Consider the following 113,581-nt stretch of genomic DNA (forward strand, 5'->3'; position numbering starts at 1 on the left):
GGCGACGCGCAGACGCTGGGCGCGGCGATGAACCACGCCTCGCTGAACGCCGCGAACGCGCTCGGTGCCTGGCTCGGCGGCCTGGTGATCGCGGCCGGCCTCGGCTACTCCGCCCCGAGCTGGGTGGGGGCCGGCCTCTCGCTGGCCGGGCTCCTGGTGCTGGCCGTCTCCGCCGTCCTGCACCGCCGTACGACGGCCGCGGCACGGGTCTGACCCCCGCCGCCAGGCTCGCGGCCCGCGGACGAGCTCAGCGGGTGTGCTCCGAGGCGAGCAGGTCGTAGCGGATCGTGTCCACGACGCTGCCGTCGCGCAGCCGCGAGCCGGCCCGCTCGCGCCCGGTCTGCACGAAGCCGTTCGTCTCGATGACGTGCCGCGACGCGGTGTTGGTCTCGGCCGCGCCGACGGTGAGCCGCTGCAGGCCCAGGCCGCCGACGTCCTCGGGGAGGAAGGCGTGCCGGACGACCAGCCCGCACGCCTCGGTGGTCACGCCCCGGCCGCGTGCCGCGGGGTGCGCCCAGTAGCCGATCTCGCCGCTCCGGCCGTGCTTCACGTCGAAGACCGAGATGTTGGCCAGCAGCACGTCGGTGGCCGGGTCGGCGACCACCCAGCCGATGCCGCTGCCCGAGGCGCGGTGCTCGGTGCGGCCGTCGACGTACGTCCGCGCCTCCTCGAGCGTGTACGGGTCGGGGAGGTCGGCGAACCAGTGGCGGGTCCGTTCGTCGAGGCAGGCCTCCTGGATCCGCGGGAGGTCGTCGGGCCGGTGCCCGCGGAGTACGACGTTCGCCCCGACGATGCGCGGCACGGCGTACCACGGGTGGCGCGGGACCCGCTCGTCGCTCGCGAGCAGCACGCCCACCCAGGCGTCGAGCAGCTCGCCGCGCTGCGGGAGCCACTGGCGGACCGTGCCGTCCAGCGAGAACCCGAGCTGCCAGGCGAGCCGGCGGGAGGCCCAGTTGCCCCGGTTCGCCCACCAGACCACGGTCTGCAGGCCGCGCTCCTCGAAGCCCCAGGCGAGAAGCAGCTCCAGCGCGCGGGCCATCACCCCGCGGCCCCGCGCCCAGGGGTGGGCCCCGAAGGCGACCTCGGCGCGGCCCTCCCGCTCGTTGCGCAGCGAGACGGTCCCGGCGAACCGGGGCGTCCCGTCGTCGTCGGGCGCCTCCACGGCGAACCCCCACTCGACGTCCTCGCGCCAGCCCCCGGGCATGATCTCGCGCACGAACCGCTTCGCGTCGTCGCGGGAGTAGGGGATCGGGACCGTGGTCCACTCCTGGCTGAGCGGGTCCTGGCACTGCTCGTAGACGCCCTCGGCGTCGCCGATGTGGTGCGCGCGCAGGGTGACCGTGCCGTCGGAGAGCGTGGGGACCTCGGGGAACCTCATGGCGGAACCCTGTCGTTAACGCGGGCGGGGGGCAAACCCTTATCCTCGTGCCCATGGATGAAGGTCAAAGACGATGAACGGCACGCTCGCCAACATCGGGCTTGTCGTCGTCTTCGTCCTCATCGGCGGCGTGTTCGCCGCCGCTGAGATCTCGCTCGTCTCCCTGCGCGACGGGCAGGCCCGGGCGCTGTCCACGCGTGGCAAGCGCGGCCGCATCGTGGCCGAGCTCAACGAGGACCCGAACCGGTTCCTCGCCGCGGTGCAGGTCGGCGTCACGCTGGCCGGGTTCCTCTCCGCCGCGTTCGGTGGCGCGACGCTCTCGGGCGACCTGACCCCGGTGCTCGTGGACTGGGGCATCCCGCCGGGCGTGGCCTCCCCGCTCGCGCTCGTCCTGGTCACGATCGCGATCTCCTACATGTCGCTTGTCTTCGGCGAGCTCGTGCCCAAGCGGCTCGGGCTCCAGCGCGCCGAGGCGTTCTCGCTGGCGCTCGGGCCGATGATCGACAAGGTATCCAAGGTCTCCCGCCCGGTGATCTGGGTGCTCTCGAAGTCGACCAACTTCGTGGTGCGGCTGCTCGGCGGCGACCCCGACGCGCAGAAGGAGCAGATGAGCGACGAGGAGCTCCGCGAGCTCGTCAACGCCCACGAGACCCTCGGCGAGGAGGAGCGGCGGATCGTCGAGGACGTCTTCGAGGCGGGGGACCGGCAGATCCGCGAGGTGATGATCCCGCGGACCGAGGTCGACTTCCTCGACGCCTCCACGCCGGTCTACCGGGCGGCCAAGGACGCGCTGGCGCAGCCGCACTCCCGGTACCCGGTGATCCGCGGCTCCGCCGACGACGTGATCGGCTTCGTGCACGTGCGGGACCTGCTCGACCCGGAGATGGCCAACCGCTCGGTCCGTGTCGGCGAGCTGTCCCGGCAGACCCTGGTACTCCCGTGGACGCGCCCGCTGCTGGCCGCGCTCGCGGACATGCGCCGCGAGGGCACGCACCTCGCGATCGTCGCCGACGAGTACGGCGGCACCGCGGGGATCGTGACCATGGAGGATCTCGTCGAGGAGCTCATCGGCGACATCAAGGACGAGTACGACGTCGACGAGGCCGAGACCACCCGGCTGCGCGGCGGCGACGTCGAGGTGGACGGGCTGCTCAACCTCGACGACTTCGAGGACGAGACCGGCGTGGAGCTGCCCGAGGGCCCCTACGAGACCCTGGCCGGCTTCATCATGGCCCGGCTCGGCCGCGTGCCCGAGGCCGGCGACACCGTGGACTTCGAGGACCACCGGCTCGTGGTCCGCGAGGTCGAGGGGCGCCGGGTCGCGCGCGTGCTGGTGACCGTCGTACCCCCGCCCGTGGTGCTGAGCCCGGAGGCCGCCGACGCAGCCCGCGAGGCGGAGCCCGAGATCCACACGGACCAGGCGAGCTGAGTGCCGGTCACGCCTGACAGAATGCCTGCCATGCCCGAGGCCGCACCTGCACCGACCGCCCGCCCCCGGGTCCTCTCCGGGATCCAGCCGACCGCCGACTCGTTCCACTTCGGCAACTACCTCGGCGCGCTGCGGCAGTGGGTGGACCTCCAGGCCGACCACGAGCCGTTCTTCTTCATCGCCGACCTGCACGCGATCACCGTCGAGCAGGAGCCGAAGCGGCTGCGCGAGCGAACCCTGCGCGCGGCGGCCCAGCTGATCGCGATGGGGATCGACCCGGCGCGGTCCTCGGTCTTCGTCCAGTCGCACGTGCCGGCGCACGCGCAGCTGCAGTGGGTCCTCGCGGGACTCACCGGCTTCGGTGAGGCGAGCCGGATGACCCAGTTCAAGGACAAGTCGGCCAAGGGCGGCACCGAGCGGGCCACCGTGGGTCTGTTCACCTACCCGGTGCTCCAGGCCGCGGACATCCTGCTCTACCGCCCGCACCACGTGCCGGTGGGCGAGGACCAGCGCCAGCACCTCGAGCTCACCCGCGACCTCGCCCAGCGGTTCAACCACCGCTACAAGAAGACCTTCCGGCTGCCCGAGCCGTACATCCTCAAGGCCACCGCGAAGATCACCGACCTGCAGGACCCGACGGCGAAGATGTCGAAGTCCGCGTCCTCCCCGGCCGGGATCGTCGAGATGCTCGACGACCCCAAGGTGTCGGCCAAGAAGATCCGCTCGGCGGTGACCGACTCGGGCACCGAGGTCCGCTTCGACCCGGAGGAGAAGCCGGGCGTCTCCAACCTGCTCACGATCTACTCCGCGCTGTCGGGCCGCTCGGTCGAGGCGCTGGAGAAGGAGTACGACGGGCGCGGCTACGGCGACCTGAAGAAGGATCTCGCCGACGTGGTGGTCGAGTTCGTCACCCCGTTCCGCGACCGGACGCTGGAGCTGCTCGAGGACCGGTCCGAGCTCGACGCCGTGCTCCGCGCCGGCGCCGAGCGGGCGAACGAGGTGGCCGAGCGCACCCTCGCGGACGTCTACGACCGCATCGGGTTCGTCCCGGCGGGTGGGTAGGGTTCTCCGGGTGACGACGATCGGCGTGGCTCTCGCGGTGCCCGAGCCGTGGGGCGAGCAGCTCCAGGACTACCGCGCCTCGCTCGGCGACGTGACCGCGAAGGGCATCCCGACGCACATCACGCTGATGCCTCCGTTCGAGGTCGAGCCCGACACCCTGCCCGCCGTGGAGGCGCACCTCGCCGACGCGGCCGCCCGCAAGACGGCGTTCCGGGTGCACCTGCGGGGGACCGGCACCTTCCGCCCGGTGTCCCCGGTCGTCTTCGTCACCGTCGTCCGCGGCATCTCCCAGTGCGAGCAGCTCGCGATGAGCATCCGCCGCGGCCCCCTGGCCACCGAGCTCGCGTTCCCGTACCACCCGCACGTCACCGTGGCGCACCATCTCGACGACCCGCTGCTCGACCGGGCCTTCGACGACCTGTCCACCTTCGAGTGCCAGTTCGACGCCGACCACTTCCTGCTCTACGTGCACGACGCCGAGATGGGCTGGCAGCCCACCCGCAGGTTCGCCCTCGCGCCCGGCGGGCCCCCGCAGCGGTAGTTCTCCGCCTTTTGGGTAGGAGAGGGACATGGCATCGCTCAAGGAACGCGTCACGTCCCGAGTCGACCGGCTGCGCGAGCGCAGACCGTCGGTGGACCACGCGGTCAAGACGTTCCAGCACTACGGGGCGGTCAACGGCAACGGACAGGCCGGCGCGGCGACGTACTTCGGCTTCCTGTCGTTCTTCCCGATCCTCGCGCTCGCCTTCTTCGTGGTCGGCTGGGTCGCCAAGGTCTACCCCGACGCCCAGCGCGACCTGGTGGTCACCATCAACCAGCTGCTGCCCGGGATCGTCGGCAACGGCGAGAACCAGATCTCGATCGACACGTTCGAGAAGTACGCCGGCACGATCGGTCTGATCGGTCTCTTCGGTGTGCTCTACTCCGGGCTCGGCTGGCTCTCGGGCATGCGCGACGCGCTGGAGTCGGTCTTCCAGCTCCCGCCGCGGGTGCAGCCCAACCTCGTCCTCGGCAAGATCCGCGACCTGCTGACGCTGGTGGTCATCGGCACCACCCTGCTCGTCTCCGTCGCGGTCTCCGGGATGGTCTCGGGCTTCTCCGAGCTGCTGCTCGGCTGGGTCGGCCTCGGCGACAGCGTGGTGGCCGCGGTCCTGCTGCCGCTGCTCGGCCTGGTGCTCGGGGTGGCCGCCACCACCGTGCTGTTCTTCGCGATGTACCGGCTGCTCGCCCAGCCCGGCCTGCCCCGCAAGGCCGTGCTCGAGGGTGCGGTGCTCGGCGCCGTCGGCTTCGAGGTGCTGAAGTACCTGGCCAGCTTCCTGATGGCCGGCACCAAGAACGAGCCCGCCGCGCAGGCGTTCGGCGTGGCACTGATCCTGCTGGTCTGGATCAACTACTTCAGCCGGGTCACGATGTACGGTGCCGCGTACGCCTACGCCGCCCCCGAGGCGGAGCGGCGCCGCGCCGAGGCGGCCGCGCTCGCCGAGATCCCGGTGGTCCCGGTCAGCGCCGCCGCCGTACCGGTCGGCGGGGAGAAGGACGGCCGTGGCCGCGCGGTGCTCGCGGGAGTGATGGCCGGGGCCGCGCTCGGCGCCGTGGCCGCGCGGAAGCGGACCGCGGAGGACTGAGACAATGACGGCGTGAAGCTCGAACGCAAGCACGCCGTCCTGTTCCTCGCGATCGCCGTCTGGAACCTCCTCAGCTACGCGAACTTCGCCAAGAACCTCGCGGAGACCGCCGCGGGCGGCGAGGACCGTCCCACCGGCTACTACGTGGCGCACATCGTGCTGATCGTGGTCAACGTCGTGATCGCCCTCGTCCTCGGCCGGCTCGGCTGGCGGGCGTGGCGGGCGACCTCGCCCGACCGCGCCGCCGAGGACGCCCCGCGATGACCGCGCCGGGGGCCGGACGGACGACGGACCTGCCCACCCGGGCCGACGTGGAGAGCGCGGCCGCGCGGCTGGGTGAGAAGGTGCGGCACACCCCCACCCTCACCCTGCACGGCGACGAGCTCGGCGTCCCGGGCCGGGTCGTGCTCAAGCTCGAGCTGCTCCAGCACACCGGCTCCTTCAAGGCCCGTGGGGCGCTCAACTCCGTGATGGTCCTCGACGAGGGCACCCGCTCGGTGACCGCTGCGTCGGGGGGAAACCACGGTGCCGCGGTCGCCTGGGCCGCACGCCGCGACGGCCTCCGGGCCGACGTGTTCGTGCCCGGGACCGCCACGCCCGAGAAGCTCCAGCGGATCCGTGACTACGGCGCGACCCTGCACCTCGTCGAGGGGCACGTGGGGGAGGCGCTCGAGGCGTGCCGGGAGTTCAGCGAGTCCCACGGCGTGCCGCTGGTGCACCCGTACGACACCGTGGAGACGGTGTGCGGCGCCGGGACGGTCGGCCTCGAGATCGCGGAGCAGGTGCCCGCAGCAGAGCTGGTCCTGCTCGGCTGCGGCGGTGGAGGGCTGTACGCCGGTGTCACCGCTGCCCTGGACGGGACGGTCCCGGTGCAGCCGGTCGAGCCCGAGCTCTGCCCCCACCTGCACGCCGCGGTGGAGGCGGGGGAGCCCGTGGGCCACGGCGCGGCGGGAGCTGCCGCCGACTCGCTGGGCCCGCCGCGGATCGGCCGGCTCGGCTACGAGACCGCCGCCCGGCACGGGACCACCTCGGTGCTCGTGGACGAGGAGTCCCTGCTGGCCGCCCGCCGCTTTCTCTGGGAGCGGGTGCGGGTGCTCGCCGAGCCGGGTGCGAGCGCTGCCCTGGCGGCGCTGATGTCGGGCCGGGTCGCCGTACACCCGGGGTCGACCGTCGTGGTCGTGGTCAGCGGCGGGAACAACCCCGCGCTGCCTTAGCTGTACTGAGCGGGCACCGAGCCCACCGGCCGCGGCGGCGCCGGCCAGCTCCGTCAAAGAAGGTGCACCGGCCTGAGCCGTGCGCCACGATACGAAAGGTCCACTGCGACGACGGGAGCACGCATGTTCGATCGGGCAAGGACGGCCGCACGGTTCCTCACGCGCCGGGGGCGTCGGCGACGGCCACGGCAGCCGCGTCTGCTCTCCCGCGGACCGGCACCGGACCCGCGACTGCCCCGGCGGGCCGTGGACCCGAACGCGTCGTTCCTCGGCGAGCAGATGAACGGCCAGGGCGGGGGCGGCCTGTGAACCCGGCCGCGGCATCGACGCAGGTGCCCGACGAACGGGACACGCCTCGGCACGACGGTGCCGGGACCTCGAGGCTCGACGAGATCACCTGGCCGGTCCGGACCGAGCGGCTCTCGCTGCGCCCGGCGGTGGCGGCCGACGTCGACGCGACCTGGCGGATCCGGCGGATCGACTCGGTCGTGCAGTGGCTGACGGCGGCCCCGAAGGACCGCGAGGAGTACCGCGCGAGGTTCGAGGATCCCGGACGGCTGGCCAAGACCCTCGTGGTCGAGCTCGACGGCGAGGTGATCGGCGACCTGATGCTCGCGATCGAGGACGCGTGGGCCCAGGCGGAGGTCGCCGACCGGGCGCGCGGCGTCCAGGCGGAGCTCGGCTGGTGCATCGACCCGGCGTACGGCGGTCGTGGCTACGCCACCGAGGCGGTCAGGGCGCTGGTCCGGCTGTGCTTCGAGGACCTCGGCCTGCGCCGGTTGACGGCGAACTGCTTCGCCGACAACGTGAGCTCGTGGCGCCTCATGGAGCGGCTGGGCATGCGCCGCGAGCTGCACACGCGGCGCGAGTCGCTGCACCGGTCGGGGGAGTGGCTGGACGGCCTGGGCTACGCCCTCCTCGCCGACGAGTGGCGCGGCTGACCCGCCCACCGCCGTTCGGACGTGCACTCGGGGCGCCGTACGCCCAGCCGCACGCTCGGCCGATCGCCGTCGGGAGCCCGACTGCACGTCCGAGTGGCGTGTACGTCAGCGGACCTTGATCTCCGGCTCGTGCCGGATGTCGCAGGTCACCGACTGCGCGACGAAGCACATCTGGTTCGCCTTCTCGTGCAGGGCGGTCGCCCGCTCCACCTGGTCCTCGGCCGCGACGGTGATCCGCGGCCGCAGCACCACCTCGGTGAACCGGCCGCTGCCGTCGGGCGCGGTTACCATCGTGCCGGCCGGCCGGTCGACGTACTCGCTGACCACCACGCCGGCCCGGGCGCACAGCCCGAGGTACCACAGCATGTGGCACTGGGAGAGCGCGGCGACGAAGAGCTGCTCGGGGTTCCACCTGGCGGGGTCGCCGAGGAAGGTCGGGTCCGCGGTGCCCTCGATGTCCGGCGGGCCGTCGGCGGAGATGGTGTGCGACCGGTCGTAGCCCTTGATCGAGGACGTCCCCTCGCCGCGGTCGCCGGTCCACGTCACGGTGATCTCGTAGGTGTGCGCAGCCATGGCCCCACCCTGCCACCGCCGCCGGGGCGTCGCGCCGGAATGCACGAGGACCCCGCCCGGAGGCGGGGTCCTGCGTGGTCGCCGTCGAGGACGGCGGGGGAGTGGTGCGGGGTCAGCGGCGGAAGATCAGCGCCCGCTTGACCTCCTGGATCGCCTTGGTCACCTCGATGCCTCGGGGGCAGGCCTCGGTGCAGTTGAAGGTCGTGCGGCAGCGCCACACGCCCTCCTTGTCGTTGAGGATCTCCAGGCGCTGGTCGGTGCCCTCGTCGCGGCTGTCGAAGATGAACCGGTGCGCGCCGACGATGGCCTGCGGCCCGAAGTACTGCCCGTCGGTCCAGTAGACCGGGCAGGACGTGGTGCAGGCGGCGCACAGGATGCACTTCGTGGTGTCGTCGAAGCGGTCCCGGTCGGCCTGCGACTGGAGCCGCTCGCGGGTCGGCTCGTTGCCGGTGGTGACGAGGAACGGCATCACCGAGCGGTAGGCGTCGAAGAACGGCTCCATGTCGACCACGAGGTCCTTGAGCACCGGCAGGCCCTTGATCGGCTCGACGGTGATCGGCTTGGACGGGTTGACGTCCTTGATCAGCGTCTTGCAGGCCAGCCGGTTCTTGCCGTTGATCCGCATCGCGTCCGAGCCGCACACGCCGTGGGCGCAGGAGCGGCGGAAGGTGAGCGAGCCGTCGAGGTCCCACTTGACCTTGTGGAGCGCGTCGAGCACCCGGTCGGTCGGCTCGGCGGTGACCTGGTAGCTCTCCCAGGTCGCGTCCTCCGACACCTCGGGGTTGTAGCGGAGGATCTTGATCGTGACGTCCATCAGTACTTACGCTCCATCGGCTTGTAGCGCGTCTCGACGACCGGCTTGTAGTCCAGACGGATCGAGCCGTCCTCCTGCCGGTAGGCCATCGTGTGGCGCATGAAGTTCACGTCGTCGCGGTGCGGGTAGTCCTCGCGGTAGTGACCGCCGCGCGACTCGTTGCGGGCCAGGGCGGAGACCACGAGCACCTCGGCGAGGTCGAGCAGGAAGCCGAGCTCGATGGCCTCGAGCAGGTCGGTGTTGAACCGCTTGCCCTTGTCCTGGACCGAGACGTTGACGTAGCGCGCCTTGAGGCCCTCGATGTCGGACAGCGCCTGCTTCAGCGAGCCCTCGTCGCGGTACACCTGCGCGTTGATGTCCATCGTGGCCTGGAGCTCCTGGCGGATGGCGGCCACCCGCTCGGAGCCTCCGGCGTCGCGCATCTGCTCGATCATCGCCACGACCTGCGCCTCGGGGTCCTCCGGCAGCTCGTCGTACTCGATGCCCATCGCGTACTCGGCGGCGTAGAGGCCCGCGCGGCGGCCGAACACGTTGATGTCGAGCAGCGAGTTGGTGCCGAGGCGGTTCGCGCCGTGCACGGACACGCAGGCGACCTCGCCGGCGGCGTACAGCCCGGGGATCACGGTGTGGTTGTCGGCCAGCGCCTCGCCCTTGATGTTCGTGGGCACGCCGCCCATCGCGTAGTGCGCGGTGGGGAACACCGGGATCATCTCGGTGTACGGCTCGACGCCGAGGTAGGTGCGCGCGAACTCCGTGATGTCGGGCAGCTTCGCGTCGATCTGCTCCTTGGGGAGGTGCGTCAGGTCGAGGTAGACGTAGGCCTTGTCCGGTCCGGCGCCGCGGCCCTCGCGCACCTCGTTGGCCATCGCCCGCGCCACCATGTCGCGCGGCGCGAGGTCCTTGATGGTCGGGGCGTAGCGCTCCATGAAGCGCTCGTTCTCGCTGTTGCGCAGGATGCCGCCCTCACCGCGGGCCGCCTCGGAGAGCAGCACGCCGAGCCCGGCGAGGCCGGTCGGGTGGAACTGGAAGAACTCCATGTCCTCGAGGGGGAGACCCTTGCGCCACACGATGCCCATGCCGTCACCGGTCAGGGTGTGCGCGTTGGAGGTGGTGCGGAAGACCTTGCCGAAGCCGCCGGTGGCGAAGATGACCGACTTGGCGTTGAAGACGTGGATCTCGCCGGTGGCCAGCTCGTAGGCCACGACGCCGGTGACCTTGACTCCGCCGACCGTCTCCTTGGTGAGCAGGTCGAGCACGTAGAACTCGTTGTAGAACTCCACGCCGTGCTTGATGCACTGCTGGTAGAGCGTCTGCAGGATCATGTGGCCGGTGCGGTCCGCGGCGAAGCAGGAGCGGCGTACGGCGGCCTCGCCGTGGTTGCGCGTGTGTCCGCCGAAGCGCCGCTGGTCGATGCGGCCCTCCTCCGTGCGGTTGAACGGCAGGCCCATCTTCTCGAGGTCGAGCACCGCGTCGATGGCTTCCTTGGCCATCACCTCGGCGGCGTCCTGGTCGACCAGGTAGTCACCGCCCTTGACGGTGTCGAAGGTGTGCCACTCCCAGTTGTCCTCCTCGACGTTGGCCAGCGCGGCGCACATGCCGCCCTGGGCCGCGCCGGTGTGGGACCGGGTCGGGTAGAGCTTGGTGAGCACGGCGGTGCGCGTCCGCTGGCCGGACTCGAGGGCCGCGCGCATGCCGGCGCCGCCGGCACCGACGATGACGACGTCGTACTTGTGGGTCTGAACCATGCTGATCAGCGCCTTACCTGTTGGTGCAGACCTCGAGCGTCGACGCGGGGTCGAGGCACGGGTCGAACGTGAAGATCACCAGCGTGCCGAGCACGAGGACGATCAGGGCCGAGAAGTAGAGCAGCGTCTTCAGGACGAACCGCGTGGTGTCCTTGGTCGCGTAGTCGTTGATGATCGTGCGCAGGCCGTTCATGCCGTGCAGCTCGGCGAGCCACAGCATCGCGAGGTCCCAGACCTGCCAGAACGGGTTGGCCCACTTGCCGGCGACGAACGCGAAGTCGATCGCGTGCACGCCCTTGCCGACCATCAGGTTGACGAACAGGTGCCCGAAGACGAGGACGACCAGCAGCAGGCCGGAGCCGCGCATGAACAGCCACGAGTTGAGCTCGAAGTTGCCGGTCTTGCGGGCCTTGTACGGCGAGCGCGGCTTGGGGATCGAGGTGATCGAGGGAGCACTCATGGTCAGCCTCCGAAGACGTTCGTCAGGTGGCGCCACACGAAGGGCACGAACAGCACCACGAACACGCCGATGACGCCGTAGGTGAGCTGGCGCTGGTAGCGCGGGCCGTTGCCCCAGAAGTCGACGAGCACGATGCGGATGCCGTTGAGTGCGTGGAACAGGACCGCGGCGACCAGCCCGACCTCCATCACGCCGACGACGGGGGTCTTGTAGGTCTCGACCGCGGTGTTGTACGCCTCCGGCGAGACGCGGACCATCGCCGTGTCGATCACGTGGGCGAAGAGGAAGAAGAAGATCGTCACGCCGGTGATGCGGTGGGCGACCCAGGACCACATCCCCTCGCGGCCTCGGTAGAGCGTTCCCGCCGGTGAGCTGGCCAAGGTGAATCCTTTCGAACAAGCTCTGCTGTGTCGAAGTGTCCGGATGTATGACAGGACAACTTCAGCACTCTATCGGCGCCCGATTTGTTACTGACCGGTCACCGCTGTGAGATCAATTACCGCACGTCCGTGTTGCGTATTCGACACCCTCCGGTGGAGGTCGAGCATGTGGTCGACGGTAGCCGACCAGGGGAAGTCCTCGGCGCGGGTCCGGGCGGCGGTCATGCCCCCGAGGCCGGGCCGACGAAGCTGGCCAGCTGGGCGATGCGCACCGTGGGTCAGGCGGCGAGCGGCGTGCCGGCGCGGCCGAGGGCGACCGCGCCGTAGTGCTGGGTGACGAGCTGGTCGACCACGCCGGCCCAGGTCCGGCCCTGGACCTCGGCCAGTGCGGCGGTCGCGAGGCGCCCGCGGAGCGCCGGGTCGGCGACGAGCGAGGTCACCGCACGACCCAGCGAGCGGGGGTCGGACGGGTCGTAGAGCAGCCCGGTGCGGCCCGGGTCCACCAGGTCGAGCGGGCCACCCGAGGCGGGTGCCACCACCGGAACCCCGCTGGCCTGGGCTTCCTGCACGGTCTGGCAGAACGTCTCCGCCTCGCCGGGGTGCACGAACACGTCGAGCGAGGCGAAGGCACGGGCCAGGTCGTCGCCGCGCAGCATCCCGGTGAACTTGGCGTCCGGCAGGTGCCGCTCGAGCCACGGCCGCTCCGGCCCGTCGCCGACCAACACGAGGCGGACGCCTGGGACCTTCGCGACCTCGGTCAGCCGCCGCACCTGCTTCTCGGCGGCGAGCCGGCCGACGTACCCGACCACGACCTTGTCCTGCCGGGTCGCCCACCTGCTGTGCAGCTCGGGGAGCCGGCGGTCGGGGCCGAACAGGTCGAGGGAGACGCCGCGCCGCCAGAGGTGGACGTCGTGCACGCCCATCTCCGCGAGCTGGGCCCGGGAGGACCGTGACGGGGCGAGGGTCCGGGTGGAGCGGCGGTGGACCCGGCCGACCCAGCGGGCGACGGCGGCCTCGGCGTGCAGGCCGTACTGGCGGGCGAACCCGGCGATGTCGGTCTGGTAGACCGCGACCGTGGGCAGGTCGAGACGGCGGGCGGCGCGCAGGCCGACCGCGCCGAGCAGGATCGGGGAGGCGAGGTGGACGACGTCGGGGCGGAACTCGGCGAGCGCCCGCTCGACCGCGGGGTCGGGCAGGCCGAGCGAGAAGCTCTTGTAGCCGGGCAGGCCCATGGACCGCACCCGCACCACTGGCGCGCCGCGGTAGTCGGAGAGGCCCGGGCCCGGGGCGACCACGAGCGGCTGGTGGCCTGTCTGGATCAGCCGGTCGACGACGTGCCGGACGGTGTTGGTGACCCCGTTGACCTGCGGCAGGAAGGACTCCGTGACGATGGCGACGCGCATGGGTCCACCGTGGCGGCGGGCGGTGAACGTTAGACATCTCACGATGCGGCCTGGCGTGAACTCGCCGTAACCTTCGACCATGAGCGCGGGAGACAAGCAGGAACGCCAGCCGGGGACCACCGAGTCCGGACTCCCGTTCGAGCCGGTGTACGGCCCGGACGCGCTCGCGGGCTTCGACCCCGCGACCCAGCTCGGGGAGCCGGGGGACTTCCCCTACACCCGCGGCGTCTACCCCTCCATGTACACCGGACGGCCCTGGACGATGCGCCAGTACGCCGGCTTCGGCACCGCCAAGGAGTCCAACGAGCGCTACAAGCAGCTCGTCGCGCACGGCACCGGCGGACTCTCGGTCGCCTTCGACCTGCCCACCCAGATGGGCCACGACTCCGACTCGGCCATCGCCCACGGCGAGGTCGGCAAGGTCGGCGTCGCGATCGACTCGATCGACGACATGCGCGTGCTCTTCGACGGGATCCCGCTCGGCGAGGTCTCCACGTCGATGACGATCAACGCCCCCGCCGCGCTGCTGCTGCTGATGTACCAGCTCGTCGCGGAGGAGCAGGACGTCTCCGGCGACCAGCTCACCGGCACCATCCAGAACGACCTGCTCAAGGAGTACATCGCCCGCGGCACCTACATCTTCCCGCCGCAGGAGTCGCTCAGGCTGATCACCGACATCTTCAGCTACTGCCGCGCCGAGATCCCGCGGTGGAACACCATCTCCATCTCCGGCTACCACATGGCCGAGGCCGGGGCCACGCCCGCGCAGGAGATCGCGTTCACCCTCGCCGACGGCATCGAGTACGTCCGCGCCGCGGTCGCCTCCGGCCAGGACGTCGACGAGTTCGCGCCGCGGCTGGCCTTCTTCTTCGTCTCCCGCACCAGCATCCTCGAGGAGGTCGCGAAGTTCCGCGCCGCCCGCCGGATCTGGGCGCACGTGATGCGCGAGGAGTTCGGCGCGAAGAACCCCAAGTCGCTGATGCTCCGCTTCCACACCCAGACCGCCGGCGTGCAGCTCACCGCGCAGCAGCCCGAGGTGAACCTGGTCCGCGTCGCGGTGCAGGCGCTGGCCGCGGTCCTCGGCGGCACCCAGTCGCTGCACACCAACTCCTACGACGAGGCGATCGCGCTCCCGACGGAGAAGGCCGCCCGGCTCGCGCTGCGGACCCAGCAGGTGATCGCCTACGAGACCGACGTGACCAAGACCGTCGACCCGTTCGCCGGCTCCTACGCCGTCGAGTCGCTGACCGACCAGCTCGAGGCCGAGGCGCGCAACCTGATGACGCAGGTCGAGGAGCTCGGGGGAGCGGTCTCCGCGATCGAGGCGGGCTTCCAGAAGAACGAGATCGAGAAGTCCGCGTACCGGGTCGCCCTGGAGATCGACCACGACGAGCGCGTCGTGGTCGGCGTCAACCGCTACAAGGTGGACGAGGAGGAGCCCTACGTCCCGCTCCGGGTGGACCCCGCGATCGAGGCGCAGCAGTGCGACCGCCTCGCGAAGCTGCGTGCCGAGCGCGACCAGGATGCCGTCGACCGGCACCTGGCCGAGCTCAAGAAGGCGGCCGAGGGCAGCGACAACGTGCTGTACCCGATGAAGGAGGCGCTGCGCGCCCGGGCCACGGTCGGCGAGGTCTGCAACGCGCTGCGCGAGGTGTGGGGCGCCTACGTCCCGCCGGACGCCTTCTAGCCGGACGCCTTCGAGACGGCGGCGTCCAGGTAACCTTGTCTGGATGTCCCCTTTCGTCTCCGCCGCCGTCGCTGCCGTCGACCCGTACGTCGACGAGCTCGTCGCGATCCGGCGGGACCTGCACGCGCACCCCGAGCTGGCGTGGGCGGAGGACCGGACCACGGCGCTGGTCGCCAAGCGTCTCGAGGACGCCGGGGTCCGGCTCCAGATGCTCCCCAAGAGCGGCCTGATCGCGGAGGTCGGGCGCGGTGAGGGGCCGACCGTCGCGCTGCGCGCCGACCTGGACGCGCTGGCCGTGGAGGACTTCACCGACGACCCCTGGGTGAGCACCGTCCCGGGCGTCGCGCACGCCTGCGGCCACGACGTGCACACCGCCGCGCTGCTCGGCGCGGGTCTCGCGCTCGGGGCGCTCGACGCGCGCACCCCGATCCCGGGCCGGGTCCGGCTGCTCTTCCAGCCCGCCGAGGAGGTCATGCCCGGCGGTGCCCTGGAGCTGATCTCGACCGGTGCGCTCGACGGCGTGGGCCACGTGTTCGGGCTGCACTGCGACCCGGGCCTCGACGTCGGCGTGGTCGGCCTGCGCGAGGGGCCGCTCACCGGCGCCGCGGACTCCTTGCACGTCCGGCTCACCGGCCGCGGCGGGCACACGTCCCGGCCGCACCTGACCGAGGACCTCACCTACGCGCTCGGCAAGCTCGTCACCGAGCTCCCCGCCGCGCTGTCCCGCCGGCTCGACCCGCGGGCCGGCGTGAGCCTGGTCTGGGGCCTGGTCCGCTCCGGCTCGGCCAAGAACGTGATCCCGTCCTCGGGCGAGGCGGCCGGCACGGTCCGGATGCTCGACGCGGTCGCGTGGGTCGACGCCGAGGACCTGGTCCGCGAGCTGATCGCGCAGATCATCGCGCCGTACGGCGTCGCCGGCGAGATCGAGTACGTCCGCGGCGTGCCGCCGGTCGTCAACGAGCCGCACGCCACGCACCTGCTCGCGACCGCGGTGGAGCGGGTGCTCGGCGAGGAGGGCCACGTCTACACGCCGCAGAGCCTCGGCGGCGAGGACTTCGCGTGGTACCTCGAGTCCGTGCCGGGGGCGATGGGCCGTCTCGGCACCCGTACGCCGGGCGGTCCGACGTACGACCTGCACCAGGGCAACCTGCGCGTCGACGAGGGCGCCGTGGCGGTCGGCGCGAAGGTTCTCGCGGCCGCCGCGATGCAGGCGCTGGCGCCCGGAAACGCCTTGGTCACCGAGCTATAACAACTTGCTCGGGAATCGCGTCGTAAGGGACGTAACGCCCCGGACCGGGTACTAGGGTGACCCTTGGTTCGCGCCAGGTTAGATGGCGCTCATGATCAAGGAGGCGTCTTGCGTCGTTTGACCAAGATTGCAGCAGCATCCGCGGTTCTCGCTCTTGCGCTGACCGGCTGCGGTAATGACGAGACAGGCAGCACCACCGGCTCTGAGGACATCTGTGAGGGTTCCTCCGGCAACGGCCCGAAGATCGGCCTCGCCTACGACGTCGGCGGCCGCGGCGACCAGTCCTTCAACGACTCGGCGTACGTCGGTCTGAAGAAGGCCGTCGACGACCTCGACGCCAGCTGCAAAGAGGTCGAGGCCGGTACCGGCGAGAACGACGCGGACCGCGAGGAGCGGCTGCGCCTGCTCGCCGACGCGGGCTTCAACCCGGTCGTCGCCGTCGGCTTCGTCTACTCGCCGGCCGTCGCCACCGTCGCCGCCGAGTACCCCGACGTGAACTTCGGCGTGGTCGACGGTTACGCGACCGCGATCAAGGAGCAGAAGAACGTCGCGGACCTCACCTTCGCCGAGAACGAGGGCTCGTTCCTCGTCGGCGTCGCGGCCGCGCTGAAGACCGAGGCCAAGAACGTCGGCTTCGTCGGCGGTGTCAACGGTCCGCTCATCCAGAAGTTCGAGGCGGGCTTCAAGGCCGGCGTCGAGGCGGTCGACCCGAAGATCGAGATCCAGACCCAGTACCTGTCGCAGGACGACCCGCAGCAGGGCTTCGAGAACCCCGCCGGCGGCGAGACCGCAGCGACGGGCATGTACGACAACGGTGCGGACATCGTCTACCACGCCGCCGGCAAGTCCGGTCTCGGCGTGTTCGACGCGGTCGAGGCCGCGGGCGAGGGCTACTGGGCCATCGGCGTCGACTCCGACCAGTACCTCACCGTCGACGAGGCGCAGAAGAAGCACATCCTCACCTCGATGCTCAAGCGGATCGACACCGCGGTGTTCGAGTACGCCGAGGCGTTCGACGGCGGCAGCGCCCCGTCCGGCTTCGTCACCTACGACCTGAAGAGCGGCGGCGTCGACTACTCCACCTCCGGTGGCTTCGTCGACGACATCACCGACCAGATCGACAAGTACAAGGACCAGATCATCGCGGGCGAGGTCAAGGTTCCGACTGCTCCGTGACCACGGACAGCGACTGACAACTGACCCGGGGGGACGCGATAGCGTTCCCCCGGGTTCTTCGTGTGGCCCCTGTTGCGCCGACGCCGGTGCGGCAGGGGGACGGGGCGGGAACGGATCGGAGAGGGAATGACGGACACCACCACGACCGCGGCGGCAGCGGTCAGCGTCCGGGGGGTCGGCAAGCGGTTCCCGGGCGTCGTTGCCAACCACGACGTCACGCTCGAGGTGCGGCCGGGCACGGTGCACGCGCTCGTCGGCGAGAACGGCGCGGGCAAGTCGACGCTGATGAAGATCCTGTACGGCGTGCAGAAGCCCGACGAGGGCGAGATCCTCGTCGGCGGCGAGACCGTGCACTTCTCCTCGCCGTCCGACGCGATCAAGCACGGGATCGGCATGGTGTTCCAGCACTTCCAGCTCGCCGACAACCTCACCGTCCTCGAGAACGTGGTGCTCGGCGCCGAGAAGCTGCACGGCATCGGCGACGCCGCCCGCACCGAGATCCGGCGGATCTCCGACGCCTACGGCTTCGGCCTCGACCCCGACGAGCTCGTCGAGGACCTCGGTGTCGGCGAGCGCCAGCGGGTCGAGATCCTCAAGGTGCTCTACCGCGGCGCGAAGATCATCATCCTCGACGAGCCGACCGCGGTCCTGGTGCCGCAGGAGGTCGACGCGCTCTTCGAGAACCTGCGCGAGCTCAAGAGCCAGGGCAACACCCTGCTGTTCATCTCCCACAAGCTCGACGAGGTCCGTGCGATCGCCGACGACATCACCGTCCTGCGCCGCGGGACCACGGTGACCAGCGTGAAGCCGGCCGACGTGACCCAGCACCAGCTCGCCGAGCTGATGGTGGGGGAGGAGCTCCCCAGTCCCAGCACCGCGGAGTCCACGGTCACCGACCGCGAGGTCCTCGAGGTCCGCGACCTCCAGGTCGACGACGCCCAGGGACGCACCGTCCTCTCCGACATCAACCTCACGATCCACGCCGGCGAGGTCCTCGGCATCGCCGGAGTCGAGGGCAACGGCCAGACCGAGCTCGTCGAGGCCGTGGTCGGCATGGTCCGCCCGACCCGCGGGGTCGTGGAGCTCTCCGACCAGGACGTCACCTCGTGGGGCACCCGGCAGCGACGCGAGTCCGGGGTCGGCTACATCCCCGAGGACCGGCACCGCCACGGCCTGCTGCTCGACGCGCCGCTGTGGGAGAACCGCATCCTGGGCCACCAGACCCGCAAGCCCAGCGTCAAGGGCGGCTGGGTCGACAAGGCGGGGGCGCGCATCGACGCGCAGCGGATCGTCCACGAGTACGACGTCCGTACCCCCGGCATCGACACCACCGCCCGCGCCCTCTCGGGCGGCAACCAGCAGAAGTTCATCGTCGGCCGCGAGATGAGCGGCGACCCGAAGCTGCTCATCGCCTCCCACCCGACCCGCGGCGTCGACGTCGGCGCGCAGGCCGCGATCTGGGACCACATCCGTGAGGCGCGCCGCCGGGGGCTCGCGGTGCTGCTGATCTCGGCCGACCTCGACGAGCTGATCGGCCTCTCCGACAGCCTCAAGGTGATCCTGCGCGGGCGGATCGTCGCCGACTACGACCCGCAGACCGTGACGCCGCAGCAGCTCGGTGCGGCGATGACCGGCGCGAAGACCGCCGGGGAGGAAGCATGAAGACACTGCAACGGGCCGGGCTGGCCCTGGCCGCCCCGGTCCTCGCCCTGGTGGTCGCCGGCATCATCACCAGCCTGGTGCTGGTCGCGGCCGGAGACGACCCCGCCGCGTTCTGGGAGACGATGCTGGCCTGGCCGGAGAACCGCAGCCTGGTCAACATCATCAACGAGGCCTCGGTGCTCTACCTCTCCGGCCTCGCCGCCGCCATCGGCTTCCGGATGAACCTGTTCAACATCGGTGTCGAGGGGCAGTACCGCGTCGCCACCTTCGTGGCCGCCTACTTCGCGGCGCAGGCGTTCCTGCCGGGCTACCTGAACACCGTGGCCACGATCCTGGTCGCGATGCTCGCCGGTGCCGCCTGGGCCGGGATCGCCGCGCTGCTGCGGGTCACCCGGGGCGTCTCCGAGGTGATCTCGACGATCATGCTCAACGCGATCGCGGTGTCCCTGGTGGCCTACCTCCTGCGCAAGGTCGGCAGCCGCGAGGGGCAGACCATCGTCACCGACACAGTGCCGCAGTCGGGCTGGATCCCCGGCATCTCGCTGTTCCCCGACTCCGTCACCGACATGTACGGCCTCGTGTTCCTCGCCGTCCTGGCCGGCATCGGCTTCTCCGTGCTGCTCAACCGCACCCGGTTCGGCTTCGACCTGCGGGCCACCGGCCATTCGGAGAGCGCGGCCGTGGCCAGCGGTGTCGACGTCAAGCGGATGGTGATCTACTCCATGCTGCTCTCCGGCGCGGTGGCCGGCCTGATCGGCATGCCCAACCTCTTCGGCGTCTCCCACAACTACGGCTCGACCATCCAGACCGGGATCGGCTTCGCCGGCATCGCGGTCGCGCTGCTCGGCCGCAACCACCCGCTCGGCATCGCCGCGGGTGCGCTGATCTTCGCCTACCTCAGCGAGCAGGCGAATCCCCTCGGCATCCTCGCCGGCATCTCCCCGGAGATCATCGCCGTCACCCAGGGTGTCGTGGTCCTGTGCGTGGTGATCGCCTACGAGGTGGTCCGCAGGTACCGCAACAAGCTCGAGCAACGTGCCGTCGCCGAGGCCCTCGAGGCGCCCGGCCCGTCGAAGGAGGTGACGGCATGACCGTGAGCGCTCCCGAGTCCTCGGCTGCCCTGGTCAAGCCCACCGCTGCCCGGAGCTACCGGATCTGGATCTACCTCGCGGTGCTCGTCATCGCCCTGTCCACCACCCGGATCTTCACCGGCGCCGACGACATCACCTCCAGCGGCACGCTGCGCGCGGCGGTGATCGCGGCGATCCCGATCGCCCTCGCCGGTCTCGGCGGCCTCTGGTCCGAGCGGGCCGGCGTGGTCAACATCGGCCTCGAGGGCATGATGATCCTCGGCACCCTGGGCGCCGGTTACTTCACCTACCACTACGGCGTGTGGGTCGGCCTGCTCGGTGCCGCCGTCTTCGGCGCGGTGGGCGGCGCGCTGCACGCGCTCGCCACGGTCACCTTCGGCGTCGACCACATCGTGTCCGGCGTGGCGATCAACATCATCGCCCTGGGCGTCGCGAGCTTCCTCGCGGAGGCGCTGTTCACCGGGCTCCCCGGTGGCGGCCCGACCCAGTCGCCGTCGCTCGACCGTCCGCCGACGATCTCGGTCCCCGGCCTCTCGGGGTGGACCGAGTCCCTGGAGGACAAGGGCTGGTTCCTGGTCTCCGACCTGGCCGCCCTGCTCAACGTGGTGGTCTCGCAGCTGTCGCTGTTCACGCTGGTGGCGCTCGTGCTGATCTTCGGCACCGGCTGGCTGCTGTGGCGGACCCCGTTCGGCCTGCGGCTCCGCTCGTGCGGCGAGTCGCCCTCGGCCGCGGAGACCCTCGGCGTCAACGTCTACCGCTACAAGTTCGTCGCGGTCACCATGTCCGGGGCGCTCGCCGGCATGGGCGGCGCGTTCCTCGCGCTGGTGGCCTCGTCCGGCTACCAGAACGGGCAGACCGGCGGCCGGGGCTACATCGGCCTCGCGGCGATGATCTTCGGCAACTGGCGGCCGACGGGCCTGCTCACCGGCTCGCTGATCTTCGGCTACACCGACGCGGCGCGGCTGCGCAGCGGCGGCGAGTCCGTGCACGCGCTGCTGCTGGTCCTCTCCGTCGCCCTCCTCGCGATCGCCGTGTGGCAGCTCATCCGTGGTGCTCGTCTGGCGGCGGTGCTGGCGGCCGTGGTCGGTGGCCTGGGCCTGACCTGGTACCTGCGGACCGACACCATCCCCGGTGACTTCACCCAGATGACGCCGTACGTCATGACCCTGCTCGTGCTCGCGCTGGCCTCCCAACAGCTCCGGATGCCCGCGGCGGACGGACAGCGGTACCGACGGGGCGAGGCCGGTTAGCGCCGTGGACGACTCGTCGTTCGACTGGGCGGCGCTGCGCGCACAGGCGGCCGCCGCGATGGGGCATGCCTACGCGCCGTACTCCGGGTTCCCGGTCGGCGCCGCCGCCCTCGTCGACGACGGGCGCGTGGTGACCGGCTGCAACGTGGAGAACGCGGCGTACGGCGTCGGCCTCTGCGCCGAGTGCGGCCTCGTCTCCGCGCTGCACGCGAGCGGCGGCGGCCGGCTGACCCACTTCGTGTGCGTCAACGGGGACGGTGACGTGCTGATGCCGTGCGGGCGCTGCCGGCAGCTGCTCTTCGAGCACGGCGGACCCGACCTGCTGCTGCTCACGGTGTCGGGGGTGCGCCGCATGGACGCGGTGCTGCCCGACGCGTTCGGGCCTGCCGCGCTGACCGAGTACGCCGACCATCCGCATGCGCGCCGGGCCGATGCCGCCGTCGACCCGGATTGACCTGACCGCGCCCGAGGTCGTCGCGGACCCCTACCCGTTCTTCGCCGAGGAGCGGCTGCGGCACCCGGTCGCCTGGTACGAGCCCGGCGGCAGCTGGCTGGTCTTCGACCACGCCGGCGTCAGCGCGGTGCTCCGGGACCGCCGGTTCGGGCGGCTGTGGACCGACCGGGAGCCGCGTGACCGGCTCGAGCCGTTCAACCTGCTGCACCGCAACCAGATGATGGAGAACGAGCCGCCCGTCCACACCCGGCTGCGCCGGCTCGTCGCGGGGGCGTTCGCCCGCGGCCACGTCGAGCGGCTGCGGCCCCGGGTGCGCGAGCTCGCCGCCGGCCTCCTCGACCGGGTCGACCCCGCGGGGTTCGACGTGGTGGGGGAGTACGCCGAGCCGCTGCCCGTGCTGGTCGTCGCCGAGCTGCTCGGCGTCCCCACCGATCTCGCGCCGCGGCTGCGGGCCTGGTCACAGGCGATCGTGCGGATGTACGAGGTCGAGCCGACCCGCGAGGTCGAGGACGCCGCAGTCCGGGCCGCCGAGGAGTTCGCCGCGACGGTGCGCGAGCTCGCGCGGGAGCGTGCCGCGTCCCCGCGCGACGACCTGGTCAGCGACCTGGTCGCGGCGCGCGCACCCTCCGGAGACGGGACTCCCGCGCGGCTGACCGAGGACGAGGTGGTCGCGTCCGCCGTACTGCTGCTGAACGCCGGGCACGAGGCGTCGGTCAACGTCTTCGGCAACGGCCTCGTCGCGATGCTCCGGCGCGGCCTGCGCCCCGACCCGGCCCGCGTCGACCTGTGCGTAGAGGAGATGCTCCGCTTCGACTCGGCCCTCCAGCTGTTCGAGCGCACCGCCACCGCCGACGTGACCGTCGGCGGGGTCACCGTCGAGCGGGGGCAGAAGGTCGCGGTGCTGCTCGGCGCCGCGAACCGCGACCCCGCGGTCTTCGACGACCCCGACACCTTCCTGACCACCCGCGACCCCAACCCGCACCTGGCCTTCGGGGCGGGGCTGCACTTCTGCCTCGGCGCGCCGCTGGCCCGGATGGAGCTCGTCGAGTCCGTCGGCCTGCTCTGGTCCCGGCTGCCCGGCCTGCGGCTGGTCGAGGACCCCGTCCCGCGCGGGACCTTCGTGCTGCGGGGCCACACACGGGTGCGCGTAGGCTCCTGACCACTTCGGGCACCACCGGACAGAGAAGAGGAACCATGGCAGAGCGGCACGACGCCGTCGAGGTGATCACCGCCAAGCGCGACGGCGGCGAGCTCGGCGACGCGCAGATCGACTGGGTGATCGACGCCTACACCCGCGGTGCGGTCGCCGACGAGCAGATGGCCGCGCTGGCGATGGCGATCCTGCTGAACGGGATGAACCGGCGCGAGGTGGCCCGCTGGACCCGGGCGATGATCGCGTCGGGGGAGCGGATGGACTTCTCGGCGCTCTCGCGGCCCACGGCCGACAAGCACTCCACCGGGGGCGTCGGCGACAAGATCACCCTGCCCCTCGCCCCGCTCGTCGCCGCCTGCGGCGTGGCGGTCCCGCAGCTGTCGGGCCGCGGCCTCGGGCACACCGGCGGCACCCTGGACAAGCTCGAGTCGATCCCCGGCTGGCGCGCGGACCTCGGCAACGACGAGATGATGCGCCAGCTCGAGGACGTCGGTGCCGTCATCTGCGCGGCCGGCGCCGGGCTGGCCCCCGCCGACAAGAAGCTGTACGCGCTGCGCGACGTGACCGCCACCGTCGAGGCGATCCCGCTGATCGCGAGCTCGATCATGAGCAAGAAGATCGCCGAGGGCACCGGCGCGCTGGTGCTCGACGTGAAGGTCGGCAGCGGTGCCTTCATGAAAGACCTCGACCGCGCCCGCGAGCTGGCAGAGACGATGGTCGCGATCGGCACCGACGCCGGCGTCCGCACCGTCGCGCTGCTCACCGACATGTCCACACCGCTGGGCCGCACGGCCGGCAACGCGCTCGAGGTCCGCGAGTCCGTCGACGTGCTCGCCGGGGGAGGCCCCGCCGACGTGGTCGAGCTGACCCTGGCCCTGGCCCGCGAGATGCTCACCGAGGCCGGGGTGACCGGGGTGGACCCGGCCGACCGGCTCGCCGACGGGTCCGCGATGGACACGTGGCGGCGGATGGTCCGGGCGCAGGGCGGCGACCCCGAGGCACCCCTGCCCACCGCGCAGGAGACCCACGTGGTCACCGCCCCCGCCACCGGCACGCTCACCCGGCTCGACGCGATGGCGGTGGGCCTCGCGGCCTGGCGTCTCGGCGCGGGACGGGCCCGCAAGGAGGACCCGGTGCAGGCCGGGGCGGGCGTGGAGATGCACGCCAAGCCCGGGGACACGGTCACCGAGGGGCAACCGCTGCTGACGCTGCACACCGACGAGCCGGAGCGGTTCGAGCGGGCGCTCGACAGCCTGGACGGCGGCTACGACATCGGCGACGGTGCGTCGTACGCCCCGACCCCGCTGGTGCTGGACCGGGTCGCCGCCGGCTGACGGACCGGGCGAGGGCCGGCTGGGCGCGGCGTCCTCGCCGGTGGCGGCTCAGCCGTCGCAGCCGCCGAGGGAGACCAGGCCGGGGACCTCGTCCGCGAGGTCCTCCTCGGCCGCCGAGTCCTTGCTCTGCGCGAGCACCACGTCGAGGGAGCGCTCCTCGCCGGGCAGGGTCCACACGGTGTAGACGACGTCGTCGGTGGTGGTGAGCCGGGCCCGTCGGACCTGCTCCCCGGCGAGGTCGACGGTCGTCGTGGGCAACGACCGGGTCACGTCCATCATCGTGGGGCCGCTGCCGGTGCGCTGCACCTGCGCGAGGATCACGGCGTTCGCGTGCAGGCCCGCCTCGTCGGCGGCGGACGCCTTGGAGTCGAAGACCGTGAGCACGGTGCCGAAGCCGTCCTCGCCGTCGCCGACCAGGTCGTCGAGCGCCGTGGTCGCGGTGCCCGTCGCCTCCTCGGCGGGGTCGTCGTCCGACGCCAGGCCGAAGGCGTGCTCGACCGCGATCGTCTGCTCCTGCCCCGTGAACGCGGTGCACTCGGCCCCCTCGCTGCACCCGGCGAGCATGGCGAGGACCGGGAGCAGCGCGATCAGCGGGGTACGGGTCACTGGGAGTCCTCCACCAGCGTGCCGAGCTGGAAGTTGCTGTTGATGTCGTGGTCGGAGAGGAACGGCTCGCCCTCGGTCTGGTAGTAGCGCATGAAGTCCTCCCAGCGCTGGGTCGCCGGGGAGTCCCAGTCCTGCTCCGCGGCGGCCGCGAGCGCCTCGGACCGCATCCGGGAGACGTCCATCATGTGTCGCCGGCCGTCGTCGCCGACGACGGTGAAGCTCGCCCGGTCGGGGTTCTGCGCCGCGTAGCGCTCCACGTCGGCGTCCCCGCCGAGCAGCCCCGCCTCGTCGAGCCAGTTCAGGTAGGTGTCGGGGCCGTGGATCCGGTTCTTGATCGCCTCGGCGTGCCCCTCGGCCTGCATCTCGCCCTGGTGGTCGGTCAGCGGCAGCCACTGGTCGAGGGCCCAGTTCTTGATGCCCTCGACGCCGGCGCCGGCCACGCTGCCCGCGGGCCCGCCGAGCTTGGAGACCGGGATCTGGTCGGTGAGCAGGCCCCCGACGAAGTCGGCGGCCTCACGGGCGGCCTCGTTGGCCTCGTCCGCCTCGGCACCCTGCGCCTTCATCGACTCGGTGAGCCAGTCGATGGTGCGCTGCTTGAGCTCGCCCTGCTCGGCGGCGAGCGTCTCGAGGTGTCCCTCGTCGAGGCCGTGCAGCGCGGCCACCTCCATGAAGTCGGAGCGCAGGGCGGCCGCCTGGACCGCGCTGAACTGCTGGAACTGCGGGCGGCCCTCGTCGCTGTAGTAGTCCAGGCCGAAGGCCAGCTGCATGACCGTCGACAGGTCGTCGGCCTCGAGGTTCGGCAGGGTCAGGCGCTGCCAGGAGTACGGCGCGTCCGGGTCCCCCTCGATCACCGGAGCCATCGTGGAGCCGGGGTGGTTCACCGCCGGCATGAACCGGGTCAGGATGTCGACCACGTCCTGGTCCATGGTCACCCGCCAGCGGTCCGGGTGGTCCGCCACCCAGGTGACCAGGTCGTTGGCGATCTCGGCCGAGACGTGGTCGCGGCTGCCGGGCCCTCCGGCGCCGACGAACGTGGTGGCCGAGTCGAGGAGGCCGCCGAGGCTGTAGCCGAAGGCGTCGAAGTACTGGCCCGCGGTGCGGTCGTAGAGGTAGTGCAGCTTGCCGGTGTCGGCCGCGGCGTCCTGGGTGAGGAAGTCCTGCGCGGCCACCGGGTCGTGGTGCATGGAGTCGAGCACCATCGCCAGCGGGTCCATCAGGTTCGAGTCCCCGTAGTCCCGGAGGCCGGGCTCGGTGACCGGGCGCCAGCCGTGGTTGACCTGGCTCCAGCCCCAGTCGCCGTAGGCCCCGACCTGCTCCCGCTCGAAGGCGAGGACGGCGTCGCCGACGCGGGTGAGGACGGCGGGGTCCCAGGTGGCGGTGCCACCCTGGCCCGCGTGCACGACCTCGGCGAGGAGCATGAGCCCCTCGCCCTCGCTGGTGCCCCAGCCGGCGTACGCGTCGAGGAGCTTGTCGTACACGCCGGGGTCGACCGGGTAGTCGCCCTGCACGTCGGCGTTCGACCCCAGGGCCAGGATCCGCGCGACCGCGGTGACGATCTCACCCTGGCCGGTGGTGTCGTCGCCGGTGATGAAGTGGGCGGAGAACTGGAGCTCGACGAGCTCGGCCGGGTCGAGGGCCTCGGCGAAGGCCTTCCGGAAGGCCGGGCTCGACGTCTCGAGCAACGCGACGTACTCCGCGATCTCGTCCTCGGAGCGGCCTCCCTCGCGGAGGATCTCCCCGAGCTGCTCGGCGGCCTCCCGGCCGTCGGCGGCGTACCGCGCGTCCCCGGCGAGGGTGAAGACGGTGTCGTCGAAGCGCTCGAGGGCGCCGATGCTCATCGGGCTCGGACGGCCCGCCTCCGCGGAGCGCCGGCGGAACTCCTCGACCTGCGCGTCGCTGACGTCGACCACCACCGCCGATGCCAGGGCGTCGGAGGTGGCGCGGGTCTTCTGGCGCAGCAGCTCCTTGTAATGGCCGAAGTCGACCTCGAGCGTGTGCCAGGCCTGCCGCCGGTCCTCGTAGGCGCCGCTCACGGCGAGGCTGCGGACCTGGTCCAGCTCGGCCCGCACCGCACGCGTGCCGGGGCCGCTCAGGTCGCCGGTGGCCGCCCGGTGCTCGCCGTCGGCGCGCCCCACCGCGGTGTCGTAGTCGGTCTGGGCCGCGGCGTACCGGCGGTTCAGCTCGGGGACCTCGACCTCGAGCGCGTGCTCGTACTCCCCGGCGAGCCCGCGCAGCGCGGTCGCCGCCTGGTGGAACCTCTCGTCGTAGCGGTCCATCTGCGCACCGAGCGCGGACATGTTCTGCTTGACCGAGGCCGCCGCCCGGCCCTGCCAGCGGTCCCCGATCTCGGCGGGTGTCGCGGAGACCCGGCCGGCCTTGGTCCGCACGTGCGCGGACAGCTCGTCGAGCTGTGCGGCGACGGCGCGGAGCCGCGACGGGTCGACGTCGAGTGTGAAGTGGTCGCTCACTGCTACCGGGCCCCCAGCCTGTCGGTGTGTCCGTCCGCGTGCCGCGCGCCTACAGGACGATGCTGGTCCTGGCGTCGCTGTCGAGCGCCTCGAGGTCGATCGCGAAGTTGTTCACGTTGCCCGCGATCAGGGCCGCCTCGGTCGAGCAGACGTCGAAGACGTCGTTCCACGACAGCAGGAATTTCGACGCCCCGCTCTCGATCGACCCGGCCAGCTCGCCGCACCCCTCGGTCATGCCGCGGTAGTGCGCGGCCAGGGGGGTGCGGGTGTTGCGGAACTCCGCGGCGAGGTCGTCGAACCGGCTGCGGATGGTCTCCGCCGTGGACGCGTCCAGGACGATGCCGCCTCCGCCGCCGGACTCCCCACTCGCACGCATGGCCACACCTTATCGGGCGAACGGGGCATCCTGCCTCCCTCCGGACGGGGTTGGACGGCATACTGGCGCTCCTGCGGAGCGGACGAGGACGGGGTGGAGCGGTGCGGCTGAGCCTGACGGTGGTCGACGGCCGGACCGGGTGCGCGGTGGACTCCCTGGTCGACCTGGACCCGGCCCAGCCGGTGGGCGACCTGGTCCAGCCGCTGACCGAGCTGCTCGGCGACCGGGTGCACAGCGGCTTCGCCCGGCGCGTGCCGCTGTGGGTGGACGGCGTCGCGGTGGAGCCCGACCGCCCCGTCGGGGTCGTCGGGGTCCGGCACGGCTGCGTGGTGTCCCTCTTCGAGCCCGCCGACCTGGTGGCTCGTGAGGTGCCGCACGGGGTGGCCGAGCTCCGGGTGGTGTCGGGTCCGGGCGCCGGCCGCATCCACCGGCTGCCCCTCGGTGACACGGTCGTCGGCTGCGGTGGGCCGGGCTGGTCGCTGCCGGACCTGCGGCTGCCCTCCGACGCGTTGACCGTGTCCGTCGCCCCGGACGGGTCGGTCGCGGTCACCGCGCCGGACGCGCTCGGGGCCCGGATCGACGACGGCGCAGCCCTCGCCGCGCTGGGGGAGCGGACCCCGTGGCCGGTCGGCGCGTACGTCTTCGTCGGTGACACCGTGCTGGCGCGGGCCGAGGTGAGCGACGTGACCGCCGACGTCACGACCGATGCCGACGAGGCGCTGGTCGACTTCAACCGTCCGCCGCGGCTGCTGCCGCCGCAGCGCGAGCGCTCGTTCCACCTCCCCGACCCGGTGCCCGAGGTCCGCAAGCGGCCGATGCCGTGGGTGATGGTGTTCGCGCCGATGCTGCTCGCGGTGCCGATGGCGCTGTTCTTTGGACCTCGGTACCTGCTGTTCGCGCTGTTCTCCCCGCTGATGGCCATCGCCAACTTCGTCAGCGACCGGCGGGCGGGCCGCAAGGACCTGCTGGCCCGGCAGAAGGAGCACGACGAGGAGCTGGCCTCGGTCACCGAGCGCGTGGACCGCGCCCTGGAGGCGGAGCGGTCCGAGCGCCGGGAGACCGGCCCCGACCCGGCGACCCTGCTCGGCCAGGCGATCGGCCCCGGGCCGCGGCTGTGGGAACGCCGGGCCTCCGACCCCGACTACCTGCGCGTGCGGGTCGGGCTGACCGACCTGCCGGCCACCGTGACCGTGGAGGAGCGCCGTTCCAAGACCGCGGAGGCCGCGCCGGCGCGGCGCCTCGCCGGGGTGCCGGCCTGGCTCGACCTGACCCGGCTGGGCGTGGTCGGTCTCGCCGGCGAGGACGACACCCGTGAGCCGCTCGCACACTGGCTGGTGGCGCAGGTCGCCCTGCTGCACAGCCCGCGTGACGTCCGGGTGACGGTCCTCAGCGACCAGCACGGCGAGTCCGGGTGGGGCTGGGTCCGGTGGCTGCCGCACGCCCGGGTCGACGCCGACACCGTCCTGCTCGGCACCGAGCAGGACTCGGTCGGCCGCCGGCTGGCCGAGCTGGCCGCGCTGGTCGACGCCCGCACCGAGCTGGTGCGCGACAAGGTGCGCCCGGTCCCGGACGTGCTCGTGGTCCTCGACGGGGCCCGCCGGCTGCGCACGCTGCCGGCCGTGGTCGACCTGCTCCGCCGCGGCCCCGGCGTCGGGGTGCGGGTGCTCTGCCTCGACGACGAGGTCCGCCAGCTGCCCGAGGAGTGCCGGGCGGTCGTGGTCTGCGAGGCCGGAAGGGTCCGGATCGAGGAGACCTCGTCGGAGCACACCGCCGACATCGTGCCCGACCTCGTCGAGCCGCCCTGGTGCGAGACCGTGGCCAGGGCGGTCTCCCCGCTGCGCGACACCACCCCCGAGGAGGAGGCCGCGGGCATCCCGTCGTCGGCGCGGCTGCTCGAGCTGATCGACCTCGACCCGCCCACCCCCGAGGGCATCGGCGCGCGCTGGACCCGGGGGCGTACGACGGACGTGGTGGTCGGCGCCGGGTACGACGGGCCGTTCCGCGTGGACCTGCGGCGCGACGGCCCGCACGCCCTGGTCGCCGGCACCACCGGCGCCGGAAAGTCCGAGCTCCTCCAGACCCTCGTCGCGTCGCTGGCGGTGGCGAACCGTCCCGACGAGCTGACCTTCGTGCTCGTCGACTACAAGGGCGGCTCGGCGTTCAAGGACTGCGCCCGGCTGCCGCACACGGTCGGCATGGTCACCGACCTCGACGCGCACCTGGTCAGCCGGGCCCTGGTCTCCCTCGGCGCCGAGCTCAAGCGGCGCGAGCACCTGCTCGCCGGCCCCGGGGCCAAGGACCTCGAGGACTACTGGGCTCTGCAGCGCACCCGGCCCGAGCTTCCGGCGATCCCGCGGCTGGTCCTGGTCATCGACGAGTTCGCCGGGCTCGCCGCCGAGCTGCCCGACTTCGTGCAGGGCCTGGTCGGCATCGCCCAGCGCGGCCGGTCGCTGGGCATCCACCTGGTCCTGGCGACCCAGCGGCCCAGCGGCGTGGTGTCCGCGGAGATCCGCTCCAACACCAATCTGCGGATCGCCCTCCGGGTGACCGACGAGAACGACAGCCGCGACGTCGTGGACGCCCCCGACGCCGCCCGCATCCACAAGGGGACCCCGGGCCGGGCCTTCGCCCGCAGCGGGGCCTCGACCCTGATGCCGTTCCAGAGCGGCCGGGTGGGCGGACGCAGCCCCGACGCCGACACGGGGGACCGGGCCGCGCCGGCGCCCCTGGCCTGGCCGGTGCCGTGGTCCGCGGTGGGCCGGCCGGCGCCGGTGCGGCCGCAGGAACGGGTCGAGCAGACCGACGAGGCCGACACCGACCTGGCGGCGCTCGTGGACGCGATCGGCACCACGAGCCGCGCGCTGGGCGTCCCTGCGCAGCACCGCCCGTGGCTCGACGCGCTGCCCGCGGTGGTGCTCCGCGAGGACCTGCCCGCGCCGGCGGCTCGGCACGGCGCCGCCGCCGGTGCCTCGGTCGAGCCCGCCGCGGCGGCCTGGATGCTCGAGGACCTGCCCGCCCTCCAGGAGCAGCGCAGCCGCACCTTCACCCTCGGCCGCGACGGCCACCTCTACGTGATCGGCGGCCCCCGCAGCGGCCGCTCCACCGCGCTGCGCACCCTCGCCGGGGCGCTGGCCGACGAGGTCGCGGTCCGGGACCTGCACCTCTACGGCCTCGACTGCGGCAACGGCGCGCTGCTCGGGCTCGGCGAGCTGCCGCACACCGGTGCGGTGGTCACCCGCACCCAGGTCGAGCGGGCAGACCGGCTGCTCGCGCGGCTCGTGGCGCTGGTCGAGGAGCGGCAGGACCGGCTCGGCCGCGGCGGGTTCGCCGACCTCGCGGAGCTCCGGGCGACCCTGCCCGAGGGGGAGCGGCCGCCGTACGTCGTGTTCCTGCTCGACCGCTGGGACGGCTTCACCTACAGCCTCGGCGAGGTGGACGGCGGCCGGATGACCGAGCAGGTGATGCGGCTGCTGCGCGACGGCACCTCCGTGGGCGTGCACCTGGTGGTGTCCGGCGACCGGTCGCTGGTCACCGGCCGGATGTCGACGCTGGTGGAGAACCGGGTGGTGCTGCGGCTCGCCGACCGCGGCGACTACAGCGTGGTCGGCGTGCCCACCCGCGAGGTGCCGGACACCCTGCCCGACGGGCGCGCGCTCACCCCCGACCCCGTCGTGGAGGGGCAGGTCGCCGTGCTCGCCGCGGACCTCTCCGGCCCCGGCCAGAACGACGCCGTGCGCGCGATCGCCCGCCGCCACGCGGAGCGCGACGCCGCGACCCCCGCGGGGCTGCGGCCCTTCCGGCTCGAGGAGCTCCCCTCCTCGCTGCCGCTCGACGACGCGCTGCGCGCCCGGGTGGGCGAGGCGGTCGCCGCCGCGACGCCGGGGTGGACCCCGCTCGGCGTGGGCGGCGACGACCTCCGGCCGCTGGGACTCGACCTGTCCGCGACCCCGGTCGCGCTGGTGGCCGGACCGCCGAAGTCCGGGCGCACGAACCTGCTGCGCTTCGCCGTCCGCGCCGCGCTCGACGCCGGGCGACCGGTGCTCGGGCTCTGCCCGGTCGACAACGCGCTGTGGCGCGACCTCGACCTGCACGGTGCGGGCCTGCGCACCGACGGGCTCGCGCAGGAGGAGCTCGTCGACCGGCTCCGGGAGCTGGAGGCGGGCACGCTCGTCGTCGTCGATGACGCCGAGCTGCTCAAGGAGGGGCCGCTCGCGCCCGCGCTGCTCGCGCTGGTGCAGCAGGCCCGCGGCAAGGGCTGGCGGCTCGTGGTCGCCGGGTCGACCGCGGAGATCGGCAGCGGGTACGGCGGCTGGGTGTACGAGCTGCGCAAGGCCCGGCAGGGCCTGCTGCTCTCCCCGCAGAGCATGAGCGACGGGGACATCTACAGCCTGCGGCTGCTGCGCAGCTCGCTGATGGCGCGGATGCACCCCGGCCGGGGGCTGCTGGTCGACGCCGCCGGGGGACAGGACACGGTGCAGGTGCCCCTGGTCTGAGCAGGTCCGGGACCCGGGCACGGACGCCGAAGGGCGGCACCTCCGTGAGGAGGGGCCGCCCTTCGGGACGTTCCGGGTACTGCCGGGCGCTACTTGGAGTAGGCCTGGTCCAGGCCCTCGGCGTCGCGCGCGTAGTTGCGCAGCCACTGCGAGAACTCCGGGCCGACGTTCATCATCTTGGTCATGCCGTCGTTCCACTCGTTCCACTTGGTGTGGAAGGTCTGGGAGGCACCAGGGGTCTGCCACGCGCCGGCGACCAGGTCCGTGGACTTGGTGTTCGCGGTGTTCTGCGCCTCCTGCAGCGTGGCGACGGTGCGGTCGATCATGTCCGCCGTCGCGAGAATGTCGTCAATACCGATCTTCTGGTCCCCGTGGGCCATGAATGCCTCTCCTTCGATCATGGTGCCTTGACGGCCTTGGCCCGCATCCTAGTCCGACATCCGGGACCTTCGGAACCGACCGGTCCGCCGCGACAAGCCGCCCGAACCGTCACCAAACCACCCGGACGAACCCACTCGTGCCGGGGCGTACCGGGCGGGGCGCGACTCCCCGGGAGCCTCCGGCGCCGAGGGCTACACTGTCGCCGCCGACCGAACGCGCGGGGGACGACGCACTGGGTGGACCCGGGACCTCGCACGACGATCTCCTGGACAGGAGCACCCATGAGTACGACCACCACCGGGGGGACCGCTGTCGAGCGCCAGCGCCAGCGGGCCTCGCGAGGCATCGGCCGGTCCGCGGGCGGACCGGCCAACCGCCTGCCCGCGCCTCCCCGCCAGCGCCGTCCTGCCCTGGCCGCGATCGCGGTCCTGCTGATCGTGGGTGGCGCCCTGCTCGCCGGCCTTCTCGCGATCCGGATGGACAGCCGGGTCCCCGTGCTCGCGGTGACCCAGGAGATCCCTGCGGGGGCCCGCATCGAACCGCAGGACCTCAAGGAGGTGCAGGTGGCCTCGGAGAACCTCGACCTGATCGACGCCGCGCTCGCAGGCGAGGTGGTCGGCACCTACGCGAAGACCAAGATCTACCCGGGCCAGCTGCTCAACACCTACATGCTCGAGCGGAGCAGCCCGTTCGAAGAGGGCAACGCCGTGGTCAGTGTGCTGCTCTCGCCCGGCCTGACACCGGACGCCGAGCTCGACACCGGCGACGAGGTGATGGTGATCCGTACGTCGACCGAGGCCGGTGGCTCCGGCGAGGCGATCACCGAGGGCCTCGTCGTCCGCAAGTCACGCGGCAGCGAGGACGACCTCGGCGGTGCCAGCGCCGGCAGCGTCTCGCTCCTGGTGCCGGAGGAGGCGGCCGAGTCGGTCGTGGACGCCGCCGGGAACAACCGCGCCGGACTCGCGCTGATCTCGAAGGGCAACTCGCTCGACGACGTCGACCTCGAGTACCAGGGCGACTGATGGCCCTCTACGCGCTCGCCTCGGCCAAGGGGTCGCCGGGGGTCAGCATCGCGACCATGGCGCTGGCCGGCACCTGGCCGACCGACCCGGTGGTCGCCGACCTCGACCCGGCAGGCGGTGACTTCACCTGGCGGTACCGCACCGTCACCGACGAGCCCGTCGACACCGACCGCGGCCTGCTGTCCCTCGGCGCGGCGGTCCGTCGCGGCGCCGCGGAGGCCGACCTCGCGGACCACCTCCAGGAGATCGGGGGAGGGGTCCGGGTGCTCGCCGGCATCGCCTCGCCCACCCAGGTGGCGGGCCTCGGTGCCGCGTGGGGCCAGCTCCCCGCGGTGTTCCGCGCCGCCGACCACGACGTCCTCGCCGACTGCGGCCGGGTGGTCCCCGGGTCCGCGGTCACGCCCGTGCTGCTCGCCGCCGACGCCGTGCTGTTCGTCGTCGCGCCCACGGTCGAGGGCACGGCGCACCTGCGGGAGCGGCTCAAGGGGATGGCCGACCAGCTCGGCCTCGGGGCGCCCGACGGCGTGCCGGTGGGGGTCGCGGTCGTGACGTCGTACAAGGACCGGCGCAGCGCGCCCGACCTCCAGCAGCTGCTCGACTCCGAAGGGCTCGGCGCGCGGGTGCTCGGCGTCCTCGCCCACGACAGGAAGGCCGCCGACGCGATGCGCGGCGCCGGCTACGCGGGCACCGCCCGCTCCCTGCTCGTCCGCTCCGCCGTCGAGGTCGGGGCGCGCCTCGCCGCGCTCGCCGACCACCGTCACACACCAGCCAGGTAGGGGACCGCGATGGACCAGCTGCTCGTACGCCGGCTGCGCGAGGAGGTCGCCGAGATCCTCGCGCGACAGCGCCGGGAGGACACCGCCAACGGGCTGCCGCCGATGTCGGCCGAGGACGAGCGCCAGTTCGCCCGCGCCGTCGTGGGCCGGGTGCTCGACGCCTACGCCCGCGAGGAGGTCGCCGCCGGCCGCAAGCCGCCCAGCCACGGCGAGGAGGAGGCGCTGGCCGAGGGCATCCACGCAGCCCTGTTCGGCGTCGGCCGGCTGCAGCCGCTGCTCGACGACCCGATGGTCGAGAACATCGACATCAACGGCTGCGACAACGTCTTCATCGGCTACGCCGACGGCCGCGAGGAGCGGGGCGCGCCGGTCGCCGACAACGACGACGAGCTCGTCGAGCTGGTGCAGACCCTCGGCGCCTACAGCGGACTGACCAGCCGGCCCTTCGACACCGCGAACCCGCAGCTCGACATCCGGCTGCCCGACGGCTCCCGGCTCTCCGCAGTGATGGGCGTGTGCCAGCGGCCGTCGCTGTCGATCCGCCGTGCGCGGCTGTCCCGGGTCTCCCTGGACACGCTGGTGGAGTACGGGACGATCTCGCCGGACGTCGCGTCGTTCCTGTCCGCCGCGGTCCGGGCCCGCAAGAACGTGATGATCGCCGGGGCGACGAACGCCGGGAAGACCACGATGCTCCGCGCGCTCGCGAACGAGATCGAGCCGCACGAGCGGCTGATCACCGTCGAGCGCGCCCTCGAGCTCGGGCTCGGCGAGTTCGAGGACCTGCACCCCAACGTGGTGGCGTTCGAGGAGCGGCTGCCCAACTCCGAGGGCCAGGGCGCGATCCACATGGCCGAGCTGGTCCGCCGCTCGCTGCGCATGAACCCCAGCCGGGTCATCGTCGGCGAGGTCCTCGGCGACGAGATCGTCACCATGCTCAACGCGATGAGCCAGGGCAACGACGGCTCCCTGTCCACGATCCACGCGAACTCCTCGCTCGAGGTGTTCAACCGGATCTGCACCTACGCGATCCAGAGCGTGGAGCGGCTGCCCGCCGACGCCACGATGATGCTGATCGCCGGCGCGATCGACTTCGTGGTCTTCGTCGAGCGCATCAACGACTTCAGCTCCGGCGGCAAGCTGCGCCGCGTCGTGACCTCGGTGCGCGAGGTGAACGGGGTCGACGGGCGGGTGCTCTCCAGCGAGGTCTTCGCGCTCGGCCCGGACGGGTACGCCGTACCGGCGTCCTCGATCGCGTGCCTGGACGAGCTGAGCGCCGTGGGCTACGAGCCCGGCGCCGCCTCCAGCTGGGTGGCCACGCCGTGAGCCCGACCACCCTGCTCGTCATCGCGCTCGGCGCCGTCGCCGGGGGAGGGGTCGTCCTCCTGGTCCAGGCGCTGACGCCGCGCGAGGTCAGCACCGTGGCCAGGCCCGGGTCGACGGTGGTCAAGCGGCTGCGCTCGGTCGGCAGCCGGCTGCCGTTCGCGGTGGTCGGCGCGCTGCTGGTGCTGATGCTGACGGGCTGGGTGGTCGCGGCCGCCGCCACCGCGGGGCTCGTCCTGGGCTGGAACACCCTGTTCGGCGGCTCCCGGGCCGAGCGCGACGGGGTGGCCAAGATCGAGGGGCTCGCCGCCTGGACCGAGTCGCTTCGCGACACCGTCGCCGGGGCGGTGGGCCTCGAGCAGGCGATCCCCGCCACGGCGTACGCCGCCTCGCCCGCGATCGCCGGCGAGCTCGGCACCATGGCCGACCGGCTGCGGGTGCGGGTGCCGCTGCCGGTCGCCCTGCAACGCTTCGCCGAGGAGATGGACGACGCCGGCGCCGACCTGATCATCGCCGCGCTGATCCTCAACTCGCGGCTGCGCGGCCCGGGTCTGCGCGACGTGCTCACCTCGCTCGCCGACTCCGCGCGCGCCGAGCTCGACATGCGCCAGCGGGTCAACGCCGGACGCAAGAGCACCCGGCGCAGCGTCCAGATCGTGATCGGCGTGGCCGTCGCGTTCGTGGTCGGTCTCGCGGTGTTCAACCCCACGTACGTCGAGCCCTACGGCACGCCGTTCGGCCAGGTGATGCTGGTCGTGGTCCTCGCGTTCTTCGCGGTGGGCATCGGCTGGCTGCGCCGGCTCGCGCGGTTCGAGACCCCGGCCCGGTTCCTGCACTTCCGGGCCGCCTCGGAGGTGCGCGGATGACCACCCTGGTGCTCGTGATGCTGGTCGGGGGCGTGGCCGGGCTCGGCCTGGTCCTGCTGGTCTCGATGTTCGAGCGCGGCTCGGCCACCGGCGCGGCCGGGCTGGCCCAGATCGACGCCGCGCGCCAGCGGGGCCGCCGCCAGGCCAGTCTGACCGCGGACCGCCGGCACAGCGAGGAGTCGGCGCGGATGCGCCGGGTCGGCTCGGAGCTGCGGGGCGCGCTCCAGGCGCGCGGGGTGAACCTGCCGCCGTCGGTGCGCGCCGACCTGGGGATGACCGGCCAGTCCGTCGAGACCTTCTTGGCCCAGTGCCTGCTCGGGGCGTTCCTCGGGCTGTTCCTTCCCTTCCTGGTGCTCGGGCCGATGGCGCTGGTCGGGGGGATCAGCCTCGTCGTACCGCTGTGGCTCACCGTCTTCGGCGCCGCGCTCGGCGCGCTGATGCCCTACAGCCAGATCCGCCGCCGTGCGGAGGCCCGGCGGCGCGACTTCCGGCACGTGGTCAGCTCGTTCCTCGACCTGGTGGCGATGAACCTGGCCGGCGGCCGCGGCGTCCCCGAGGCGCTGCAGACCGCGACCTCGATCAGCGACGGCTGGGCGATGGTGCGGATCCGGGACACCCTCGAGGCGGCCCGGCTCCAGGGCACCACCCCCTGGACCGCGCTCGGCGCGCTCGGGGACGAGCTCGACATCGACGAGCTGCGCGACCTGGCCGCGGCCCTGGCGCTGGTCGCGGAGGACGGCGCGAAGGTGCGCGACTCGCTCGCCGCCCGCGCCAGCTCCATGCGCCGCAAGGAGCTCGCCGACGCGGAGGGGAGGGCGGCCGCGAGGTCCCAGTCCATGCTGGTTGCGCAGCTCCTCCTGTGTGTCGGCTTTCTCCTGTTCCTGACGTACCCTGCTGTTGCAAGAGTCCTCGGGGCGTGACTGAGGATGAGTGCGGGGATCATCATCGAGTTGCCACGGAAAGGCTCTTTGTCGCATGCCGGACATGACGTTCTTCAAGATCTTCCTGGGTGCCCGTCTGGAGCGCGCCCGTCGCGCCGAGACCGGCGCGTCTGCCGTCGAGTGGGTCGTGATCACGGCCCTGCTCGTGGGGGTGGCCCTGGCCGTCGGCGTGATCATGATGAAGAAGATCACCGGCAAGGCCGACAGCCTCGACCTGCAGTGACCCGCGGGTCCGGCCGTGCGCGGTCGGAGCGCGGGGCGAGCGCCGTGGAGATGGCGATGTACATGCCGCTCCTGATGTTCGTCATCTTCCTCGCCGTCCAGATGTCCCTCGTGTACCTCGGGAACCAGGCCGCCACCGCCACCGCACGGGAGGCCGCCCGCGTGGCCCGCGTGACCGGGAGCGCCGCCCAGGGTGACGCCGCGGGGTCGCAGTACGCCGCCAACATCGGTCAGGGTGTGCTCGAGGACGTCCGGGTGACCGTCACCTACGTGGGGGATGACCGGGTGCGCGCGGTGGTCTCCGGACGTGCCCAGCAGCTGGTCCCGGTCCTCGTGCCCCGGGTCTCCCAGGAGGTCGAGGGCCCCATCGAAGAGTTCAGGCAGGACTGAGCGATGGCGGTGGTGCGGGCTGCCCGGCGGAACCGGGGCGAGCGAGGGTCGATGGCCGTCGAGGTCGTCATCCTCACCCCCGTGCTGCTGGCCTTCGTGCTGCTGATCGTGGCCTGCGGCCGCTACGTGGCGGTCAAGGGCGAGGTCGAGGCGACCGCCCGCGACGCCGTGCGCGCGGCCTCCCTGGAGCGCGACGCGGGTGCGGCGCAGGCGGCGGCGTACGACGTGGTCAGCTCCTCCCTCGATGCCGAGCTCTCCTGCTCGGGGGCCGACCTGTCCGGCGACTTCGACGCCGGGCAGCTGATCCAGGTCGACCTGCGGTGCACGGTGTCGTACGACGGGCTCGGGCTGATCGGCCTTCCCGGGTCGGTGGCGGTCAACGGCACCAGCTCTGCGCCGCTCGACACCTACCGGAGCGCCGGATGAGCCCCCGGGGCCCCGGGCGGGTCGGTGCACCGCGGCCCGACCGCGGACCATGGCCGGGTCGCGCACCCGGCGGCCGCGCACTCGTCCGCGGCCGCGGACGGTGGCCCGGCCGCGCACCGCACCGTCATCGTGACGAGGCGGGGACCGCGACCGCCTTCGTGATCGGCTTCGCCGTCGTGCTGATGGCCTGCGCCGGGCTCGTGATCGACGGCGGCAACGCGCTCAACGCCCGGATGAAGCTGGCCGACGACGTCGAGCAGGCAGCCCGGGTCGGCGCGAACCAGATCGACCTCGACGCGCTGCGCGCCGGCGACGCGGTCTCGATCGACCCGGCCGCCGCCGACGCCGAGGCGCGGGGCTACCTCGCCGCGCTCGGCTACAGCCGGGCCGGGGTGACCGCGACGACCGACACGGTCAGCGTCACCGCCGAGGACACCGTGCCGACGGCGCTGCTCCAGCTGGTCGGCATCTCCACCTTCGACATCTCCGCCAGCGCCACCGCGCAGGCGGCGACCGAGTGACCTCCCGCGACCTGCGGGGACGACGAGCAAAGGCAGCAGCGTGACACCGACCGAGACAGGCCAGCTGGACCGAGGACCGGCGCGGTTCCGCGCCCCGGAGCAGGCGCAGCCGCGCCGATCCGTCGGCGCCGCGCTCGGGGCCGGCCTCGCGCTGCTCGTGCTGCTGGTCGGCGTGCCGGTCGGCCTGTGGCTGCTCAGCGGCCCGCCGCCGTACCCCGGCGGCCTGCCCACCCGGGAGGACCTGACCGCGCCGCTCGACGTCGACGCCCTGCTGGTGGTGATGCGGCTGGTGGTCTGGCTGGCGTGGCTGCAGTTCGCGGTCTGCGTGGTGGTCGAGGCGGCCAGCGCCGTCCGCGGGCACGGCCTGCCGCGCGCGGTCCCGCTCAGCGGGTTCTCCCAGCAGCTCGCGCGCGGGCTCGTCGGTGCGCTGCTCGTCGGCGGCGTGCTCGCGGGCAGCTCCTCGGGCGCGGTCGCGGCGAGCATGCCCACCCAGGACGCCGGCGCGCCCGCCGCGACGGCGGTCCAGCTGGACCGGGCCGACGCCGGCTCCGACCACGCGCGTGGTGGCGAGCAGGTGCGGGACGCGCACGAGGCTGCCCCGGAGGGCGCCGCGGAGCAGCGGCTGCGACCGGCCCACGCGGGGGTGCCCGAGGACATGACCGACGTGGTCGGCAAGAAGGTCTACGTCGTCCAGCCGCCGAAGGGGCACTACCACGACAACCTCTGGGACATCGCCGAGCGGCACCTCGGGGACGGCCGGCGGTGGCAGGAGATCTACGACCTCAACGACCGGCGCGAGCAGCCCGACGGCAAGCAGCTCGTCCTCGGCCGGCTGATCCAGCCCGGCTGGGTGCTCGTGATGCCCGAGAACGCCACCGGTGTCGACCGGGTCGAGGCCGCGCCCGCGCCGAGCGCCGCCGTCCACGACGCCGTACCCGCGCCCGGTGAGGCTCCCGCGGCGACCGAGGGCGGGGCGGCTCCGGACGTGCCGGAGACAGGGGCGGGCATCTCGGCCGCCCCCGGGGGACTGCCGCGGGACCTGCTGCTCGGGGGCCTGCTCTCGGCCGGGGTGCTCGGCGCGCTCGCCGCGGAACGCCGCCGTCGCCGCGGGAGCACCCCCGACCCGGAGGCGCTGGAGGCCGAGGTGGCCCTGCGCGTCGGCGCCGACGAGGACCGCGCCGGGCGGCTCGACCGCGCGCTGCGTGGCCTCAGCGCCACCTGCCGCGCCGGGCAGACCGCGCTGCCCCCGGTGTTCGCCGCCGCCGTCGACGACGACGTGATCGACCTGCGGCTCGCCCCGGGCCGCCCGGACGCCCCGGCGCCGTGGACCCCCGTCGACGAGGGACGGGTCTGGCGGCTGCACCGCGACGCCGGCGACGGAGCCGGACCCTCGGGGCTCGGCCACGCGCCGTTCCCCGGGCTCGTGTGCGTCGGCCGGGACCTCGAGGGCCGTGACGTGCTGGTGGACCTGGAGTCGGTCGGCGGTGTCGTGTCCGTGACCGGCGACGACCACGTGGCCGCCGAGGTGGTCTCCGCCCTCGCCGTCCAGCTCGCGACCAACGCCTGGACCGACGCGCAGCAGGTGACCGGGCACGGGCTGGCACCGGTGCTGGCCGACCTCGCCGGCGACCGGCTGCGGCTGGTCGGCGACGTCGAGCCACTGCTGGCCGAGGTCTCCCGCAGCGCCCCCGGCCGCGCCGCCGGCGACGTGCTCACCGGCCGCCTGGCCCGGCGGCCCGGGGTGGTCCCGGCCTACCTGGCGCTCGGGTCCGCGCCGTCGGCCGAGCTGGCCGAGCGTCTGGTCGGGCTCACCGCGTCGGGCTCGCGGGGCTTCGGCGTCGTGTCCGTCGGTGCGGTCGCCGGCACCCGGTGGCAGCTCGCGGTCGACGAGAGCGGCACGCTGACCATCCCGCTGCTCGACGTACGCGTGGAGGCGGTGCGGCTGACCGCGCGCTCCGCCGGGCAGGTCGCCGAGCTGTTCGGCCGGGCGCGCACCGAGCAGCCCGCGCCGGAGGGCCGGGTCGCGCTGACCGCGCCCCCGCGCTCCGGCGACGACGCGCACTGGAGCACCGCCCCGGTCCGGGTCGGCGTGCTCGGGCCGGTCGAGACCCGCACCCTCGGCACCCTGGACCCGACCCGGGTGGCGCTGGCCACCGAGGTCGTCACCTTCCTCGCCCTGCAGAACGCACCGGTGCACCCCAGCGTGCTCGCCGCGTCCGTGTGGCCGCGCGGGGTCACCCCCGAGGTCCGCGACGCGACCGTCGACCGGGTCCGTGAGTGGCTCGGCACCGACGCCGACGGCAATCACCACCTGCGGGTGGACGCCGACGGCCGGCTGCTCCTCGGTCCCGGCGTCGCGGTCGACTGGGCCGCCCTGTGCGAGCTGGCGATCCGCGCCCGGCGGGCCGCCTCCCCGCGCGAGGAGGGCGAGCTGCTCCGGCGCGCCCTGCACCTGGTGCGCGGTGAGCTGCTGGCGGACCGGCCCGCGGGGCGGTACGCGTGGCTGGCCCGCACGAACCTGGAGACCCACGTGCCCGACGTGGTGGCCGACGTGGCGCACCGGCTGGTCGAGCTGTCCCGGCAGGACGGCGACCCCGCAGGGGCGGCGGCCGCCGCGCGGGCGGGCCTGCGGATGGCGCCGGGCGCGCAGCTGCTGTGGCGCGACCTGCTGCGCAGCGAGTTCGACCGGGCGGGCGACGCGGCGGTGGTCGAGGCAGCAGGGGAGATGGCCGACGTCCTGGCCGCCCGTGGCGCCCACGTCGAGGCCGAGACCGACGCGCTGGTCGACGAGCTGCTGCCGACGGAACGGGCCGCGTCGAGCTGACCCGGTGCCCACGGGTGACAGTCTGGTGGGTGCAAGGATGTCGCCATGTCTGAACCGACCACCCGCGCCACCCCCACCCGCGACCAGGTGCACCGGGCACCCAAGGTGCTCCTGCACGACCACCTCGACGGAGGGCTGCGGCCGCAGACCGTCCTCGACCTCGCGCCCGGCGCGGGCCACGCGCTGCCCGCCGACGACGCCGAGTCGTTGGGCCGCTGGTTCGAGGAGTCGGCGAACTCCGGCTCGCTCGAGCGCTACCTGGAGACCTTCGACCACCCCGTCGCGGTGATGCAGTCCGCGGAGAACCTGCGCCGGGTGGCGCAGGAGTGCGTCGAGGACCTGGCCGAGGACGGGGTGGTCTACGCCGAGGTGCGCTACGCCCCTGAGCAGCACCTCGAGGGCGGACTCTCCCTCGAGCAGGTCGTGGAGGCGGTCGGGGCCGGCTTCGCGGCGGGGGAGGAGGCGGCGCGGGCGAGCGGAGAGCCGATCATCGTGCGCCAGCTGCTGACCGCGATGCGGCACCAGGCGCGGTCGCGGGAGATCGCCGAGCTCGTGGTGCGCTACCGGGACCGCGGCGTGCTCGGGTTCGACATCGCCGGCGCCGAGGCGGGGTTCCCGCCCACCCGCCACCTCGACGCCTTCGAGTACCTCCAGCGCGAGAACGCACACTTCACGATCCACGCCGGCGAGGCGTTCGGCCTGCCGTCGATCTGGCAGGCGATCCAGTGGTGCGGCGCGGACCGGCTCGGCCACGGGGTGCGGATCATCGACGACATCACGGTCGGTCCGGACGGGAAGGCCACGCTCGGGCGGCTGGCGTCGTACGTCCGCGACAAGCGGATCCCGCTCGAGATGTGCCCGCGGTCGAACGTGCAGACCGGCGCCGCCGCCTCGATCGCCGAGCACCCGATCGGGCTGCTCAAGGACCTCGGCTTCCGGGTCACCGTGAACACCGACAACCGGCTGATGAGCGGCACCTCGATGACCGAGGAGATGGTCGGGCTGGTCGAGGCGTTCGGGTACAGCCTGGCCGACCTGCGCTGGTTCACGATCAACGCGATGAAGTCCGCGTTCCTGCCCTTCGACGAGCGACTGAAGATCATCGACCACGTCATCAAGCCGGCCTACGCCGTCCTCGGCGCCATGTCCTGACCCCTCCTGCCTTTCTCGTTGAGAGGTCACTCGTTCGGCGTTGAGAGGTCAGTCGTGAGGTGTTGAGAGGTCAGTCGTTCCGGCGGCGTACGGCGGCGCGGACGCCGTACGACTGACGCATCACGAGCGAACGAGGGACGTCTCAAGAGGAGCCGGCGGGCGGGCGATGTTGCCCGGAGGTAGTTCGTGAGCAGCTGGCTGTTCGAGGGCGCTGAGGGAGCCATCTGCTCACGAACAACGGATGGGGTCGATCCTCGGCTGGCGCGCCGCGGGGCAAGTCGTTCCGCCGGTGCCGTACGGGTGACGCCTCAACGCCGAACGACTGACGCCTCGACGCCTCACGAGTGACGCCTCAACGCCGAACGAGTGACGCCTCAACGAGGGGGCGTACGACGGGGGAGGGTCAGCCGTGCAGGGGGACGGGGCCGGCGACGAGCTCGTGGATCCGGTCGTAGGCGCGTTCCACCGCCATCGGAGTGCAGCCGAGCTCGACCGCGTGCGCGATCACGCGCGGCTCGGCCCGCAGCAGCATCAGCCCGCGCCGGAGGAGCACCCACGGCGGCTTGCGGTGCTCGCGCAGGTCCCGGGTGAGCCGGCGCCAGAACGTGACCAGCCGGTGGTTGCTCACACAGATCGCCTCGGCGAGCAGCCCGCGGGCGACGCACTCGCGGACGATCTCCTGCGCGAAGATCCCCTCGGCGACGAAGTACGGCGCCCCGTCGAGCGAGAGCCGGTGGTGCCCGACCCGGCCGTCGCGGCTGATGTCGTAGATCGGCACGTCGGCCTCCCCGCGGTGGCAGAGCGTCTCGATCGCGGCGAGTGCGTCGTCGTGCAGCCAGGAGCCCGGGTGGTCCCAGTCGACGACCCCCATGGGGAGGCGGGGGAGCGTCGGGTCGGACCCGTCCTTGTAGAAGTCGTCGAGGTTCAGCACGCTCAGCCCGAGCCGTCGGGAGAGGCGGGACTTGCCGGACCCGGAGGGGCCGGCGACGACGATGACTCGGGCGCGCACCCGGACATTCTGCCGCAGGGCTACCGGGTCCAACCGCCCCGGCTCCGCAGCAGCAGGTAACCGGCGGCGACGACCGCGAGCGCGCCGAGGCCAGCGAGCACCGTCGGCAGTCCCGGCCCCGCGGAGGACGCGGTGGCCGCACCGGCGGCGGAGGTCCCGGTGGTGCCCGGCTTCCCGGCGGCAGGCTCCTGCGGCGAGGCGCTCGCCGACGCGGACGGCGCCGCGCTCGCGGAGGGCGCCTCTCCCGCGGCGACGAACTCCGGCTCGCCCGACGGCTCGCCGGTGACCCCGAGGCGCAGGGTGAACGGCACCAGGTACGACTCCCCGTCGGGGTCCTCCTCGAGGAAGACGCTGACCGTGTAGGTGCCGGCCTGGTCGGCGAACCGGTCGGAGTTGCGGAAGGCGACCGGCAGCGTCGCGGCGCCCACGTCCTCGCCGGTGTCGTAGAGCCAGTTCTGGCTGTTCGGCCCGCCGGCGCTGAGCTGCGACGCGTCGGCGCGCGCCGGGTCGTAGATCCGCACCTGGGTCAGCATGTCGACCATGCCGACCGCGTCGCCGAGCTCGGTCCCGGTCACCTTCGGGTAGTCGACCAGCGCGCTGACCTGCTGGCCCCAGTCGGCCTCCACCTGGTAGGTGAGCACCTCGCCCGGGACGATGCTGTCCTCGTAGACGCCGGGCTCGAGCAGTGGCGCGTCCTGGAAGGAGGACCCTCCGGTCACCGGGGACGCGGTGCCGCTCGGCGGTGCGGGCCAGGGGGGCTCCCCGTCGTACCTCTCCGGCAGCGAGGCGGGGTCGCGCACCGGGGGCAGCTCCAGCACCCGCACCTCCACCGGCGTACCGGCCTCGCCGCTCTCGCGGATCACCGTGGCGATCAGGGTCTCGTCGGTGCTGCACTCGGGGCTGGTGCGGACGTCGCCGAACGTGTCGATCGGGCCGGCCACCGCAGCGGCCGTGGTGAGCTGGCCCTCGGCGAGCTGGTTGATCTCGCCGGCGCTGGAGCAGGAGGACCCGTCGGTGCGGGACAGGTCGACCTTCAGCCAGTCGTCGCCGGCGTCCCTGGCGCTCTTGACGCTGGCGCCGACGTGGAGGGTGGAGCCCGGCGCCGTACGGCGGACCAGGTAGGTGCGCACGGAGGCCTCGGAGTCCTCGGGGCCGAGCTCGTCGAGCCAGTCGCCGGCACCGATCTCCGGGGCGCCCTGCGACGTCGGGGTGCCCGTCACGGGCTCGCCGATGGTCGCGTACGGCCGGCCGGCCCGGGTGGCCAGCTTCTCCAGGCTCGCGGTCAGCTCGTCGGCGGAGTCCACGTCGTAGTAGTCGCCGTTCCCGGCGTCGGCGATGCAGGAGAGCGCGTCCCGGGCCCTGCCGTCGACGTCGAGGCCGACCACGTCGATGGTCAGGTCCACGCCCTGCTGGGCCAGGTCACGCGCCACCACGCACGGGTCGGGCGTGCAGGTCGGCTCACCGTCCGAGACGAGCACGATCGTCCGCTTGCCCCCGGAGCCGAGGTCGCGCCCCGCCTCCTGCAGCGCGTGGCCGATGGGCGTCTCGCCGTACGGCGTGTAGCGGCCGACCGCCTCGCGGAGCCGGTCCCGGTTCCCGGTCTCGACCGGGACGACGAGCCGGGAGTCGGTGCAGGCGCCCGGGTCGTCGCGCGAGAAGACCTCGGCGCCGTACACCCGCAGCCCCACGGCCTGCTCGTCGGGGAGCGAGCCGACCACCTTGGTCAGCGCCTCACGGGCCGCCGCGATCTTGGTCTCCCCGGCGCCGGTCCGCTCCTTCATCGAGCCCGAGGAGTCGAGCACCAGCACCATCCGGCCGGGGTCGGCGCTCCCGGGGGTGTCCTCGGCGTACGACGCCACCGGCTGCCACGCCGGCGCGAAGGCCGCGACCAGCAGCACCGAACCCGTGGCCAGCAGCCGTCTCGTCACCGTTCCGGTCGTCATGGCGTCCCCCCGTCATCGGACAAAGCGGGACAAACCTAACCGCAGGGGCGGCGGACCGCCACGGTGCGGTCCGGGCATGGGCACGGCGCCGGCCGAGGCCGGCGCCGTGGGTGTCGAGGCGTGAGCGGGGAACCGCTCAGATGCCGACCGGGTGCCAGACGGTCTTGGTCTCCAGGAAGCGGGTCATCCGCTCGATCCCGGGCTCCAGGGTCCAGTCCGGCTCCGAGGCGGGCGCGCGGAGCACCCGCTTGAGGTTCTCCGCGGCGGCCTGCTCGAGCGCGGTGGCGTGCTCGGGGTCGCCGGCGGTGCCGGTCAGGTCGATGCCGTTGACGTCCATGTGCGAGGCCAGGGTCGGCGCGGTGTCGGCGAGCCGGCCGGTGAGGATGTTGACCACGCCGCCGGGCACGTCGGAGGTGGCGAGCACCTCGGACAGCGTGACGGCGGGCAGCGGACGCAGGTACGACGAGGTGACCACCGCGGTGTTGCCGGTGACCACGATCGGCGCGACCACCGACACCAGGCCGAGCAGCGAGGAGTCCTGCGGGGCGAGCGCGGCGATCACGCCGCTGGGCTCGGGCACCGAGAGGTTGAAGTAGGGCCCGGCGACCGGGTTCGCGCCGCCGACCACCTGGGTGATCTTGTCGGCCCAGCCGGCGTACCAGACGAGCCGGTCGACGGACAGGTCGACGGCGGCCTCGGCCTGGCGCTTGCTGACGCCCTCACCGCGCTGGACCTCGTCGACGAACTGCGCGCGGCGGCCCTCGAGAACCTCGGCGACCCGGTAGAGCACCTGACCGCGGTTGTAGGCGGTCTTGCCGGACCAGCCGCCGAACGCCTTGCGGGCCGCGACGACCGCGTCGCGGGCGTCCTTGCGCGAGGCGTAGGAGGCGTTGGCCAGGAACCGGCCCTTGGCGTCGTCGACGGTGTAGGAGCGTCCGGACTCGCTGCGCGGGAAGGCGCCGCCGATGTAGAGCTTGTACGTCTTGCGGACGTCGATCCGGGCGGAGTCGGTGGGCGGTGTCATCGGATGTAGGCCTCCAGACCGTGGCGGCCGCCCTCGCGGCCGTAGCCCGACTCCTTGTACCCGCCGAAGGGGCTGGTCGGGTCGAAGCGGTTGAACGTGTTCGCCCAGACCACGCCGGCGCGCAGCTGGTCGGCCATCCACAGGATGCGCGAGCCCTTGTCGGTCCACACCCCGGCGGAGAGGCCGAACGGTGTGTTGTTCGCCTTCTCGACCGCCTCGGCGGGGGTGCGGAAGGTGAGCACGGACAGGACCGGACCGAAGATCTCCTCGCGGGCGATCCGGTGCGCCTGGGAGACGCCGGTGAACACCGTCGGCGGGAACCAGAAGCCGTGGGCCGGGAGGTCGCACGGCGGCGACCAGCGGCCCGCGCCCTCGGCCTCGCCGATGTCGGAGAGCTCGCGGATCCGGGCCAGCTGCTCAGCGGAGTTGATCGCGCCGATGTCGGTGTTCTTGTCCAGCGGGTCGCCCACGCGCAGGGTGCCCATCCGGCGCTTGAGCCGCTCGAGCACCTCCTCGGCGACGGACTCCTGCACCAGCAGGCGCGAGCCCGCGCAGCACACGTGGCCCTGGTTGAAGAAGATGCCGTTGACGATGCCCTCGACGGCCTGGTCGACCGGGGCGTCGTCGAAGACGATGTTCGCGGCCTTGCCACCGAGCTCGAGGGTGACCTTCTTGTCGGTGCCGGCGACCGCCTTCGCGATGGCCCGGCCGACCTCGGTGGAGCCGGTGAAGGCGACCTTGTCGACGTCCTCGTGCGCGACGACCGCGCGGCCGGTCTCGCCGGCGCCGGTGACGATGTTGACCACGCCGGCGGGCAGGTCGGCCTGCTGGCAGATCTCGGCGAACAGCAGCGCGGTCAGCGGGGTGGTCTCGGCCGGCTTCAGCACGACGGTGTTGCCTGCGGCCAGCGCCGGGGCGATCTTCCACGCCAGCATCATCATCGGGAAGTTCCACGGGATGACCTGGCCGGCGACACCGAGCGGCTGCGGCGTGGGGCCGAAGCCGGCGTACTCGAGCTTGTCGGCCCAGCCCGCGTAGTAGAAGAAGTACGCCGCGACCAGCGGGATGTCGACGTCGCGCGACTCCTTGATGGGCTTGCCGTTGTCGATCGACTCGAGCACGGCGAGCTCGCGGGCGCGCTCCTGGATGATCCGGGCGATCCGGTAGAGGTACTTCGACCGCTCACGGCCCGACATCCGCGACCACACCCGGGTGTAGGCGCGTCGCGCGGCCTTCACCGCGAGGTCGACGTCCTCCGTGGAGGCCTCGCTGACCTCGGCCAGCACCTCCTCGGTGGCCGGGTTGACCGTCTTGAACGACCGGCCGCCGGCCGGGTCGGTGAACTCCCCGTTGATGAACAGGCCGTACGACGACTTGATGTCGACGACCGCTCGTGACTCGGGAGCAGGGGCGTACTCGAACACCGTGCCTGCCTTCTCGTTGGGGGCCATGGGTCAGTCCAGGGTGAAGTAGTCGGGGCCGGAGTAGCGGCCGGTGCGCATCTTGGTCCGCTGCATCAGCAGGTCGTTGAGGAGCGTGGAGGCCCCGAAGCGGAACCAGTCCGGGTCGAGCCAGTCGCCGCCGGCGACCTCGTTGACCATCACCAGGTACTTGATCGCGTCCTTGGTGGTGCGGATCCCACCGGCCGGCTTGACGCCGACCATCTGCCCGGTGACGTCGCGGAAGTCGCGGACCGCCTCGAGCATGACCAGGGTGACCGGCAGCGTCGCGGCCGGCTGGATCTTGCCGGTCGAGGTCTTGATGAAGTGCGCGCCGGCCATCATCGCCAGCCAGGAGGCGCGGCGGACGTTGTCGTAGGTCTGCAGCTCGCCGGTCTCGAAGATCACCTTCAGGTGCGCGTCGCCGCACGCCTCGCGGACCGCCACGATCTCCTCGAACACCTCGAGGTAGCGGCCGGAGAGGAACGCGCCCCGGTCGATGACCATGTCGATCTCGTCGGCGCCGGCCTCGACCGCGTCCTGGGTGTCGGCGAGCTTGATGTCGAGCGCGGCCCGGCCCGACGGGAACGCGGTGGCGACCGAGGCCACGTGCACGCCGCTGGCGCCCAGGGTCTCCTTGGCCACCGCGACCATGTCGGGGTAGACGCACACCGCGGCGACCTGCGGGCAGGTCTGGTCGGCGGGGTCGGGGCGCATCGCTTTGGACGCCAGCGCACGGACCTTGCCGGGGGTGTCCTGGCCCTCGAGCGTGGTGAGGTCGACCATCCGGATCGCCAGGTCGATGGCGAACTCCTTGGCGGTGGTCTTGATCGACCGGGTGCCGAGCCCGGCGGCGCGGGCCTCCGCGCCGACCTGGTCCACACCGGGCAGGCCGTGCAGGAAGCGGCGCAGGGCGGAGTCTGACGACGTCGCCTCGGCCAGGGCAGGGCTGAGCCCTCCGGCCGAACTCGACGCTGAGTTCACCACGGTAGTCACCGGCAAATCATAGGTCCGCCCGTGCGAATGTGGTGAATCGACGGGGCCGGGGCAGAATCGGGGCATGACAGCAGGACCCGAGACCGCCGGCGCCGCCCCCGTGGAGCGCTTCCGTCCGACCAGCGGCCGCCTGGTCGGCTGGACGGGGATCGCCATCGCGGCGGGGCTCGTGGTCTTCCTCGCGCTCAACGTGCACACGATGGCCGGCCTGCGGATCGGGCTCGGCCTGGTCTTCTTCGCGGTCCTGGTCTGGGCCACGCAGCTGCGTCCCCGGGCCGCGGCGTCCCCGCACGCGCTGCACCTGCGCAACTCCTTCCGCGACACCACGATCCCGCTGCTGCTCATCGACGACGCCGTCGTACGGCGCACCCTCAACGTGTGGGTCGGCGACGAGCGCTTCATCTGCATCGGGATCGGCCAGCCGCTGCGCGCGATGGTGAAGGTCAAGACCCGGGGGCCGTCGGCGCTGCTGGGCTTCGACCGGATCGAGTCCTACACCGAGTCGAGCACGCCGCCGATGCCGGACCAGTCCGCGATGAGCTACCAGTCCTTCGTAGAGTCCCGGATCGCGGTGCTCGTCGAGGAGGCGAAGCGGACCCACCTCCGCAGGCACGGGGGTACGGCGCCCGCGCACCTGAGGCCGCGCCACGAGTGGGCCTGGCCCGAGCTCGTCGCGCTCGCGGTGACCGGAGCCGCCTTCCTCGGCTCGTTCTTCCTCTGACCCGTCAGAGGCCGGCGGCGGCGGCCAGGTCGGTCCGGATCGCGTCGAGCCGGCCGGCCGCGGCGATCCGGGCCGCGTCCACCCCACCGGGCTCGCCCTCCTCGACCGGGACGACCACCTCGAGGTAGCACTTGAGCTTCGGCTCGGTGCCCGACGGGCGCACCACGACCCGGGCGCCCTCCGCCAGCGTGTAGCGCAGACCCTCGGTCGGCAGCAGGTCCGCGCTGCCCTCGGCGAGGTCGTCGACGCGCTCCACGGCGAGGCCGCCGAGGGAGACCGGCGGCGCGGCGCGCAGCCGGGACATCGCGGCGTCGATCTGCGCGAGGTCGGTGACCCGGACCGACAGCTGGTCGGTGGCGTGCAGCCCGTAGGTGCGCGCGATGTCGTCGAGGCGGTCGTCGAGCGTGCGGCCCTCCGCCTTGAGCGTCGCGGCGAGCTCGGCGAGCCGCAGCAGGGCCGAGACGCCGTCCTTGTCGCGGACCAGCTCGGGCGCCGCGCAGTAGCCGAGCGCCTCCTCGTAGGCGAACGCGAGCCCGTCGACCCGGCCGAGCCACTTGAAGCCGGTGAGCGTCTCGCGGTACTCCTGCCCGTGCGCGGCGGCCATCGTGCCGAGCAGCGACGACGAGACGATCGTCGTGGCGTAGACGCCCTGCACCCCGCGTCGCAGGGCGGCGTCGGCGAGCAGCGCGCCCACCTCGTCGCCGCGCAGCATCCGCCAGCCGTGCGGACCGGGGACCGCGGCGGCGCAGCGGTCGGCGTCGGGGTCGTTGGCCAGCACCAGGTCCGCGCCGACCTCCTCGGCGAGCGCCATCGCGAGGTCCATCGCGCCCGGCTCCTCGGGGTTCGGGAAGGCGACGGTGGGGAACTCCGGGTCGGGCTCGGCCTGGGCCACGGCGACGTGCGGGGCCGGGAAGCCCGCCCGCTCGAGCACCTCGGCCACGGTCTCGCCGCCGACTCCGTGCAGCGGGGTGTAGACGCTGACCAGGTCCCGCGGGGTGCCCGCGTCGACCAGCGCCGCGACCTTCGCCTTGTAGGAGTCGACGACGTCGTCGCCGAGCCGCTCCCAGCCCTCGCCGCGCGGAACCGAGTCGAGCGCGCCGACCGCGTCGATCTCGCGGGAGATCCCGGCGTCGGCGGGCGGCACGATCTGGCTGCCGTCTCCGAGGTAGACCTTGTAGCCGTTGTCCTGCGGCGGGTTGTGCGAGGCGGTGACCATCACGCCCGCGACGCAGCCGAGCTCGCGGATCGCGTAGGCCAGCACCGGGGTCGGCAGCGGGCGGGGGAGGACCTGCGCCCGCAGCCCCGCGCCCACCATCACCGCGGCGGTGTCGTGGGCGAACACGTCGGAGTCGTGCCGGGCGTCGTACCCGATGACCACGCTGTCGTCCGGTCCGGCGCCCTGCTGCTTGAGGTACGACGCCAGCCCGGCCGCCGCGCGGACCACCACGGCCCGGTTCATCCGGTTGGGGCCGGCGCCGAGCGCACCACGCAGGCCGGCGGTGCCGAACTCGAGGCGTCCCGCGAACCGGTCGGCGAGGTCGGCGGCGGCCGCACCCCCGGGGCTCTCCGCCTCGACCTGCGCCAGGAGCGCCTCGAGCTCGGCGCGGGTCCGGGGGTCGGGGTCCTCCGCCGCCCAGGCGCGCGCCCGGTCGAGCAGGTCCGTGGAGTCGGTCGATGCGGTCATGGCCGAAGGCTAGCGTTGCCCGCATGGATCCGCAGTTGCCGCCTCCGGACGACCTGGACGCCCCGGTCCGGGAGCTCGTGGGGGCGCTGGCGCACCGGGTGGGGGAGCGCGAGGCGGTCGCCATGTGCACCGACCTGCTGCTCGGGGCGCCCGCGGCGGAGTACCCCACGGTCCTGCCGTACCTGGCCGGCTGGCCGGCGCACTCCCTGCTCGAGGGACGGTGGGCCGACTACTGGGGGCGGACCTGGGGTGCCCGGGCGCTGCTGTACATCTGGGACGAGCCCGCCGCCGAAGCCGTGGTCCGCGGCCTCGACGACCCGCACTGGCGCCCGGCCGAGTCCTGCCTGAGGGTGGCCGCCGCCCGCGAGGTCGCCGAGGCGGTCGACGGGGCGGTCCGGCTCGCCGGCCACCACCTGCCGCGGGTGCGCGCGGCAGCCTTGCGGACGCTCGGCCGGGTCGGGGACACCGAGCACGTCACGGTGGTGCGGCGGGGGCTCGCCGACCCGCACGTCGACGTACGACGGGCCGCCGGGCTGGCCCTGGAGCGGATGGCCGCGCGTCTGGACCTCGGACCGGACCCGCTGTCGTGAGCGGGCCGGTGTACCGGTTCACGAGCCGCTGGACGGTGCCCGCGCCGCCCGGGCAGGTCTTCGACCGGCTGGCCGACCTCGTCGGGTACCCGGCGTGGTGGCCGCAGGTGCGCGCCGCCGCACGGGTCGACGACGACACCGTGCTGCTGGTGTGCCGCTCGCTGCTGCCCTACGGCCTGGAGCTCGAGCTCACCCGGCAGCGCGAGGACCGCGCGGACGGCGTGCTCGAGGCGCGCCTGGCGGGCCATCTCGCGGGCTGGTCCCGCTGGACCCTGGCCGACCTCCGCGGCAGTGGGTCCGGCCCCGGGACGGCGCTGCTCTACGAGCAGGAGGTGACGACCCGCGGCCGGCTGCTCTCGGCCGGGACCCGGGTCGCGCGGCCGGTGCTCGTCGGCAACCACGCCTGGATGATGCGCGGTGGCCGGAGGGGCCTGCTCAGGACCGTCGCAGGGCGGGACGGTAGAACGCCTCGGTGACGAACGGGCCGCCCACGTGCGCGGCCTCCACCTCGTCCGACGGTGTCGCCGGCTCCGCCTCGATCGCCGCGGCGTAGTGCTCCGCGTCGTCCTCGGGCTCGTAGCCGAGGGCCCGCCCCGGGTCGAGGTCCCACCAGGCCCGGGTGTTGGCGGAGATCCCGTAGAGCACCGCGAAGCCCGGGTCGGGCGCGGTGAGCCCGGCGTGCACCATCCGCACCGCGTCGTCGTGCGACAGCCAGGTGGACAGGTGCCGGCGCGTCTCGGGCTGCGGCAGGAAGCTCCCGATCCGGGTGGCGACCGCGTCGATGCCGTGGCGGTCGGCGTACAGGCTGAGCAGCGCCTCCGCGGCGACCTTCCCGGTCCCGTAGAACGTGTCCGGCCGCGGGCGTACGGCGGTGGTCAGGAGCTCGCTGCGCGGGGTCCGCCCGACCGCGTGGTTGCTGCTCGCGTACACGATCCGGGGCACGCCGTGCTCGACCATCGCGTCGAGCAGCGCGGCCGTGGTGACCACGTGCGAGGTGAGGATCTCGGGCAGCGACGCCTCGTGCGGGATGCTCGCGAGGTGCACCACCGCGTCGAGCCCGCCGTCGGTGTCGAGCGCGGCGAACACCGCGGCCACGGCGTCCGGGTCGGCGCAGTCCTCGGCGAACCAGGGGCCGATGAAGCCCTCGGGCTCCACGACGAGGTCGAGCCCGGCGACGTCCCACCCACGGTCGACCAGGCCGTCGCACACGACCGTGCCGATGCTGCCGGCCGCGCCGGTGACCAGTACCCGCACGGCTCAGACCCTCGGCACGATCGCGCCGAGCAGCTCGCCCATGCGGGTGGCCGCGGACCGGCCCGCCTCGAGGACCTCCTCGTGGTTGAGCGGCTCACCGGTGATGCCGGCGGCCAGGTTGGTCACGAGCGAGATGCCGAGCACCTCCAGGCCGGCCTCGCGGGCGGCGATCGCCTCGAGCGTGGTGGACATGCCGACGAGGTCGCCGCCGATGGCGCGGACCATGCCGATCTCGGCGGGGGTCTCGTAGTGCGGGCCGGGGAACTGCACGTAGACGCCCTCGTCGAGCGTCGGCTCGACCTCGCGGCACAGGGCGCGCAGCCGGCTGCTGTAGAGGTCGGTGAGGTCGACGAAGTTCGCGCCCTCGATCGGGGAGGTCGCCGTGAGGTTGATGTGGTCGCGGATCAGCACCGGCGTACCCGGCTGCCAGCTCTCCTCGAGCCCGCCGCAGCCGTTGGTGAGGACGGCGACCCGGCAGCCCGCGGCCGCGGCGGTGCGCACCCCGTGGACGACGGAGCGGACGCCGAGCCCCTCGTAGAAGTGGGTACGGCCGAGGAAGACCAGGAGGTTCCGGTCGCCGGCGCGGACCGAGCGGATCTTGCCCGCGTGGCCCTCGACGGCGGGCGGCGCGAAGCCGGGCAGGTCGGTGGTGCTGACCTCGGCGGTCGCCTCCCCGAGCGCGTCGACGGCGGGAAGCCAGCCGGAGCCCATCACGAGGGCGACGTCGTGGCGCTCGACGCCGGTCAGCTCGCGCAGCCGCTGGGCTGCCTGGTCGGCCAGTTCCTGGGGGGTGGTCTCGTTGGTCACGCGCCGCAGCGTAACCGAGTCAGATCCCGCCGGACCGGCACGCGCGCGTGCGCAGCGCGCGGACGTAGTCGATCGGGGCGTCCGCGGCCTCCGCCGCGTCGGCCAGCACGCCGAGGTAGCTGGCCGAGGGCAGCCCGCCCTCGAACGCGTCGAGGACGTAGGCCCAGGCGACCTGCTCGCCCTGCATCGTGGACACCCGCACCATGGTCTTGCGGTACAGACCGGTGTCCGCGCTCTCCCAGCTGTCGAGCAGGGAGACGTCCTCGTCGGTGACGTCGTAGAGGGCCACGAAGACCTGCTCGAAGTGGTCCTGGACGATCGTGGCCAGCGCGCCGTCCCAGCCGAGCTCCTCCCCGCCGAAGGTCAGCCGCCAGCCGACCAGCCAGCCGGTGCTGCGCAGGGGGGAGTGGGGGCAGCGTGCGCTCATGCGTGAGGGATCGAGGTTCGACCCGTAGGCGGCGTAGAGGGGCACGACACAGGAGCGTATCGCTCCGACGCGGCGGCCGCTCGGCGGCGGGGCGTCGCCCCGGGCGTCGACCGGACCGCGGGACCGGGATGGAACAATGGCGCCCGTGAATCGTGTGGTGATCGTCGGTGGTGGACCTGGTGGCTACGAGTCGGCGCTGGTGGCAGCGCAGCTCGGTGCGGATGTCACGGTCGTGGACAGCGACGGTCTGGGCGGCTCCGCGGTGCTCACCGACTGCGTCCCGAGCAAGACCCTGATCGCCACCGCCGAGCTGATGGCCGACATGGAGGAGGCCGCCGAGCTGGGCATCTCCTTCAGCGACGCCGGCTCCGGACCCAGCAGCGCGGTCACCGTCGACCTGGCCCGCGTCAACGAGCGCGTGAAGACGCTCGCGCTGGCGCAGTCCGCCGACATCGAGCGGCGGCTCACCCGGGAGAAGGTCCGGGTGGTGCGCGGCCGCGGCCGCCTCGACGGGCCCCAGCGCGTGGTCGCGTCGCTCGCGGACGGCGGCGAGGAGACCATCGAGGCCGACGCCGTGCTCATCGCCACCGGGGCCAGCCCGCGGACCCTCCCCACGGCGCAGCCGGACGGGGAGCGGATCCTCACCTGGGAGCAGGTCTACGACCTCGACGAGGTCCCCGAGCGGCTGATCGTGGTCGGCTCCGGCGTGACCGGCGCGGAGTTCGCCGGCGCCTACAACGCGCTCGGCGTCGACGTCGTCCTCGTCTCCAGCCGCGACCGGGTGCTCCCCGGAGAGGACGCGGACGCCGCGGAGGTCCTCGAGGAGGTCTTCAAGCGGCGCGGGATGACGGTGCTGTCCAAGTCCCGCATGGAGTCGGTGGTCCGCGAGGGCGACGTCGTCACCGTGCGGCTCACCGACGGCCGGACCGTCGAGGGGTCGCACTGCCTGCTCGCGCTCGGCTCGGTGCCGAACACCACCGGGATCGGCCTCGAGGAGGCAGGGGTGAAGCTCTCGGACGGCGGCTTCGTCCAGGTCGACCGGGTCTCGCGTACGTCGGCACGCGGGGTGTACGCCGCGGGCGACTGCACCGGCATCTTCATGCTCGCGTCGGTGGCCGCCATGCAGGGCCGGATCGCGATGTGGCACTTCCTCGGCGACGCGGTGGCGCCGCTCGACCTCAAGACCGTCTCCGCCAACGTCTTCACCGCCCCCGAGATCGCCACCGTGGGATGGACCCAGAACGCCGTCGACGCGGGGGAGATCCACGCGGAGGCGGTGACCCTGCAGCTCTCGGGCAACCCGCGGGCGAAGATGCAGGGCGTCCGCGACGGCTTCGTGAAGCTGTTCTGCCGCCCCGGCACGGGCATCGTGGTGGGGGGCGTCGTGGTCGGCCCGCGGGCCAGCGAGCTGATCCACCCGGTCGCGATCGCGGTCTCGGAGAACCTCACCGCCGACCAGCTCGCGCACGCGTTCACGGTGTACCCGTCCATGAGCGGCTCGGTGGCCGAGGCGGCGCGTCGCCTGCACCGCTACGAGGGCTAGAACCCGCCGAAGTCCCCTCCGCCGAAGTCCCCGCCCCAGCCGCCGCCGAAGTCGCCGCCGCCGCCGGCGTCGTACCCACCGGCGTCACCCCCGTCGTACCCGCCTGAGTCCGCTCCGGAGTCGCCGCCGTCGGAGCCGCCCGCGTCGGCGCCCTCGCCGCCGCCCGCCTCACCCGCGCCGAAGTCGGTGTCCGCGCCCTCGACGGCGCCGCCGTCCCAGGTCGGGGAGAGCAGCGTGAGCAGCAGGAACGACGGCAGCAGGTTGGACGCCGCGTAGGCGCCGAAGTAGCCGGACGCCCAGGGGGAGTAGGCGGGCCCGGCCTGCCAGTACGGCACCCGCTGGTAGCCCTCGCGCACGGTGCGGATGTCCGGCTCGGCACCCTGGGCGACCCGGTCGGCGTCGGCCGCGCAGACCGGCACCTGGCGGGGGATGCCCGCGGGCGGTGCCCACTCGATGTCGGTGGTAGACGGGCCGTGGGCGGGGTTGAAGAAGCACGGCGGACGGCGGACCGGGAGCGGCCGGCCGTCCTTGCGGGCCAGCACGCAGGCCACCGCGTAGCGGCCGTCCTCCAGTGCCTGGGTCACGTGCTTGATGTCGTCGGCCTGCCGCGCGGTGCGCAGCGTCTCCTTGGCCTGCTCGTAGGAGTCGAGCGCCCGCTGGTAGTCCTGGCGCATCGGCTCGTCGAGCGGGGTGACCAGCATGTCGGTGTCGAGCCGCTGCAGCTCCTCGCCGAAGCGGGTGACGTCCTCGTCGGCGACCACCCGGACCACCTCGAGGTCGGCGGCGGTACGGCGTTCGAGCGCCCTGCGCTGGCTGCTGCGGGACGCGACGACGGCCAGCAGGATCGCGCCCGCGATGACAGCGAGGATCAGCAACGTGTCCATGCCGTCAGCCTAGCCACGCGGACCGAGGTGCGGACCGTGCGAACGAGGTCCCCGGCCGGACGCCGAGGCCGGCGGTTCGAGGGGCCGCGAGGTCCGGAAATGCGTTCGGGCAAATGACATGAATTACATCGGTGTAATTCCGTCGATGCATTTCGGGAATGCCCCTGTTTTCTGGACAGAGTACGCACAGGCGTGCGCATAATTCGCTGTTCACACGAACAACTCGTTTCACTTTTTTCACATATTTATCCGTCGCGGAAGGGAGATCCCCGCATGGGTGCACGCAGGATGGCAGTGGTCGCAGCCGTCGTGGCGATGGCCGGGGCCGGTGGTGCGTTCACCGTCGTCGGGGCAGGTCCCGCGGGCGCGGTCGCGACCGACCAGACGTACTGGGTCCCGGTCGACAAGACCGTGGTGGTCCGCGGCCACGGCTACGGGCACGGGCACGGGATGTCGCAGTACGGCGCCCAGGGCGCGGCGCTGGAAGGCAAGACCTACAAGGAGATCGTCGACTTCTACTACCCGAAGACGTCGTGGTCCAAGGTGGTCGGGCCGGTCCGCGTACTCATCACCGCCGACACGAGTGACGACGTGGTGGTCAGCCCCGCGAACGGGCTCACCGTGCGGGACCTCGGCGACGGCTCCACCCACGTCCTGCCCACCGACACCGGGGTCTCCAAGTGGCGGCTGAACGTCCGCGACGGGCACACCGTCGTGGAGCGCTACACCGACCGGTGGCAGCGGTTCCGAGCCGGCGGGAATCCCACGCTCAGCGGCGACGGCGAATTCTTCGCGAAAACCCCGGTCACGCTGTGGACCCCCTCCGGCGCGAAGAGGTACCGCGGCATTCTCCGGGCGGCCTCCCCGTCGTCGGGGAGCAAGGCCCGCGACACCGTCAACGTCCTCTCCATGGACCGCTACGTCATGGGCGTGGTGCCCTACGAGATGCCCGCCTCCTGGCACCCGGAGGCGGTCAAGGCGCAGGCGATCGCGGCCCGCACCTACGCCACCTGGTCCCGCGACCAGTACCCCTCGCGCTACTACCAGATCTGCGACACCACCTCGTGCCAGGTGTACGGCGGTGCGAGTGGTGAGGACGCGCGCAGCAACAAGGCCGTGACGGCGACCCGCCGCGAGATCCTGACCTACGGCGGGAAGCCCGCCTTCACCCAGTTCTCCTCGAGCAGCGGGGGCTGGACCTCCGCGGGCAGCGTGCCCTACCTCGTGGCCAAGGCCGACCCCTACGACGGGTGGTCCGGCAACCCGGTGCACGACTGGTCGACGACCGTCGACGTGAGCACGTTCGAGCGCAGCTACCCGTCGATCGGCACCCTGCAGAAGATCCGCGTGACCAACCGCGACGGGAACGGCGAGTGGCAGGGCCGGGTCAGCTCGGTGGTCCTCGACGGCAGCGACGGTGACGTGACGATCTCCGGGGACAGCTTCCGCTGGGCCTTCGGGCTCCGCTCCAACTGGTTCACCGTCGACCCGACGCCGATCATCAACCGCTGGTCGCGGATCGGTGGGGAGACCTCGCCGATCGGGGCGGTCCGCAGCGCGGAGTTCCGGGTCGAGCGCGGGTCGGTGCAGCGCTTCGCGAAGGGCCGGATCTACTACTCGCGCGGCACGGGCGCCCGCGAGCTCTACGGCCCGATCCTGGTCCGCTACCAGAAGGCCGGGGCCTCCGGCTCCGTGCTCGGGTTGCCGACCACCCCGGTCCGCACCCGGCTGGCCGGCCTCCGCACGCTGTTCCAGGGCGGAGGGATCTACTACGTCGAGCGCACCGGCGGCGTGATGGTCACCGGAGCGATCTCCCGGGCCTACCTGCGTGCCGGCGAGCTCAAGTCCGGGCTGGGCTGGCCGCTCGGCACCAACTACGCCGTCCGCGGCGGGCAGCGTGTGGACTTCGAGCACGGCTACATCCGCTGGTTCCGCAAGTCCGGCACCACCCGCGTCGTCAGGACCTGACGCCGCACCCGCAGACGAGAAGCGCTCGCCGCCGGCCCAGGGCCGGCGGCGAGCGCTTCTTCGACGTGGACCGGGGCTCAGCCGGTGCGCAGCACCAGGACCAGGTCGCCGCCCTCGACCTGCTGGGTGCCGTGGAGCGCGAGCCGCTCCACGGTTCCGTCGACGGGCGCCGTGATCGAGGCCTCCATCTTCATCGCCTCGATCGTCGCCACGGTGTCGCCGGCGGAGACCGACGCGCCCTCCTCGACCGCGAGCGTCACCACGCCGTCGAACGGCGCGGCCACGTGACCGGGCCTGGAGGTGTCGGCCTTCTCCTGGGCGGGCACGTCGGAGGCGACGGAGCGGTCGCGCACGTTCACCGGCCGGAGCTGGCCGTTGATCGTGCACATCACGGTCCGGATGCCGCGCTCGTCGGCGCCGCTGACCGACTGCACGCCGAGCAGCAGCCGCTTGCCCTCCTCCAGGTCGACCTCGTACTCCTCGCCGGGCTCCATGCCGTAGAGGTAGTTCGTGGTCGGCAGCACTGCGAGGTCGCCGTACCGCTCACGCGACTCGGTGAACTCCTTGGTCGGCCCGGCGAACAGCAGCCGGTTGAGCGTGGCCCGGCGGTCGTCCGCCAGCCCCTGCTTCTCGTCGGCGTCGAGCTCGGTCACCGCCGGCTTGGTCTTGCGGCCGGCGAGCGCCTTGCTCCGGAACGGCTCCGGCCAGCCGCCGGGCGGGTCGCCGAGCTCGCCGGAGAGGAACCCGATCACGGAGTCGGGGACGTCGAACCTGCCCGGCTCCTCGGCGAACTCCTTCGGGTCGGCGCCGACCGCGACCAGGTGCAGGGCGAGGTCGCCGACCACCTTGCTCGACGGGGTCACCTTGACGATGTTGCCGAGGATGTCGTTCGCCGCGGCGTACATGTCCTCGATCTGCTCGAACTTCTCCCCGAGGCCGAGGGCGATCGCCTGCTGGCGCAGGTTCGACAGCTGCCCGCCGGGGATCTCGTGGGTGTAGACCCGGCCGGTGGGGGAGGGCAGGCCCGCCTCGAACGGCGCGTAGACCCGGCGGGTGGCCTCCCAGTACGGCTCCAGGTCGCAGATCGCGTCGAGGTCGAGGCCCGTCTCGCGCGCGGAGTGGTCGGTGGTCGCGACCAGCGCGGAGAGCGGAGGCTGGCTCGTCGTACCGGCCACCGCGGCGCAGGCGGCGTCGACCGCGTCCACGCCGGAGTCGATCGCGGCGAGCAGCGTCGCCAGCTGGCCGCCGGGGGTGTCGTGGGTGTGCAGGTGCACCGGCAGGTCGAACCGGTCGCGCAGCGCGGTCACCAGGGTGCGGGCGGCGGGCGCCCGGAGCAGCCCGGCCATGTCCTTGATCGCGAGCACGTGCGCGCCCGCGTCCACGATCCGCTCGGCGAGGTCGAGGTAGTAGTCGAGCGTGTAGAGCTTCTCGTCGGGGTCGGACAGGTCGCCGGTATAGCACAGCGCCACCTCCGCCACCGTGGTCCCGGTGCTGCGGACGGCCTCGATCGCGGGGCGCATCTGCTCGACGTCGTTGAGCGCGTCGAAGATCCGGAACACGTCGATCCCGGTGGCCGCGGCCTCCTCGACGAACGCCTGGGTGACGTCGGTGGGGTACGGCGTGTAACCGACGGTGTTACGGCCACGCAGCAGCATCTGGAGGCAGATGTTCGGCACCGCCTGGCGCAGCTTGGCCAGCCGCTCCCAGGGGTCCTCGGAGAGGAAGCGGAGGGACACGTCGTACGTCGCCCCGCCCCACGCCTCGAGGCTCCACAGGTTCGGCGTGGTCCGCGCGACGTGCCCGGCGACCGAGAGCAGGTCGCGGGTCCGCACCCGCGTCGCGAGCAGCGACTGGTGCGCGTCACGGAAGGTGGTGTCGGTGACCGCGACCGCCTCCTGCGCGCGCAGCCGCCGGGCGAACTCCTCCGGGCCGACCGCGAGCAGCAGCTGCCGGGTGCCGTCGGGGGCGGGCACCTGCAGGTCCACGGGTGGCAGCTTGGTGACCGGGTCTACGGAGACCGGTGCGGGGCCGTGCGGGCGGTTGACGGTGACGTCCGCGAGGTAGTTGAGCAGCTTGGTGCCGCGGTCCGCGGAGCTGCGCGCGGTGAGCAGCTGCGGGTGGTTCTCGATGAACGCGGTGTTGAGCCGGCCGGCCCGGAAGTCCGCGTCGTCGAGCACCGCCTGGAGGAACGGGATGTTCGTGGAGACGCCGCGGATCCGGAACTCGGCGACCGCCCGCCGGGCCCGCTCGACCGCGGCGGCGAAGTCCCGGCCGCGGCAGGTGAGCTTGGTCAGCATCGAGTCGAAGTGCGCGCTGACCTCGGCGCCCGTGTAGGTGGTGCCGCCGTCGAGCCGCACGCCCGCGCCGCCGGGGGAGCGGTAGGTGGTGATCTTGCCGGTATCGGGACGGAAGCCGTTCGCGGGGTCCTCGGTGGTGATCCGGCACTGGAGCGCCGCGCCGTGCGGCACGATCCGGTCCTGGCTGAGGCCGAGGTCGGCCAGGGTCTCGCCGGACGCGATCCGCAGCTGGGCCTGGACCAGGTCGACGTCGGTGATCTCCTCGGTCACCGTGTGCTCGACCTGGATCCGCGGGTTCATCTCGATGAACACGTAGCTGCCGTCGGGGTCGAGCAGGAACTCCACGGTGCCGGCGTTGCGGTAGCCGATCTCCTTCGCGAACCGGACCGCGTCGGCGCACATGCGCTCGCGCAGCTCCGGGTCGAGGTTCGGCGCCGGGGCGATCTCCACGACCTTCTGGTGGCGGCGCTGCACCGAGCAGTCCCGCTCGTAGAGGTGGATCACCTCGCCCTCGCCGTCGGCGAGGATCTGCACCTCGATGTGGCGGGGGTCGACCACGGCCTGCTCGATGAACACGGTGGGGTCGCCGAAGGCGCCCTCCGCCTCGCGCATGCAGGTCTCGACCGCGTCGCGGAGGTCCTTCGGGTCGTCCACGCGACGCATCCCGCGGCCGCCACCGCCGGCCACCGCCTTCACGAAGAGCGGGTAGGGCAGCTCGCTCGCGGACTCGACGAGGGAGTCGGCGTCCGTGGTCGGCTCCACCGAGGCCAGCGTGGGCACACCGGCCTTCTTCGCCGCGGCGATCGCGCGGGCCTTGTTACCGGTGAGCGTGAGCACGTCGGCCGACGGGCCGACGAAGGTGATCCCGGCGTTGGCGCACGCCTCCGCGAGCCTGGGGTTCTCCGAGAGGAAGCCGTAGCCCGGGTAGATCGCGTCCACCCCGGCCTTCACCGCGGTCGCGACGATCACGTCGGGGTCGAGGTAGGCACGCACCGGGTGCCCGCGCTCGCCGATCTCGTAGGCCTCGTCGGCCTTGAGCCGGTGCTCGGACCCGCGGTCCTCGTGCGGGAAGACCGCGACGGTCTGGGCGCCCAGCTCGTAGGCGGCCCGGAAGGCGCGGATGGCGATCTCGCCACGGTTGGCGACCAGAACCTTGGAGAACATGGTGACGAGGCTAGTGGCCGGGCGGCGCAACGCCCCAGGGGTCTCGGGTCGTGGGCGAGCCAGGCCCCGCGACGCGACGAGGTCCCCGTCCCGGAGTGGCGGGACGAGGACCTCGGGTCGAGCAGGTCGTGACCGGCGCTGCCGCCGGGCTCCGGCGGGTCGGCGTCAGTCCTTGATCTCGCAGATCACCCCGCCGCTGGAGACGGTCGCGCCGACCTCGGCGGTGAGCGAGGTGACCGTGCCGGCCTTGTGCGCGTTCAGCGGCTGCTCCATCTTCATCGCCTCGAGGACCACGATCATGTCGCCCTCGGCGACCTGCTGGCCCTCCTCGACGGCGACCTTGACGATGGTGCCCTGCATCGGGGAGGTGAGGGAGTCACCGCTCGCGGCGGCACCGGCCTTCTTGCCCTTCTCCCGCTTCGGCTTCTTCGCCCCGGACGCGGCGCCGGCTCCCGCGGCGGCCGCGAAGCCGGAGGGGAGGACGACCTCGATCCGGCGGCCGCCGACCTCGACGGTCACGGCCTGCCGCTCCTCGGGCTCCGGGGCCTCGTCGGCCACGCCGCCGTACGGCTGGAGCTGGTTGTCGAACTCGGTCTCGATCCAGCTCGTGAACACCGAGAACGTGGTGCCGTCACCGACGTACGCCGGGTCGCTGACCACGGCCTGGTGGAACGGGATCACCGTCGGCATGCCCTCGACCACGAACTCGTCGAGCGCCCGGCGCGAGCGCTCGAGCGCCTGGGTGCGGTCGCGGCCGGTCACGATGAGCTTCGCGACCAGCGAGTCGAACGAGCCGGGGACGGTCTCGCCCTGGTCGTAGCCGCCGTCGACGCGGATACCGGGGCCGGACGGCTGGTGCCAGCGGGTGAGCGTGCCGGGCGCGGGCATGAAGTTGCGGCCGCCGTCCTCCGCGTTGATCCGGAACTCGATGGAGTGGCCCTGGACGACCGGGTCGCCGTAGCCGAGCTCCTCGCCGGCGGCGACCCGGAACATCTCGCGGACGAGGTCGATGCCGGTGACCTCCTCGGTCACCGGGTGCTCGACCTGGAGCCGGGTGTTGACCTCGAGGAAGGAGATGGTGCCGTCCTGGCCGACGAGGAACTCGCAGGTCCCGGCGCCGACGTAGCCGGCCTCCTTGAGGATCGCCTTGGACGAGGTGTAGAGCGTGTCGAGCTGCTCGTCGCTGAGGAACGGCGCGGGTGCCTCCTCGACCAGCTTCTGGTGCCGGCGCTGGAGCGAGCAGTCGCGGGTGGAGACCACGACCACGTTGCCGTGCTGGTCAGCGAGGCACTGGGTCTCGACGTGGCGCGGCTTGTCGAGGTAGCGCTCGACGAAGCACTCGCCGCGGCCGAAGGCGGTGACCGCCTCGCGCACCGCGGAGTCGTAAAGCTCGGCGACCTCCTCCTCCTTGCGGGCCACCTTGAGCCCGCGGCCACCGCCGCCGAACGCGGCCTTGATCGCGATCGGCAGGCCGTGCTCGCGGGCGAACGCGACGACCTCGTCGGCGTCCGCGACCGGGTCGGCGGTGCCGGCGACGAGCGGCGCGCCGACCTTCTGCGCGATGTGGCGGGCCTGCACCTTGTCGCCGAGGGAGTCGATGGCGGACGGCGGCGGGCCGATCCAGACCAGGCCGGCGTCGATCACGGCCTGGGCGAACGCGGAGTTCTCGGCGAGGAAGCCGTAGCCGGGGTGGACCGAGTCGGCGCCGGACCTCTGCGCGGCGTCGATGATCTTCTCGATCGAGAGGTAGGAATCGGCCGGGGTGGCCCCGCCGAGGCTGTAGGCCTCGTCGGCCAGGCGCACGAACAGCGCGTCACGGTCGGGGTCGGCGTACACCGCCACGCTCCCGATCCCGGCGTCCTTGCAGGCGCGGACCACCCGGACCGCGATCTCGCCGCGGTTGGCGATCAGGACCTTCTGCAGTGGCTTCTTCTCGGTCGTACCGGGCACGCGTGCTCCTGGGGGCTCTCGATCCGTCAGGTTCCAGCGGAGTCTAGGGCCTGCGCCGCGGGGCCGGCCCGTCCGCCCGGCCGCCGGCCGCACCGGACGCCGCTCCGTCGAGCCTGGCGAGGTCCTCGTGGCAGCGGCGCTCCACGTCGGCGAGGTCGGCCAGGGTCTCGTCGAGGTCCCGGCGGCGCTGCTCGAGGTCGCGGCGGCGTACGTCGATCTGCTCGATGAGGTAGTGCAGCTGGCCGGCCTCGCCGGGCTGCTCGTCGTACATGTTGACGATCGTGGAGATCTCGTCGAGGGAGAAGCCGAGCCGCCGCCCGCGCAGGATCAGCCCCAGCCGGACGCGGTCGCGCTTGCGGAAGACCCGGGCGGTGCCGCGGCGCTCGGGGGAGAGCAGGCCGACGTCCTCGTAGTGCCGGATGGTGCGCAGCGTGACGTCGTAGTCCTCGGCCACCTCGGCGATGGTCCAGGTGCGCTCGTCCCCGGTCGTCACGTGGTCCGCCTCCCTTGCGCCGGCCCGGCCCCGCGACCTAGCCTTACGTTTACGTAAGCGTAAAGCAGTCGGACCGGAAGGTGAAGCATGTCAGGGTCGTTCGAGCTGTCCCGGGAGCACGAGGAGTTCCGCCGCAGCGTCCGCGAGTTCGCGCAGGGCGAGATCGCGCCGTACGCCGCGCAGTGGGACCGGGACCACCACTTCCCCGTCGACGTGGTGAAGAAGATGGGCGGGTTGGGCCTGTTCGGGCTCACCGCCCCCGAGGAGTTCGGCGGCGCCGGCGACGACGGCGACTTCACCAGCCTGTGCGTGGCGATCGAGGAGATCGGCCGCGTCGACCAGTCCATGGGCATCACCCTCGAGGCCGCGGTGGGCCTGGGCATCAACCCGATCCTCACCTTCGGCACCGAGGAGCAGAAGCAGGCCTGGCTGCCCGACCTGGTCGCCGGCCAGACGCTGGCCGGCTTCGGCCTGACCGAGCCCGGCGCCGGCTCCGACGCGGGGGCCACCAGGACCCGCGCCGAGCTCGTCGACGGACAGTGGGTGGTCAACGGCGCGAAGCAGTTCATCACCAACTCCGGCTCCGACATCACCTCGCTGGTGACCGTCACCGCCCGCACGGGCACCCGCGAGAACGGCTCCGCCGAGGTGAGCACGATCATCGTGCCGACGGGCACCGAGGGGTTCACCGCCGAGCCGGCCTACGACAAGCTCGGCTGGCACGCCTCCGACACGCACCCGCTGACCTTCGAGGACGCTCGCGTCCCCGAGGCCAACCTGCTCGGGGAGCGCGGCCGCGGCTTCGCCCAGTTCCTCGCCACCCTCGACGACGGCCGGGTCGCGATCGCCGCGCTCGCCGTGGGCTGCATCCAGGCCTGCCTCGACATGTCGGTGCAGTACGCCGGCGAGCGGACCACGTTCGGGGTCCCGATCGGCAGCAAGCAGGGCGTGGCCTTCCAGATCGCCGACCTCGAGGTCATGCTCACCGCCTCGCGCGCGCTGACCTACCGGGCCGCTGCGATGAAGGACGCCGGCCGGCCGATGAAGGAGTTCAAGCAGGCCGCCGCGGTCGCCAAGCTCTACGCGACCGAGTCCGCGGTCACCGCCACCCGCATCGCCACCCAGGTCTTCGGCGGCTACGGGTTCATGGAGGAGTACCCGGTCACCCGGTTCTACCGCGACGCCAAGGTGCTCGAGATCGGGGAGGGGACCTCCGAGGTGCAGCGCATGCTGATCGCGCGCGGCCTCGGGCTGCCGGTGGAATGACCGGTTCGTCCGACTAGCCTTGCGACCATGGGTCGCCGAATGAAACGCCTCGCGAGCGAGGCCGCCAAGTTCCTGACCGTCGGCGGCCTCGCCACCGCGGTGGCCCTGGTGGGCTTCAACCTCCTCGTGCACGGCTGGTTCGGCAGTGCCGACGGCCCGATGCACGAGTGGCCGCTCTCGGCGTACGTCATCGCCAACACCGTCGGCATGCTGGTCAGCTACCGCGGCAGCCGGTCGTGGGCGTTCCGGCACCGCGAGGTGGTCGGCCCCACCGGCGGCCGGGTCTCCTACTTCGTGATCAACACGCTGTCGATGGGGATCCCGGTGCTCTGCCTGGCCACGAGCCGGTACGTGCTCGACCTCGACAGCGGCCTGGCCGACAACATCTCCGCGAACGTGATCGGGCTCGCGCTCGGCACCGCCGCCCGGTTCTGGGCGTTCCGCAAGTTCGTGTTCCTGCGGCCGGAGAAGGCCCGCGCCCGCGAAATGGCCTCCTGACCTGCGCCGAGCACTACGGTGAGGTGGTGCGCCCCTCCCTGCTCCGGTCCGTCGTGGCCGCCCTGCTGCTCGCGGTCGCGCTCGGCTTCAGCTCCTGCAGCTCGTCCGAGGCGGGGAGCGAGGTGGCCCGGGTCGAGCCCCACGAGGCGGTCGCGCTGATCGCGTCCGGCGACTACACGGTCCTCGACGTGCGCACGCCGGACGAGTACGACGCCGGGCACGTCGCCGGCGCGCTCAACATCGACGTACGGGACGGCGGGTTCGAGGAGCAGGTCGACGCGCTCGACCACGACGCGAGGTACCTGGTCTACTCGCGGGCGGGGAAGCGCTCGAGCCGGGCCGCCGACACGATGGCCGGCCTCGGCTTCCGCCATGTCGCGGACGCGGGTGCGTTCAGCACGCTCGTCTTCGCCGGCGCCGAGATCGAGTAGCGCCGGTCGCGCGCACGGCCCGCGCCGACGCGGGCTGCGCCGTCCTCGTCGACGCGCTCAGGGAGCCGGGAAGGCCCGCCACAGGTCGGTCCAGCGCACGCCCACCTCGGCGAACATCTCGCGCAGGAGCGGGAGGCCGATCCCGACCACGGTGTGCGGGTCGCCCTCGATCCCGCGCACGAAGGCGCCGCCGAGGCCGTCGAGGGTGAACGCGCCCGCCACCTTCAGCGGCTCGCCGGTGGCCACGTAGGCGTCGATCTCGTCGTCGCCGAGATCGGCGAAGTGCACCACGGTGTCCGCAGACCTCGCCACCTCCGTGCCGGAGCCGGTGTCGACCAGGCAGTGCCCGGTGTGCAGCACGCCGGACCGGCCCCGCATCGCGCGCCAGCGCGCGCGAGCCTCGTCCGCGTCGGCGGGCTTCCCGTGCACGGCGCCGTCGAGCTCGAGCACCGAGTCGCAGCCGATCACGAGCGCGTCGGGCACCCCCGCCGCCACCGCGTGCGCCTTGAGCCGGGCCAGCTCGACGGACAGCGCGGCGGGGTCGGCGGTGGTCACCTGGGACTCGTCGACCCCGGACACGACCACCTCGGGGCCGACGCCCGCGCTGCGCAGCGTGGCCAGGCGGGCGGGCGAGGCGGAGGCGAGGACCAGCCGGGACCTCATGCGAGGCGGGCCAGCGCGGCGCGGAGCGGGTCCAGCCCGATCGAGCCCAGGTCGAGCGCCTCCCGGTGGAACGACTTGAGGTCGAACGCGTCGCCGAGGCGGGCACGGGCGTCCTCGCGGGCCTGGAGCCAGATCCGCTCGCCCACCTTGTACGACGGCGCCTGCCCCGGCCAGCCGAGGTAGCGGTTCACCTCGAACACGATCACCGGGTCCTCCATGCGGCAGTGCTGACGCATGAACTCCAGGCCCAGCTCGGGGGTCCAGCGCTCGCCGGGGTGGAACCCGAACGGGTTGTCCTTCGGGATCTCCAGCTGCAGGTGCATGCCGATGTCGATGATCACCCGCGCGGCCCGGAAGCCCTGGGCGTCGAGCATGCCCATCTTGTCGCCGGGGTCGTCGAGGTAGCCCAGCTCGTCCATCAGCCGCTCGGCGTACAGCGCCCAGCCCTCGCCGTGGCCCGAGACCCAGCACATCAGCCGCTGCCAGCGGTTGAGCCGCTCCGTCCGGTAGGCGGTCTGCGCGACCTGGAGGTGGTGGCCGGGGACGCCCTCGTGGAAGACCGTGGTCACCTCGCGCCAGGTGGAGAACTCGTCGATGCCCGCGGGGACCGCCCACCACATCCGGCCCGGACGGGTGAAGTCCTCGCTCGGCCCGGTGTAGTAGATGCCGCCGTCGTCGGTCGGGGCGATGCAGCACTCGATCCGGCGTACCGGGTCGGGGATGTCGAAGTGGACGTCGACCATCGCGGTGAGGGTGCGGTCGGCGAGCTGCTGCATCCAGTCGCGGAAGGCGTCCTTGCCGGCGATCGTCCGGGCCGGGTCGGCATCGAGGGCGGCGACCGCCTCGTCGACCGAGCCCGAGGGCACGATCCGGCGGGCGACCGCGGCCATGTCGGCCTCGATCCGTCCGAGCTCCTCCCAGCCCCAGCGGTAGGTCTCCTCGAGGTCCACGGTCGCGCCCAGGAAGTAGCGGGAGCCCAGCGCGTAGCGGTCCCGACCGACCGCCTCGGTCTCCCGGCCGCGGGCAGCCAGGTCGGCCTCGAGGAACCGGCCGAACTCGACGAAGGCCCCGGTCGCCGCCTCCGCGTGCCGCTCGAGCTGCGACCGCAGGGCGCCGCCGGTGCCGGAGCCGCGGACCAGCCCGGCGAAGAACCCGCCGGCGCTCCCGGGGTCCCCCGAGCCGTTCTGCCCGGTCCAGGACCGGACCTGCCCGGCCACCTCGGTCAGCTGGCGGCGGGCGGACACGTGCCCGGCGTCGGCCGAGCGCAGCAGGGTCGCGCGGTAGCCGGCCAGCGTCTCGGGGATCGCGGCGAGGCGGGCGTCGACCCGGGCCCAGGCGTCGTCTCCGTCGGTGTCCATCAGGTCGAACACCTGGCGGACCTCGTGCAGCCCGCTGGTGATCACCGAGACCTCGGACTGCGGCACCCCGGCGTCGTACATCTCGACCTCGAGGCCGAGCCGCTCGAGGAACGCCTCCCGGGCCACCTGCTCGCGCTCGTCGACCGGGGTCGCCGCCCGGGCGGCCGCGAGCGCGTCGCGGGTGAGCGCCTCGCGGGCGGCGAAGCCGTCGGGGGAGAGGTCGGTCAGCCGGTCCTCGTGCCCGGCCACGCCGAGGTAGGTCGCGGTGATCGGGTCGAGTGCCGCGTAGTCCTCGACGTAGGCGTCCGCGATAGCGTCGACCGGACGGGCGGATGGCTTGACGGCGCTGGGTTCGCTCACGGCGTCACCCTAGTAGTGGCAGGTGGTCGCATGCGTGCACTCGGCACGACCTCGGCATGGCTGCTGACCCGGATCCTCGTGCTCTGGCTGCTGGTCGGCCGCGAGTCGTGGGTGACCGGGGACGTGGCCTACTTCGCGCAGAGCCTCGCCGCGGTCCCGGACGCCGGGCTGGGCCGCACGCTGGTCGAGTACCCGCTGCCCGGGGTGGTGCTGGTCGCCCTCCCGTGGCTCCTCGCCGAGTGGTCCGGACTGCCCGGGGCGTACGCCGCCCTGGTGGCGGTGTTCGCGCTGGCCGCCGACGCGGCCTTCACCGTGCTCCTGTACCGCTGCGCCGGCGCGTCCTGTCGCGCCGCGCTCGCGGTGTGGCTGCTCGCCGTGCCGCTGCTCGGCGCGACCACCTACGCCCGCTTCGACCTGGTGCCGGGGATCCTCGCAGGCGTGGGACTGCTGCTGCTCGCTCGCCGGCCCCGCCTCGCCGCGGCGTCGGCGGCGGTGGCCACGGCGCTGAAGCTCTGGCCCGTGCTCGTCCTGCCCGCGCTCGCCGCCCGTCCCGCGGTCCGGCGGCCGGTGCTCGTCGTGGTGGCGGCCGTCGGCGCCCTCCTGGCGGGGGCGACCGTGGTGCTGGCCGGCTGGTCCCGGCTGGTCTCGCCGCTGACCTGGCAGGGGGAGCGCGGCCTCCAGGTCGAGTCGGTCCTGGCCACCCCGGCGATGCTCGGCTGGGCGCTGGCCCCGGAGCGGTTCACGGTCTCCTTCTCCGCCTACAACGCCTTCGAGGTGACCGGTCCCGGCGTCGGGGCGCTGCTCGCGGCGGCCGAGGTCGCGGCGCTGCTGCTGGTCCCGGTCCTGGGCGTGCTGTGGGTCCGGGCCTGGCGCGCGGGGGCGGCGCTCGGCGGCGAGGACGTGGCGTGGCTGTGCCTGGCGGCGGTCACCGGATTCATGGTGACCAGCAAGGTGCTCAGCCCGCAGTACCTGCTGTGGCTGCTGCCGCTCGCCGCGGCCGCCCTCGCGGTCGCGGGGGAGGCGCCGCGCCGGCTGACGGTGTGGGCGGCCGTGCTGCTGGTCGCCACCGGGCTCACCCACCTGGTCTTCCCGCTGTTCTACGGCGGGATCACCACGGCGCACCCGTGGTCGGTGTGGGTGGTGCTGGCGCTGGCGGCACGGAACCTGGCGCTGGTCTGGCTGCTGCTCGAGGGGCTCGCCGAGGCGTGGCGCAGGGTCAGCGCGGCATCGCGCTCGAGCGCCAGCCGCCCGGGCCCGACGGGTACGACGCACGCACCTTCCGGTGGTGCGCCGACCACTCCGGGCGCGGACGCGCCGGCGCCGGGCTGACCTGCGCGGCGGCGACGCCCTGGAGCACCGCGACCAGGGCGGCGACCTCCTCGGGCGTCGCGTCGCCGCGGACCACGAACAGCGGGGGCCGGGCGTCGGACACCGGCTCGACGGGCGGCTCGGCGCTCACAGCGGAATGTTCCCGTGCTTCTTGGGCGGGAGGGTCTCCCGCTTCGAGCGGAGCAGGCGCAGCGCGCGGACGACCTCGGTGCGGGTCTCGTGCGGCTGGATCACCGCGTCGACGTACCCGCGCTCGGCGGCGAGGTAGGGGTTGGCGAGGTGGTCCTCGTACTCCTGGACCAGCTCGGCGCGCCGGGCGTCCGGGTCCTCGGCCTCGGCGAGCTCGCCGCGGTAGAGGATGTTCACCGCGCCCTGGGCGCCCATCACGGCGATCTGCGCGGTCGGCCAGGCGACGTTGATGTCCGCGCCGAGGTGCTTGGACCCCATCACGTCGTACGCGCCGCCGTACGCCTTGCGGGTGATCACGGTGATCAGCGGGACGGTGGCCTCGGCGTAGGCGTAGATCAGCTTCGCGCCGCGCCGGATGATCCCGTTCCACTCCTGGTCGGTGCCGGGAAGGAAGCCGGGCACGTCGACGAAGGTCAGCACCGGGATGTTGAACGCGTCGCAGGTGCGCACGAACCGCGCCGCCTTCTCGGAGGCGTCGATGTCGAGGGTGCCGGCGAACTGCATCGGCTGGTTGGCCACGACGCCGACCGAGCGGCCCTCGACCCGGCCGAAGCCGATCACCATGTTCGGCGCGAACATCGCCTGGACCTCGAGGAACTCCTGGTCGTCGAGGACCGACTCGATCACGGTGTGCATGTCGTAGGGCTGGTTCGGCGAGTCCGGGATCAGCGTGTCGAGGGCGCGGTCCTCGTCGGAGATCTCGAGGTCGGCCGGGTCGTCGTACGACGGCGGCTCGTCGAGGTTGTTCTGCGGCAGGTAGGAGATCAGCGCCTTGACGTAGTCGATCGCGTCGGACTCGTCGTGCCCCATGTAGTGCGCGTTGCCGGACTTGGTGTTGTGCGAGCGGGCGCCGCCGAGGTCCTCCATGGAGACGTCCTCGCCGGTGACGGTCTTGATCACGTCGGGCCCGGTGATGAACATGTGCGAGGTCTGGTCGACCATCACGGTGAAGTCGGTGACCGCGGGGGAGTAGACCGCGCCGCCGGCGCAGGGGCCCATGATCAGCGAGATCTGCGGGACCACGCCGCTGGCGTGCACGTTGCGGCGGAAGATCTCGCCGTAGAGGCCGAGGGAGACCACGCCCTCCTGGATCCGGGCGCCGCCGGAGTCGTTGATGCCGATGACCGGGCAGCCGGTCTTCATCGCGAGGTCCATCACCTTGACGATCTTCTCGCCGAAGACCTGGCCGAGGCTGCCGCCGAAGACGGTGAAGTCCTGGGCGAACACGCACACCTGGCGTCCGTCGATGGTGCCGTAGCCGGTGACCACGCCGTCGCCGTAGGGACGGTTCTTCTCCAGGCCGAACGCGGTGGAGCGGTGCCGGGCCAGCTCGTCGAGCTCGACGAAGGAGCCCTCGTCGAGCAGCTCCTCGATCCGCTCGCGGGCGGTCTTCTTGCCCTTGGCGTGCTGCTTCTCGATCGCCCGCTCGGAGCCGGCGTGCACCGCCTCCTGCAGCCGCCGGTCGAGGTCGGCGACCTTTCCGGCGGTGGTGTGGATGTCGACGTCGCTGGGGACCTCGGTGCCTTCACCGGGTCGTGTCACGGATGCTTCGCTCACGGCTGGTTGGCCTCCTCGATGTGCGTGGGTGTCAATGTAGTGCCTGTGACGTACGACGATCTCCGCCGCCCACCGCTCGACGCGCTCGCCCTGTCCCGCGCGCTCACCCGCCCGGGGTCGCTGTGGCGCGACGTCGAGGTGGTCCCCGAGGCGCCGTCCACGAACGCGCTGGTGGCCGCGCGGGCGCGGGCCGGCGAGGCGCCCGGGCTGGTGGTGCTGGCCGAGCACCAGACCGCCGGCCGGGGCCGGCTGGGCCGGGTCTGGGAGACCCCGGCGGGGAGCGCGCTGACCTTCTCCCTGCTCGTCGCGCCGGACCGGGTGCCGGCGGCGCGGTGGCCGTGGCTGCCGCTGCTCACCGGGCTCGCGGTGGCCGAGGGGGTACGCCGGGTGACGGAGGTGGACTGCGCGCTGAAGTGGCCCAACGACGTGCTGGTGGGGGACCGCAAGGTCGCCGGCATCCTCGTCGAGCGGGTGGAGCACGCCGAGGGCGCGGCGGCCGTGGTCGGCGTCGGGCTGAACGTCTCGATGAGTGCCGAGGAGCTGCCGGTGCCCACCGCGACGTCGCTCGCGCTCGAGGGAGCCGCCACCACCGACCGGACGGTCGTGGTCCGCGAGGTGCTCCGGGCGTTCGAGGCGCTCTACGGCCAGTGGCAGGCCGAGGGCGGCGACCTGACCCGGGGCCTGCACGAGGCCTACGTGCGCCGCTGCGCCACGATCGGGCGGACGGTGCGGGTCGACCTGCCGACCGGGGAGCAGGTGCACGGGGAGGCCTCCAGGGTGGACGCGGACGGCCGGCTGGCGGTGACCACGGACCGCGGAACCCGGGTGCTCGGGGCCGGCGACGTGGTCCACGTCCGGGCCGTCTGACGCTCAGGTCGGCGTGACATGATGCGCTCGTGGCGATCTCGCGGAAACTGCTGGACGACGACGAGCGGGTGCTCGTGTCGACCAGGACGCACGTCAAGGCGCTGCTCGGTCCCGCGCTGGTGCTGATCGTGATCGCGGCCGTGGCGGGTGTGCTGGCGGGGCTCCCCACGGGAAAGGCGGCCCCGCTGCTCCAGGTCGTGGTCTGGGCCATCGCGTTCCTGCTGATCGCCCGTCTGGTTCTCCGGCCCGTGCTGCGCTGGCTGACCACGACGTACACCGTCACCGACCGCAGGATCATCACCCGCTCGGGCGTGCTCTCCCGGCGCGGCCACGACGTCCCGCTGGCCCGGGTCGACGACGTGGCCTACGAGCACGGTCTGGTCGACCGGCTTCTCGGCTGCGGCACGCTCGTCGTCGCCAGCGCGAGCGACCAGGGCCGCGTCCTCCTCCGCGACATCCCGCACGTCGAGCACGTGCAACGCACCGTCGCCGACCTGCTCTACGACAGCACCCGCCCCGGTGGCGCCGACCGGTCGCGGCCGGCCCCGCACCCGCAGGACCGATGACCGGATCGCAGCGGCCCCCGGCGACCGGGGACACCCCCTTCTCCCGGGACGAGCTCGAGCGGGCGATCCTCGGCGGCGAGCGCGGCCTCACCAGCACCGACCTGGCGGAGGCGGCCGGGGTCTCCGTCGAGGAGGCCCGCCGGCTGTGGCGCGCGCTCGGCTTCCCCGACGTGGGGGAGCAGGCCGCCTTCAGCGAGTCCGACCTCGACGCGCTCAGCACCCTGGTCGGGACCGTCGAGAACGGCGCGATCGACTTCGAGACCGCGGTCCGGATGACCCGGGCGGTCGGCCAGACGATGGCCCGCCTCGCGGACTGGCAGGTCGCCACGCTGACCCACCGGGTCGAGCAGCTCGAGTCCGGCGAGGAGGCCACCGGCAGCCGGATCGGCAGCGCGATGCGGATCGCCGAGCAGGTCGGCGAGCCGTTCGAGAAGATGCTGATCTACTCCTGGCGACGGCACCTCGCCGCGGCGGTCAGCCGGGTGGAGGCGCTCGGCGCGAACGACGAGGACCTGCACACCACCCAGGTGACGGTCGGGTTCGCCGACCTGGTCAGCTTCACCGCGCTGTCCAACGAGATGGACGAGGACCGTCTCGCGGACATGGTGGAGATCTTCGAGTCCCGCTGCGCCGACGTGGTCGCGGCCAAGCACGGCCGGGTGATCAAGACCCTCGGTGACTCGGTGCTGTTCGTCTCCGAGGACCCGGTCCGCGGTCTGGACATCGCGCACAACATCGTCGAGGTGATCGGCAAGGACAGCCGGCTGCCCGACGTACGCCTGGGTCTGTCCACCGGCTCGGTGATCATGCGGCTCGGCGACGTCTTCGGCCCGCCGGTGAACATGGCCGCTAGGCTGACCAGTGTCGCCCGCCGGAACCGGGTGATCACCGACCACGCCACCGCGGCCCTGCTGCCCCCCGAACGGTTCGACACCCGCACCCTCCCGGCGCGGCCGGTGCGCGGCTTCGGGGTGATGGAGCCGGTCGCCGTACGCCGCATCTGAGGCCCCGACCCGCCTGGTCACAACGGTCTAGACCGGGCCTGACACCAACGAGCCAAACTTTGTTGATTCGTGAACGGTGTCCGTTTTGTCTCTTTACGCTGGCGGAATGTTCAGTGTTCAGGGGGTGGACCTAGACGTGAAGTCACGTCGGGTATGGCGGGACGGGGTTGAGATCAGGATGTCGAACAAGGAGTTCGACCTTCTACACGCTCTCATCAGCCGGCCGGGGGAAATCGTCACGCGTGAAGAGTTGATGCGTGATGTGTGGCAGACGACGTTCTGGACGTCCGCCAAGACCATCGACGTGCATCTCGGATGGGTCCGCAAGAAGCTAGGCGACGACACACGCAGGCCTACGTTGATCACCACGATCAGGGGTAGGGGACTGCGGTTCGAGACCAGACCACCGGTGTACGCGGAGGCCCAGACGGCCACCTCGTGAGGCCACGGGTGGGCAGTGGGGCGGGCGTCGATACGCTCTCCCCGTGACCCTGCCTGCCCGAGACCATCACGACGCGACTCCGGTGCTTGCCATCATCGGCGGCGGCCAGCTCGCCCGGATGATGGCGCAGTACGCCGTGCCGCTCGGCCTGCCGTTACGACTGCTCGCCGAGGCTCCCGGCGTGTCCGCGGCCCAGGTGATCGTCGACTCCGAGGTCGGCGACTACCGCGACCTCGACACGTTGCGGAAGGTCACCGACGGCTGCGCCGTGGTCACGTTCGACCACGAGCACGTGCCGACCGAGCACCTCGTCGCGCTCACCGAGGCGGGGGTGGCCTGCCGGCCGGGCCCCGGCGCGCTGGTGCACGCCCAGGACAAGCGGGTGATGCGCGCGCGGCTCGACGAGCTCGACGTGCCGTCGCCCCGCCATGCCCTCGTGGCCGACCCGGCCGCGGTGGAGGCGTTCGCCGAGCGGGTGGGCGGCTTCCCGGTGGTGCTCAAGACCACCCGCGGCGGCTACGACGGCAAGGGCGTCTGGGTGGTCGGGTCCGCGGCGGAGGCCGAGGACGCCTTCGCGGTGGCCGCGTCCACGAACGTGTCGATCCTCGCCGAGGAGAAGGTCGACTTCCGCCGCGAGCTCTCCGCGCTCGTCGCCCGCTCGCCCTCCGGCCAGGCCGCGGCGTACCCGGTGGTGGAGTCGGTGCAGGTCGACGGGATCTGCAAGGAGGTCGTCGCGCCGGCGCCCGACCTGGCCGAGGACCTCGCGGTCGAGGCGCAGCAGATCGCGCTGAAGGTGGCCGGGGCGCTCGACGTCACCGGCATCCTGGCCGTCGAGCTGTTCGAGACCACCGACGGCCGGGTCCTGGTCAACGAGCTCGCGATGCGCCCGCACAACACCGGGCACTGGAGCATGGACGGCGCGGTCACCGGCCAGTTCGAGAACCACCTGCGGGCCGTGCTCGACCTCCCGCTGGGCTCGCCCGACGCCCGGCAGCCCTGGACGGTGATGGTCAACATCCTCGGGGGCGACGTCGGCCGGCTGTACGACGGATACCCTCACGTCTTCGCGCGCGACCCGCGCCTGAAGGTGCACCTGTACGGCAAGGACGTGAAGCCCGGGCGCAAGGTCGGTCACGTCACGGCGTACGGCGACGACCTCGACGACGTCCGCGAGCGGGCACGTCACGCAGCGGCATGGTTCCAGGGCGACCTGGGGATGGAGTCGGAATGAGCACGGACGACGTGACCTCCTCGGTGCCGGCCGGTGGGCCGCGGGTCGGGATCGTGATGGGGTCGGACTCCGACTGGCCCACGATGAAGGCCGCCGCCGAGGCGCTCGAGGAGTTCGGGGTGCCCTACGAGGCCGACGTGGTCTCCGCGCACCGGATGCCCGAGGAGATGCTCCGCTACGGCAAGGACGCCGCCGGTCGTGGCCTCGGGGTGATCATCGCGGGCGCGGGCGGCGCCGCGCACCTGCCGGGGATGCTCGCCGCGGTCACGCCGCTCCCCGTGGTCGGCGTGCCGGTGCCGCTGCGCTACCTCGACGGGATGGACTCCCTGCTCTCGATCGTGCAGATGCCCGCCGGGGTGCCGGTCGCGACGGTGGCCATCGGGAACGCCCGCAACGCCGGGCTGCTCGCCGTGCGCATCCTCGCCGCGTCCGACGCCGGGCTGCGGCAGAAGATGGAGGAGTTCCAGGAGTCGCTCGCCGAGAGCGCGCGAGCCAAGGGTGCCGCGGTCCGCGGGGACCGGGGACGCACGGTCGGCTTCGGCTGACCGACCCGTTCGCGGGGTCGGTCCGGCTCAGCCGTAGCGGGGCCACTCGATGACCGGGCAGGTGTCCATCACCATCGGCACGCCGGCCGCGGTCGTGCGGGCGAAGGCGTCGTGGTCGACTACCCCGAGCTGGAACCACACCGCCCGCGCGCCGATCGCGACCGCCTGGTCGGCGAACTCGCCGGCGCGCTCCGAGCGGCGGAAGACGTCGACGCAGTCGACCGGGAACGGCACCTCCGCCAGCGACGCGTAGCCGTCCTCGCCGAGCACGTGGTTGGCCTCCGGGTGGATCGGCACGACCCGCTTGCCGTGCTGCTGCAGGAAGCGGGCGACGCCGTACGCCGTCCGGGACGGGTCGCCGCCGAGGCCGACCACCGCCCAGGTCTCGCACTTCTCCAGCATGAAGCGGAGGTGCTCGGGGTCCTGCCAGGCCGGTGCGTGCGTCATGCCTCGACGGTAACCGCGAGGGGGTGGCCGCAAACGCTGGACGGCGTGGGGGAGGGCGCGAGTGTGTGGCGAACCTGGCACGGACGCACGGGGTTACTCGGGAGTAGAATCCGCCGCATGAGCGCTGAGTACCCGATGTTCGCCCTGTCCGAGGAGCACCAGGCCATCCGCGAGGCGGTGCGCGCGGTGTGCGACGCCAAGGTCGCCCCGCACGCCACCGAGGTCGACGAGTCCGGGCAGTTCCCGCAGACCGCCTACGACGCCCTCGCGGGCGCGGACTTCGCGGCCCCGCACATCGGGGAGGAGTACGGCGGCGCCGGCGCGGACGCGCTGGCCACCTGCATCGTGATCGAGGAGGTGGCCCGCGCCGACGCGTCCGCCTCGCTGATCCCCGGCGTGAACAAGCTCGGCACCCTCCCGCTGATCCTGGCCGGGTCGGAGGACCTGAAGAAGAAGTACCTGACGCCGGTCGCGGCGGGCGAGGCGATGTTCTCCTACTGCCTCTCGGAGCCGGAGGCAGGCTCGGACGCCGCGGCGATGAAGACCCGCGCGGTGCGCGACGGCGACGACTGGGTGCTCAACGGCGTGAAGCGCTGGATCACCAACGCCGGGCAGTCGCAGTTCTACACGGTGTTCGCCGTGACCGACCCCGAGAAGGGCGCCCGCGGCATCTCGGCGTTCGTGGTCGAGAAGGACGACGAGGGGGTCTCCTTCGGTGCGCCGGAGAAGAAGCTCGGCATCAAGGGCTCGCCGACCCGCGAGGTCTACTTCGACAAGGTCCGGATCCCCGCCGACCGGATGATCGGGGCGGAGGGCACCGGCTTCGCCACCGCGATGCGCGTGCTCGACCACACCCGGGTGACCATCGCCGCGCAGGCCGTGGGCATCGCGCAGGGCGCGCTCGACTACGCGCTCGGCTACGCCAAGGAGCGGCAGCAGTTCGGCAAGCCGATCGCGGACTTCCAGGGGCTCCAGTTCATGCTGGCCGACATGGGCATGAAGGTGGAGGCCGCGCGCCAGCTCACCTACGCCGCGGCCGGGCGCTCCGAGCGCGGCGACAAGGACCTCACGTTCTTCGGCGCCGCCGCGAAGTGCTTCGCGTCCGACACCGCCATGCAGGTCACCACCGACGCGGTGCAGGTGCTCGGCGGCTACGGCTACACCCGCGACTACCCGGTCGAGCGGATGATGCGCGACGCGAAGATCACCCAGATCTACGAGGGCACCAACCAGGTGCAGCGGATCGTGATGGCCCGCCAGCTCCTCGCCGGGGTGCAGTCCGAGCTCTGAGCGACGTCTGCGCAGGTCGGAGCAGCAAGAAACGAGGCCGCCATCAAGCCGGTGGCCATCCCGACGCCGAGGACGAACACGTGGGTGGACGTCCGGTGTCACCTCCCCGGGTGTCAGCCGGGCAGCCACACGGTGCCGCGTCACCCCGTGGAATGTGCGGTTCTGATGGCTGCGATGCGCCGGGGATGGATACTCGGCAGGTGGCTGGTTGTTGCGACCCGCGCGGGTGCCAGGAGATGTTCGGCGAGGGGTTCGCCCGCCGGATGGCGAAGCGGTATCGGCGCCGCGGTCTCGACGCGGCCGCCGGCCGGCTGGTCGACTTCCTCGCGGGCGACGGCCTGGACGGGGCGACCGTGCTCGAGGTCGGCGGTGGTGTCGGTGAGATCGGCCTGGAGCTGCTACGGCGTGGGGCCGCGTCGGTGACGAACGTCGAGCTGTCGACGGCCTACGACCTGGAGGCCCGCCGGCTGGCCGAGCAGCTCGGTGTCGCGGACCGGGTGCAGCGACGCATCGTGGACGTGGCTGCTGCCCCGGACGCCGTCGGCCCGGCCGACCTCGTGGTGCTGCACCGGGTGGTGTGCTGCTACCCGGACTACGAGCGGCTGCTGGGCGCTGCCGCGGACCTGTGCCGGAGCCGGCTGGCGTTCAGTCACCCGCCCCGCGACCTCGGCAGCAGGGCGGTCGTCGCGACGCAGAACGCGCTGTTCGCGCTGTGGGGCAAGGAGTTCCGGACGTTCGCGCACCCGCCGGAGGCGATGGTCGCCGTGGTGGCGAGCCGTGGCCTGAAGCCGGTGTATGCGCACCCAGGCTGGATCTGGCACGTCGAAGGTCTCGCGCGCTGAGCCGGGGGGAGACCTTGACCTCCTCCGCGACCCCTCACACAGTGCTTCGGACCGCAATGATGGAGGGGTGCGCGGAGTCCTGCTGGATCTCGACGGGGTCGTCTACGTGGGCGACGAACCGGTGCCCGGCGCCTCCGCCACGGTCGACTGGCTGGCGCGCGAGGGCGTTCCCGTCCGCTACCTGACCAACACCACCTCGCGTCCGAGGCGGGCGCTCGTCGACAAGCTGACGCGCATGGGCGTCACCGCCACCGCGGACCAGATCCTCACCCCCGCGGTGGCGGCGGTGTCCTGGTTGCGGCGGCACGACGTCGAGCGTCCGGCGCTGTTCGTCCCCGACGCCACGGCGACGGAGTTCGCCGGGCTGGACCCGCTCCCGGACGGGACCGAGGACGGCGCCGGGGCGGTCGTCGTCGGCGACCTCGGCGCGGGGTGGGACTTCGCGAGGCTCAACCGTGCGTTCCGGCTGCTCATGAGCGAGGCACGTCCACCGTTGGTCGCCCTCGGGCTGACCCGCTACTGGCGTGCCGAGGACGGGCTCCGGCTCGATGCGGGCGCGTTCGTCCGGGCGCTGGAGTACGCCACCGGGCGCACCGCCGTCGTTCTCGGGAAGCCGGACCCGGCGTTCTACCGCGCCGCGGTCGACGGCCTCGGCCTGGAACCCGGCCAGGTCGTGATGGTCGGGGACGACATCCGCTCCGACGTCGCGGGTGCGCAGCGGGCGGGCCTGGCCGGCGTCCTCGTGCGCACCGGCAAGTTCTCGCCTGCGGACCTCACCGGTGACGTGTCGCCCGACGCGGTGCTCGACTCCGTCGCCGACCTGCCGCGGTGGTGGACCGAGCGCTGAGGCCGCGGCTCGCGGACAGGCGGGTCAGCCCAGGTGGCCGCACGCCTCCGAGGGCGGCGCGTCCCGGTCGGCACCGCGGAGCACGAACACGTTCATGCCGCACGGCGTACCCACCTTGACGTACCGCTCGCGCATCACGTCGGCGAGCCGTCCCTCGTCGTCGAGGTCCCAGGCGTCGAAGTCGTACCACTGCACCACCCAGGTCGGGGCGTCCGGGCCGCGCAGCGTCCCGACGATCCTGTCCAGGTCCGGGTCGAGGGTGCGGGTGATGAGGCTCCACATGTAGGGGTAGGGGCTGTCCATGCCGGAGTGGTAGACCACGTTGGCCTGGCCCCAGATCACCACGACGGTGTCGCCGTCCTCGGCGCCTGCCGCCATCCACTCGCCGACGGCGGCCTCGTTGTCCGGCGTGCCGAGCAGGGGGTTGTACAGCCCCAGGTAGACCGCGACCAGCGCCGCTCCCGTCGCGACCACCGCCGCGAGGCGGGCGCCGAGCCCGGACCAGGTGACCGACGGGGCGACCAGTGCGGCGGCCATCGCCAGCGCGGGGATCGGTTGCAGCAGGTAGTCCGGCCACCAGTCACCGCCGGCCGCCATGCTCGCCAGGGTGAGGCCGAGCATCGCCCAGAGCGCGAACCAGGTGGGCCGCAGGTCGGGGCGCCGGCGAATCTCCCGGAACCCGGTGAGCAGGCAGACGACCAGGAGCAGCATCCCCGACAGGGTGGCCAGCCACAGCAGCAGCTGCATGCGGTCCAGCGGCTTCTCGGTGCCGACCCCCACGATCCGCGAGGCCGCCACCCGGTACCCGAACATCTGGAACCACCACTGCGCCGCGGTCATCCAGGTCGTGGCGAGCACGAGCCCCAGGGCGGCGGCCGCCACCAGCATCCCGACGAGACCGCCGGCCGCGACGCGGACGGCGTCGCCGGCCGAGATCGTGCGGGCCTGGAGGGAGGCGAGAAGCACGACGCCGGCGAAGACCAGACCGTCGGCGTAGCTCTGCACGACCAGCAGCGGGGCGATCGCCAGCACGCCGGCCATCACGGCCCGTCCGGCCGGGCGCGGACGCTGCACCGCGCTGAGGGTCAGCGCGCAGCAGAGCATGACCAGGGTCGCCGCCACCAGCCGCTCGTTCATCACGTCCGAGGAGAACGCGTAGGTCGAGCTCCAGGCGGCCGCCACCACCGCCGCCCACCCGGCGCCCGCACGGCCCCGCAGCAGGTGACCGGCCCAGCCGGCCGCCACCACCATCACGGCAGCGACCAGACCGGCGAGCAGCCGGAGTGCGAGGGGCCCGCCCAGGAGGTCGGCCAGCGCGTAGAACGCGACGAGCAGGATCCCGCGGCCCACGAAGTAGTCGCCGTAGAGGTAGGGCCCCTCCGCCCAGTTGTGCGCGATGATCAGCAGGCCGGCCTCGTCGGGCATCAGCGGCTTGGTGAGGAACGGCACGCGCACCGCGAGCGTGAACAGCACGCAGAGCGCGACCAGCCCGACGCTGCCGAGGCCCGGCAGGACCGCGCGGCTCCGCCTGCCGGGGGCCGGGCCCGCCGACCGCTCGTCCCGCTCGTCGGTCCCGCTCCGGGGTACGCCGCTCATCCTTCTCACTTTCGTGCTCGTCCTGCCCTGCGGCAGTCTCAGTCCTGCCAGGGGTAGAACGGCGGCATGTCCGTCGTACGGCCGGTGAAGTCGGGGTCGCGCTTCTCTCGGAAGGCCGCGACCCCCTCCTTCCCGTCGCCGACACTCGTGTAGAACATCGCGAGCGAGTCGACCCGGTGGGCCTCGAGGGGGTGCGGCTGCGCGGAGTTGCGGTACATCATCTGCCGGGCCAGCGCGGTGGCGACGGGGGAGCGGTTCGCGGTGAACCGCCGGGCCAGGGCGTACGCCGCGTCGAGCAGCTCGTCCTCGGGGTGCACGGAGCGGACCAGACCGCCCTCGTGGGCCTCCGCGGCGCTGAGGATGTCGGCGGAGTAGACCCACTCGAGCGCGCGGCTGATCCCCACGATCCGGGGCAGGAACCATGACGAGCAGGCCTCCGGGACGATCCCGAGCCTGCCGAACACGAACCCGATCCGGGCGCGTTCGGAGGCGAGCCTGACGTCCATCGGCAGCGTCATCGTCGCGCCGATGCCGACCGCGGCGCCGTTGATCGCGCCGATCACCGGCTTGGTGCACCGGTAGACCGCCAGGGCGACCCGGCCGCCGGTGTCGCGGACGCCGTCGTGCACGGCGGGGTCGTCGAGACGGTCGTGCAGGTCGGCCAGGGTCGGCCGCTGGTCCTCGTCGAGGCCGAAGACGTTGCCGTCCACGGAGAGGTCCATGCCCGCGCAGAACGCCCGGCCGCGGCCGGTGACCACGACGGCGGCCACCGCGTCGTCGGTGCTCGCCCGGTCGAACGCCGCGACGAGCTCGTCGGCCATGGTGACCGTGAACGCGTTCAGCTGCTCGGGCCGGTCCAGGGTCAGCGTGAGGATGCCGTCGTCGACGGTGTAGTCGAGGGTCTCGTAACCCACTAGTCCGCCAGCCCCGAGGCCTTGCACAGCTGCTTGGAGATGTCGGAGGTGCGGTCCTCCTTGATCAGGTCGAACATCTTCGGCGCGCGCTCGGGGTCCCAGTTGACCGCGAGGTCGGCGATCGGGACCGAGCAGGTCAGCCCCTCCTCACCGCTGACCCGGGTCATCGCCCAGGCGAAGCGCAGGGTGTCGAAGGGGCCGGTGTCCTCGCCGAGGCGCACCGACTCGGCGCCGGCCGAGGAGAGGCGGAAGTAGCGGAGCGGGTTGATCACCGACCACGGGGAGACGGCCTCCTTGCCGACCGCGCTGACCACCTCGCGCTGGTGCTGGGCGCGGTCGATGTCACCGAGGGAGGAGGTGTGCCGCGAACGGGCGTAGCCGAGGGCGGTGGGACCGTCCGCCTCCTGGCACCCCTTGGGGATGTCGAGGTTGGCGAGCTTGTCCTTCATCTTCTCCTTGGGGCAGATCTCGATGCCGCCCACGGCGTCGACCACGTTGACGAAGCCGGCGAAGCCGATCTCGACGTAGCTGTCGATGGCGATGCCGGTCTCGCCCTCCAGGGTCTTCACGAGCAGCTTCGGGCCGCCGTACGCGTAGGCGGCGTTGACCTTCTCGGTGCCGTAGCCGGGGACGTCGACGATCGAGTCGCGGGGGATGGAGAGCAGCAGGTTCGGCCCGGACCCGGTGTGCAGCAGCATGATCGTGTCGGTACGGCGGCCCTCCGCCTTGCCCGTGCCCAGCGCCTTGCGCTCGTCGGCGGACAGGCCCTCCCGGCTGTCGCTCCCCACGAGCAGGTAGGTGTGACCGGGCTGGTTCTCGGGTCGGTCGCCGTTCGGGTCGGCGTTGACCTTGTCGATCTTGGTCCACGCCCAGATCGGCACCGCGATGAGGAACACCAGCCAGAGCAGCAGGACGAGCTTCACCCAGCCGAACCGGCCGCGGCGCGACCTCTGCTTCGGGGGCGGGGTCGACCCGCCGCCCCGCGGCGAGGTGCGCGGGCGGTCCGACGGGGGGACCGGCGGCTGACCGCCGCTTCCTTCGCCCGGTCCGTCGCCGGGCCGGTTCATCGTGGGCATCACCCGCGTCGGCTCGGGGTCCGCGGGCGGCTGTCCCTGTGCGCCACCGCGGCCCGAGCGCTGCGAGCCGTAGAGCCAGTTGTACTCAGGCGACCCCTTCTCGGGGCTCCCTTCACTTCCCCGGGAACGGTTCGACATGGCGCAGACGCTACCTTGCCGGGCACACCCGCCGAGAGCACCACCTCGGGCCGTGCGGGCAACCGCCGCCGGGGCCGTCGGCGTGCCGCGCCGGCTGTGGCAGGTGTGGCTGGTGATACTTGGGGCTGTTTCATCCCGTCCGCAAGGACAGATCGAGAGGCACCGCTCATGCCACCCGCCACTTCCCCCGGGTTGGACGACCGGCTGGCTCGGGTGCGCTTCCGCCGCGCCGTGACCCTGATGGTCATGACGCTGTTCGTGCCCGGGTCCGCCCAGCTCGTCGCCGGCCGCCGCCAGGTCGGCCTCGTCGCGATCCGCGTCTGGCTCTCCGTCATCGGCGTGCTGACGTTCGTCGTGCTCGTCGGTCTGGTCTGGCACGGCTTCGTGATCTGGCTGCTCGTCCACTCGCTCGGGCTGGTCCGGCTCGTGCTGATGGTCCTCGCGGTCGGCTGGGCCGGGCTCTTCGTCGACGCCTGGCGCCTCGGCCAGCCCCTCGAGCTCCGGCAGAAGCAGCGGCTGGCGATGGTCGGGCTCAACGGCCTCCTGTGCTTCTCGGTGGCCGGCTCGCTGCTGTTCGCCTCCCACGTGGTCACGGTCCAGCGCGACTTCATCGCCGCCATGTTCGGTGACGGCACCGCCTCCGACCCCCACCACGGCCGCTACAACGTGCTGCTCCTCGGCGGTGACTCCGGCGTCGGCCGGTGGGGCCTGCGCCCGGACAGCATCACGGTCGCGAGCATCGACGAGGAGACCGGGCACACCGTCCTCTTCGGACTGCCGCGCAACATGGCGAACTTCCCCTTCGCCGAGGGGTCGGTGATGGCCGAGCAGTTCCCTGACGGCTACGACTGCGAGGGCTGCTACCTGAACTCGCTGAGCACCTTCGCGGCCGACAACCCGGAGCTGTTCGCGGGCTCCGACCACCCGGCGACCGTGGAGGCCGTGATCGAGGGCGTGGAGGGGATCACCGGCCTGCCGATCAACTACTACGCGATGGTCAACCTCAAGGGCTTCCAGCAGCTCGTCGACGCGGTCGGCGGGGTCAAGCTGAACGTGATGGACCGGATCCCGATCGGCGGCGTGGGCGGCCCGGTCACCGGCTACATCGAGCCGGGCTACCAGCGCCTGGACGGGTTCCAGACGCTCTGGTTCGCCCGCTCCCGCGAGGGCGCCGACGACTACTCCCGGATGGCGCGGCAGAAGTGCGTGATGGGCGCGATGCTGGACCAGCTCAGCCCGCAGGTCGTGGTCACCCGGTTCGAGCAGATCGCGAAGGCCGGCAAGGCGGTCGTGTCCACGGACCTTCCGGCCTCCGAGCTCGCCACCTTCATGGACCTCGCGCTCAAGGCCCGCGCCCTGCCGGTCTCGACGGTCTCGTTCGTCCCGCCGATGATCAACACCGCCGAGCCCGACATCGCGCTCGTGCGCGAGAAGGTCGCCGCCGCGATCGAGAAGTCTCAGTCGCGCGGGGAGAGCAAGGAGTCCGGCTCCGAGGAGTCCGCGTCCGGCGACGCGCCGGCCGCGCCGGCCGCGCCTGCGGAGCCGCACAAGAAGCGCCGCACGCCGGCTCCGGGCGTCCCGATGACCGGCGGCTCGATCGGCAGCCTCGCCGAGGGGTACGTCGCCAACGAGTCCGCCGACCTCTCGTCGGCCTGCTGATCCGGGCGACCGGACCGCTTGTAGGGTCGCCCCTGTGCCTCCCCGGATCGTCGCCGTCGTCGTCACCTGGAACCGGCGCGAGCTGCTCCGTGAGTCCCTCGCCGCCGTGCAGGCGCAGACCCTCGAGCCGGCGCGGGTCGTGGTGGTCGACAACGCATCCACCGACGGCACGGATGAGCTGCTCCGCGACGAGTACGCCCACCTCGAAGTGGTCCGGCTCACCCGGAACACCGGCGGCGCCGGGGGGTTCGCGGCGGGCGTCGAGCGGGCGCTGACCTTCGCCCCCGACCTGGTCTGGCTGCTCGACGACGACACCGTCCCCACGCCGACCGCCGCCGAGGCGCTCGGCCGGGCCTGGACGTCGTACGGCGCCGGCCGCGACGGGTCCGCCCCCGCGCAGCGGCCCAGCGTCCTGGCCAGCCGGGTGGTCTGGACCGACGGCCGCGACCACCCGATGAACACGCCGCGCACCAAGCCCGGCGCATCCGCGGCCGAGCTCGCGGCGGCCGCCGCCATCGGCTGCACGCCGGTGCGCTCGGCGTCGTTCGTCTCGATCATGTGCGACGCGGACGTGATCGGCGAGCGGGGCCTCCCGGTCGCCGACTACTTCTTGTGGAACGACGACTTCGAGTACTCCACCCGGCTGATCCGCGACCGGGTCGGGCTCTACTGCCCCGACAGTGTCGTGGTGCACAAGACCCGGACCTTCGGCTCCACCGACGCCGACCCGGGGGAGCGGTTCTTCTACGAGGTCCGCAACAAGGTGTGGCTGTTCTCGCGCAGCACCGGGCTGAGCCCCGCCGAGAAGGCGCTGTACGGCGGCTCGACCCTGCGTCGCTGGGCCCGGACGTTCGCGGGCTCGGAGGACCGCGGCACGCTCGCGCGGGGGCTCGCCCGGGGGATGGCGGCGGGGCTGCGGCGCGGCCCCCGGTCCAACGGCGCGGTGCTCGCCGAGGCCGGCTGGTCGCACCTCGGTCGCGACGACGCCGAGGAGGCGCCCGCCCCGCCCGCCGAGCCGCAGCCGTTCTCGCTGCTGCTCTCCACCTACGGCGGGGACACCCCGGAGTTCCTGCGCCTGGCGTTCACCTCGACCGTGCAGGAGCAGACCCGGCGGCCGGACGAGGTGGTCCTGGTCCAGGACGGACCGGTGCCGCCGGAGCTCGCCGAGACCATCGCGGACCTCGCCGCGACCAGCCCGGTGCCGGTGAAGCACGTGGTGATGGAGGACAACGTGGGCCTCGGGCCGGCGCTCGACCGCGGCCTCGAGGCGTGCGCGCACGAGATCGTGGCCCGGATGGACTCCGACGACGTGAGCCGGCCCGACCGCTTCGAGCGGCAGCTCCCGCTCGTCGAGGCGGGCGCGGACATCGTGGGGTCGGGGCTCTACGAGTTCGGCTCCGGCGTGGACGACGTGGTCGGCCGCCGTACCCCTCCCACGGACCCCGGGACGATCCGCCGGGTGATCCGCTTCCGGGACCCGTTCAACCACCCGACCGTGGTCTACCGGCGCAGCGCGGTGCTCGCCGCCGGCGGCTACACCGACATGGCCCTGATGGAGGACTACCTCCTGTTCACCCGGATGGTCGAGGCCGGTGCCCGCCCCGCGAACGTGGCGGAGCCGCTGGTCTACTACCGTGTCGGGGCCGGCGCCTACGCCCGCCGCGGCGGCAGGGAGCTGCTCCGTTCGGAGCTCGCCCTGCAGCGGCGGTTCCGCGAGCTGGGTATCACCAGCCGCGGGGAGTACCTGCGCAACGTCGCCGTCCGGGGGGGCTACCGGCTGGTGCCGGAGTCTGTGAGAAAGGTCGCCTACCGCCGCCTGCTGGCCAACAGAGGTGTGCGGACGGGTGGCTAGACTGTCGCGGCAATCCCACCTAGGAGTTTTTTCGTGAACGTTGATCTCGTCATCGTCGGGTCCGGTTTCTTCGGACTCACGATCGCTGAGCGCTGTGCCAACGAGCTCGGCCTCAAGGTGCTCGTGCTCGAGCGGCGCCACCACCTCGGCGGCAACGCCTACAGCGAGGCCGACGCCGAGACCGGCATCGAGATGCACGTCTACGGCGCCCACCTGTTCCACACCTCCAACGAGAAGGTGTGGGAGTACGTCAACCGGTTCACCAGCTTCACCAACTACCAGCACCGGGTGTTCGGCCAGTACAACGGGCAGGTCTACTCGCTGCCGATGAACCTGGCCCTGATCAACTCGTTCTTCGGCAAGTCGCACACGCCCGACGAGGCGCGAGCCCTGATCGCCGAGCAGGCCGGCGAGTTCGACACCGCCGAGGCCGCCAACTTCGAGGAGAAGGCGATCTCCCTCATCGGGCGCCCGCTCTACGAGGCGTTCATCAAGGGTTACACCGCCAAGCAGTGGCAGACCGACCCGACGAAGCTCAGCGCGGACATCATCACGCGCCTGCCGGTCCGCTACAACTTCGACAACCGCTGGTTCAACGACAAGTACGAGGGCCTCCCGGTCGACGGCTACACCGCCTGGCTGACGAAGATGGCCGACCACCCGAACATCGAGGTGCGGCTCGAGACCGACTTCTTCGACGTCGCCGACGAGTTCAAGAGCAAGGTCCCGATCGTCTACACGGGCCCGGTCGACGAGTACTTCGGCAACTCCGAGGGCAAGCTCTCCTGGCGCACCGTCGACCTCGAGGCCGAGGTCAAGCAGGTCGACGACTTCCAGGGCTGCGCGGTCATGAACTACAACGACCAGGACGTGCCCTGGACCCGGATCCACGAGTTCAAGCACTTCCACCCCGAACGCACCTACATCAAGGGCAAGACCGTCATCGTCCACGAGTACTCCCGGTTCGCCGAGGACGACGACGAGCCGTACTACCCGATCAACACCGCCGAGGACCGCGAGAAGCTGCTCAAGTACCGCGAGCTCGCGAAGCAGGAGCCGATGGTGCTCTTCGGTGGGCGGCTGGGCACCTACAAGTACCTCGACATGCACATGGCCATCGGCTCGGCCCTGTCGATGTTCGAGAACAAGCTCAAGCCGCACTTCACCTCGGGCGAGCAGCTCGTCAGTGGCGGCGTCGACGAGTGACGAGGAACCACGTGGTGGACCCGTCCCGGGTCCCCGACGTCCCGCTGACCGCGCCCGGTGACAGCGGCGGCCTGCACAACGTCTTCCGGCAGCGCTACCTGCTGCGCCTGCTCGTGCGCAAGGAGCTCAAGGCCAGGTACCAGGGCTCGGTGCTCGGCCTGCTCTGGTCCTACGTGCAGCCGGCGGTGCGCTTCCTGGCGTACTTCCTCGTCATCGGCGTGGTGCTCGGCCAGCAGCGCGGTGTGGAGAACTTCGCCATCCACATCTTCAGCGCGATGGTGATGGTGCACTACTTCACCGAGACGTTCTCGTCCGGGACGCGGTCGATCGTGCGCAACAAGAACATCCTGCAGAAGATGAGCCTGCCGCGGGAGATGTTCCCGGTCGCCTCGATGCTGGTGTCGGCGTACCACACGTTCCCGCAGATCGTGATCCTGCTCGTCGGCGTCGTCCTCACCGGGTGGAGCCCGACGCCGTACGACGTCGCCGCGGGCCTGCTCGGGTTCACGATCATCGCCGTCTTCGGCATGGCGCTCGCGCTCGTCTTCAGCGCCGCCAACGTGTTCTTCCGCGACTTCCAGAACATCGTGCAGACCTTCTCGATCTTCGTGATGTGGTCGGTGCCGATGATCTACTCCTACGAGCGGATCGAGAACCTCGCCGGCGGCACGGTGTGGGAGCAGGTGTACCTCGCCAACCCCATCGCCAACGGCGTGATGCTCTTCCAGCAGCTGTTCTGGGTGCCCACCGTGCCCGAGGGTTCGGATCTCCCCCCGGTCATGCCCGACGACCTGATGACCCGCGGCCTCGTGGTGCTCGCGGTGTGCCTGGTCCTGCTCGCCCTCGCCCAGGTCGTCTTCACCCGCCTCGAGGCCAAGTTCGCGGAGCGCCTCTGATGTCTGAGTCCATCGTCGTCGAGAACGCCAGCAAGCGGTTCACGATGCAGTACACCAAGACGATCAAGCAGATGACGATCGCGGCGCTGCGGCGCCAGCCGCTCAGCGACAGCTTCCTGGCCGTCGACGACGTCTCCTTCACCGTCGAGCAGGGCGAGTCGATCGGGCTGATGGGCCTCAACGGCTCCGGCAAGAGCACCCTGCTCAAGCTGATCTCCGGCGTGATGCGCCCGGACGCGGGCAGCGTGCTCACCCGGGGCCGGATCGCCGGGCTGATCGCCGCGGGGGCGGGCTTCCACCCGCAGCTCACCGGCCGCGAGAACCTCTTCCTCAACGCCGCGATCCTGGGCATGAGCGAGGCGGAGACCAAGCGGAAGTACGACCAGATGGTGGACTTCGCCGACGTCGGCAAGTTCCTCGGCACCCCGGTGGGCCACTACTCCTCGGGCATGGCCGCGCGGCTCGGGTTCGCGGTCGCCGCGTTCGCCGACTCCGACATCTTCCTGGCCGACGAGGTGCTCGCGGTGGGGGACCGTCCCTTCAAGCGCAAGTGCATGCGGCGCATGGAGGAGATCAAGAAGGAGGGGCGCACGCTGTTCTACGTCAGCCACGCCCCCGGCTCGGTCCGCAAGATGTGCGACCGGGCACTCGTGCTCGTCAACGGCCGGCTCGGTTTCGACGGCCCCGTCGAGGAGGGTCTGCGCTTCCTCCAGTACGACGACTCGGAGACCGACTCCGACGACGACCTCGGCGCCGACATCTGACGACGCCGGGGCGCGCTGCGCGCTCCTGACGAGAATCCCCAACCAGGGCTGGCGAATTACACCTCTGTAGTTAAGAGGAACCGCTGGCGCGCCCCTGTTACTGGTGTGAAACTTGGTTCTCCTGTGACTGACCGAAATGCCTGGAGTGCCTTGACATGCCCGAGAACCGCAGTCGCTTCGTCCTGATGTGCCAGCAGCTGCTGGCGTTCGGGACCGTCCTCGCAGTCGCAGCTCCGGCGGCCTCCGTCGTCACGCTCGACATCGTCGCCCCGGACCCGGTCCCCGCCTCCGGCGGAGTTCCCACGGACCGCGTGGGCGCTGCGGTCGTGGCCTCGGCCCCGACCCGCCCCGACGTCCGGGAGATCCCGGTTGCCGGTATTGCGCGGTCCGCTCTCCAGGGTGCCACGGCGGCCGCGGTCGCGCGGCGGAACGGGAACGTCGGCGACGGTGAGCGGCTCGCGGCGCTCAGCGAGCCGCAGGACGTCTCCGGCTACGCCACCGTCGGGGTCACCTGGGAGCACGGGGTGCAGGTCGACGAGGACGAGATCACGGTCTCGGTGCGCAGCCTCGAGGACGGGGAGTGGGGGGAGTGGCAGCCGATCGAGTACCACGACGACCACGGCCCCGACCCCGACAGCGAGGAGGCGCGCAACGCCCGTCCCGGCACCGACCCGATCGTCGTCGGCGCGGTGGACGAGGTCCAGGTCAAGATCGAGACCCCCGACGGCGAGGTCCCCGCGGACACCGAGCTCGCGGTGATCGACCCGGGTGCCACCGCCGGCGCGACCGTCGAGAAGCCGGCCATCGACACCGCGGAGCTGCCGTCGGCCCAGGGCGACGCGTCGCTGGCCTCCGCAACGACCGGTGCCACCGACGCGACCGACCCGGAGGCGGACGACCTCGGGGTGCTCACCGCGACGGCCGAGGTCACCCCGAAGCCGAAGATCTTCTCCCGGGCGCAGTGGGGCGCCGACGAGCGGATGCGCGACAAGTCCTCGCTGTCCTACTACGAGGTGCACGCGGGCTTCGTCCACCACACGGTGAACGCCAACGACTACACGCGCGACCAGGTGCCCCAGCTGCTGCGCGGCATCTACGCCTACCACACCCAGTCCAAGGGCTGGAGCGACATCGGCTACAACTTCGTGGTCGACCGGTTCGGCCGGATCTGGGAGGGCCGGTACGGCGGCGTCGACCGCCCCGTCGTGGGCGCGCACACGCTGAACTACAACGAGTACTCGTTCGCGATGTCGGCGCTCGGCAACTTCGACGTCGCCAAGCCGTCCTCGGCGATGCTCGACGCCTACGGCCGGCTGTTCGCCTGGAAGCTCTCGCTGCACGGCGTGAAGGCCGGCTCGACGAGCCAGGTGGTCGGGTCCTCGACGTTCAAGGCGATCAACGGCCACCGCGACGCGGGCCAGACCGCCTGCCCCGGCCGCTACCTCTACGCGAAGGTCCCCGACATCCGCACGCTCGCGGTCCAGTACCAGAAGCCGTTCAGCAGCCGCGCCCGCTCCGCCGACCTCGCCGGCAGCCCCTGGCCCGACATGGTGGTGCGCGACCAGGAGACCAAGCGCGCCTTCGTGGTCCGCACCGGCGGGCAGGTCGGCTTCCAGAAGGCCGGTCCCGCCGACAAGGGCTTCGGCGCGATGGACCTGCTCACCGCGGTCCGCGACGTGACCGGTGACGGCATCCCGGACATGGTCGGCCGCAACGGCTCGACCAAGTCGACCGCGGTCTACCCCGGCACCGCGCAGGGAGACTTCGGTGCGGCCGTCTCCAGCACGATGCGGTTCGCCGGCGCCGACCAGATGACCGGCGCCATGGACATGACCGACGACGGCAAGAACGACCTGGTCGTGCGCAGCGGCACCAGCAAGAAGCTCTACGTGTACCCGGGCAACGGGCAGGGCGGCTTCCGCAAGCCGCGGCTGCTCTCCGCGTCGTGGGGCGCCTACTCGATGACCATCGGTGCGGCGGACATGAACAAGGACGGGCACGACGACCTCGTGGTCAAGGCCGCGGACCGGCTGTACCTGGTCCCCGGCACGGGCACGGGGCTCGGCAGCCGGGTCCGGCTGCCCGGCCGCTTCGGCGCCTACGACCTGATCGGCGGCCTCGGCGACGTCACCAACGACGGCAAGGCCGACCTGGTCGCTCGCGCCCGCCAGTCCAAGCTGGGCTACATCTTCCCGGGCACCGGGACCGGCTCGGTCGGCCAGAAGTTCGGGCCGTTCACCACGTTCCGGAACGCCACCTACCTCGGTGTCGACGGCCAGCTGGCCGGCAACAGCCGCAACGACGTCGTGACCCGCAACTCCCGCGGCGGGCTGCTGGTGCACCCGAACAACGGTGCCAAGAACGTCGAGGGGATCGTGGACACCGGTACGTCGCTGGCCGGCACCAACCTCGTGCTCAACGTCGGTGACTGGAACGGCGACGGTCACGGGGACGTGATGACCCGGGTCGCGGCCACCGGCGTGATGCAGCTTCGCCTGGGCGACGGCCGGGGCAAGCTCGCGCCGCCCGTCGCGGCCGGCTCCGGCTGGAAGTCGATCGGCCTCGTCGCCGCGGTCGGTGACTTCACCGGCGACGGCTTCCCGGACCTGATGGGCCAGCCGAGCGGCGCCGCGATGCGGATCTACCCCGGCAACGGCTCCACCGGCTTCAAGTCCAGCTACGTGGCCCACTCCTCGATCGCCTCGACCGGGCAGACCGGGCTGGGGCTGTGGGACGGCGACGGCTCGCCCGACAGCCTCATGCGACGCAGCGACGGCACGCTCCAGCTCTACCCGGGCAACGGCCCGGGCGGGCTGCTGAACCCGACCAGGATCGGGTCGGGCGCGTCCCGCTACGACTGGCTGCAGAGCGTGGGCGACGCGAACGGCGACGGCCGTCCGGACCTCGTCGGCCGCGAGCGGACCACCGGCGTGCTGTGGCTGGTCCCGGGGGCGCGCAACGGCTTCGGCACGCCGCGCTTCCTCAAGGACGGCTTCGCGAGGTTCGACCTCTCCAGCTGAGCAGCACCGCCCCGGTCACGAGGAGCGGGCGACCCGTCGTTGCACGGTCGCCCGCTCCTCGTCGTACCGGGCCCGCCACCGGGACTCGTCGGGGTTGGCCACCCACACCGTGCCCCCTCCGCCGAGCACCGGCGAGAGCAGCGTGTCCACCCCGTCGCGGGTGCAGGGGTTCACGTCGGTCAGCAGCCGGCCGCCGCGGGGGAAGGGGGTGACCGAGGCGAGCAGAGCCGCCTGGCCGGTGACGCCGTCCGCGTCGCGCCAGGCCGGGTCGTCCGCCGTCGGCGGGTCGTAGGAGACGAACGCGTCCGGCTGGGCGAGCACCACCGCCCCGTAGTCGACCACCCCGCTCGGCAGCGGCTCGGTGAACCGGCCGCCGAGCGGCCGCAGCGAGATCGCCACCACCGGGCGGTCGACGGCGGAGCCGGCGTAGTCTGCTACCCCGTCCGGCCCGCAGACGACCAGGTCGGCCTCGTCGGCCAGGGTGCGGTCGGTGGTGACGGCCTGGCCGCCGGTCCACGCGGCGCCGAGCCACACCGCGCCGAGCCAGTGCGTGGGCAGGTCGAGGAGCACCAGCGCCCCCCGCTCGACGTCGAGCTCGTCCTGCACCAGGCTCGCGGTCTTGGCGACCCAGTTGGCGTACGTCGTCACCGACAGCTCCACGCGCTCGCCGGTCGCGTCGTCGTAGAAGGTCACGAGCGGGCGGGCGGCGTCGGTGCGCAGCGCGTCGGACAGGACGGCGGGGAAGGTGGAGGGAGTCACCTCGCCACTCTACGAAAGATGACAGGATGAGCCGCATGTCGCACCGCGCCGAAGCCGTCATCGTCGCGGGGGGATTCGGTACGCGCCTGCTGCCCCTGACCGCCCGCCGACCCAAGCACCTGCTCAACGTCGGCGGGGTGCCCTTCCTCGAGCACCAGATCGCCCGGCTGGCCGAGGCCGGGGTGGACCACGTCGTGCTGGCCACGTCGTACCGCGCCGAGCTCTTCGAGCCGGTGCTCGGCGACGGGAGCCGCTGGGGGGTGCGCCTCGACTACGTCATGGAGGACGAGCCGCTCGGGACCGCGGGCGCGATCCGCAACGTCGCCGGGGCCCTGCGCGACGACCCCGACGGTGCCGTGGTGATCCTCAACGGCGACATCCTCTCCGGGCACGACCTCCGCGGGCAGCTCGATGACTTCGCGATCCCGCGTGAGGGACGACCCGTCGACGTCTCGCTGCACCTGGTCGAGGTGGAGGACGCGCGCGCCTTCGGCTGCGTCCCGACCGACGCCTCGGGCCGGGTCACCGGCTTCACGGAGAAGTCCGACAACCCCGTGACCCGGCAGATCAACGCCGGCTGCTACGTCTTCCGCCGCGGCGTGATCGACGAGATCCCGGCCGGCCGGGTGGTCTCGGTGGAGCGGGAGACCTTCCCGCGGCTCGTCGCCGAGGACCGGCTGGTGGTGGGCTTCGTGGACACCGCGTACTGGCGCGACGTGGGGACTCCGGCGTCGCTGGTCGGCGCCTCGCGGGACCTGGTCCTCGGTACGGCGCCCACCGTGGCCACCGACGCCCCCACCGGGCAGGCCCGCGTGGCCGGCGGCGCCACCGTCGAGGAGGGCGCGAAGGTCACCGGCGGCTCGCTGGTCGCGGAGGGCGCCCTCGTGGAGTCCGACGCCGTGGTCCGTGGCAGCGTGGTGCTGGAAGGGGCCGTCGTCTCGGCGGGCGCGACCGTGACCGACTCGGTCGTCGGCCCCGGCGCGAAGGTCGGGACCGGGGCGCACCTGCAGGACGTGACGCTCGGGGACGACGCCACGGTGGCCGCGGGGGCCCGCCTCGACGGCGACCGGGTGGACTGCGGCGCCCACGTCGGCTGACGGGCGCGGGACCCTGTCGCGCAGCCGGGGGCCGGTGCCGGCGCCGGGTGCGGGTGACCGACCCGCCAGGAGCGCAGGCGGTCCTAGAGGACGCCGAGGTGCTCGAGCCAGCCGACCCCGCCGAGGATCGCCGCGAACCGCAGCCAGCGGCCGGCCAGGCCGACGCCGAGGAACAGCGCGAGGTGCATCCCGAGCTGGCCGGCGACGACCGACAGCACCGCGAACGGCGGGAGCCCCACCACCGCGGACACGAAGACCAGGCAGCCCGCGAGGAACGGCCGACTGTCCGTGCGCCGGCGCCACAGCTCCAGGCGCGCCCGCTGCGAGGGCTTGTCGATCTTGCGGCGCACCCACCCCCAGCCCAGCGAGCTGGCGCCCAGCCGGTACCAGAGGTACTTGCCGACCATCTGGCCCAGCGCGGCCGCGAGGCTGAGCAGCCACACCGGGCCCACGCCGGACACCGCGGCCCTGACGCTGATGTAGGCCTCGATGTTGACGAGGGGGAACAGCGCCGAGGTGAAGCCGATGGCGAGCAGGCTGAGGAGTTCGCGCAACAGGTGCTCCTCGGCCTGGGCTGGTCAGACGGTGGTCGGCGTACGGCCGGGGGCGCGGCCGGGGTCGGTCAGGACGCGTTCGGCTCGGGGGAGTCGGTGTAGGGGTAGTCCTCGACGAAGGTGGCGACGGCCTCGCCGCTGGGCTCGGCGCAGTACTGCGTGATGCCGCGCTGCCCCTCCTCGTTGCCGTTCGTGCCGCCCATCGACCAGTGTGTCATCGCGACGTGCATGCCCTTCGGGAACGGGTCGCCGTCCTCGCCGGTCCAGGGGGCGGCGATGAACTTGTTCTCGAAGTCCGAGCCGGGGAACTTGTTGGCGATCGCCTTCACGTCGGCCAGCTTGGCATCGTCCCCGGCGATGGTCTCGTCGTACCAGAGGATGTTGTAGCCGTGCTCGAGGTTGTGCACGAGGTAGCCGAGCTCGGGCCGGTCCTGCGCGGTGTAGAACTTGCGCGACATCGGCGCCCAGGTCGGGTAGTGCGAGCCGGAGGCCGGCGGGGCGTCCGGGTAGGTGAGCTGCTCGGTCTCCGGCCGGTGGTCCGCGGAGCCGGTGGCGGTGGCGGAGCTGACGTCCTGGCAGTTCGCGGCGGCCGACTTCACGCCGAGCGCGGCCAGGTCGCGGCGGCTCAGCTCGTTCTGCGTGAGGGCGTCCTTGACGACCGGGTACGCGGCCAGACCGATGATGAGCAGGCCGACGGCCACGCAGGCGCCGACGATGGCGTAGGTGCGCTTCTTCTCGGCACGCTGCTGATCGCGTCGCATCTGCTCGACGACGGCGCGTCGGTCCTTGTCGCTGCTGGTCTTGGCCACGTCTGAAGCTCTCGTTCCGGGCTGGAGGTGCGGTCGGGGGTGAGTCTACGGAGTCGCCGCGACGAACCGCAGCACGACGCGGGCGCCGGTGGCGTCGGCCACACGGGGGACGGCGCCGGCGGCGTGCCAGCCGTGCGCGTACGCGACCGTCGTGATCCGCTCCTCCAGCCGGCCGAGCGCGTGTCCGCTCGCGGCGTCGGTGGCGCCGGGGAGGTCCACGGTCACCGCGGTGCCGTCGTCCGCGACCACGACGTCGCACCCCGGCTCGCCGGCGGCCGCCCCGGCCAGGCCCTCGGTCAGCGCGCCGGCCAGGGTCTGCGCGGGGGAGGGTGCGCCGAAGCCGCGCGGCTCCCGGCGGCGTACGGCGTGGAGGACCGCCTCGCGGGCGCCGAGCCCGAACATGTCGTGCGCCTCGTCACGGACCAGCGCGGCCGCCCCCGGCCCGTGCTCGTCCGGCGGCAGCACCAGCGCGGCCAGCCCGCGGACGACGGCCGCCGGCGCGCGGCGCAGCTTGCCCTTGACCAGGTCGGCCGCCCCCGCCACCTCGTCGGCGAGGGCCGGGGCCGTCACCGCGAGCACGTTGCCGTAGCCGTCCTCGCGCCCGGCGTGGTCCTCGAGCACCTCGATGCCGGCGGCGCCGACCGCGATGTCGGTCTGTCCGTTGCGCCATGCCCGGCCGGCGGTGTCGGTGACCAGCACCGCGACGTTGGGCCCACCGTCGCGCGCCACCCGCTCGCGGAGGGCACGAGCCGAGGCGTCCGGGTCGGCCGGGAGCAGCACCAGCGTCCCGGGCTCGGTGTTGGAGGCGTCGATGCCGGCCGCGGCCATCACGAGCCCGTGGTGCGTGCGGACGATCGACGTACCGCCGCGGACCGCGACCACCCGGTCGGTCTCCCCGGCCAGCGCCTCTTCCTTCGGCGCGGTCACCACCCGGCCCTCGGCCTTGCTCACCACCTTGCTGGTCACCACGAGCACGTCGCCGTCCCGCAGCGGCGCCGCGGCGGCGAGCAGGGCGGCCAGGTCGTCGCCGGCCCGCACCTCGCCCACGCCGGTGACGGGCAGGCAGGTGACCCCGTCGTACGACGCGCTCATCGCACCGCGCGAGCAGCGGCGACGGCGTAGGCCTCGCGGACCATCGCCGCGGTCGCCTCCTCGTCGGTCATCATCAGCGGCACCGCACGGACGTCGATCCCGGCGTCGCGGACCCGGTCCACCTCCGCCGCGTCGGCGGTGTCGACCAGCCAGCCGTCGAGGACGCCGCCGCGGTCCCGCGCGCCGTAGTGCTCGGCCACGGCTGCGGCACTGGTCTCCACGCCGATCGCCGCGAGCATCTGCGCCGCCATGCCCCGAACGTGCCGGCCGGCCACGATCGGGGAGAGCCCGACGACGGGGGCGGACGCGGCGCGCAGCGCGTCGCGGATCCCGGGCACGCCCAGAATCGTGCCGACCGACACCACCGGGTTCGACGGGGGGAGGAGGACGACGTCGGCCGCCGCGATCGCCTCGAGCACGCCCGGGGCGGGGGCCGACTCCTCGATGCCGACCGGGACGACGGCGCGCGCGGGGACCTCGGCGCGCAGCCGGATCCAGTACTCCTGGAAGTGCACGACACGCTGCCCCGAGGGAGCCGTGGCGTCGTCGACCGCCACGTGGGTCTCCACCCGGTCGTCGGTCATCGGCAGCAGCGTGACCCCCGGCTGCCACCGCTGGCACAGCGCCGCGGTCACCGCGGAGAGCGGGTAGCCGGCCTCAAGCATCTGGGTGCGCACCAGGTGCGTGGCCAGGTCGCGGTCGCCGAGCCCGAACCAGGTGGGCTCGACGCCGTACGCCTCCAGCTCCTCCTTGGCGTGCCAGGTCTCGTCGGTGCGACCCCAGCCGCGCTCGGCGTCGATCCCGCCGCCGAGGGTGTACATCACCGTGTCGAGGTCGGGGCAGACCTTGAGGCCGTGCAGCCAGATGTCGTCGGCGGTGTTCGCGACCACGGTGACCTCGGGGGCGGCCGCGGCGGTGCCGGGGGAGGCGTGGTGGTGCAGCAGTCCCTGGAGGAAACGGGCGCCGCCGACACCGCCCGAGAGCACGACGATGCGCGCGGGGGAGAAGGGGGACGTCATGGGGGGCTCTCTAACCGCAATGACCCGAGCGGGTCAACTTGCCGGGCGTGTCGGGGCTATAGCAGATGTGGGCTTGACTTCCATGCTTTGACAGGCATGTAATTTCAACAGTGTTCTTCATTTCGGTCACAAAACGGAGTGTTTGCCACTAGCGTCAGGGAACGTGCTTAATCAATGGGGGTCCTGCGAAGGATCTCACGGGTCGAAGGGGCGGAAGGCCGTGCGAGAGCTTTACATACTCGACGGAGACGCCGAGGAGCTTGGGTGGCAGGAGCGCGCGCTGTGCGCGCAGACCGATCCCGAGGCGTTCTTTCCGGAGAAGGGCGGCTCCACCAGGGAGGCCAAACGGGTCTGCCTGACGTGCGACGTTCGCGGGGAGTGCCTCGAGTACGCACTCCAGAACGATGAACGGTTCGGCATCTGGGGCGGACTCTCCGAGCGAGAGCGGCGCAAGCTGAAGAAGCGGGCAGTCTGAGACGGCGACGGGCAGTGTGGTGAGAACCGCACTGCCCGTCGCGGTTCTCGGATTCTTCCGACGCGGTCCACCGTGGTTAGGGTGGGGCGCCGTGACGGTAACTGCTCTCCTGGTCAGCCACGACGGTGCTCGCTGGCTGCCCGCTGTGCTCGACGGTCTGGAGTCCCAGACGGTGCGGCCCGACCGCGTGCTCGCGGTCGACACGGGCAGCGTCGACGCCTCGCACGACATCCTGGCCGGGCGCCTCGGCCTCGAGGCGGTGCTGAGCCTCCCGGAGCGCACGCCCTTCGGTGCGGCGGTCCTCGCCGGGCTCGACGCCCTCCCCGCGGCCGGCCCCGACGACGAGTGGCTGTGGCTGCTGCACGACGACAGCCGGCCCGCCCCCGACGCCCTCGAGCAGCTCCTCGCCGCAGCGGCCGCCAACCCCTCCGCCGACGTCCTCGGCCCGAAGCTGCGCGAGTGGCCCTCGCTGCGTCGGCTGCTCGAGGTCGGCATCACGATGAGCGGCACCGGCCGCCGGGAGACCGGCCTGGAGCGCGGCGAGTACGACCAGGGTCAGCACGACCGCACCCGCGACGTGCTCGCGGTGGGATCCGCGGGGATGCTGGTGCGCCGCAGCGTCTTCCTGGCCCTCGGCGGCTTCGACAAGCGGCTGCCAATGTTCGGCAACGACCTCGACTTCGGCTGGCGGGCGGCCCGCGCGGGACACCGCACCCTGGTGGTCCCCGAGGCGGTCCTCTTCCACGTCGAGGCCGCGCACCGCGGCGTCCGCCGTACCCCGCTCACCACCGCCAGCCACCGTCGCGCCGCGCGCTCAGCCGCGTTGTACACGCTGCTGGCCAACTGCTCGCTCGTCGCGCTGCCCGTCCAGCTGGTCCGGCTCTTCCTCGGCAGCCTGCTGCGCGCGCTCGGTCTGCTCCTGGTCCGCGCTCCGCGCGAGGCGTACGACGAGGTGCTGGCCGTGCTCGGCACGTACGCGCGCCCGCACCGGATCGTCGCGGCCCGCCTCGCGCGCCGGCGCACCGCGACCGTCCCGGCCCGCGACGTCCGGCACCTGCTCGCACCGCCCTGGCTGCCCTACCGGCACGGGCTCGACATGGTCACCGACCTGGCGCTGGCCGTCGCCGCCCAGGCGGGGGAGACCACCTCCGCCCGGCGGGCCGCGCGCACCGAGGCGGTGGAGGCCGGCCCCGTCGACGACGAGGCCGAGAACCTGCCCGCGGACACCGGGCTCGTGGCGCGGCTGCTGAGCAGCCCGACGGCCGGAGTCTTCGCGCTGCTCGTCCTGCTCGCCCTCGTCGGCACCCGGGGCCTGCTCGGCAGCGGCCTGCTCTCCGGCGGCGCGCTGCTGCCGGCGCCGGGGACGGCCGGCGACTGGTGGCGGGTCTACCTCGAGTCATGGCACGCCGACGGCATCGGCTCCGGCGTCCCCGCGGCGCCGTACCTGCTCCCGCTCGCCCTCGCCGGCACGCTCCTGCTCGGCAAGGCCTGGCTGGTGGTGGACCTGCTCTTCCTGCTCTGCGTGCCGCTGGCCGCCTTCGGCGGCTTCCGGTTCCTGCGCCGGCTGACCCCCTCGCGGTGGGCGGCGCTGTGGGGCGGGGTCGCCTACGGGCTGCTCCCGGTCCTCACCGGCGCGGTCGCGCAGGGCCGGCTCGGCACGGTCGCGGCGTCCGTCGTGCTGCCGTGGGTCGCCCACGCCGCGTTGTTCCTCGGCGTCCGGCACGACCGGGACCGCCGCTGGCGCGCCGCGTGGCGCACCGCGCTCCTGCTCGCGCTGCTGTCCTCGTTCGTCCCGCAGGCCTGGCTGGTCGCCGTGCTCGCGGTCGTGGTCCTGCTGGCGTTCGCGGCGGCCACCGGCGCCCGCGAGTGGACCCGGCGGTCCGGGTGGGGACCGGTCGCGGTCGCCGTGCTCGCGGTCCCCGTCCTGCTCCTGCCGTGGTCGGTGCTCACCCTCGCCGGCCGCGGGGCGGACGCCTGGCTGGCCGAGGCAGGCCTCCCGGCGACCGACCTGCTCGGACCCCTGGGCCTGCTCGACGTGGTCCTGGGCCGGGCCGTGGCGGCCGGGTCCGCCCCCGTCTGGCTCAGTGCCGGTGTGGTGCTGGCCGCCGTGGCGTCGCTGTTGCGCAGGGACACGCGCACCCCGGTCCTCGCGTCCTGGACCGTGCTGGTCCTCGCGCTCGTGGCCGCGGCGGTGCTCGCCCCCCGCGGCGAGTGGCTCGGCTTCCCGCTGCTCCTCGCCCAGGCGGCGGCCGTCACCGCGGCGGCCGTGGCCGGCACCGACATCGCCGCCCAGCTCTCCGGCCGCAGCTTCGGCTGGCGTCAGCCGGTCGGCGCGGCCGTGGTCGTCGTCGCGCTGGTCTCCCCGGTGCTCGGGCTGTTCTGGTGGGCGGCGTCCGGGATCGACGGGCCGCTGGACCGCCGCGCGCCGGGGTCGGTGCCGACCTACATGACCGACGCGGCCACCCGCGACCCCGACAGCGGCGTGCTCGTCGTGCGCAGCACCGAGGGGTCGGACCTGGAGTACCTCGTCCTCCGCGGCGACGGCCAGCGGCTCGGTGACGACACGGTCGCCCCCGCCCCGGAGGACCAGCAGGAGCTGACCGACCTGGTCGAGAGCCTGGCCACCGCGCCGCAGGCCACCGACGTGGAGCGGCTGGGTGCGCACGGTGTCGAGTTCGTGTACGCCGCGCCGCCCGCCGACCCGGTCCTGGTGGGGAACCTCGACTCGGTGAGCGGGCTCACCTCGGCCAGCGCCGTACGCCCGGGCTCGCGGGCCTGGCAGCTCGAGGCCGAGCCGAGTGACGAGGCGCTGCCCGCGCCCGAGGGCTCGCCGCGCCCCGTGCTGCTCGGCGTCCAGGGCCTCGCGCTCGTGCTCGCCGCCGTTCTCGCCGCTCCCAGCAGGAGGGTCCGCCGATGACCGCCCCCCAGCCCAGCCCGGGTCCTGGCCGCCGCGCCGCCACCCGGCGCGCGAGCGGGCCCAAGGAGCCCCGGACCCTCGACCGCGGCGCCGTCGCCGGCGGGGTCACGCTGCTGCTCGCGCTCGGCGCGGCCGGTGTCACCGCGGCCGTCGCCGGCACCGACCCGGCGGCGTCCACGTCGGCGAGCACCGTGCCGGTCGACCACGTGGTGAACGCGTGCCTGCGCGCCGGCTCCACACCCGGGTCCGACGCCGAGGTGCTCAGCCTGTCCGCGCCGCTGCCCGACCAGGACGGGCAGGGCACGGTCCGCTACGCCGCCGACGCTGACCTGGAGAAGGCCGACGGCCAGCAGGCCGCCCGCGGTGAGCTCGACACCCTCGACGCCGCCGGCCCCGGCCCCTCCGCCGCGGCGCTCGAGGCCGATGGAGCCATCGCCGCAGGTCGCGCGACCTGGCAGGTCGACGAGGGCGACGACGGCGTCTCCCTCGGCGTGCAGGAGTGCGGAGCGCCCCGCGGCGTGTGGTGGTTCACCGGCGCCGGCGCGGGGCTGGACCACCAGTCCGAGCTCGTGCTCACCAACGTCGACCCCGGTCCGGCGGTCGTGGACGTCACCGTGCACGGCCCCGACGGCACCGCCGACGACACCTCCACCCGCGGGATCACCGTGCCTCCCGGGGAGACCGTGCCGCTGCCGATGGTCGAGGTGGCGCCCCAGGCCGAGGAGATCGCGGTCGGGGTGACCGCCTCCAAGGGCCGCGTGGTGGCCGCGGTGTCCGACGGCGTCGCGGCGGAGCCCGGCGCCGAGCCCGCCACCGACTGGCTCCCTGCCCAGTCCGCGCCGAGCCGGACCGTCCGCCTCGCCGGGATGCCCGTCCGGGCCGACCGCCGCACGCTCGTCGTCGCCAACCCCTCGGACCGCGAGGCGCTGGTCGACGTCGAGGTCGCGGGGGAGGGCGGCTCCTTCGCCCCGACCGAGGGCGCCCAGCTGCGCGTGCCCCCGGGCTCCGTGGTCAGCTCGGACCTGACCGACGCCGTCGGCCGGGAGGCCTCCGCGGTGGTGCTGCGGTCGAGCGTGCCCGTCACCGCCACCGTGCGGTCCACGAGCGGCGCGGACTCGTCGTACGCGGGCGCGGTGCTGCCGCTCGGCGGCCCCGGCGCCGCTCCCGTGGTGCCCGGCAACGACGCCGCGGTGGTGCTCACCGGCGGACCGGTGGCCGGCGGCGCCGCGGTGGTGGCCTACCGGGACGACGGCTCGGAGGTGGACTCGACCCGGATGCAGCTGCAGGCCCGGGCGACCGCGCTCTGGGACGTGCCGAGGAAGGCGGACTACGTGGTGGTCACGCCGCAGGGGGCGGGCGTGTTCGGCGGACTCGTGCTGGACGGGGACGACGGCCTCGCCCAGGTGCCGCTCCGCCCGCTGCCGGTGGAGCTGCGGATGCCGGTGGTCGAGCCCGCGCTTCGCTAGTCCGCGTCGTACCTCGGGTCGATCTCCTCGGGAGAACGGCCCAGCAGCTCCGACACCTGCTCGACCAGCACGGTCAGCACCAGCGCGGCCAGGTCCGACCGGGTCTCGCAGCGCAGCTCGATCGGCCGCCGGAAGAGCACCAGCCGGGTCGGTTCCTTGCCGGAGGCGCGCACCAGCGAGGCCAGCGGGACCGTGGGGGCGTCCCAGTCGTCGGGGACGATCGGGGTCTCCTCGACGGCGAACTCGATCAGCCCGAGCTCGTCGTGCCAGCGGGCCTCCAGGTCGTGGACCACGCCGAGCACGATCGCGTCGAAGACCTCCGGCGGGGTGCGCACCCCGGGTACGCCGCCGGGGGAGAGGGGGCCGGGGAGCACCGCCGGCCCGCGCATGCCGCGCCCGCGGCGGTCGCGGCGCCGGCCGCTGCGCCGCCCGACCGGACCTCCCGTTGCCGTCACGACCGCGAGCCTAGTCGCCGGTGGGGGACGCAGGAGGTACCGTCTGCCTGTGAGTTCTGCCCGTCGTTGTTCGCGTACCGCCTGCGCGCGCCCGGCCGTGGCCACGCTGACCTACGTCTACTCCGACCAGACCGCGGTCCTCGGGCCCCTGGCCACCTTCGCCGAGCCCCATGCCTACGACCTGTGCGAGGCGCACAGCGAGCGGCTGAGCGCCCCGCGGGGCTGGGAGATCCTCCGGCTCGCACCGGACCCGGACGCGCTCGGTCCCTCCAGCGACGACCTGCTCGCCCTCGCCGACGCGGTGCGTGAGGCCGCGCGCCCCCTCCCGCCGCGGGAGGACGCCGGGCAGGCGGTCGGCCTGGCCCGGGAGACCGGCCGCGAGGTGGGCCGCCGCGGCCACCTGCGGGTGCTGCGTTCCCCCGACAGCTGAGACCGCCGACGCCCGATAGGGTCGTGACCATGCCTGCCACCACGGACCCCGCCAACCTCGCCGCGGTCTTCAAGGCGTACGACGTCCGCGGCACCGTCCCGGACCAGGTCGACGAGTCCCTCGCCCGCGCCACGGGCAACGCCTTCGTCACGGTCACCGGTGCCGCCGGGGGCTCCGTCGCGGTCGGGCACGACATGCGACCCTCCTCGCCGGGCATGGCCGCCGCCTTCGCCGAGGGGGCCGCCGAGGCCGGTGCCGACGTCGTCCTCATCGGCCTCGCCTCCACCGACCAGCTCTACTTCGCGTCGGGCAGGCTCGGCGTCCCCGGCGCGATGTTCACCGCGAGCCACAACCCCGCGCAGTACAACGGGATCAAGATGTGCCGCGCCTACGCGGTGCCCGTCGGCATGCAGACCGGGCTGGCGGAGATCCGCGACCTGGTCGCCGCGGGCGCGCGCACCGTGGCCCCGCGACGGGGGACGGTCTCGGAGTCCGACGTGCTGGCCGACTACGCCGCCCACCTGCTCACCCTGGCCCCGGTGCGCGGCCGGCGGCTGACCGTCGTGGTCGACGCCGGCAACGGGATGGCCGGGCACACCGCCCCCGCCGTCTTCGAGAAGCTCGACGTCGACCTGGTGCCGATGTACTTCGAGCTCGACGGCAGCTTCCCGAACCACGAGGCGAACCCGATCGAGCCCGAGAACCTGCGCGACCTGCAGGCACGGGTGCGGGAGACCGGCGCCGACATCGGCCTGGCGTTCGACGGCGACGCCGACCGCTGCTTCCTCGTCGACGAGCGCGGCGAGCTGGTCAGCCCCTCGGTCCTCACCGCGCTGATCGCCGCCCGCGAGCTGGCCAAGGAGCCCGGGTCGACGGTGATCCACAACCTGATCACCTCCCGGGCCGTGCCCGAGATCATCACCGAGCGGGGCGGCACGCCGGTCCGCACCCGGGTGGGCCACTCGTTCATCAAGACCACGATGGCCGAGTCCGGGGCGGTCTTCGGCGGTGAGCACTCCGGGCACTTCTACTTCCGGGACTTCTGGCGCGCCGACTCGGGGATGCTCGCGGCGCTGCACGCGCTCGCCGCGCTCGCGGAGTACCCCGGCCCGCTGTCCGGGCTCCTCGCCGAGTACTCCCGCTACGCCGCCTCCGGCGAGATCAACTCCACCGTGGCCGACCAGGCCGCGGCCGTCGCGCGCATCGAGCAGGCGTACGGCGGCGTGGACGGGGTGGCCGTGGACCACCTCGACGGCCTCACCGTCACCCACCCCGACTGGTGGTTCAACGTGCGCGCGTCGAACACCGAGCCGCTGCTCCGGCTGAACGCCGAGGGCAAGGACGTGGCGACGATGAGCCAGATCCGCGACGATGTCCTCACCATGATCAGGAGTGACGCATGAACCTCGACCCCGCCCTGCTGGAGATCATCGTCTGCCCGGCGTGCCACGGCGCGCTCGCCGTGGACGACGCCGCGCAGGAGCTCGCGTGCACGTCCTGCGGGCTCACCTACCCCGTCCGTGACGACATCCCGGTGCTCCTCGTCGACGAGGCCCGCAAGCCCGACCGCGCGTGATGGCCGGCTTCTTCGACGACACGCGCCTCGACGACGAGGACGCGCTCGAGCAGGCGGACGCCGTGCTCCGGCCGCTCGCCGAGGCGGGTGCACGGGTGCGCCGGGAGGCCGGCGGGGCCGCGGAGGCGATCGAGGCCGCGGTGACCGCTTTCGGGGACGACCGGCCGCGCGCGATCGTCGCCGCCGGTCCCGACTCCAGGCTGCTGCGCGCGGTGCTCGAGCCCTGGTGCCCGGTGCCGTTCGTGGCGTGGCCGGGGCCGAGCCTGCCCGGCTGGGCCGGGACGCTGGACCTGGTGGTCGTGCTCGCCCCCGACGGCGGCGACTCCGGCACCGCCTCGGCGGTGTCCGAGGCGGTCCGGCGCGGCTGCTCGCTCGCGGTGGCCTGCCCGTCGCGCAGCGTCGTGGCCGAGCACGCGGAGGGCCGCCACAGCACGATCCTGCCGGTGTCCGCCGGTGACCAGCTCGCCACCGCCGTGGTGATGCTGGAGTTCCTCAACCGGCTCGACCTCGGCCCGGAGACCGACCCGGAGGCGGTCGCGACCGCCCTGGACGACGTGGCGATCGAGTGCTCGCCGTACCGCGACCAGTCGGTGAACCAGGCCAAGATGCTGGCCATCGCGCTCGCCGACTCGGTGCCGCTGGTGTGGGGCGGGTCGGTGCTCGCCGCGCGGGCCGCGCGCCGGGTGGCGGAGTCGATCCGCCGGGCCAGCGGCCGCGCCGCGCTCGCCGCCGACGCCGAGCACCTGCTGCCGGTCATCACGGCCGCCCCGGCGCGGGACGTCTTCGCCGACCCGTTCTCGGACGCCGAGGAGACCGACCGCCGCCCGACGCTGGTGATCCTCGACGACGGCTCCGCCGACGCGCTGGTGCGCGAGCAGCGCGGCCGCCTGGTCGCCGCCGCCGAGGCGCGCGACGTCCGGGTCGAGACGCTGGCCACCGAGGCGGCCAACGACGTGGCCCGCTACGCGGCGCTGCTGGCCACCGGCACCTTCGCCTCGGCGTATCTGGGCGTGGGGCTCGGCCTGCAGCCCCGCTAGTCTGTCGAGGCCGACCGGGCGCGTGACGACGCGCCGACCCGGTCGCGCGGCACCCCCACCCGCTTGCACGACCCACCCCGACAGAGAAGAGAGCGCTCGATGGCAGCCGACGGCGGCACCAAGGCAGTAGTGGCGGCGTTGCTCGCCAACACGGGCATCGCGGTCCTGAAGTTCCTCGCGTTCCTGCTGACGCGGTCCTCCTCGATGCTGGCCGAGTCGGTCCACTCGGTCGCCGACGCCGGCAACCAGGGGCTGCTGCTGCTCGGCGGCAAGCGCGCCCAGCGCGAGGCGACGCCGCAGCACCCCTTCGGGTTCGGCCGCGAGCGCTACATCTACTCGTTCATCGTCGCGATCGTGCTGTTCTCCGTCGGTGGCCTCTTCGCGCTCTACGAGGCGTACCACAAGTACCACTCGATCCACGCCGGCGAGCCCAACGAGCTGCTCGAGGGCCGCTGGTGGTGGGTGCCGCTCGCGGTGCTGACCGGCGCGATCGTGCTGGAGTCGTTCTCGTTCCGCACCGCGATCGTCGAGGCGAACAAGGTCCGTGGCACCGCGACGTGGCCGAGCTTCATCCGCCGCGCCAAGTCGCCCGAGCTCCCGGTGATCCTCCTCGAGGACGCCGCAGCCCTCCTGGGCCTGGTGTTCGCGCTGATCGGCGTGGGGCTGTCGCTGCTGACCGGCAACGCCTACTGGGACGTCGTCGGTACGACGGCCATCGGCCTGCTCCTGGTGGCGGTCGCCATCGTGCTCGCGATCGAGACCAAGAGCCTGCTCCTCGGTGAGGCCGCCACACCCGCCGCCCAGCGCAAGATCCTCTCCGCCCTGGAGGGCACCTCGGGCATCGAGCGGGTCATCCACATGAAGACGCTGCACCTGGGCCCGGAGGAGCTGCTCGTCGCGGTCAAGGCCGGGGTCGCGCGCGACGCCGACGCCGGCCGGGTGGCCACCAGCATCGACGACGCCGAGCGCGCCATCCGGCAGGCCGAGCCGACCGCCCAGGTGATCTACATCGAGCCCGACATCTACGTCGCGGGGCACGTGCCGGAGGCCCGCCCGGAGCCCCCGGCTCCCGCCGCCCACTGAGCCCCCGCGGCCGGCGGCGGACCGGGCCGCTGCCCGGGTCGCGGCCCGCCTTCAGGCCCGCCCGCGACCGGGCCCATCCGGGTCCCCGGCCGCCGCGAACCGGTCTGGAACCCGGAGCCGCGGACGAGCCGCCCGCGACCGGTACCCTGGAACGGCTGACGACGAGATGAGGATGTTCATGGATTTCAAGGTTGCCGACCTCTCCCTGGCCGACTACGGCCGCACCGAGATCACGCTGGCCGAGCACGAGATGCCCGGCCTGATGGCGATGCGGGAGCGCTACGGGGACTCCAAGCCCCTGGCCGGCGCCAAGATCGCCGGGTCGCTGCACATGACGATCCAGACCGCCGTGCTGATCGAGACGCTCACCGCGCTCGGCGCCGAGGTCCGCTGGGCGTCGTGCAACATCTTCTCCACGCAGGACCACGCCGCCGCGGCCGTCGTGGTGGGCCGTGACGGCACCGCCGAGGACCCGCGGGGCGTCCCGGTGTTCGCCTGGAAGGGGGAGACGCTGGAGGAGTACTGGTGGTGCACCCAGCAGATCCTGCGCTGGCCCGACGGCGACTTCGCCAACATGATCCTCGACGACGGCGGTGACGCCACCCTGCTCGTGCACCTGGGCGTTGAGGCCGAGAAGGCCGGCCGGGTCGACTCCCCGGACACCACCGACAACGCCGAGAAGAAGGTGGTCCTGCAGGTCATCGCCGACTCGCTCGCCGAGGACGACGGCCGCTGGACCGCGATCGCCAACGAGCTCCGCGGTGTCACCGAGGAGACCACCACCGGCGTGCACCGTCTCTACGAGATGATGAAGGAAGGCTCGCTGCTCTTCCCGGGCATCAACGTCAACGACTCGGTGACCAAGAGCAAGTTCGACAACAAGTACGGCTGCCGGCACTCCCTGATCGACGGCATCAACCGCGCCACCGACGTGCTCATCGGCGGCAAGGTCGCCGTGGTCTGCGGCTACGGCGACGTCGGCAAGGGCTGCGCGGAGTCGCTGCGGGGCCAGGGCGCCCGTGTCGTGGTCACCGAGGTCGACCCGATCTGCGCGCTGCAGGCGGCCATGGACGGCTACCAGGTCCTCACCCTCGACGAGGTCCTGCCGACCGCGGACATCATCATCACCGCGACCGGCAACAAGGACGTCGTCACCGTCGACCAGATGAGCCGGATGAAGCACCAGGCGATCATCGGCAACATCGGCCACTTCGACAACGAGATCGACATGGCCGGCCTCGAGCGGTACGACGGCGTCACCCGCAAGAACGTCAAGCCGCAGGTCGACGTGTGGACCTTCCCGAAGGGCAACTCGGTGATCGTGCTCTCCGAGGGGCGCCTGATGAACCTCGGCAACGCCACCGGCCACCCGTCGTTCGTGATGTCGAACTCCTTCACCAACCAGGTGCTCGCGCAGATCGAGCTGTTCACGAAGACCGACGAGTACCCGGTCGGCGTGTACACGCTGCCCAAGCACCTCGACGAGGAGGTCGCCCGCCTGCACCTCGCGGCGCTCGGGGTCTCGCTGACCACGCTCACCGACGAGCAGGCGTCGTACCTCGGGATCCCGGTGGAGGGTCCCTACAAGTCCGAGCACTACCGCTACTGAGCACCACGACGGGACCACCGATGACGGAGCTGACGGAGAGGGGGGAGGCGCGATGACCGAGACGGGCAACCGGGGACGGGTCCTCGTCGTCGACGACGACGCGGCACTGGCCGAGATGCTGACGATCGTGCTGCGCAACGAGGGCTTCGAGCCCAAGGTGTGCCCGACCGGCGACCAGGCCCTCTCCGACTTCCGCGGCTTCCGTCCCGACGTGGTCCTGCTCGACCTGATGCTGCCCGGCAAGGACGGCATCGACGTGTGCAAGGAGCTCCGGGCCGAGTCCGGCGTCCCGATCGTGATGCTCACCGCCAAGAGCGACACGATCGACGTCGTCGTCGGGCTCGAGTCCGGGGCCGACGACTACGTCGTCAAGCCGTTCAAGCCCAAGGAGCTCGTCGCCCGGGTCCGTGCCCGGGTCCGGCGCTTCGAGGAGCCCGGGCAGGAGGCGCTGTCGATCGGCGACCTCAGCATCGACGTCGCCGGGCACCGGGTGACCCGCGGCGACACCCCGATCTCGCTCACCCCGCTCGAGTTCGACCTGCTCGTGTGCCTGGCCCGCAAGCCCTGGCAGGTGTTCACCCGCGAGGTGCTGCTCGAGCAGGTCTGGGGCTACCGCCACGCGGCGGACACCCGGCTGGTCAACGTGCACGTCCAGCGGCTCCGCTCGAAGGTGGAGCACGACCCGGAGAACCCCGAGATCGTGGTCACGGTGAGGGGTGTCGGGTACAAGGCCGGCACGGACTAGGCGCCGGAGCGTCCCCGTGAGACTCGCAGGACCGATCCGCAGGGCCGCCACGTTCTGGCGACGGTCCATCCAGGCACGCGTGGTGGTCAGCACGCTGCTGCTCTCCGCGGCGGTGGTCACCCTGGTCGGCTGGTTCCTGCTGCGCCAGATCACCGACGGCCTGGTCGCGGGCAAGACCTCCGCGTCGGTGGCCGACGCCACCCGCGGCGCCTACGAGGCGCAGGTGCGGCTCGAGGCCAGCGGCACCGAGTTCGACTCCGGCACCCAGCTGGCGCAGCTGGTGGCCAGCATCGTCGCCCGCGGCGACGTCCAGGGGTACGACGTGGTGCTCGACGGCCCGGTCCCGGGCAGCACCCAGGGTCTCGCGACCGGCAGCGGCACCCGCTTCTCGCCCGACATCTCCACCGACTCCGTCCCGGCCCGGCTGCGCGAGGTCGTGGAGAGCACGCCCGGCACGTCGTGGACCTACGCCCCGATCCGCTACCAGAGCGACTCCGGCATCCCCACCGTGCCGGGGATCGTGGCCGGCTCCCAGATCACCCTGCCCTCCGACGGCGGCACCTACGCGCTCTACTACCTCTTCCCGATGACCGAGCAACAGGAGACGCTGTCGCTGGTGCGCCGGGCCCTGCTCACCGGCGGCGTGCTGCTGCTGCTGCTCGTGGGCGGCCTGACCTGGCTGGTGACCCGGCAGGTGGTCACCCCGGTGCGGCTCGCGCGCCGGGTCGCCGAGCGGCTCGCGTCCGGCCGGCTCGAGGAGCGCATGCACGTCCGCGGGGACGACGACATCGCCCGCCTCGGCACCTCGTTCAACCAGATGGCGGCGAGCCTGCAGAAGCAGATCCGGCAGCTCGAGGAGCTGTCCCGGGTGCAGCGCCGGTTCGTCTCCGACGTCTCGCACGAGCTGCGCACGCCGCTGACCACGGTGCGCATGGCCGGCGACGTCCTGTACGACGCCCGCGAGCGCTTCGACCCGGTCACCGCGCGCTCCGCGGAGCTGCTGCAGAAGGAGCTCGACCGGTTCGAGCTCCTGCTCACCGACCTGCTCGAGATCAGCCGCTTCGACGCCGGCGCGGCCGTGCTCGACCTGGAGGACGTGAACCTCGTCGACCTCGCGCTGCGCGTGGCCGAGTCGACCAAGGCGCTCGCCGACCGCCGGGGAACCCGGGTCGTGGTGCACCGGCCGGACCAGCCGTGCGTCGCGGAGGTCGACGTACGCCGGGTGGAGCGGATCCTGCGCAACCTGTTCACCAACGCCATCGACTACGCCGACGGTCATGACGTCGACGTGCTGCTGGCCGCCAACGAGGACGCCACCGCGCTCGCGGTGCGCGACCACGGGATCGGCCTGGCGCAGGGCGAGTCGGCGATGGTCTTCAACCGGTTCTGGCGCGCCGACCCCGCCCGCGCGCGCACCACCGGGGGCACCGGGCTGGGGCTGTCCATCGCCCTGGAGGACGCCCACCTGCACGGTGGCTGGCTGCAGGCGTGGGGCGAGCCCGGCAACGGCGCACAGTTCCGGCTCACGCTGCCCCGCCGGGCCGGCGACCGGATCAGCCGGAGCCCGCTGTCGCTGGTGCCCGCCGACGCGGCCACGGGCGGGGTCGGCGCCGGCTACGCCCGCCTGGACACCCCGAAGGCGAGGACGCCGTGAGGACCCGTGCCACCCGGCTGGCCCTGCTCGCCGCGCTGGCCCCGCTGCTGCTCGGCGGGTGCGTCAGCCTGCCGCAGTCCGGGGGCGTCCAGACCCGTCCGGAGCAGGACCAGGTCGAGCCGATCGACGGCCCGTTCGAGTTCAGCCCGTCCGGTCCGCGCAAGGGCGCGTCGCCGCTCGCGGTCGCCCGGGGCTTCCTGGTCGCGATGGAGGCATCGCCGCTCTCCACCGCGGTGGCCAGGGAGTTCCTCTCCGACGAGGGCCGCGCCGGCTGGCTGCCCGAGCGGGAAACCGTCGTCTTCGGGTCCAACGTGCTCACCGAGTCCGGGCGCACGGTGACCGCCAGCCTCGAGGACACCATGCGGCTCGACGCGCGCGGCGCGTGGCGAGGGGAGGCCGCGGAGGGTGGCGTCACCAGCTACGAGCTGCGCCTGGTCCGCGAGCGGGGGGAGTGGCGGATCTCCAACCCGCCCGACGCGCTGATCATCCCGCGCACGCACTTCGAGACCCGCTACCAGCAGTACTTCCTCTACTTCTTCGACCCGAGCGCGCAGATCCTGGTGCCCGAGCCGGTCTACGTGCCGCGCGGCGGGCAGGCTCCGACGATGCTGGTCCGGCGGCTGGTGCTCGGCCCCGACCCGGCCCTGCGCGGCGCCGTACGCTCGTTCATCCCCGCCGGGACGGAGGTGGACCTCTCGGTGCCGGTGTCGGGCGACGGGATCGCCGAGGTGCCGCTGACCGAGCAGGTGCGCGACCTCGGCGGCGAGGAGCTGCAGCTGCTGTTCGCACAGGTCGCCTGGACGCTGCGGCAGGTCTCCGGCGTCGAGCGGATGCGGATCACCGTGGGCGGCGCGCCGCTGGAGATCCCCGACGAGGGGGCCTCGCAGAGCGTGA

General features: G+C 72.8%; 104 protein-coding genes (2 of these 104 only partly in view). 66 read left to right on the forward strand and 38 right to left on the reverse strand.

Features of this window, described 5'->3' with window-relative positions; translation table 11 throughout:
* Positions 1-213, forward strand: partial view of an MFS transporter gene (locus K1X13_RS16085; protein ID WP_308249595.1) — the end only. Its footprint begins 1,020 nt before the window's first position; only the last 213 of its 1,233 coding nucleotides appear in the window; its start codon lies beyond the left edge, outside the window; its stop codon occupies positions 211-213.
* Positions 214-247: 34 nt separating this feature from the next.
* Here the strand turns inward: K1X13_RS16085 and K1X13_RS16090 are convergent, their stop codons facing one another.
* Positions 248-1,378 (reverse strand): GNAT family N-acetyltransferase, encoded by a 1,131-nt coding sequence (locus K1X13_RS16090; protein ID WP_221026166.1) that lies wholly within the window; start codon positions 1,376-1,378, stop codon positions 248-250.
* A 73-nt stretch (positions 1,379-1,451) separates the two neighbouring features.
* Between K1X13_RS16090 and K1X13_RS16095 the strand changes: the two genes are divergently transcribed.
* The 7 genes from K1X13_RS16095 (at position 1,452) to K1X13_RS16125 (ending at position 7,649) form a co-directional block, all read left to right on the forward strand.
* The gene (locus K1X13_RS16095; RefSeq protein ID WP_221026167.1) at positions 1,452-2,807 is read left to right on the forward strand and encodes a hemolysin family protein; all 1,356 of its coding nucleotides are present in this window, start codon (positions 1,452-1,454) and stop codon (positions 2,805-2,807) included.
* A gap of 30 nt (positions 2,808-2,837) precedes the next feature.
* Positions 2,838-3,869: a tryptophan--tRNA ligase gene (trpS, locus tag K1X13_RS16100; RefSeq protein WP_372450706.1), complete on the forward strand. Its 1,032-nt coding sequence runs from the start codon at positions 2,838-2,840 to the stop codon at positions 3,867-3,869.
* Between the two features lie 10 nt (positions 3,870-3,879).
* Positions 3,880-4,410, forward strand: a complete 531-nt coding sequence (locus tag K1X13_RS16105; RefSeq protein ID WP_221026169.1) for a 2'-5' RNA ligase family protein — start codon at positions 3,880-3,882, stop codon at positions 4,408-4,410.
* Positions 4,411-4,438: 28 nt separating this feature from the next.
* Positions 4,439-5,494, forward strand: a complete 1,056-nt coding sequence (locus K1X13_RS16110) for a YihY/virulence factor BrkB family protein (RefSeq protein ID WP_221026170.1) — start codon at positions 4,439-4,441, stop codon at positions 5,492-5,494.
* A 12-nt stretch (positions 5,495-5,506) separates the two neighbouring features.
* A complete protein-coding gene (locus K1X13_RS16115; protein WP_221026171.1) occupies positions 5,507-5,758 on the forward strand; it encodes an SCO4848 family membrane protein in 252 nt (83 codons plus the stop codon).
* On the forward strand, positions 5,755-6,708 hold the full coding sequence (locus K1X13_RS16120; protein WP_221026172.1) for a serine/threonine dehydratase: 954 nt from the start codon (positions 5,755-5,757) through the stop codon (positions 6,706-6,708). The genes K1X13_RS16115 and K1X13_RS16120 overlap by 4 nt, the downstream gene beginning before the upstream one ends.
* Positions 6,709-7,040: 332 nt before the next feature.
* Complete coding sequence (locus K1X13_RS16125; protein WP_308249596.1) at positions 7,041-7,649, forward strand: GNAT family N-acetyltransferase; 609 nt, start codon at positions 7,041-7,043, stop codon at positions 7,647-7,649.
* 105 nt (positions 7,650-7,754) lie between these two features.
* Here the strand turns inward: K1X13_RS16125 and K1X13_RS16130 are convergent, their stop codons facing one another.
* From K1X13_RS16130 to K1X13_RS16155, 6 genes are all read right to left on the reverse strand, one after another.
* The gene (locus K1X13_RS16130) at positions 7,755-8,222 is read right to left on the reverse strand and encodes an OsmC family protein (RefSeq protein ID WP_221026173.1); all 468 of its coding nucleotides are present in this window, start codon (positions 8,220-8,222) and stop codon (positions 7,755-7,757) included.
* A 112-nt stretch (positions 8,223-8,334) separates the two neighbouring features.
* Positions 8,335-9,036 (reverse strand): succinate dehydrogenase iron-sulfur subunit, encoded by a 702-nt coding sequence (locus tag K1X13_RS16135; protein ID WP_221026174.1) that lies wholly within the window; start codon positions 9,034-9,036, stop codon positions 8,335-8,337.
* Entirely contained in the window at positions 9,036-10,781 is a 1,746-nt protein-coding gene (gene sdhA, locus K1X13_RS16140) for a succinate dehydrogenase flavoprotein subunit (RefSeq protein WP_221026175.1), read from the reverse strand. Before sdhA ends, K1X13_RS16135 begins: the two co-directional genes overlap by 1 nt.
* A 13-nt stretch (positions 10,782-10,794) precedes the next feature.
* A complete protein-coding gene (locus K1X13_RS16145; RefSeq protein WP_221026176.1) occupies positions 10,795-11,241 on the reverse strand; it encodes a succinate dehydrogenase hydrophobic membrane anchor subunit in 447 nt (148 codons plus the stop codon).
* Positions 11,242-11,243: 2 nt separating this feature from the next.
* Positions 11,244-11,621 carry a succinate dehydrogenase, cytochrome b556 subunit gene (gene sdhC / locus K1X13_RS16150; RefSeq protein WP_221026177.1) on the reverse strand — a complete coding sequence of 126 codons (378 nt, stop codon included), beginning with the start codon at positions 11,619-11,621 and terminating at the stop codon, positions 11,244-11,246.
* Between the two features lie 278 nt (positions 11,622-11,899).
* Positions 11,900-13,024: a glycosyltransferase family 4 protein gene (locus K1X13_RS16155; RefSeq protein WP_221026178.1), complete on the reverse strand. Its 1,125-nt coding sequence runs from the start codon at positions 13,022-13,024 to the stop codon at positions 11,900-11,902.
* 79 nt (positions 13,025-13,103) lie between these two features.
* Between K1X13_RS16155 and K1X13_RS16160 the strand changes: the two genes are divergently transcribed.
* The 9 genes from K1X13_RS16160 (at position 13,104) to K1X13_RS16200 (ending at position 24,080) form a co-directional block, all read left to right on the forward strand.
* Positions 13,104-14,711, forward strand: a complete 1,608-nt coding sequence (locus K1X13_RS16160; RefSeq protein ID WP_221026179.1) for an acyl-CoA mutase large subunit family protein — start codon at positions 13,104-13,106, stop codon at positions 14,709-14,711.
* A gap of 43 nt (positions 14,712-14,754) precedes the next feature.
* Positions 14,755-15,960, forward strand: a complete 1,206-nt coding sequence (locus tag K1X13_RS16165; RefSeq protein ID WP_221026180.1) for an amidohydrolase — start codon at positions 14,755-14,757, stop codon at positions 15,958-15,960.
* 117 nt (positions 15,961-16,077) lie between these two features.
* A complete protein-coding gene (locus K1X13_RS16170; RefSeq protein ID WP_225915321.1) occupies positions 16,078-17,136 on the forward strand; it encodes a BMP family lipoprotein in 1,059 nt (352 codons plus the stop codon).
* A 126-nt stretch (positions 17,137-17,262) separates the two neighbouring features.
* Positions 17,263-18,798 (forward strand): ABC transporter ATP-binding protein, encoded by a 1,536-nt coding sequence (locus K1X13_RS16175; protein WP_221026182.1) that lies wholly within the window; start codon positions 17,263-17,265, stop codon positions 18,796-18,798.
* Entirely contained in the window at positions 18,795-19,889 is a 1,095-nt protein-coding gene (locus tag K1X13_RS16180) for an ABC transporter permease (RefSeq protein ID WP_221026183.1), read from the forward strand. The genes K1X13_RS16175 and K1X13_RS16180 overlap by 4 nt, the downstream gene beginning before the upstream one ends.
* Complete coding sequence (locus K1X13_RS16185; protein WP_221026184.1) at positions 19,886-21,139, forward strand: ABC transporter permease; 1,254 nt, start codon at positions 19,886-19,888, stop codon at positions 21,137-21,139. The genes K1X13_RS16180 and K1X13_RS16185 overlap by 4 nt, the downstream gene beginning before the upstream one ends.
* Before the next feature lie 4 nt (positions 21,140-21,143).
* A complete protein-coding gene (locus K1X13_RS16190; protein ID WP_308249597.1) occupies positions 21,144-21,593 on the forward strand; it encodes a cytidine deaminase in 450 nt (149 codons plus the stop codon).
* Positions 21,556-22,752 (forward strand): cytochrome P450, encoded by a 1,197-nt coding sequence (locus K1X13_RS16195; protein ID WP_221026185.1) that lies wholly within the window; start codon positions 21,556-21,558, stop codon positions 22,750-22,752. The genes K1X13_RS16190 and K1X13_RS16195 overlap by 38 nt, the downstream gene beginning before the upstream one ends.
* Positions 22,753-22,787: 35 nt before the next feature.
* The gene (locus tag K1X13_RS16200; RefSeq protein ID WP_221026186.1) at positions 22,788-24,080 is read left to right on the forward strand and encodes a thymidine phosphorylase; all 1,293 of its coding nucleotides are present in this window, start codon (positions 22,788-22,790) and stop codon (positions 24,078-24,080) included.
* Positions 24,081-24,128: 48 nt separating this feature from the next.
* Here the strand turns inward: K1X13_RS16200 and K1X13_RS16205 are convergent, their stop codons facing one another.
* The 3 genes from K1X13_RS16205 to K1X13_RS16215 are packed head-to-tail and all read right to left on the reverse strand — an operon-like array spanning position 24,129 to position 27,530.
* Positions 24,129-24,686 (reverse strand): hypothetical protein, encoded by a 558-nt coding sequence (locus K1X13_RS16205; RefSeq protein WP_221026187.1) that lies wholly within the window; start codon positions 24,684-24,686, stop codon positions 24,129-24,131.
* Complete coding sequence (locus K1X13_RS16210; protein ID WP_221026188.1) at positions 24,683-27,154, reverse strand: WXG100 family type VII secretion target; 2,472 nt, start codon at positions 27,152-27,154, stop codon at positions 24,683-24,685. Before K1X13_RS16210 ends, K1X13_RS16205 begins: the two co-directional genes overlap by 4 nt.
* Before the next feature lie 49 nt (positions 27,155-27,203).
* The gene (locus tag K1X13_RS16215) at positions 27,204-27,530 is read right to left on the reverse strand and encodes a hypothetical protein (RefSeq protein ID WP_221026189.1); all 327 of its coding nucleotides are present in this window, start codon (positions 27,528-27,530) and stop codon (positions 27,204-27,206) included.
* A 101-nt stretch (positions 27,531-27,631) separates the two neighbouring features.
* On the opposite strand from K1X13_RS16215, the gene K1X13_RS16220 reads away from it, so the two are divergent.
* The gene (locus K1X13_RS16220; protein ID WP_221026190.1) at positions 27,632-32,023 is read left to right on the forward strand and encodes an FtsK/SpoIIIE domain-containing protein; all 4,392 of its coding nucleotides are present in this window, start codon (positions 27,632-27,634) and stop codon (positions 32,021-32,023) included.
* An 89-nt stretch (positions 32,024-32,112) separates the two neighbouring features.
* On the opposite strand, the gene K1X13_RS16225 is transcribed toward K1X13_RS16220, so the two are convergent.
* Entirely contained in the window at positions 32,113-32,403 is a 291-nt protein-coding gene (locus tag K1X13_RS16225) for a WXG100 family type VII secretion target (protein ID WP_221026191.1), read from the reverse strand.
* A gap of 282 nt (positions 32,404-32,685) precedes the next feature.
* Here K1X13_RS16225 and K1X13_RS16230 point away from each other — a divergent pair, with 282 nt between their 5' ends.
* From K1X13_RS16230 to K1X13_RS16280, 11 genes are all read left to right on the forward strand, one after another.
* Positions 32,686-33,426, forward strand: a complete 741-nt coding sequence (locus tag K1X13_RS16230; protein WP_221026192.1) for an SAF domain-containing protein — start codon at positions 32,686-32,688, stop codon at positions 33,424-33,426.
* Entirely contained in the window at positions 33,426-34,202 is a 777-nt protein-coding gene (locus K1X13_RS16235) for a MinD/ParA family ATP-binding protein (protein WP_221026193.1), read from the forward strand. Before K1X13_RS16230 ends, K1X13_RS16235 begins: the two co-directional genes overlap by 1 nt.
* A gap of 9 nt (positions 34,203-34,211) precedes the next feature.
* A complete protein-coding gene (locus K1X13_RS16240) occupies positions 34,212-35,525 on the forward strand; it encodes a TadA family conjugal transfer-associated ATPase (RefSeq protein ID WP_221026194.1) in 1,314 nt (437 codons plus the stop codon).
* A complete protein-coding gene (locus K1X13_RS16245) occupies positions 35,522-36,388 on the forward strand; it encodes a type II secretion system F family protein (protein WP_308249598.1) in 867 nt (288 codons plus the stop codon). The genes K1X13_RS16240 and K1X13_RS16245 overlap by 4 nt, the downstream gene beginning before the upstream one ends.
* Entirely contained in the window at positions 36,385-37,308 is a 924-nt protein-coding gene (locus K1X13_RS16250; RefSeq protein WP_225915322.1) for a type II secretion system F family protein, read from the forward strand. The genes K1X13_RS16245 and K1X13_RS16250 overlap by 4 nt, the downstream gene beginning before the upstream one ends.
* A 64-nt stretch (positions 37,309-37,372) precedes the next feature.
* A complete protein-coding gene (locus tag K1X13_RS16255) occupies positions 37,373-37,552 on the forward strand; it encodes a hypothetical protein (RefSeq protein WP_225915323.1) in 180 nt (59 codons plus the stop codon).
* Positions 37,549-37,941, forward strand: coding sequence for a TadE/TadG family type IV pilus assembly protein (locus K1X13_RS16260; protein ID WP_308249599.1), 393 nt, complete (start codon positions 37,549-37,551; stop codon positions 37,939-37,941). Before K1X13_RS16255 ends, K1X13_RS16260 begins: the two co-directional genes overlap by 4 nt.
* A 51-nt stretch (positions 37,942-37,992) precedes the next feature.
* A complete protein-coding gene (locus K1X13_RS16265; protein WP_225915324.1) occupies positions 37,993-38,367 on the forward strand; it encodes a TadE/TadG family type IV pilus assembly protein in 375 nt (124 codons plus the stop codon).
* Complete coding sequence (locus K1X13_RS16270) at positions 38,364-38,888, forward strand: TadE/TadG family type IV pilus assembly protein (protein WP_372450707.1); 525 nt, start codon at positions 38,364-38,366, stop codon at positions 38,886-38,888. The genes K1X13_RS16265 and K1X13_RS16270 overlap by 4 nt, the downstream gene beginning before the upstream one ends.
* Positions 38,889-38,928: 40 nt before the next feature.
* Positions 38,929-41,712: an AfsR/SARP family transcriptional regulator gene (locus K1X13_RS16275; RefSeq protein ID WP_221026197.1), complete on the forward strand. Its 2,784-nt coding sequence runs from the start codon at positions 38,929-38,931 to the stop codon at positions 41,710-41,712.
* A gap of 45 nt (positions 41,713-41,757) precedes the next feature.
* Positions 41,758-42,864, forward strand: a complete 1,107-nt coding sequence (locus tag K1X13_RS16280) for an adenosine deaminase (RefSeq protein ID WP_221026198.1) — start codon at positions 41,758-41,760, stop codon at positions 42,862-42,864.
* Positions 42,865-43,267: 403 nt separating this feature from the next.
* On the opposite strand, the gene K1X13_RS16285 is transcribed toward K1X13_RS16280, so the two are convergent.
* The 5 genes from K1X13_RS16285 to deoC all read right to left on the reverse strand — a co-directional run bounded on the left by K1X13_RS16285 (position 43,268) and on the right by deoC (position 49,275).
* Entirely contained in the window at positions 43,268-43,873 is a 606-nt protein-coding gene (locus tag K1X13_RS16285; RefSeq protein ID WP_221026199.1) for a uridine kinase family protein, read from the reverse strand.
* Positions 43,874-43,893: 20 nt separating this feature from the next.
* Positions 43,894-45,816 carry a vWA domain-containing protein gene (locus tag K1X13_RS16290; protein WP_221026200.1) on the reverse strand — a complete coding sequence of 641 codons (1,923 nt, stop codon included), beginning with the start codon at positions 45,814-45,816 and terminating at the stop codon, positions 43,894-43,896.
* Between the two features lie 136 nt (positions 45,817-45,952).
* Positions 45,953-46,840 (reverse strand): aldehyde dehydrogenase family protein, encoded by an 888-nt coding sequence (locus K1X13_RS16295; protein WP_221026201.1) that lies wholly within the window; start codon positions 46,838-46,840, stop codon positions 45,953-45,955.
* On the reverse strand, positions 46,837-48,291 hold the full coding sequence (locus K1X13_RS16300) for an aldehyde dehydrogenase family protein (protein WP_221026202.1): 1,455 nt from the start codon (positions 48,289-48,291) through the stop codon (positions 46,837-46,839). Before K1X13_RS16300 ends, K1X13_RS16295 begins: the two co-directional genes overlap by 4 nt.
* Positions 48,292-48,294: 3 nt before the next feature.
* On the reverse strand, positions 48,295-49,275 hold the full coding sequence (gene deoC, locus K1X13_RS16305; RefSeq protein ID WP_443678922.1) for a deoxyribose-phosphate aldolase: 981 nt from the start codon (positions 49,273-49,275) through the stop codon (positions 48,295-48,297).
* 64 nt (positions 49,276-49,339) lie between these two features.
* On the opposite strand from deoC, the gene K1X13_RS16310 reads away from it, so the two are divergent.
* Positions 49,340-49,996, forward strand: a complete 657-nt coding sequence (locus K1X13_RS16310) for a hypothetical protein (RefSeq protein WP_221026204.1) — start codon at positions 49,340-49,342, stop codon at positions 49,994-49,996.
* A gap of 4 nt (positions 49,997-50,000) precedes the next feature.
* Here K1X13_RS16310 and K1X13_RS16315 read toward each other — a convergent pair whose 3' ends face one another.
* The gene (locus K1X13_RS16315) at positions 50,001-51,680 is read right to left on the reverse strand and encodes a phospho-sugar mutase (RefSeq protein WP_221026205.1); all 1,680 of its coding nucleotides are present in this window, start codon (positions 51,678-51,680) and stop codon (positions 50,001-50,003) included.
* A gap of 23 nt (positions 51,681-51,703) precedes the next feature.
* Between K1X13_RS16315 and K1X13_RS16320 the strand changes: the two genes are divergently transcribed.
* Together K1X13_RS16320 and K1X13_RS16325 are read left to right on the forward strand one after the other, a co-directional pair.
* Positions 51,704-52,270, forward strand: a complete 567-nt coding sequence (locus K1X13_RS16320) for a HEAT repeat domain-containing protein (RefSeq protein WP_221026206.1) — start codon at positions 51,704-51,706, stop codon at positions 52,268-52,270.
* A complete protein-coding gene (locus tag K1X13_RS16325; protein ID WP_221026207.1) occupies positions 52,267-52,746 on the forward strand; it encodes an SRPBCC family protein in 480 nt (159 codons plus the stop codon). The genes K1X13_RS16320 and K1X13_RS16325 overlap by 4 nt, the downstream gene beginning before the upstream one ends.
* Here the strand turns inward: K1X13_RS16325 and K1X13_RS16330 are convergent.
* Genes K1X13_RS16330 through K1X13_RS16340 form a run of 3 tightly spaced genes read right to left on the reverse strand, consistent with a single transcriptional unit; the run spans position 52,706 to position 54,803 of the window.
* Positions 52,706-53,524 (reverse strand): NAD-dependent epimerase/dehydratase family protein, encoded by an 819-nt coding sequence (locus K1X13_RS16330; protein WP_221026208.1) that lies wholly within the window; start codon positions 53,522-53,524, stop codon positions 52,706-52,708. The two genes, K1X13_RS16325 and K1X13_RS16330, sit on opposite strands and share 41 nt — an antisense overlap.
* 3 nt (positions 53,525-53,527) lie before the next feature.
* Positions 53,528-54,331 (reverse strand): purine-nucleoside phosphorylase, encoded by an 804-nt coding sequence (locus K1X13_RS16335; RefSeq protein WP_221026209.1) that lies wholly within the window; start codon positions 54,329-54,331, stop codon positions 53,528-53,530.
* A gap of 19 nt (positions 54,332-54,350) precedes the next feature.
* Entirely contained in the window at positions 54,351-54,803 is a 453-nt protein-coding gene (locus K1X13_RS16340) for a gamma-glutamylcyclotransferase (protein WP_221026210.1), read from the reverse strand.
* Positions 54,804-54,903: 100 nt separating this feature from the next.
* Here K1X13_RS16340 and K1X13_RS16345 point away from each other — a divergent pair, with 100 nt between their 5' ends.
* On the forward strand, positions 54,904-56,301 hold the full coding sequence (locus tag K1X13_RS16345) for an NAD(P)H-quinone dehydrogenase (protein ID WP_221026211.1): 1,398 nt from the start codon (positions 54,904-54,906) through the stop codon (positions 56,299-56,301).
* Here the strand turns inward: K1X13_RS16345 and K1X13_RS16350 are convergent.
* Positions 56,298-57,185, reverse strand: a complete 888-nt coding sequence (locus K1X13_RS16350) for a hypothetical protein (RefSeq protein WP_221026212.1) — start codon at positions 57,183-57,185, stop codon at positions 56,298-56,300. The two genes, K1X13_RS16345 and K1X13_RS16350, sit on opposite strands and share 4 nt — an antisense overlap.
* Positions 57,186-57,458: 273 nt before the next feature.
* On the opposite strand from K1X13_RS16350, the gene K1X13_RS16355 reads away from it, so the two are divergent.
* Positions 57,459-59,153, forward strand: coding sequence for a SpoIID/LytB domain-containing protein (locus K1X13_RS16355; RefSeq protein WP_221026213.1), 1,695 nt, complete (start codon positions 57,459-57,461; stop codon positions 59,151-59,153).
* Between the two features lie 77 nt (positions 59,154-59,230).
* Here the strand turns inward: K1X13_RS16355 and K1X13_RS16360 are convergent, their stop codons facing one another.
* The 3 genes from K1X13_RS16360 to K1X13_RS16370 form a co-directional block, all read right to left on the reverse strand.
* Entirely contained in the window at positions 59,231-62,614 is a 3,384-nt protein-coding gene (locus K1X13_RS16360) for a pyruvate carboxylase (protein WP_221026214.1), read from the reverse strand.
* Between the two features lie 165 nt (positions 62,615-62,779).
* Entirely contained in the window at positions 62,780-64,564 is a 1,785-nt protein-coding gene (locus tag K1X13_RS16365) for an acetyl/propionyl/methylcrotonyl-CoA carboxylase subunit alpha (protein WP_221026215.1), read from the reverse strand.
* Positions 64,565-64,607: 43 nt separating this feature from the next.
* Positions 64,608-65,057, reverse strand: a complete 450-nt coding sequence (locus tag K1X13_RS16370) for a MerR family transcriptional regulator (protein WP_221026216.1) — start codon at positions 65,055-65,057, stop codon at positions 64,608-64,610.
* A gap of 87 nt (positions 65,058-65,144) precedes the next feature.
* Between K1X13_RS16370 and K1X13_RS16375 the strand changes: the two genes are divergently transcribed.
* Genes K1X13_RS16375 through K1X13_RS16385 form a run of 3 tightly spaced genes read left to right on the forward strand, consistent with a single transcriptional unit; the run spans position 65,145 to position 67,252 of the window.
* The gene (locus K1X13_RS16375) at positions 65,145-66,323 is read left to right on the forward strand and encodes an acyl-CoA dehydrogenase family protein (protein WP_221026217.1); all 1,179 of its coding nucleotides are present in this window, start codon (positions 65,145-65,147) and stop codon (positions 66,321-66,323) included.
* A 27-nt stretch (positions 66,324-66,350) separates the two neighbouring features.
* Positions 66,351-66,821, forward strand: a complete 471-nt coding sequence (locus K1X13_RS16380) for a GtrA family protein (protein WP_221026218.1) — start codon at positions 66,351-66,353, stop codon at positions 66,819-66,821.
* A gap of 26 nt (positions 66,822-66,847) precedes the next feature.
* Positions 66,848-67,252, forward strand: coding sequence for a rhodanese-like domain-containing protein (locus K1X13_RS16385; RefSeq protein ID WP_221026219.1), 405 nt, complete (start codon positions 66,848-66,850; stop codon positions 67,250-67,252).
* Positions 67,253-67,309: 57 nt separating this feature from the next.
* On the opposite strand, the gene K1X13_RS16390 is transcribed toward K1X13_RS16385, so the two are convergent.
* Both K1X13_RS16390 and K1X13_RS16395 read right to left on the reverse strand, forming a co-directional pair.
* On the reverse strand, positions 67,310-67,915 hold the full coding sequence (locus tag K1X13_RS16390; protein ID WP_221026220.1) for a Maf family protein: 606 nt from the start codon (positions 67,913-67,915) through the stop codon (positions 67,310-67,312).
* Positions 67,912-69,633: a DUF885 domain-containing protein gene (locus K1X13_RS16395; RefSeq protein WP_221026221.1), complete on the reverse strand. Its 1,722-nt coding sequence runs from the start codon at positions 69,631-69,633 to the stop codon at positions 67,912-67,914. The genes K1X13_RS16390 and K1X13_RS16395 overlap by 4 nt, the downstream gene beginning before the upstream one ends.
* Positions 69,634-69,663: 30 nt before the next feature.
* Here K1X13_RS16395 and K1X13_RS19475 point away from each other — a divergent pair, with 30 nt between their 5' ends.
* Positions 69,664-70,962 (forward strand): hypothetical protein, encoded by a 1,299-nt coding sequence (locus K1X13_RS19475; protein WP_221026222.1) that lies wholly within the window; start codon positions 69,664-69,666, stop codon positions 70,960-70,962.
* Here the strand turns inward: K1X13_RS19475 and K1X13_RS19860 are convergent.
* On the reverse strand, positions 70,850-71,092 hold the full coding sequence (locus K1X13_RS19860) for an acyl-CoA carboxylase subunit epsilon (protein WP_221026223.1): 243 nt from the start codon (positions 71,090-71,092) through the stop codon (positions 70,850-70,852). The two genes, K1X13_RS19475 and K1X13_RS19860, sit on opposite strands and share 113 nt — an antisense overlap.
* On the reverse strand, positions 71,089-72,693 hold the full coding sequence (locus K1X13_RS16410; protein ID WP_221026692.1) for an acyl-CoA carboxylase subunit beta: 1,605 nt from the start codon (positions 72,691-72,693) through the stop codon (positions 71,089-71,091). The genes K1X13_RS19860 and K1X13_RS16410 overlap by 4 nt, the downstream gene beginning before the upstream one ends.
* 60 nt (positions 72,694-72,753) lie before the next feature.
* On the opposite strand from K1X13_RS16410, the gene K1X13_RS16415 reads away from it, so the two are divergent.
* The 6 genes from K1X13_RS16415 to purE all read left to right on the forward strand — a co-directional run bounded on the left by K1X13_RS16415 (position 72,754) and on the right by purE (position 77,363).
* Complete coding sequence (locus K1X13_RS16415; RefSeq protein ID WP_308249600.1) at positions 72,754-73,575, forward strand: biotin--[acetyl-CoA-carboxylase] ligase; 822 nt, start codon at positions 72,754-72,756, stop codon at positions 73,573-73,575.
* Positions 73,576-73,604: 29 nt separating this feature from the next.
* Positions 73,605-74,141, forward strand: coding sequence for a PH domain-containing protein (locus tag K1X13_RS16420; protein WP_221026225.1), 537 nt, complete (start codon positions 73,605-73,607; stop codon positions 74,139-74,141).
* The gene (locus K1X13_RS16425; protein ID WP_221026226.1) at positions 74,138-75,145 is read left to right on the forward strand and encodes an adenylate/guanylate cyclase domain-containing protein; all 1,008 of its coding nucleotides are present in this window, start codon (positions 74,138-74,140) and stop codon (positions 75,143-75,145) included. Before K1X13_RS16420 ends, K1X13_RS16425 begins: the two co-directional genes overlap by 4 nt.
* A gap of 106 nt (positions 75,146-75,251) precedes the next feature.
* Complete coding sequence (locus K1X13_RS16430) at positions 75,252-75,587, forward strand: winged helix-turn-helix domain-containing protein (protein WP_221026227.1); 336 nt, start codon at positions 75,252-75,254, stop codon at positions 75,585-75,587.
* Positions 75,588-75,630: 43 nt separating this feature from the next.
* The gene (locus tag K1X13_RS16435) at positions 75,631-76,818 is read left to right on the forward strand and encodes a 5-(carboxyamino)imidazole ribonucleotide synthase (protein WP_221026228.1); all 1,188 of its coding nucleotides are present in this window, start codon (positions 75,631-75,633) and stop codon (positions 76,816-76,818) included.
* The gene (gene purE, locus K1X13_RS16440; protein ID WP_221026229.1) at positions 76,815-77,363 is read left to right on the forward strand and encodes a 5-(carboxyamino)imidazole ribonucleotide mutase; all 549 of its coding nucleotides are present in this window, start codon (positions 76,815-76,817) and stop codon (positions 77,361-77,363) included. Before K1X13_RS16435 ends, purE begins: the two co-directional genes overlap by 4 nt.
* A 27-nt stretch (positions 77,364-77,390) precedes the next feature.
* Here purE and K1X13_RS16445 read toward each other — a convergent pair whose 3' ends face one another.
* Positions 77,391-77,810 carry a CoA-binding protein gene (locus K1X13_RS16445; RefSeq protein WP_221026230.1) on the reverse strand — a complete coding sequence of 140 codons (420 nt, stop codon included), beginning with the start codon at positions 77,808-77,810 and terminating at the stop codon, positions 77,391-77,393.
* 117 nt (positions 77,811-77,927) lie between these two features.
* Here K1X13_RS16445 and K1X13_RS16450 point away from each other — a divergent pair, with 117 nt between their 5' ends.
* The 3 genes from K1X13_RS16450 (at position 77,928) to K1X13_RS16460 (ending at position 80,789) form a co-directional block, all read left to right on the forward strand.
* Positions 77,928-79,100, forward strand: a complete 1,173-nt coding sequence (locus tag K1X13_RS16450) for an acyl-CoA dehydrogenase family protein (protein WP_221026231.1) — start codon at positions 77,928-77,930, stop codon at positions 79,098-79,100.
* A gap of 200 nt (positions 79,101-79,300) precedes the next feature.
* Positions 79,301-79,942 carry a methyltransferase domain-containing protein gene (locus K1X13_RS16455; protein ID WP_221026232.1) on the forward strand — a complete coding sequence of 214 codons (642 nt, stop codon included), beginning with the start codon at positions 79,301-79,303 and terminating at the stop codon, positions 79,940-79,942.
* Between the two features lie 67 nt (positions 79,943-80,009).
* A complete protein-coding gene (locus K1X13_RS16460) occupies positions 80,010-80,789 on the forward strand; it encodes a TIGR01458 family HAD-type hydrolase (RefSeq protein WP_221026233.1) in 780 nt (259 codons plus the stop codon).
* A gap of 24 nt (positions 80,790-80,813) precedes the next feature.
* Here K1X13_RS16460 and K1X13_RS16465 read toward each other — a convergent pair whose 3' ends face one another.
* From K1X13_RS16465 to K1X13_RS16475, 3 genes are read right to left on the reverse strand one after another with little or no spacing between them, the layout of a single operon-like run.
* Complete coding sequence (locus K1X13_RS16465) at positions 80,814-82,385, reverse strand: hypothetical protein (protein ID WP_221026234.1); 1,572 nt, start codon at positions 82,383-82,385, stop codon at positions 80,814-80,816.
* A gap of 38 nt (positions 82,386-82,423) precedes the next feature.
* Entirely contained in the window at positions 82,424-83,299 is an 876-nt protein-coding gene (locus tag K1X13_RS16470) for a crotonase/enoyl-CoA hydratase family protein (protein ID WP_221026235.1), read from the reverse strand.
* Entirely contained in the window at positions 83,299-84,513 is a 1,215-nt protein-coding gene (locus K1X13_RS16475; RefSeq protein ID WP_221026236.1) for an LCP family protein, read from the reverse strand. The genes K1X13_RS16470 and K1X13_RS16475 overlap by 1 nt, the downstream gene beginning before the upstream one ends.
* Before the next feature lie 168 nt (positions 84,514-84,681).
* On the opposite strand from K1X13_RS16475, the gene K1X13_RS16480 reads away from it, so the two are divergent.
* From K1X13_RS16480 to K1X13_RS16505, 6 genes are all read left to right on the forward strand, one after another.
* On the forward strand, positions 84,682-86,172 hold the full coding sequence (locus K1X13_RS16480; RefSeq protein ID WP_221026237.1) for an LCP family protein: 1,491 nt from the start codon (positions 84,682-84,684) through the stop codon (positions 86,170-86,172).
* Between the two features lie 34 nt (positions 86,173-86,206).
* Complete coding sequence (locus tag K1X13_RS19760; protein WP_308249601.1) at positions 86,207-88,024, forward strand: glycosyltransferase; 1,818 nt, start codon at positions 86,207-86,209, stop codon at positions 88,022-88,024.
* Between the two features lie 33 nt (positions 88,025-88,057).
* Positions 88,058-89,230 carry a UDP-galactopyranose mutase gene (glf, locus tag K1X13_RS16490; protein ID WP_221026238.1) on the forward strand — a complete coding sequence of 391 codons (1,173 nt, stop codon included), beginning with the start codon at positions 88,058-88,060 and terminating at the stop codon, positions 89,228-89,230.
* Positions 89,227-90,126 (forward strand): ABC transporter permease, encoded by a 900-nt coding sequence (locus K1X13_RS16495; RefSeq protein ID WP_221026239.1) that lies wholly within the window; start codon positions 89,227-89,229, stop codon positions 90,124-90,126. Before glf ends, K1X13_RS16495 begins: the two co-directional genes overlap by 4 nt.
* Complete coding sequence (locus tag K1X13_RS16500) at positions 90,126-90,890, forward strand: ABC transporter ATP-binding protein (RefSeq protein WP_221026240.1); 765 nt, start codon at positions 90,126-90,128, stop codon at positions 90,888-90,890. Before K1X13_RS16495 ends, K1X13_RS16500 begins: the two co-directional genes overlap by 1 nt.
* Positions 90,891-91,045: 155 nt before the next feature.
* Positions 91,046-93,910: an FG-GAP-like repeat-containing protein gene (locus K1X13_RS16505; protein WP_221026241.1), complete on the forward strand. Its 2,865-nt coding sequence runs from the start codon at positions 91,046-91,048 to the stop codon at positions 93,908-93,910.
* Between the two features lie 15 nt (positions 93,911-93,925).
* Here the strand turns inward: K1X13_RS16505 and K1X13_RS16510 are convergent, their stop codons facing one another.
* A complete protein-coding gene (locus K1X13_RS16510) occupies positions 93,926-94,669 on the reverse strand; it encodes a TIGR03089 family protein (protein ID WP_221026242.1) in 744 nt (247 codons plus the stop codon).
* A 26-nt stretch (positions 94,670-94,695) separates the two neighbouring features.
* Here K1X13_RS16510 and K1X13_RS16515 point away from each other — a divergent pair, with 26 nt between their 5' ends.
* Entirely contained in the window at positions 94,696-95,766 is a 1,071-nt protein-coding gene (locus tag K1X13_RS16515) for a nucleotidyltransferase family protein (RefSeq protein ID WP_221026243.1), read from the forward strand.
* Positions 95,767-95,849: 83 nt separating this feature from the next.
* Here the strand turns inward: K1X13_RS16515 and K1X13_RS16520 are convergent, their stop codons facing one another.
* The 4 genes from K1X13_RS16520 to cofD all read right to left on the reverse strand — a co-directional run bounded on the left by K1X13_RS16520 (position 95,850) and on the right by cofD (position 99,240).
* Positions 95,850-96,320: a VTT domain-containing protein gene (locus K1X13_RS16520; protein WP_221026244.1), complete on the reverse strand. Its 471-nt coding sequence runs from the start codon at positions 96,318-96,320 to the stop codon at positions 95,850-95,852.
* Positions 96,321-96,388: 68 nt separating this feature from the next.
* Positions 96,389-97,129, reverse strand: coding sequence for a DUF3105 domain-containing protein (locus K1X13_RS16525; RefSeq protein ID WP_221026245.1), 741 nt, complete (start codon positions 97,127-97,129; stop codon positions 96,389-96,391).
* Positions 97,130-97,174: 45 nt separating this feature from the next.
* Positions 97,175-98,221, reverse strand: coding sequence for a coenzyme F420-0:L-glutamate ligase (locus K1X13_RS16530; RefSeq protein WP_221026246.1), 1,047 nt, complete (start codon positions 98,219-98,221; stop codon positions 97,175-97,177).
* Entirely contained in the window at positions 98,218-99,240 is a 1,023-nt protein-coding gene (gene cofD / locus K1X13_RS16535) for a 2-phospho-L-lactate transferase (RefSeq protein WP_221026247.1), read from the reverse strand. Before cofD ends, K1X13_RS16530 begins: the two co-directional genes overlap by 4 nt.
* Positions 99,241-99,460: 220 nt before the next feature.
* Between cofD and K1X13_RS16540 the strand changes: the two genes are divergently transcribed.
* The 3 genes from K1X13_RS16540 to K1X13_RS16550 all read left to right on the forward strand — a co-directional run bounded on the left by K1X13_RS16540 (position 99,461) and on the right by K1X13_RS16550 (position 104,098).
* Positions 99,461-99,715 (forward strand): WhiB family transcriptional regulator, encoded by a 255-nt coding sequence (locus tag K1X13_RS16540; RefSeq protein ID WP_221026248.1) that lies wholly within the window; start codon positions 99,461-99,463, stop codon positions 99,713-99,715.
* A gap of 91 nt (positions 99,716-99,806) precedes the next feature.
* The gene (locus K1X13_RS16545) at positions 99,807-102,632 is read left to right on the forward strand and encodes a glycosyltransferase family 2 protein (protein WP_221026249.1); all 2,826 of its coding nucleotides are present in this window, start codon (positions 99,807-99,809) and stop codon (positions 102,630-102,632) included.
* On the forward strand, positions 102,629-104,098 hold the full coding sequence (locus K1X13_RS16550; protein ID WP_221026250.1) for a DUF5719 family protein: 1,470 nt from the start codon (positions 102,629-102,631) through the stop codon (positions 104,096-104,098). Before K1X13_RS16545 ends, K1X13_RS16550 begins: the two co-directional genes overlap by 4 nt.
* Here the strand turns inward: K1X13_RS16550 and K1X13_RS16555 are convergent.
* Positions 104,095-104,553 (reverse strand): metallopeptidase family protein, encoded by a 459-nt coding sequence (locus tag K1X13_RS16555; RefSeq protein WP_308249602.1) that lies wholly within the window; start codon positions 104,551-104,553, stop codon positions 104,095-104,097. The two genes, K1X13_RS16550 and K1X13_RS16555, sit on opposite strands and share 4 nt — an antisense overlap.
* A 49-nt stretch (positions 104,554-104,602) precedes the next feature.
* Between K1X13_RS16555 and K1X13_RS16560 the strand changes: the two genes are divergently transcribed.
* The 9 genes from K1X13_RS16560 to K1X13_RS16600 form a co-directional block, all read left to right on the forward strand.
* On the forward strand, positions 104,603-104,983 hold the full coding sequence (locus K1X13_RS16560; protein ID WP_308249603.1) for a DUF3499 domain-containing protein: 381 nt from the start codon (positions 104,603-104,605) through the stop codon (positions 104,981-104,983).
* 29 nt (positions 104,984-105,012) lie between these two features.
* Entirely contained in the window at positions 105,013-106,386 is a 1,374-nt protein-coding gene (locus K1X13_RS16565) for a phosphomannomutase/phosphoglucomutase (protein ID WP_221026253.1), read from the forward strand.
* Positions 106,383-106,559: a Trm112 family protein gene (locus K1X13_RS16570; RefSeq protein ID WP_221026254.1), complete on the forward strand. Its 177-nt coding sequence runs from the start codon at positions 106,383-106,385 to the stop codon at positions 106,557-106,559. The genes K1X13_RS16565 and K1X13_RS16570 overlap by 4 nt, the downstream gene beginning before the upstream one ends.
* Positions 106,559-107,596, forward strand: a complete 1,038-nt coding sequence (locus K1X13_RS16575) for an SIS domain-containing protein (protein WP_221026255.1) — start codon at positions 106,559-106,561, stop codon at positions 107,594-107,596. Before K1X13_RS16570 ends, K1X13_RS16575 begins: the two co-directional genes overlap by 1 nt.
* 99 nt (positions 107,597-107,695) lie before the next feature.
* Positions 107,696-108,679, forward strand: a complete 984-nt coding sequence (locus K1X13_RS16580) for a cation diffusion facilitator family transporter (RefSeq protein WP_221026256.1) — start codon at positions 107,696-107,698, stop codon at positions 108,677-108,679.
* 172 nt (positions 108,680-108,851) lie between these two features.
* Positions 108,852-110,288, forward strand: a complete 1,437-nt coding sequence (ahcY, locus tag K1X13_RS16585) for an adenosylhomocysteinase (RefSeq protein ID WP_221026257.1) — start codon at positions 108,852-108,854, stop codon at positions 110,286-110,288.
* 52 nt (positions 110,289-110,340) lie between these two features.
* Positions 110,341-111,033 carry an MtrAB system response regulator MtrA gene (gene mtrA, locus K1X13_RS16590; RefSeq protein ID WP_221026258.1) on the forward strand — a complete coding sequence of 231 codons (693 nt, stop codon included), beginning with the start codon at positions 110,341-110,343 and terminating at the stop codon, positions 111,031-111,033.
* Between the two features lie 16 nt (positions 111,034-111,049).
* On the forward strand, positions 111,050-112,687 hold the full coding sequence (mtrB, locus tag K1X13_RS16595) for an MtrAB system histidine kinase MtrB (protein ID WP_221026259.1): 1,638 nt from the start codon (positions 111,050-111,052) through the stop codon (positions 112,685-112,687).
* Positions 112,684-113,581, forward strand: the 5' portion of a protein-coding gene (locus K1X13_RS16600; RefSeq protein ID WP_221026260.1) for an LpqB family beta-propeller domain-containing protein. The gene runs 878 nt beyond the window's last position; 898 of the gene's 1,776 nt are visible here — the first part of the coding sequence; the start codon lies at positions 112,684-112,686; its stop codon lies beyond the right edge, outside the window. Before mtrB ends, K1X13_RS16600 begins: the two co-directional genes overlap by 4 nt.

The organism is Nocardioides jiangsuensis (genome assembly GCF_019679455.1).
In the GTDB taxonomy this organism is placed as follows: Bacteria; Actinomycetota; Actinomycetes; order Propionibacteriales; family Nocardioidaceae; genus Nocardioides_C; species Nocardioides_C jiangsuensis.

Bases quoted from the DNA above. Each gene is read 5' to 3' on its own strand.
- K1X13_RS16475 (WP_221026236.1), bottom strand. From the start codon at position 84,513: ATGTCGAACCGTTCCCGGGGAAGTGAAGGGAGCCCCGAGAAGGGGTCG.
- K1X13_RS16445 (WP_221026230.1), bottom strand. From the start codon at position 77,810: ATGACGCACGCACCGGCCTGGCAGGACCCCGAGCACCTCCGCTTCATG.
- K1X13_RS16550 (WP_221026250.1), top strand. From the start codon at position 102,629: ATGACCGCCCCCCAGCCCAGCCCGGGTCCTGGCCGCCGCGCCGCCACC.
- K1X13_RS16355 (WP_221026213.1), top strand. From the start codon at position 57,459: ATGGGTGCACGCAGGATGGCAGTGGTCGCAGCCGTCGTGGCGATGGCC.
- K1X13_RS16380 (WP_221026218.1), top strand. From the start codon at position 66,351: ATGGGTCGCCGAATGAAACGCCTCGCGAGCGAGGCCGCCAAGTTCCTG.
- K1X13_RS16290 (WP_221026200.1), bottom strand. From the start codon at position 45,816: ATGACGACCGGAACGGTGACGAGACGGCTGCTGGCCACGGGTTCGGTG.
- K1X13_RS16580 (WP_221026256.1), top strand. From the start codon at position 107,696: ATGGCAGCCGACGGCGGCACCAAGGCAGTAGTGGCGGCGTTGCTCGCC.
- K1X13_RS16225 (WP_221026191.1), bottom strand. From the start codon at position 32,403: ATGGCCCACGGGGACCAGAAGATCGGTATTGACGACATTCTCGCGACG.
- K1X13_RS16350 (WP_221026212.1), bottom strand. From the start codon at position 57,185: ATGGACACGTTGCTGATCCTCGCTGTCATCGCGGGCGCGATCCTGCTG.
- K1X13_RS16255 (WP_225915323.1), top strand. From the start codon at position 37,373: ATGACGTTCTTCAAGATCTTCCTGGGTGCCCGTCTGGAGCGCGCCCGT.
- K1X13_RS16130 (WP_221026173.1), bottom strand. From the start codon at position 8,222: ATGGCTGCGCACACCTACGAGATCACCGTGACGTGGACCGGCGACCGC.
- K1X13_RS16265 (WP_225915324.1), top strand. From the start codon at position 37,993: ATGGCCGTCGAGGTCGTCATCCTCACCCCCGTGCTGCTGGCCTTCGTG.
- K1X13_RS16575 (WP_221026255.1), top strand. From the start codon at position 106,559: ATGGCCGGCTTCTTCGACGACACGCGCCTCGACGACGAGGACGCGCTC.
- sdhA (WP_221026175.1), bottom strand. From the start codon at position 10,781: ATGGTTCAGACCCACAAGTACGACGTCGTCATCGTCGGTGCCGGCGGC.
- K1X13_RS16310 (WP_221026204.1), top strand. From the start codon at position 49,340: ATGACAGCAGGACCCGAGACCGCCGGCGCCGCCCCCGTGGAGCGCTTC.
- K1X13_RS16230 (WP_221026192.1), top strand. From the start codon at position 32,686: ATGAGTACGACCACCACCGGGGGGACCGCTGTCGAGCGCCAGCGCCAG.
- K1X13_RS16200 (WP_221026186.1), top strand. From the start codon at position 22,788: ATGGCAGAGCGGCACGACGCCGTCGAGGTGATCACCGCCAAGCGCGAC.
- K1X13_RS16270 (WP_372450707.1), top strand. From the start codon at position 38,364: ATGAGCCCCCGGGGCCCCGGGCGGGTCGGTGCACCGCGGCCCGACCGC.
- cofD (WP_221026247.1), bottom strand. From the start codon at position 99,240: ATGACGTCCCCCTTCTCCCCCGCGCGCATCGTCGTGCTCTCGGGCGGT.
- K1X13_RS16360 (WP_221026214.1), bottom strand. From the start codon at position 62,614: ATGTTCTCCAAGGTTCTGGTCGCCAACCGTGGCGAGATCGCCATCCGC.
- K1X13_RS16565 (WP_221026253.1), top strand. From the start codon at position 105,013: ATGCCTGCCACCACGGACCCCGCCAACCTCGCCGCGGTCTTCAAGGCG.
- K1X13_RS16120 (WP_221026172.1), top strand. From the start codon at position 5,755: ATGACCGCGCCGGGGGCCGGACGGACGACGGACCTGCCCACCCGGGCC.
- K1X13_RS16110 (WP_221026170.1), top strand. From the start codon at position 4,439: ATGGCATCGCTCAAGGAACGCGTCACGTCCCGAGTCGACCGGCTGCGC.
- K1X13_RS16430 (WP_221026227.1), top strand. From the start codon at position 75,252: ATGTTCAGTGTTCAGGGGGTGGACCTAGACGTGAAGTCACGTCGGGTA.
- K1X13_RS16240 (WP_221026194.1), top strand. From the start codon at position 34,212: ATGGACCAGCTGCTCGTACGCCGGCTGCGCGAGGAGGTCGCCGAGATC.
- K1X13_RS16250 (WP_225915322.1), top strand. From the start codon at position 36,385: ATGACCACCCTGGTGCTCGTGATGCTGGTCGGGGGCGTGGCCGGGCTC.
- K1X13_RS16135 (WP_221026174.1), bottom strand. From the start codon at position 9,036: ATGGACGTCACGATCAAGATCCTCCGCTACAACCCCGAGGTGTCGGAG.
- K1X13_RS16425 (WP_221026226.1), top strand. From the start codon at position 74,138: ATGACCGGATCGCAGCGGCCCCCGGCGACCGGGGACACCCCCTTCTCC.
- K1X13_RS16295 (WP_221026201.1), bottom strand. From the start codon at position 46,840: ATGACACCGCCCACCGACTCCGCCCGGATCGACGTCCGCAAGACGTAC.
- K1X13_RS16175 (WP_221026182.1), top strand. From the start codon at position 17,263: ATGACGGACACCACCACGACCGCGGCGGCAGCGGTCAGCGTCCGGGGG.
- K1X13_RS16500 (WP_221026240.1), top strand. From the start codon at position 90,126: ATGTCTGAGTCCATCGTCGTCGAGAACGCCAGCAAGCGGTTCACGATG.
- K1X13_RS16315 (WP_221026205.1), bottom strand. From the start codon at position 51,680: ATGACCGCATCGACCGACTCCACGGACCTGCTCGACCGGGCGCGCGCC.
- trpS (WP_372450706.1), top strand. From the start codon at position 2,838: ATGCCCGAGGCCGCACCTGCACCGACCGCCCGCCCCCGGGTCCTCTCC.
- K1X13_RS16390 (WP_221026220.1), bottom strand. From the start codon at position 67,915: ATGAGGTCCCGGCTGGTCCTCGCCTCCGCCTCGCCCGCCCGCCTGGCC.
- K1X13_RS16090 (WP_221026166.1), bottom strand. From the start codon at position 1,378: ATGAGGTTCCCCGAGGTCCCCACGCTCTCCGACGGCACGGTCACCCTG.
- mtrA (WP_221026258.1), top strand. From the start codon at position 110,341: ATGACCGAGACGGGCAACCGGGGACGGGTCCTCGTCGTCGACGACGAC.
- K1X13_RS16320 (WP_221026206.1), top strand. From the start codon at position 51,704: ATGGATCCGCAGTTGCCGCCTCCGGACGACCTGGACGCCCCGGTCCGG.
- K1X13_RS19475 (WP_221026222.1), top strand. From the start codon at position 69,664: ATGCGTGCACTCGGCACGACCTCGGCATGGCTGCTGACCCGGATCCTC.
- K1X13_RS16300 (WP_221026202.1), bottom strand. From the start codon at position 48,291: ATGGCCCCCAACGAGAAGGCAGGCACGGTGTTCGAGTACGCCCCTGCT.
- K1X13_RS16145 (WP_221026176.1), bottom strand. From the start codon at position 11,241: ATGAGTGCTCCCTCGATCACCTCGATCCCCAAGCCGCGCTCGCCGTAC.
- K1X13_RS16375 (WP_221026217.1), top strand. From the start codon at position 65,145: ATGTCAGGGTCGTTCGAGCTGTCCCGGGAGCACGAGGAGTTCCGCCGC.
- K1X13_RS16450 (WP_221026231.1), top strand. From the start codon at position 77,928: ATGAGCGCTGAGTACCCGATGTTCGCCCTGTCCGAGGAGCACCAGGCC.
- K1X13_RS16195 (WP_221026185.1), top strand. From the start codon at position 21,556: ATGCGCGCCGGGCCGATGCCGCCGTCGACCCGGATTGACCTGACCGCG.
- K1X13_RS16570 (WP_221026254.1), top strand. From the start codon at position 106,383: ATGAACCTCGACCCCGCCCTGCTGGAGATCATCGTCTGCCCGGCGTGC.
- K1X13_RS16160 (WP_221026179.1), top strand. From the start codon at position 13,104: ATGAGCGCGGGAGACAAGCAGGAACGCCAGCCGGGGACCACCGAGTCC.
- purE (WP_221026229.1), top strand. From the start codon at position 76,815: ATGAGCACGGACGACGTGACCTCCTCGGTGCCGGCCGGTGGGCCGCGG.
- K1X13_RS16215 (WP_221026189.1), bottom strand. From the start codon at position 27,530: ATGCGTGCGAGTGGGGAGTCCGGCGGCGGAGGCGGCATCGTCCTGGAC.
- K1X13_RS16095 (WP_221026167.1), top strand. From the start codon at position 1,452: ATGAACGGCACGCTCGCCAACATCGGGCTTGTCGTCGTCTTCGTCCTC.
- K1X13_RS16180 (WP_221026183.1), top strand. From the start codon at position 18,795: ATGAAGACACTGCAACGGGCCGGGCTGGCCCTGGCCGCCCCGGTCCTC.
- K1X13_RS16505 (WP_221026241.1), top strand. From the start codon at position 91,046: ATGCCCGAGAACCGCAGTCGCTTCGTCCTGATGTGCCAGCAGCTGCTG.
- K1X13_RS16165 (WP_221026180.1), top strand. From the start codon at position 14,755: ATGTCCCCTTTCGTCTCCGCCGCCGTCGCTGCCGTCGACCCGTACGTC.
- K1X13_RS16155 (WP_221026178.1), bottom strand. From the start codon at position 13,024: ATGCGCGTCGCCATCGTCACGGAGTCCTTCCTGCCGCAGGTCAACGGG.
- ahcY (WP_221026257.1), top strand. From the start codon at position 108,852: ATGTTCATGGATTTCAAGGTTGCCGACCTCTCCCTGGCCGACTACGGC.
- K1X13_RS16235 (WP_221026193.1), top strand. From the start codon at position 33,426: ATGGCCCTCTACGCGCTCGCCTCGGCCAAGGGGTCGCCGGGGGTCAGC.
- K1X13_RS16530 (WP_221026246.1), bottom strand. From the start codon at position 98,221: ATGAGCGCGTCGTACGACGGGGTCACCTGCCTGCCCGTCACCGGCGTG.
- K1X13_RS16280 (WP_221026198.1), top strand. From the start codon at position 41,758: ATGTCTGAACCGACCACCCGCGCCACCCCCACCCGCGACCAGGTGCAC.
- K1X13_RS16465 (WP_221026234.1), bottom strand. From the start codon at position 82,385: ATGAGCGGCGTACCCCGGAGCGGGACCGACGAGCGGGACGAGCGGTCG.
- K1X13_RS16185 (WP_221026184.1), top strand. From the start codon at position 19,886: ATGACCGTGAGCGCTCCCGAGTCCTCGGCTGCCCTGGTCAAGCCCACC.
- K1X13_RS16480 (WP_221026237.1), top strand. From the start codon at position 84,682: ATGCCACCCGCCACTTCCCCCGGGTTGGACGACCGGCTGGCTCGGGTG.
- K1X13_RS16515 (WP_221026243.1), top strand. From the start codon at position 94,696: ATGAGCCGCATGTCGCACCGCGCCGAAGCCGTCATCGTCGCGGGGGGA.